This window comes from Xanthomonas sp. NCPPB 3959 (assembly GCF_056675575.1).
Genome location: NZ_JBWWVR010000009.1, coordinates 114,402 through 229,744, shown reverse-complemented (window position 1 = coordinate 229,744; position 115,343 = coordinate 114,402). Strand labels below are relative to the sequence as shown.

The window sequence follows — 115,343 nt, the reverse complement described above, 5'->3', positions numbered from 1 at the left end:
GTGGTGCGCGACAGCCCGAGCCGGCGCGCGATCTGCGCGGTGGAGGCGCGCGCGTCCTCGCGCAACAGCGACAGCAGGCGTTCGTCGGAGGGAGTGATTTTCACTTTTGCCCAAATAATTCGTCGATTCGACGAAAATACCTGACTTCCTGCCCGGATTCACGCTGCCAAACGCCGATCTTCTGCCGATAATAGAAAGGGAACGCCACCTTGTAGGAGATGCGCCATGTCCGTCCTTGCCCCACTCGCCCCGCTGCGTGCCCATGCCGGCCGCCGCCTGACCGATGGCCTGGACGATGCCAGCATCGTGCGTCTGGCCAGCACCCACGACGATCTCGCCCAGGCCATCGATGCGGCCGCCGCCGAATACGCGCTGGTGCGCGAGGAGGCCGCCGACCTGCTGGATCTGGACGAGGACGCGCAGATCGGCGCGGTGCAGGACGGCTTCATCAATTTTTACGCCGACGATGCGGTCACCCCATACGTAGCGCTGGCCGCGCGCGGCCCGTGGGTGGTCACGCTCAAGGGTGCGGTGCTGTACGACGCCGGCGGCTACGGCATGCTCGGCTTCGGCCACACGCCCGCGCCGGTACTCGAGGCCATGGCACGCCCGCAGGTGATGGCCAACGTGATGACGCCCAGCCTGGCGCAGCGCCGGCTCGACCGCGCCCTGCGTGCGGAGATCGGGCATACCCGTGGCGGCTGTCCGTTCGCACGTTTCATGTGTCTCAACTCCGGCTCCGAAGCGGTCGGCCTGGCCGCACGCATCGTCGATACCAACGCCAAGCTGCACACCGACCCGGGCGCGCGGCACGCCGGTGCCACCATCAAGCGCGTGGTGGTCAAGGGCAGCTTCCATGGCCGTACCGACCGCCCCGGCCTGTATTCCGATTCCAGCCGCAAGACCTACATCAAGTACCTGGCCAGTTACCGCGACGAGGATTCGGTGATCGCGATCGCGCCGTACGACGTGGCGGCGCTGCAGCGCGCCTTCGAGGAGGCCGCGCGCAATCACTGGTTCATCGAGGCGGTGTTCCTCGAGCCGGTGATGGGCGAAGGCGACCCGGGGCGCGCATTGCCGGCCGCGTTCTATGCCGCTGCGCGCGAGCTGACCCGCCTGCACGGCAGCCTGCTGCTGGTGGATTCGATCCAGGCCGGCCTGCGCGCGCACGGCGTGCTGTCGGTGGTGGATTACCCCGGCTTCGAACAGCTCGACCCGCCGGACCTGGAAACCTATTCCAAGGCGCTCAATGCCGCGCAATACCCGCTGTCGGTGCTGGCGGTGACCGAACAGGCCGCGCAGGTGTATCGCAAGGGCACCTACGGCAACACCATGACCACCAATCCGCGCGCGCTCGATGTGGCCTGCGCCACGCTGGCGTTGTTTACTCCGCAGGTGCGCGCCAACATCCGTAGCCGCGGTGCGCAGGCGATCGCCAAGCTGGAGGCGCTGCAGTCCGAGTTGGGCGGCTTGATCACCAAGGTGCAGGGCACCGGCTTGCTGTTTTCCTGCGAGTTGGCACCGCAGTTCAAGTGTTACGGCGCCGGGTCCACCGAGGAATGGCTGCGCCACCGCGGTGTCAACGTGATCCACGGCGGCGAGAATTCGTTGCGCTTCACGCCGCACTTTGCCATGGACGAAGACGAGCTCGATCTATTGGTCGGCTTGATCGCGCGTGCGCTCAAGGAAGGCCCGCGCCAGGTGCAGGCCGAGGCCGCCTGAAGCTGCACATCTCTCAACGCTTGAAGCGCGAAGTCCTGTGGGCTGCCGCGCTGATGGCGCGAGATTTGTGACATAGCAAGCACGATGCGAAGCGCGCTTGCGCAAGCGCCCTTCACCAGCGTGAACCGCACAAAACGCCGCGATGGGTAATGCAGCCGGAATCACTGCCGTGCCGCCATGCAGATCCGTTCAACAGATCTGCAAGGCGACCGGCAGCAATCAGATCGGCACCGCGCTCAACTTGCGACGCAGGTAATTGGTCACCGCCCGGCGCGTCGACTTGCCGCGCCACGATGCCCAGCACAGATGCGAGCCGACCGCCATCTTGCCGCCGCGGTGGCCGAGCCCGAACCAGGTGCGATCTGGATGGAATGCATCGCGCGGCGGGAACACGATGCCGGAGAACTGCTCGCCATATGCGTTGTAGAAGCGCGTCAGCCCGCGCGGGCCGGAGATCATCGGAATCTGCCGGTGATCTTCCAGCGTCTCCGGCGCATGCACATTGAAAATGTGCTCGATAAAGGCGCGCCACAGAGGATGCCCTGCCTGGGAACCGAAGACGGCATTGCCGATCTTGAACTGATCGTTGCCTAGCGCGCCATCCTCGATCGGCAGCACGCATTGCTGTACCAACAGGTCGGCGCCCAGCGGCTGCAGCAGCTTGTAGTCGGTGTCGAAATAAAAGCCGCCGTGCGCGTGCATATAGGCGCAGCGGGCGATGTCCGCCTTCATCACGCCGAAGCGGATCGCCTCGTAACGGTCGGCGAATTCCGGGAACGCGCGACGCATCAGTTCCGAATTATCCGCGTCATCCCAGACGTAGCAGACCCAGTCCGGCAGTAGCCGCTGCAGACGGGCCTGGATCCTGCGTTCTTCCCACTGCAATTGCTTGGTCGGCGCGGTCAGATGAAACACATGGGGAATCATGGTGGTTTCTCGGGGGCTGGGGGCACCAACACCTCCATCCAGCGCCGACCTGACACCCGGCTACCCGGATGGAGATCCGGCTAACCACACCCTATGCCCATTCTTTGTGTGATGTAACTCACACTTTTCAATTGGCATACGAGGTAACCATTGGAAAAATCAATGCATCAGCGAAGTTTCCTCACATCTCCCTAACTCGGTGCGCCGAGCCGCCCCAACTCTTTCGAATTCGTCACAGCGTATTTATTCCCAGCAGCGATCCGCCCTTCCCTTGAGCGTTGCACTGCGTGGGCAATCGCGCGGGGCGATGCGCCCTGCTTCGTGTTCGATCAACCGCTTGGCCCCGGTTGCATCGCGCTTGAGCTCGAAGGCATCGTAGAGACGTCCGGTGGCGGTGCGCGACTCGTAGAGCAACTTCTGGTTGTCGATGCGAAGCACCTGATACAGCTGGGTATCTTCGCCGACCGGGCGCATGGTCTTGCGGGCCATGTCCGAGAGCCGGTATTGCTTGGGCCCGGCCACCGACACCACGAACACCGGCGTCGCCTGCCCGGCCTCATCGCCGCGACGGCCGTAGGTGTGGTCGTGGCCCTGCAGCACCAGATCGACCTTGTGGCGACGGATCACCGGCAGCACCTGCTCGACCAGCTTTTCGTTCTCGCGATCGGCGCGCGGCGAGAAGAACGGTTGGTGGATCAGCACGATCGACCACGGATGCGGATTGTCGGCCAATACGGTGTCCAGCCATTGCGCCTGCGCCGGGCCGGTGCCCAGATCCAGCACGGAGGTACCGTCGAGCACGGCGATGCGCACGCCCTGGTAGTCGAACCAGTAGCTGGTGCGCGCGGTGGCCGACGGCCCATTGCGCGGCAAGGCGAAGGTCACCGGCCAATGGCTGCCGAGCGTGCGCGTGGCCTGCGGGGTGTCTTCGCCCTCTTCGTGATACTCGTGATTGCCCGGCGCCGGCGCCACTGCGGCGCCTTCCAGCAACCAGCGCCCGGCTTCGAACCACTCGGCCCACTCGTTGTCGTCCTGGCCGTCCTTGCCGCTGACCAGATCGCCGGCGAACAGTGCCAGCCGCGCGTCCGGTGCGCTGCGCCAGGCCTGGCGGATCACCCGCGAGACCAGGCTGAGATTCTTGTTCTGGGTATCGCCGAAATACAGCAGCGTCAGCGGGGTGGCGGCCGTGGCGGCGGTGCGGAAATGATTCCATGCGCCCCAGGTGCTGTTGCCCTGCACGCGGTAGGCGTAAAGCGTGTCCGGCTTCAACCCATCGACATCGGCGCGGTGGTGATGCGAACTGCCGTTTTCGCTGCTCAGCGTGGCGGTGCTGGCGCGAATGCGGCGCGGCGTACCCACGTCGGGCGAGTCGCCGGCAACGACCAGTTCCAGCCAAGGCTGGTTGACGCTGGCATCGGTACGCCAGGCCACCGCGAAACCGGTCGCCGCATCCTGCGCGGGCGTGGCGACGATGCGGTCCGGAAAGCCGTCGGCGACATAGTGGGTGGAGCCCGCCGGCACCTGCGTATTCGGTTCGGCGGCCCGCTCGGCGGCAAACGATTGAGCGCTGCTCATCGCGATGAGCGAGAGCAGCGCGTATGCCGACGCACGCGCAGCGCTCATGGCGCGCACTCTTTCAAACGCAGCGTGCGTGCGATATCGCGCCAATCGAATGCGGCCACCGCCTGGTCGTCATGCAATGCGTAGAACACGCCACCGGGGAAGCGCGCATCGCCGCGTTGATCCAGCCACACGCCGTCGGTATTGGCGGTCACCCGGCCGGCGAATGCGCCCACATGCGCCAGGCTCTGGCGATCGAACACCTGGAACACGCTGCGGTCCTTGAACTGATCGGTGGCGATCCAGTACCCGCTGCCGTCGCTGCACGCCAGCAAGGTCATGCCCTCGGCCTGCGCCTTGAACAGGCCGGTGCCGACATTGCGCCCGCGATAACGCCCGTCCATGCCGTACTCGCGTAGCTGCGTGCCGACGGCCACGTCTTCTTCGGCAATCATCAAGCGCGCATTGGCTTCATCGCCGAACACCGATTCGGCAATCCGCACCGCACCCGCTTCGGTGGTATCGCCAAAGCTCTGGGTCAGCTGCGATTGCCAGCCCTGCCCTGCGTTGTTCAATTGATAACGCCGGAAGCGCTGACCGAGGTCGGCCACCGGCGGCGGCAGATCCTTGTTGGCCGGCGACATGTAGTTGTCGCTGACCACCACCTCGTAACCGCCGTCGTGCTTGCGCACCCACAGGCTGTAAGGTTCGCGCAGTTCGTCCTGGCCGAAGGCGGTCAACGGCTTGAAGTCCGGCAGCGAGAACACCTGCACACGGCGGTTGTCGCGCTCGACCACAAACAGCAGATCGTCGACCACCGAGATCCCGTTCGGGCGATCCAGCTTGCCCAGGGCCTTGCCCTTGCCGCCGACCACGCGCAGGCGCTTGCCGCTGTCGCCATCGAATACCACCAACGCATGCGTGGCCTTGGCAGTGGCGATCAGCCAGCGGCTGCCATCCGGCGCCATCCAGCTGGCGGGTGAGTCCAGATTGTCGGACGGCGTGGAAGTGGTGATGAAGGCTTCCGGCACCACTTCATGCGCCACCTTGGCCTCGCTGAGCAAGGGGTCTTTCAGCAGCGCCTCGTCGGCTTCGCGGTCGACCGGTGCGCTGGCGCAAGCCGTCAGCGCCAGTGCGGTGGCAAGTAACGTGGTGTGGAGCCGCGTGCGCGTTGCGATCACAGTGCCACCTTCAGGCCAAGCGCATAGGTGCGGCCGTATTCTTCGTTCTGCAGCGTGCGTGTGGGCACGCCCTGGTACAGCTCCAGCGGTTCGTCCAGCAGGTTCTGCGCTTCCAGATACAGGCTGACGTGGCTGTTGAATTGATAGTTCATGCTGAAATCCAGCTGTGTATGCGGAGCGACGTAGATATCGTACGCGCGGCTGGCGCCGATGGTGTCCAGGTATTCGCTGCGATACACCGCTGCCACACGCGCACTGAAGCCGTATTTTTCATAACCCAGATGGCCGCTGTAGATCCGCTTGGACGAACGCGGCAAGGTGAAGTCCTCACCGGCGCGGTCGCTCAGGCCGGGATCGAAATCGCTGTCCAGCACGGTGGCGCTGGCACCGACCAACAGGCCATTCCAGCCTTCCGGCAGGAAGTCCAGGGTCTGCTGCCAATTGAACTCGGCACCGCGCACTTTTGCGGTGTCGCCATTGACCGAGCGCGTGACCTGCAAATCCGGGAATTCCGCATCGTTGGTACTGATCGTCTGCACGATGTAATCGTCGATCGATTTGTTGAAGACGCCCAACGAGATCAGGCCGGTGCTGCCGATGTATTTTTCGAACGACAAATCCAGATTGGTGGAACGGTAAGGATTGAGATCGGGATTGCCGATGCTCACTTCCTCATCGCCGCGATTGATGCTCACGCGCGGCGACACATCGCCGAACGACGGGCGCGACAAGGTCTTGTTGGCCGCAAACCGCAGCACCCAGTCGTTGCCGGTGTCGTAGCGCAGGTGCAGGCCCGGCAGCACGTTGGTATAGCTGCTGGACGCTTCGCGTGGTGTCACCGTGGCCGAGCGGCCGTCTTCTGCCACGTCCACCTGATTGCCGGTGGCATTGAACTGGGTGTTCTCCACACGCACGCCGGTAATCATGCGCAGCGCCCCGATGTCCCAGGTGCCCATTGCGTACGTCGCAAACACATCTTCGGTGGCGGTGTAGTCGTCCTGCAGCGAGACCTGCTGATTGCCGCCGACATCCTGCGGACGTGCGCTGTACAGATTGCCGGAGGTGTTCCAGTAACGGCGCATGCCATCCGAGCCGATGCTTTCGCCCAATGTGCCGCCACGGTGTTCCGGTGCGGCGGTGGTCCAGTCGCTCAAGTCGATCGCCGGGCCGCGACGCAGCTCGCGTTCGTCCACATTGACATCGCGCTCGCGCCAGCGACCGAGCACGCCCATCTTCAGGCTGGCATGCTCGCCATCGAAGCGCACGTTGACCTGCGCGCTGCGCTCGCTGTCGTCCACCCGCTTGGGCGAAAGCACGAAGCGGTCGAACACGAAGTCGTCGTTGCTCTGCCAGCCGTTGTCGGAGAAGCCCAGGCGCGGAATCCCGCTGTTCTGATCGACCGTGGCCGACAGATCGTCGCCGTCATAGTTGAAGCGCGCTTCCATTTCATCGTTCACGCGCTCGGTGGTCTTGGTGTAGCCCACCTTGTAATCCACGGTGGCCGCGCTGAGGCGATTTTCGCCGCCCATGCTCAAGGCCATGGTGTCTTCTTTCTTGGTGCGATAGCGCACGCGCTTGGAGATCGAATCGGCCGGCAGATCGGCCACGTTGTAGGTGCCATCGCCATTGGCGCTGACCTGACCATCGCTCAGACCGAAGATGGTGCGCTGACGCGTTTCGGCATCGTCGAAACGGCTGTACAGCGTGCGCAGGTAATAGCGGTTGTCTTCGTCCGGGCGCCAGTCCAGATTGAGGTTGGCGCCCATGCGGGTGCGTTCGATGAAGTATTTGCGGCGCTGCACTTCGCCGGCAAACAGATCATCGGCCGCACCGCCATCGAAACTGTCGTAGGCCACTTCGGTGTTGTCGGATTCGAATTCGCGATCCTGGTAGTTCACACCCACTGCCACACCGAAGGTGCCATCGAAGATATCGCTGTAGTTGAACGCACCCTTCGGGCTGGTCTTGCCCGACAGCGACTGGTGGCTGCCTTCGACCGAGCCGCGCAAGGTGCGGCCATCACGATCGAATGCGGAGGTGGACTCGACTTGAATTGCGCCGCCGATGGAATCGCCCGGCATGTCAGGCGTTGGCGACTTGACCACCTTGAGGCGCTCGGTGGAATCGGAGGGAATCACGTCCAGCGGCGCCGAGCGCGTGCCGTCTTCCGGCGTGCCCATGGTCATGCCGTCGATGGTGACGCTGTTGAGCGCCGAATCCAGACCGCGGATCACCACGAAGCGGCCCTCGCCCTGATCGCGCGTCACGCTGACGCCGGGCAGGCGCTGCAAGGATTCTGCAACATTCTTGTCGGGGTAACGGCCCATCGCATCGGACGCGACCGCATCCTGGATGGCATCGGAACTGCGTTTGAGATCGACCGCGCGTACCTGCGATTCCGTTTGCGGGCGCACTTCCAGCCGCTCCAGATCGATGGCCGCGGCGCTTGCTGCGCCGCCAGCAGCAGCACCCTCGGCCGCCAGCGCCAGCGGGCTCCACGTGGCCGCAGCCAACGTCAGCGTGATCGCCAGGCAGAGCGGAGTCTTGTTGAGCACGGGTGCTTCCCCAATTGGTTAAGAATGGGTGGGCACACTATGTCTACGACGTTTCACTGACATGACATCTGCAAGCGCGATCACGCGCAATGTGTGGCGACGCTGCCGCCGGCTGCGGCACACTGTGGGCCTCTCCCGCCTGTCGCTGCCCATGAAAATCGTCGAAGTTCGCCACCCCCTCGTTCAACACAAGATCGGTCTGCTGCGCGATGCCGCCTTGAGCACCAAGGGCTTCCGCGAACTGGTCACCGAGCTGGGCACGTTGCTGGCCTACGAGGCCACCGCCAATCTGGACACCGAATCGCACGTGCAACCCGGCTGGGCCGGGCCGGTCACCGTGCAGCGAATTGCCGGCGCAAAAATCACCCTGGTACCGATCCTGCGCGCAGGTCTGGGTATGTTGCCCGGCGTGCTGGCGCTGATCCCGGCCGCGCGCGTGAGCGTGGTCGGCCTGCAGCGCGACGAAGAAACCCTGCAGCCGGTGCCCTACTTCGAACGCCTCACCGGCCGCCTGGAAGAACGCGACGCATTGATCCTGGACCCGATGCTGGCCACCGGCGGCACCCTGATCGCCACCATCGACATGCTCAAGCGCGCTGGCGCACGGCGCATCAAGGGCATCTTTTTAGTGGCCGCACCGGAAGGTCTGAAAGCGCTGGAAGCGGTGCATCCGGATGTGGAGGTGTACACCGCCGCGATCGACGATCACCTCAACGAGAAGGGCTACATCCTGCCCGGCCTGGGCGATGCAGGCGACCGGATTTTTGGTACGCGGGTGGAGTGAGCTAAAGCCCCTCTCCCCCCGGGAGAGGGGTTGGGGTGAGGGTACGGTGTGTCGGTGTTCCTGCCGACGCCGTACCCTCATCCGGCGCTGCGCGCCACCTTCTCCCGGTGGGAGAAGGAACAGCCGCGGCATCGGGCATTGCGTTGAAAAACGCCCGCCTCACCGCGTAGACGCCTCAATCGCAGCACTCACATACACCAGCGGCGCATTCCAGTTGATCGCCACCTCATTGCTGGCATAACTGCAGGCGTTATCCAGATACGACAACGCCGGCAGTTTTGAGGGATACGCCACCTTGCAGTCCTTGGCATCCTGCTGCCCGGGTTGCGGGCCGCCGGCCAGCCAGCCGGGGACCGGCGCGTCGATGCCATCGGCTTCGGAAGGGCGATGGTGGATATGCATCGGCGTGCGCTGCCCTACCCCGGTAACGAACGACAACCCGAGCGGATTGCGCCCCAGGATGTAATCCAGCTGCGACTGCGCGGCATCCAGAAATGGCCGCTGCCGAGTCAGCCGGTAGCCCTGCATCAACATCATCGCGCGGTTGAGCACGACTGCATTACTGCCCCACACGAAGTCGGTGTCCGTCATCGCCAGACGCCACGGAGAGGACTGCCATTCATCGGCAAGACGCTGCGCCAGACCAGTGATCTCACGCGCGATGCGTGCACGGTCAGCGTGCGGGGTAAGCTGGTCGCGATGCTCGCCCAGCGACATCCACGCCAGTCCGCCGACATTGCTCCAGCCCGGCACACTGGCCGGCACATTGCGCGCGATCATCGCGTTGTAGAAGCCATCCTCGCGCGTGCTCACATACAACTCCGCCGCGGCCCAGGCAAATTCATCGTCCACCTGCGCATCGTCGTAGCCACCGGTGCGCACGTCATCGGGCTGGCGATAGATCACATCCGGGTGCTGCTGCGCCCACGCCCAGGCACCGCGCGCGGCTTTCAACATACGCGCCGATGCGCCGGGATACTGCTTGTCGAACGGTGCATACACGCGGCTGGCCGCCGCCATCACCGCAGCGAAATCCAGTGTGGCCGCAGTGGCCTTCATCACCACATAGCGTTGCTGTTTGGCCTGCTCGGGCATCACCAACCCATCGAACTGCTTGTCGGTGAGCTTGTGGTACACGCCGCCATCGGCCGGGTCCTGCATGGCCAGCATCCACTCCAGATTCCACCAGGTCTCCTGCAGGATGCCGGGCACACCGGGCGCGTCGTTGGGGATGGTTAGCGCCTGCGCCTTGAACAGCGCCGGATACTGCTCGTAGGCGGCCAGCAAGGTGTAGGTGCTGATGCCAGAATTGACGATGTACTTGTTGTAGTCACCGGCGTCGTACCAGCCCTTGGGCGCACTGATCACGCTGTCGGCCGGACGCGTGGCCGATGCCGCGGAAGGGTGGATACGCACCTGCGTATCCGGGTGCCCGGCCGCACGCGCGTAGCGCCCGGCAAACTGCGCCGGCAGCGCAGTGCTGGCGCGATTGAAATAGAACGCCTTCAGCGATGCATCGAGCACCGGCTGATACGCGCCGGCCGCGATCGGGAACGGATCGGACGCCGGCAGCCCGTCGATTTTCAAGCGATACGTGCCTGCTGTCCGCACGCTGGAAAAATCCGCCACCCGCGCCTGCTGGCCGGCTGCGCTCCACGACGCTGCAGGCTGCAAGCTGCCTTCCAGCACGCGGCGCCCTTGCGCATCTTCGACAGTGAAGCGGTCCGAGCCGGTTGCCGCGCCTTGCGGCAACCCGACCACTGCAAGCTTGGCCGAGCCGGGTAGATAGCCGAGCTGATTGACTTGGATGCGGCCAACGGAAGGGTCATCCGCGGTCTGGGCGGAACAGCCTGCAGAAGCAAGCGCGAGAACGACGGTCGGGATGGCGTGGAAAGGATTCATGCCCCAATGGTGGCGGCATTGCATAGCAGCGACAAGCACACCTTGCCGACATTGGCCGGAGCGTGCCATCGGTTGCCCAGCCACGCACCATCACCCTACCGCAGTGCAGGCCGCGATCTGCTCCGATTCTGCGACCGGCTGCCGATGCGCGCAGTGCGGTATCAGCAATTCCACCGGGTTGGTCGGCTCTTTCGCGGAAACGCTGCAAACCGCTCACCGCAGGCAGCGACTTCACGTTGAAAGCCCGGCAATTGCCGTCATTTCCGCCAATTCTTTCCAGCAGCATCGAACTACCTTGGCGGTGCGGCGATGCCATGTATCACCGCACCGCATCGACCTGCCGCGCACTCGCCATCCCGAGTGGCCAGGGCATGGCCTTCCTCATCATCCAAGGATCACAGATGACTACCCAGCCGATCACACGCCTCTCCCATTCCACCCGCACTGGCTCGATGCCGTGCAGCATGCGGCGGCGTCCGCGCATAGGGAGATGCCTCGCCGCAATGCTGTCGATGGGTCTGCTGACCCTGAGTCAGACCGCGCTGGCGACCAAGCAATGGAACGCCAATGCCAACCCGACCCTCAACAATTGGATCTCCGGCATGTACACCAACATCACAGGACCGTTGCAGACGCTATTGCACCAGTGCGAAACCGCGCCGCAGGCCACGTGCGAGGTCACGATCCTGGCCAATGGCGGGGTCCACACCAGTGCGACCGATGGCAAGCAACACTTCACGCTCCGTTTCACCGGCAACCCGGCTCCGTATCTGGCGTGCCATGTCTATCCACAGTCACCCGGCAACACCAACGACAAACGTCTGCAAGGCGCCACCTGCTACGACGCACAGCACAACGGAACCTACTTCAAGCTCAACTGATCGCATGCGGCGATCGCGCCAGTGTTGGCGCATGCGCCGCTGACAGGCTGTTGCGGGCAGCGCAGGGTGGGCCGTGGCCCACCCTGCGTCGCTATGCAGGCACCGACATGCGTATTGCGTCCTTCGCAATGCGAGTACAGGACATGGCCGCACTCAACGCGCCGGCGTCGCCAGCTGCACTTGCGCCTTGCCCACCGGGTTACGCGGGTCGCTACCGCCGCTGAGCACGTTGCTGCGCTTGTCCCATTCCACCGTCTGCAGGTTGCCCCACACGTGGCTGGAACCGCGGCCGCCGGCGGCGGTGTCGCCGGGCAACTTGAGCGCGTGGCCCATCGCTTGCAGCGCCTTGGCGGTCTGCGGCGAGAACGCGTTGCTCTCGGCCTCGATCACGTCCGGCAGCCACTGGTGGTGATAACGCGGCAAGGCGCTGACCTGCTGCGCGTCCAGACCGGCGTCGTAGCCCAGGATGCCGAGCAGCACCATGGTGATGATGCGGCTGCCGCCCGGGGTGCCGATCACCGCGACCTTGTCGGCCGATTCCATGAAGGTCGGCGTCATAGAGCTGAGCATGCGCTTGCCCGGCTTGGGTGCGTTGGCGGCATAGCCCATCACGCCGAAAGCGTTGGGCGTGCCCGGCTTGAGCGCGAAGTCGTCCATCTCGTCGTTGAGCAGCACGCCGGTGCCCTTGGGGATCAGGCCCGAGCCGTACAGCAGGTTGACGGTCTGGGTGGCACCGACGCGGTTGCCTTCGCTGTCGATGATGGAGAAATGCGTGGTTTCATCGTCTTCCAGCGGGGTGGGACTGCCCGACAGCAGATCGCTGGGCGTGGCCTTCTCCGGGTTGATCGTGGCACGCAGGCCCTGCGCGTAATCCTTGCTGGTCAGCACGCGCTGCGGCACGGCGACAAAGTCCGGGTCGCCCAGGAAAAAGGTGCGGTCGCGGTAGGCGCGGCGCATTGCTTCCACCACCAGATGGGTGCGGTGCGCGTCGTCTAGCTTGTCCAGATCCCAGCCTTCCAGAATCTGCAGCATCGCAGCGAGTGCGATCCCGCCGGAGGACGGCGGCGGCGCGGTGGTGATCTTCCAGCCGCGGTAATCGAACTGGATCGGCGTGCGCTCCTTGACCCGATACCCGGACAGCTCGGCGGCCTTCCACTGTCCACCGGCCTGCTTGACGCCAGCCAGCAGTTTCTTGGCGGTTTCGCCCTTGTAGAAGCCGTCAAAGCCCTTGTCGCCAAGCAGCTTCAACGTAGATGCGAGCTCGGGCTGCTTGAAGATGTCGCCCTCGGCAATGGGCTTGCCGCCGCGCAGATACACCTCGCGCGTGCCGGGGTAACGCTCCATCACTTCGCGCCGCGAGGCATAGCCCTTGGCCATGCGCGCGTACACTGGGAAGCCCTCGGTGGCGATGCGGATCGACGGTGCCAGCGATTGCTTCAGTGGCAGCCGGCCGTGTTTGGAGGCCAGTTCCACCAGCGCGGCGGGCAGCCCGGGAATACCGGCCGACCATGGGCCGTTGACCGAGCGGTCGCGGTCCAGCTCGCCCTTCTTGTCGAGGAACTGCGCCTCGCTGGCAGACTCGGGCGCGTACTCGCGCGCGTCCAGCATCACGTCCTTGCCGGTCTTGGCATCGTGCAGCAGGAAGAAGCCACCGCCACCCAGACCCGAACTGATCGGCTCGACCACCGCCAGCGTGGACGACACCGCGATGGCCGCATCGAAGGCATTGCCGCCTTCGCGCAGGATCTGCAGGCCGGCATCGGTGGCCAAGGTGTGACCGCTGGCAATCGCCGCGCCCGGCGGATGCGCCGCCACCGGCGAGGTCGCAGCCGCCGCAGGTTTGCTGCCATCGGCAGACCACGCCGGCGGTGCCAGCACGAAGGCCAGCAGCAACAGGCCGCGCGCAGAGAAATGTCGGGAAAAAATGCTCACGGGGCGGGAGGCTCCTGTTCGTACAGTTCGGGGTGATCGCGCTGCAGCTGCATGAGCTTGGCGAGCAGTTGATCGTGGGTTTCCGGGATGGCCGGATCCGGGTCGATGCATTCGACCGGGCACACCACCACGCATTGCGCCTCGTCGAAATGGCCCACGCACTCGGTGCAGCGTGCCGGGTCGATGACGTAGATGGTTTCGCCCATCGAGATGGCCTGATTCGGGCACGCCGGCTCGCAGACATCGCAGTTGACGCAGAGCTCGTTGATTTTCAGCGACATATCGGCAACACCATGCGATGCGCGGCAGCGCGATTCAACCGCAGGCGCTGGAACGCAACGTACTGCTGCAGGCAGGCGCACATGGCGCGGATCAACCAGGGGACAACGCCGTGGGCGCTGTCGGAGACCGGCCTGACACGGCCGGCTCCGGTGGCATGCGAATTCAGCAGCATGCGGCTGGATCCGCATGCTGCGGCCGGATGCGCCCTCCCGCGCGTCCGGCTTGGTACGGCATTACTTGGCTTCAACGAAGGTGTATTCCACGCCCTTGGGCTGGACGATGGTCTGCACGCGCGCATTCTCGGCAGCATTGCCGATGAACAACACGCGCACGCCCTTCATCGAATCGGCCGGCACGTCCTTGAACGCGGCGTCGATCAGGTCGGCCATCTTGGTCGAGGCCGACGAGCCGAACGCCAGCATGTTGCCCGGCTGCACGCCACGGGCGAGCGCGGTCTTGACGCTTTCCAGCTGACGCTCGTAGCTGCCGGCGAATTCGGCATCGGACTCCGGCGGCAAGTAGTACAGGAACGGGCTGTTGGTGGTGGCGCCCAGGTTCTGGCCGACCACTTCCTGCAGGTACTTCTTCCAGCCGGCGTTGTCGTCCTTGGACGGTGCGGTCAGCGCAGCCGGGGCTGCGGCGGCGGTCGGTGCCGGCTCTTCCTTCTTGCAGGCGGTGACGGCCAGAGCGGCGATCGAAGCGAGCACCAGCGCGCGCATTGTGTGTTTCATGAAACTCCTCCCTTTGAAAAGCATGTGGTGATGTGACTGCTAGAGAATCAGGCCTGCGCGCGGGATTGCCGCACCTGCCGCAAGGCCTCGACGACCGAAGCCGGAACGAAACCGGACACGTCCCCGCCCAGCCGCGCGATTTCGCGCACCAGCGAGGACGAGATGAAGCTGTATTGCTCGGCCGGGGTGAGGAACAGCGTCTCCACCTCCGGGATCAGATGGCGGTTCATGCTGGCCATCTGGAATTCGTATTCGAAGTCGGACACCGCGCGCAGACCGCGCAGCAGCACACCGGCGCCCATGTCGCGCACGAAGTGGGCCAGCAGCGTATCGAAGCCGCGCACTTCCACGTTGGCATGTGCGGCCAAGGCTTCCTGGGCGAGCTCGACGCGGCGCTCCAGCGGCAGCGCCGGCCCCTTGGACGGACTGTAGGCAACACCGACCACCACCCGCTCGAACAACGGCGCGGCGCGATTCACCAGGTCGATATGACCGTTGGTGATCGGGTCGAAAGTACCGGGATAGACAGCAGTGCGGCTGTTGGCCACGCTCATACGGAAACTACCGGGGTCGGGTCGCTGTTCAGTGTAGCAGCGGCCCGGCGGTACAGCGCATAGCGCACCTGCTGGGTGGCGCCTTCGCGGTGCAGATGCCAGCCGGCCGGCACCTGCGGCGGTAGTTCGGCCGGGCCTTCCAGATACAGCCAGGCATCCGGTGTGAGGTGCGCGGGCAGGCGTTCCAGCACGCTCGGCCACAGGCCGGCGGCAAACGGCGGGTCGACGAACACGATGCTGGCCTGCGCGGCGGGTGCGCGCTCCAGCCAACGCAGCGCGTCTTCCTGCAGCACCTGCACCTGATCGGCCGCATCCAGCTTGGCCACGTGCTCGCGCAGCCGCTGCACCAGGCCAGGGTCGCGCTCGATCAGGGTCGCATGTGCAGCGCCGCGCGACACCGCTTCCAGGCCCAGCGCACCGGAACCGGCGAACAGGTCCAGCACACGCGCACCGGGCAGGCGCGGCATCAGCCAGTTGAACACCGTTTCGCGGACGCGGTCGCTGCTCGGGCGCAGGCCCGGCAGATCCGGCACCGCCAGCTTGGTGTTGCGCCAGCGCCCGCCGACGATGCGCACCTGCCCTTCCGTGCCACGTGGCGCCGGGCGTGCGGGGCGGCTCATCGCAGCGTTCCGGATGGAGGACAGCAAGCGCGGGAGAGTGGCAGGACGCGTGGCGGCATGGAGCAAGGCAAGGCAAACGGGGCCGCCATGATAGCGCTGCCCGGCGCTGGCGCCGCTGGTGTCGCAGTGCGCCGACATTGCCGGATCCACCGGCTTGCCTTGAAAAAATCCCCGTGCGACCTCATCCCCCAGGCCATCGGCCGCACTGCGGCCTGGACCACCACGGAGCACGACCCCAATGACCGTTGATACCGACAAGCAGACGCTTGGCTTCCAGACCGAGGTCAAGCAGCTGCTGCAGCTGATGATCCACTCGTTGTACTCGAACAAGGAAATCTTCCTGCGCGAGCTGGTGTCCAATGCCGCCGACGCCGCCGACAAGCTGCGCTTCGAAGCATTGGTGAAGCCGGAACTGCTGGAAGGCGGCGGCGAATTGCGCATTCGCGTGGACTACGACAAAGACGCGCGCACCGTCACCATCGACGACAACGGCATCGGCATGAGCCGCGAAGATGCGGTCTCGCATCTGGGCACCATCGCCAAGTCCGGCACTGCCGACTTCCTTAAGCACCTGAGCGGCGACCAGAAGAAGGACGCCAACCTGATCGGCCAGTTCGGCGTGGGGTTCTATAGCGCCTTCATCGTCGCCGACCAGGTCGACGTGTATTCGCGTCGCGCCGGCCTGCCCGCCAACGAAGGCGTGCATTGGTCCTCGCGTGGCGAAGGCGAGTTCGAAATCGCCAGCATCGACAAGCCCGAGCGCGGCACCCGCATCGTGCTGCAGCTGAAAGAAGGCGAAGATAGTTTTGCCGACGGCTGGACGCTGCGCGGCATCCTCAAGAAGTACTCCGACCATATCGGCCTGCCGATCGAAATGCGCAAGGAACATCACGGCGAAGAAGCCGACGCGCCGGCCGAGCCGCAGTGGGAAGCGGTCAACCGCGCCAGCGCGCTGTGGACGCGCCCCAAGAGCGAGATCAGCGAGCAGGAATACCAGGAGTTCTACAAGCACGTCGCGCACGATGCGGGCAACCCGCTGGCGTGGAGCCACAACAAAGTCGAAGGCAAGCTGGATTACACCTCGCTGCTGTTCGTGCCCGGCCGCGCACCGTTCGACCTGTATCACCGCGATTCGGCCAAGGGCCTGAAGCTGTATGTGCAGCGCGTGTTCGTGCTGGATCAGGCCGAGCAGTTCCTGCCGCTGTACCTGCGTTTCATCAAGGGCGTGGTGGATTCGTCCGACCTGTCGCTCAATGTCTCGCGCGAGATCCTGCAATCGGGCCCGGTGGTGGATTCGATGAAGTCCGCGCTGACCAAGCGTGCGCTGGACATGCTGGAAAAACTGGCCAAGGACAAGCCCGACGAGTATGTGACGTTCTGGCGCAACTTCGGCCAGGCGTTGAAGGAAGGCCCGGCCGAAGATTATGCCAACCGCGAGAAGATCGCCGGCCTGCTGCGCTTCTCGTCCACACACGACACCACCGGCGCGCAGAGCGTGGGCCTGGCCGATTATGTCGGTCGCCTGACCGAAGGCCAGGACAAGCTGTATTACCTCACCGGCGAAAGCTACGCGCAGATCAAGGACAGCCCGCATCTGGAAGTGTTCCGCAAGAAGGGCATCGAAGTGCTGCTGCTCACCGACCGCATCGACGAATGGTTGATGAGCTACCTCACCGAGTTCGACGGCAAGTCGTTCGTGGACGTGGCACGCGGCGACCTGGACCTGGGCAAGCTGGATTCGGAAGAAGACAAGAAGGCGCAGGAAGAAGTCGCCAAATCCAAGGAAGGCCTGGCCTCGCGCATCAAGGCCGCCCTCGGCGACGACGTGGCCGAAGTGCGCGTCTCGCACCGCCTGACCGATTCCCCGGCCATCCTTGCCATCGGCCAGGGCGACCTGGGTCTGCAGATGCGTCAGCTGCTGGAAGCCAGCGGCCAGGCCGTGCCGGAAACCAAGCCGGTGTTCGAATTCAATCCCGCCCACCCGCTGATCGAAAAGCTGGATGCGGAACAGGATATGGACCGGTTTGGTGACCTGAGCCGCGTCTTGTTCGACCAGGCTGCGTTGGCGGCGGGTGACAGCCTAAAGGATCCTGCGGCGTATGTGCGGCGGTTGAATAAGTTGTTGTTGGAGTTGTCGGCGTAAGGCTTACGACACACGTGTGATACACCAAGACCGGCGCATGCGCCGGTCTTTTTTTGCGCATCTCTCAGGGCGACTGTTGGAAGAGCGGCGGCAGCGGTGTCCGACACCAACCGATCCGACAACGGCTCGCACTCCTCCGGAACGCATCACGCTGATGGGAGGATCGCTGACAGCCCTGCCGAAGGTAGCAACAGAAAAAAATCATCTGTCGGGCTTTGGTACCGAGTCTTCGTTGTCGGAATCATGGCCAGGTACGCCCGAAGCCTGCGCGCATGGTGCGCGCTCCGGCCAAAGCGCAGGCAACGTCATTGAAGCTGTGACGGCCGGCGCTTACGCCGATGCCAACACCCAACACCCGAACGCTGGCCCTGCCGAGTAGCCGGTCTCCGGTTCGATGCGGATCTGCAGGGTGGCGCGGCCCGCCACTGCTGCCGGCAAGGCGTAATCCACATCGACGAAGTCCAGGCCGCGGTTGCCGTCCAGGCGTTCGTTGGCGATGAGTTCGCCGTCGGCGAGGAGGCGGAAGCGGCGGCGGGTTTCGTCGCCCCAGTAGCGTAGGCGCATGATGCTTGCCTTGCTGGTGTTGCGCAGGGTGAAGGCGATGAAGCCGCCGGTGCGGGCGTCGCGGCCGGCGCGGCGGCGGTAGCTGAGCGCGTAGGAGCTTTCGCTCTGCAGGCCGTGGGCTTTTTCGGATGCTTCGTCACCCAGGGCGACGCGGTCCAGTGCGCGTGTGTCGAGCGCGTGTTGTTTTGCTTCTGCTGCGGCCTGCTCGGCCTGTTGCTGCTGCCATGCGGCGGTATCGCGGTGTTCCAGATAGAGCGCGCTACGGCGATCGAACTGGGCGTAGAACGGGGAGAACCGCCAGTGCTGGGCGCCGTCGCTGTAATCGAACGCGGTCTGGCCAGCCACCGGCTGCAAACGCTGCAAGACCTCATCGCCGCCGATCAATGCCGGGGTCTTGCCCGACCATGGCTTTGCCGCATCGCCCAGGTCCGCAGCCAAGACCAGCGGCCCCCGCAGCACCGAGACCCAGGCCGGGTCGTCCGCTGCGGCTTCCAGGCGCAGTGGCATTTCGAACGACAAGCCGAGCGTGTCGCCAGCGCGCCAGACGCGGGTGATACGGAGATAGCCCTCGCTGACGGCAGCATCGACAGGCTGGCCATTAAGCTGCAACACCGGCGACTGCGCCCAGCCGGGCACGCGCAGTGCGAGCGTGCGTTGCTCTGCCGGCGCCGCATCGACGCGGAGCGATGCACTGCCCTGCTCCGGCATCGCGCTGTGCAGGGTCATGTCCAGCCCGGCGGCATCACGCACGCTGGAGGGCACGTAGAGGTTGACGTAAACGCCCTGCCCGTCCTGCCAAAAGATGGAATCGCCGAACTGGGCGTGCGCTTCCATGCCGCTGCCGACGCAGCACCAGAAGTCGTCGAATGGCGAGGACCAGCCGCGCGCTTCGCCGGCCAGCATCGGTGTCATGTAGGTGAACATGCCGGTGCGCGGATGCTGCTGCGCCATCACGTGGTTGAGCAGCGTGCGCTCGTAATAGTCGAAGAACTCCGCCTGCGGGCCCCACTGGTACAGATGGCGGGTGAGCTTGAGCATGTTATAGCTGGCGCAGTGCTCGCAGGTCTGCTCGGTGAGAAACTTCGAAGTGCTGTCGGGCTGCTGGAAATATTCGCGGTCGCCATTGCCGCCGATCACGTAGGTGTGGTGATCGGTGACGGTGTGCCAGAAGAAGCGCGCCGCTGCGCCCGAGGCGGCATCACCGGTCACTTCGTACTCGCGTGCCAGGCCGATCAGCTTGGGGATGTTGGTGTTGGAATGCTGGTGCACCAGTTCGTCGCGCTGGGCGATGAGCGGATCGAGCACGGCGTGATGGTGCAGGCGTTGCGCCAACGCCAGCCACTGCGCATCGCCGGTTTGCACATGCAGCTCGACGAAGGATTCGTTGAGGCCACCGAATTCGCACGACAGCACTTTCTGCAACTGCGCATCGTCGAGTGCGGAAAACACCGCTTGCAGATAGCTAGCTAGGCCCACCGCGACCTGCAGCGCCTGCGCGTTATCGCAATGCGCATGCACGTCGAGCAGGCCGGCGAACAACTTGTGCCAGGTGTACAGCGGTGCCCAGCTGCCGTTGAGATAGAACGGCGCCGGGTCGATCTTGCCTTTCTTCAGTTCATCGAACACGGCGCGGCCGCTTTCGATCTTGCCTGCGGCATTCTTGCGCGTGAATCCGGCCACGTAGCCATCGCCTGCATGCGCCTGGCAGCGTGCGAGCTCTGCGACCAGATAACGCGCACGCGTGCGGCATTGCGCATCGCCGGTCTGCGCATGCATCAAGGCCAATGCGCTGAGATAGTGCCCCAGCGTATGTCCGGCGATGGTGTCCGCTTCCCAACCGCCATACGCCGGCGCCTTGGGGTCGAGGCCGGCGTACAGCACGAAATTGTGCAGCAGCCGGTCCGGCTCCAGCCGCATCAGATAGCGTCGATTGGCGTGCAGCGCATCCAGAAACAGCGACGGGGTCAGCCTGACCTGCGCCAACGGTACCGCGCGGATACTGCCCGGTTGTGCGGCGTTGGCCTGCGCAGGAAATCGCAGAAAACCCGCAGCAACCGCCAGACTGCTCCAGGCCAGAAAGCGCCGCCGCGACAAGCTCAGCGCGTGGTCGGTGGTGTGTTCGGTAACGAAGACATCGGTCATAGGATCAGCTTAGCTCCTGTCGGTGCGCGCAGACTGCGCGCGCCGTTACAACCCACACTGGCAGAAGCCGCCAGAGAAGCGATTGCGTGGCACCGCCTGCGCACGCCCGACCGAATCGGGTGGCGCACGCCAGTGCACTGAAACGGCGGCGACGACACGGCGGCGATCAGAACTTCACCGTCGCACGTGCCCAATAGAACCGACCAAGCAGATCGTAGGTCGCCACATCGGTGTTCGCATTGCCCACGTTGTTGGAGTAATACAACGGTGGTTGCTTGTTGGCGATATTGTCCACGCCCACTTCAAAGCGCGTATGCCACGGCTCCACGTTATAACCGAGCTGCAGGTTGTTGTAGACGTAGGCGCCGATCTTGCGCACCACCGTCGGCTCGCTGGAGTCGGCCGACAGGCTCTGGTCCGGATCCGAATTGCCGATGGCGGTGTTACCGACATAACGGATGCGCCAGGTGGCGCTCCAATCGTCCAACGCCCAATTCACGGTCCCCAGCGCACGCCAGCGCGGGAAATTGCCGTAGGCCTGGGTGTAGCGGCCCACGTTGTGGATGGTGACCGAGCTGGGATCGGTGGTATCGGGCAGCACGTCGTAGCGGGTGAGATAGGTGCCATTGAGACCTGCAGTGAAATTGCCCCACGGAGTGGATGGCAGGCGATAGGTCAGATTGAAATCGATGCCCTTGGCCCAGAGCTTGCCCAGGTTGACGGTGGGCTCGGCGATGTAATTGATGGTTCCGTTGCCGTTGCGATGGATCAGCGCGCAGAAGGAACTTGCCGAGTTGGCGAAACATTGATTGAGCACGGTCTGCGCCGACACCGTGGTGATGGTGTCTTCCAGATCGATGCGCCACCAGTCCGCGCTCAGCGACAGGCCATCGATCCACTGCGGGTCGTAGACCAGCCCCACATCGTAGGACTTGCCGGTCTCCGGCTTGAGTTGATAACCAGCCACCACCGCGCCGGACACCTTGCCCGACACCTGACCATCGGATTGCTGATAGCTGCCGTTGGTCGGCACGTTCGCGCAGGCCACGCTGTTGCCGCCGGTGTAACCGTTGCACGGGTCGTTGACGGTGGCCGCATCGCCGGCCACGCCGGCATACAACTCGTTGATGTTGGGCGCGCGGAATACCTGCGAAACAGTGCCGCGCAGCAACAGATTTTCGATCGGGCGATATTCCAGCGACACCTTGCTGTTGGTCTTGCTGCCGACCGAACTGAAATCGGAGAAGCGCGTTCCCAGGGTGATGTTCAACGCGTTGATGCCGGGCAAGTCCTTGAGCAGCGGGAACAAGGCTTCGGCATAGGCTTCCTTGACGTCGAAACTGCCGCTCAAGGTGGATGCGCAGAATTCGATCACACCACACAGGCCGTCTTCATCGCCAGTCCACAGCGCATCGGAGGCGGTGGTCGAGCGCTCCTTGCGATAGGAGATGCCGGTTGCCAGGCTGACGGTGCCGGCCGGCAAATCGAACAACGAACCGTTGGCATTGGCCTCGAATTGCTTGACGGTGTAGACGCTGGTCACGATGGGGTTGACCACCATGCCCTGCAACGTGGCGAGGTTGCTGCTGTCGTTGAGGTTGAAGAAATTCAGCGGAGTACAGCCGGCAACCGCCGCGCCCGCACTGCCGCACTTGACCACGCCATCGCTGTCCAGGAACGACGGGCCGATCGCCTGATTGAACGTTGCATAGTCGAGAAAACCGTTGTTGATCGATTTCTGTTTGACCTTGCCGTAGTTGAAGTTGGCGTCCCACTGCCAGGAGCTGTCGCCGAAGTGACCGCGCAAGCCCGGGCTGATCTGGAAGTTGTAGGTGTTGTATTGATAGCTGCGATTGCCCAGCACGGTGGCGCGCGTGTTGAGGTCGTTGTAAGAGGTGCCGGTGCTGCGATCGGTGCCGAAGTTCACCCCGAACGGGTTGTAGTAACTCTGCGACGAGACCAGGATGTTGTCGCCGTTGGAGAAGATCGGAATCGGCGCAATGATCGAGGCCGATTCGGTTTTACTGAACCAGGTGTTGACGTAGCCTTCGACATTGTCGGTAAAGCGATAGGTGCCTAGCAGGAAGGCATTGGTGCGCTTTTGCGGGGTCTGCAGCAGATTGAAGGGTTGGTAGTTGTAGGAGTCGGCGCTGGCGTTGTAGCAATGGAAATCGCCCGGGCCAGCGCGGCCGCTGACGCCGCTGTTGAGGGTGACGCGCCCGCAACCGTTGGCCTGCGCGAGTTGATTCGATTGGTCCGAGCCATCGTTGAAATTGACCGTGCCGGTGGGCGTGGCCGAGGAGCCCTGCTTCACCGGTTGCCCATTGGTCAACGCAAGCGCGTCCTTGGAATAGTCGCGCGCCGCTGCCGAGACCGGGTCGATGTTGTGGTACGACAGGCCGCCGATCAGGCTGCCGCGTTCCCAGGTCTTGCCGGTGGTCAAGGCGAAGTTGCGTCGGTTGCCATCGCCCTCGCTGCTGGTGCCGAAGTCGCTGCTGAACTGCACGCCGTCGAACTGGCTGCGCAGGATGAAATTGACCACACCACCGATGGCATCGGAGCCATACACCGCAGAGGCGCCATTGCTGAGCACTTCGATGCGCTCGATCATGCTGGCCGGAATCGCATTGACGTCGTTGTAGGCGAGCCGGATGCCGTTGACCAGCACCAGCGTGCGCTTATCGCCCAAGCCACGTAGCGAAATCGCCGAGGCGCCGGTACCGCCGCCGTTGTTGGTATACGGGTTGGTGGCGTTGCCGGCGATCGATGGCAGCTCCTGCAGCAGATCGCCGACGGTGGCCTTGCCGGTGGCGGCAATCTGTTCCTGGCTGACGGTGATCACCGGATTGGCGGTTTCGGTATCCACGCGGCGCAGGCGCGAGCCGGTGACGACCACGCTATCGAGCGTTTGCGGCGCATCGCTCGTGCCGCCTGCCTGCTGTGCAGCCACTGGGGCGGCCGCAGTTGCCGAAAGCGCCAGCAACAGCGCGCTGGCAAGCATGCTCGGCACGGGCCGCACACTGGCAACGGTGGTCCGTGAGAAAGGCAACAGCAACATCGGCATGCGGGGCTCCTGATTCAAACGACAGACAAACGGCGGGCAACACACGCCCGTGCCGGCGTGCACCAGCGCGGGTGGAGACAAGTGGCAGCGGCGCGTCGCAGCGACATCTTTGGCGACGGCCATACAGTGGACACGCAGACAACCTGCGATGCGCGCGACCAGCTGAGGCCGCGCAACGACGCGAGTTATCTAAAGAGGTCATTCCGCACTGGAGTCGCCCATGCGCTCCAGTTTCATCAGCTGGTCACAATGTGCCTGTGCGCACGCGCTACGTCTTGTCGCATTTGGCGACCACGCATGCGGAAAACAGCATGGTTCGCATCTGAACGATCATCGGTTGGCGTAGTGTTGGCAGTCCAGTCCGCAGCTGGACGTGCCTTTGCGCGGCAGTTTTTGAGGCAGCTGCGTCGATGTATCGCTTGTCGCTACCTGTACTGATGTTTGGGCGCGCCGGCAAAAATGACGGCGAGCAATGCGCATTTTCCTGTGCGCATTGCTCACTCCAACAGGGCACACAGTGCGCGATCAGACAGCGTGCCGTGGCACGCAAACCGCATCCATCACGGTGCGTGCGTGGTCGGCGTTGCCGGGTTGCGATTCCATTGCGGCGTTGGCGATTGCTGCATCCAGCGAATGAAGAAATCCAGCAGACGGCGTTTGCCGTAATCGCCACCGGCACCATGATCGCCGCCAGGTACCACCAGCAGATCGAAATCCTTGCCGGCCTTGATCAGGCGGTCGGCCACCTGGAAGGTGCTGGCCGGGTCGACATTCATGTCCATGTCGCCGGTGACCAGCAGCAGATGGCCTTGCAGCCGTGCTGCGTTTTCCACATTCGACGATTCGGCGTACCACGGCCCCACAGGCCAGCCCATCCATTGTTCGTTCCACCAGATCTTGTCCATGCGGTTGTCGTGGCAACCGGAATTGGCCACGCCTGCCACATAAAACTCCGGATGAAACAGCAGCGCGCCCAGCGCGTTCTGGCCGCCTGCCGAGGTGCCGTACACACCGACACCGCCGGCGATGTCGTACCACGGATACTGCGCAGCGGCGACCTTATGCCAGGCAATACGATCCGGCAAGCCGGCATCCTTGAGATTGCGCCAGGCCACATCGTGGAAGGCGCGCGCGCGATTGTTGGTGCCCATGCCATCGATCTGCGCCACAGCAAAGCCCAGCCCGGTCAGCGCCGGCACGCGCGTGGTGAAACTCTTCGGCACGAACGAGCCCTGCGGGCCGGCGTAAATGTATTCGATCACGCGGTAGCGCTGCTGCGGATTCAGTTGCTGCGGGCGCTGGATCACGCCCCAGATCTCGGTCTTGCCATCGCGCCCGGTGGTATGGAACGGCAACGGCGGCTGCCAGCCAGCGGCCTGCAAACGACTCAGATCGGTACGCTCCACCGTGCGCGCCAGGCTGCCATCGACGCTGCGCCGCAACTCCAGCACCGGCCCAAGATCCACGCGCGAGTAAAGGTCCAGCAACCACTTTCCATCCGGCGAGTAACTGACCTGATGGTCGGCGGCGGTTGGCGTCAATGCAGTGAGTCCGTTGCCGTCCAGGCCGATGCGATAGGCGTGGCGGTAGTACGGGTCTTCGCCGGGCTGCATGCCGGAGGCAGTGAAATACAGCTGCCCTGCGGCCTCGTCGAGGTAATCGAGCTTGCGTACCACCCAATCGCCGCGGGTGACCTGGCGAATCACCTCGCCGCTGCGGCCGTCGTACAGATACACATGCTCCCAGCCATCGCGTTCGGAGGCCCACAGGATCTGCCTGCCATCGGCCAGATCCCGCCGCGCGTGCTTGCCGCCGTTCTCGTGGTCGCCACTGAGTTCGGAGTATTCGATAAAGGTGGGCGAGGTTTCTTCGATCACGGTGCGCGCGGCGGCCGTGCGTGCGTCCACTTCGATCACCCGATACAGCTGATGGCCGCGTGCGTTGTATTCGAAGGTCAACCCGCGGCTGTCCTTCCACCAGACCATCTCGCTCAAGCTGAAGGCATTGGGCAGCAAGGTCATCGCCACCGGCTGCGCCGCGCGCGTGGCGATGTCGAACAACACCGGCTGCATCACCGGCAACACATCGCCGGGCTTTGGATAGACCTGTTGGTGCAACTTGGGTTGCACCTGATCGGCCGGTGCGGATTCGATGTAATAGACCATGCGCGGCGGTGGCGCCTTGACCCGATACGCGGCCAGATGCTGCGAATCCGGCGACCACTGGATGCTGTCGAGCGCGTAGTAATCATCGGCACGACCATCACGACTGAGCACGCTGCGCTCGCCACCGGCCACCGGCGCGATGACCAGATTGGCTTGCTCCACCCAGGCGCGCCAGCGGCCATCCGGCGACACCTTGGCCTCGCGTTCGCCCTGCTTGAATGGCAGACGCATGTCCATCGTCTCGGCCGGCACATCGCGCTCGGGCACATGTTCGCAGCGGTAGCGCGCCAGATCGCATTGCCAGCCCAGCTTCGCCAGCTGAAAGCCCAGGCGCTGCTGTTGCAGCGTGGGGTTCTCCAGATGCAGTTGCGTTGCATCGATGTCCTGCGCACCGGCCTGCGTCAACGCTGCCGCCAGTCGCGCATGATCGAAGGCCAGCGTATTGCGGCCACTGGCGGCATCCACCAGGTGGTACTCGATGGCCGGCGCCTGGTTGGTGCGTGCAACACCGCGCCGATACAGGAAGCGTACCGCATCGATCCAGACTGGCGCCGTCGGTTGCTGGTCGACCAAGGACGCGTAGTGATCGGACAAGCCGATAGCCTGCGCGTACTGCGCCGGTGTGGGCGTGGGCGTGGCTGCGACCGATGCAGCCACTGCGCTTGCCGATAGCGCGCAGAGCGCGATGCTCAGGCACCACGCTGCGATGGTGTGCCACCGGGAGGTCTGTGTGTGGTGCAGCGTTGGCTTCATGCGTTTATCCGGGAATGGAGCGTGGTCACGATCAACATCTGTCATGTAAGTCGAGATGGGACAGCGTGGTTGATGCAATGCGGTGATTGCCCGAGTCGGGCACACCCTGATTGGGCTGCCTGCACGCCGACGATTGCGTAGCGTCGCCAGCATCCAGCCGCAGCGTGGGCGCCAGCGCTTTTTCAGCCGCGTTATGGCGCATCGCAGTGTGTACTGTCGGCAGCGCTCGCTGCAGGCAGACGCTGCGGCTGCGGCGCCAACACTTCCCATTCCTGCACCGCCAGCGCGGCGTGGTGGGTTCCGGCGCCGGAGGCCTCCAGCACCACGCGTACGCAGCGCGTGGTCACCGGCACAAACGACACCGCTTCGTAGCGATCGACGCGCGTGCCGTAGCTGTCGGTCGGCTGCACCGGATGCCATTGCCCGCCCTGGCGAAATTCCAGATGCCAACGCGCAGGCGGCGCCACGCCGATCTGCGCACCGGCCGGCTGATCGGCCCAGAACACGATGCGGGTGCGGTCCAGGGTCACCGACTGTGACCAGCTGTATTGAATCCACTGCTGCGGCGGATTGTTCGGTGTCCAGCTTCCCCATAGTTGCGGCGGCAGCGGATTGGCCTTGACGATGCCGTCGTTGAGCGCGGCCATCCAGTACTGCAGCGGAATGTCCGGGCCGTTGGACGCGGTGGCGTAGGCGGCAGGCGCCTGATTGCGCTGCGGCGGTATGGGCGGCTGCGGGCGCCGGGTCGGGGTGACGGTGCGAATGCTGGCCGGTTGCGTGCTGTCGTCCCACTCCAGGCGATCGATCGCCACGCTGCGGCGGAAATGCCCGCCTCCCTGCGCATCGGCGGTGTGATAGATGAGATACCACTGCTTGTTGAACGCAACGATGCCGGGATGCGAGGTGGTCGAGGACACTGGCGGCAGCACGATGCCGCGATAGGTCCACGGGCCCAGCGCAGTCGGCGCGCTCGCATAGGCGATGCACGCGTGATACAGCGTGGGCGTGCAGGCGGAATCGCGGCCGGCATTGTTGGCCGCGTACGCCAGGTAATAGCTGCCGTTGCGCTTGAACAGCCAGGGCGCTTCGAAATAGCCGGCCAGCGTCTCCACCCGCACTGGCGTGCCCTTGAAGCTGACCATGTCGCGCTGCAGCTCCACGCCATACAACGCGCCGAAGGTGCCCCAGTACAGATACACGCGCCCATCGTCGTCCACCAGCACGGTTGGGTCGATGTTTTGGATGTCGTTGGTGCCTGGCACCGACTGGGACACCACCGGCCCTTGCGGATGCGCATCGGTCCAGGGGCCGAGCGGGCTGTCGGCCACCGCCACGCCGATGGCGAACGGATCAGGGTTCGGCGAATTGCGCTGCTGCACCGGCGCATACAGGTAATAGCGCCCATCCGGCCCCTGCACGATCTGCGCGGCGTAGGCGTAGCGTTTCTCTGCCCAGGCGAACACCTGCTGCGGGCGCAGGAGATCGCGGTGATGCATCCATTGCCCGCTGCCCGGGTCGCTGCTGACGAACATTTGCCAACCCGGCATGACGAATGCGTTCTGGTTGGGCGCGGCGGTATCGCGCCCGGCCAGGATGTACAGCTTGCCGTCGGCGACCAGCGGCGCCGGGTCGGCCGAATAGCTGCTGCCATCGGCCAGGATCGGGTTGCCGGGTGCATGCAGGCGCTTGCCTTGCGTCTGCGTCTGCGTCTGCGTCGTCGTCGTCGTCGTCGGCGACGTTGGCGTTGGCGTTGGCGTTGGCGTTGGCGTTGCGGCGCATGCTGGAACACTGGCCAGCGACACTGCACATGCCAGCGCAAACACGCGAGTGAGGATGCGCGTCATGGAGTGGCGGTCTTGATCTGCACCGTCAGCGGGACCGACACCTGCCCGGTGGGCGCTCGCCCCTGGGCCGTACCGGTCAATGCGATCTCGCCGGGGTGCGCGTAGCGCGCAGGTGCCAGCGCCGGCCATTGCACCGGTAGCCGTTCGCGCGAACCGTCGTTGTACTGCACGCTGACAAACCCCGGCAGCGTCGGCGCATGCCCAGCCATCGCGCTCACCACTGGCAACGCCTGCACGCTGGTGATCTGCCCCGGCGGCGTGGCGCGCAACCAGATGCTGGCCTTGATCGGAATCGCGCCTTCCACCAAACCTTGCAGCTCCACTGCGCCCTCCCCGCTCAAACGATCCGCAGGCAACTGCGCCCACTGCACCGCAACCGGCAGCACGCTGCCGTCGGCGAAGAACGCGGTGATTTCCTGTGGCAGCGAGGGCGGCTGCCCGGGCGCAATGCGCAGGTCGATCGCCTCGAGCTGGCTGGGCAGTTCGGAAAACACCTGCCATTCGTCCACGCCGACTGCCGCATGCCCTGCCGCAGTGGCTTGCGTCGTGAGCACTGCACGCAGCCCGGTTGTCACGATGGGCGCAAAAGTCGCCGCGCTCGCTGCGCCGCCGCCGGCAATCGGGTAACCGCCCTTGCCCACGATGTCCTGCCAGCGCCCGTCGCGCAGGAACTGCAGCTTCCAGCTGGAGGGCGGCGCCACGCCGCCATCGGGCTGATCGTCCCACAACGACAGCGTGCTGGACGACACCCGCACAGGCCGTGGCCACTGGTACTGCAACCAGACCGCTGCAGGTTGCGCGCGGCCATAGCTGCCCCAGCGACGCGCGTTGCCTGGCACACTTTCGGCAGCGGGAATGAAGCCGTCGTTGAGCGCCTCCACGCGGTGATGCGCGCTGGTGACCTGGGCGCTGGCAGTGGCCATGCCCTGTAACGGCACCTGCTGCAGTGCCGGCGATTCGGGCGCATCCACTTGCACATCGGCATGGCCGGCAAGCGTGCCATCGTTGGCCAGCAGCCGCAGCGTATAGCGCCCTGCGCGGGTGAAGCGCACCGCTGTGCGCAGTGCGGAGGTATCTGCAAACAGCGCTTCACCGCCGTCGGGCGCGTGCTGTGTCTGCCAGTGCACTTGCAGCGCACCATTGGGCAAGCCGTCGTCGCCCGCGCGTCCATCCACCACCACGGTGCCATCGGAACCGGGATCGTCCAGCTGCCATACCTGCACCTGCGGTGGCGCATTGCCGGCGATTGCAGGCGCCGGCAGGCCGCTGTCGAAAACCTGAATTTCCTTGATGCCGGTCCGCGTACTGCCGGCATGGGTCACCACCACACGCAGCGCCTGCGCACGGATCGGCGGAAAGCGCACGCGGTTGCGATTGCCCTGCGCAAACGGTGCATCGCGCACCTGCCCTGGCACGGTCTTCCAGCTGCCGTTGTCCTGGTACTGCACAACGTAGATCCATGGCGCGGCGTAACCGGGAATGGTGCCAGACGCAAAGCCGTGTGGCTCGCCAGCGGGCGAAGAACTGCGATAGAAATACACCACCAGCTGATCCACTTGCCGTGCTTGGCCCAAGTCCAGCGCAATCCAGTCGCTAGCCAACGGCGAGCCGGCCGTGCCCCAGAACGGCGTGCTGGCGGTGCTGCCATCCACCGCCGCAGACGCGGCAAATCCGGGCGCGGCGAAGCTGGCGGTGACACCGGCGCCTTCGGCCAGATTCCGGCTGGCAGTGGTGGGCAGTGACACATCCACACCGGCCTTGGCCAGGATCTGGGCGGTGCGCGAGGTGCTCGCAAAGCGCACCTGCGGCATCGCAGCCAGTTGCAGGGGGTGTGCGTCGAGCACTTGCGCCACACCATTGCGATTGACCGCATCCGGCGCTGCACTCACCTTGCCGCTCGCCGGGTCGTAGATCACGTGTGCCAGCCGGTCGACGCGAAACGCCAACCGGCCATCCAGATACACGCTATATCCCTTGCCCACTTTGCCGCCGTAATGGGTGCCGGTGCGATCCCACACGATGCTCAGGTTGCGATCGCGATAGCGCAGATGTTCGGCGGCAAAATACGCCCAGCCGATATCGATCGGATACAGCTCGATCTTTTCATCGCTGCGCGGGCGCAAGCCCATCGCGTCCTCAATCATGCTGAAGTTGGTCGCACCCAACTGGGTGTGGTGGATCCATGAGCGGTAGCCGATCTTGCCGCCGTTGCCTGCACTGCCCTTGGCCCAGAATTCGTTCTGGTCCGGGTAGCGGTTGTCGCCGTCGATGTAGGGCGCCCACGCGTTCCAGTACAGCAATGTGCGGTAACTCTGCGCGCTCAGAAATGGGCTGGGGTAATCGCGCAGCGCCTCGCCCAACAGACGGAATGCGACGGTGGCGTTGATGGTGGAAAAGTTGTTGCTGCCCGCATCGGCGCCGCTGCTGCGCGCCTGCAGATCCACCTGGTTGGCGGTATAGAACGGAAACAGCGGGTACTGCGCCGCATCGGCAAACAGGCGCAGTGCCCGCACATATTTGGGGTCATAGTCGGGCTCGCCCTGCTTGGGCATCAAGCCCACGCTGAAGGGGTAATAGTTATTGGTCTCCTTCCAGTCCACCGGTAAGCGCGGCCCGCTGGCCTGGCGGTGCTTGAGCAGATCGCCGTGCAAACCCACCGAGTCGGCGGAGTCGCTATGGTCCTGCCACAGCACCTCGACCACCGCCTTGCGGATGCGTTGCGCTGTGGCCTGCATGCGCTGCGCCGTCGCGGTGTCGCCGGCCAGCAACGCAGCCTGCGCGGCGGCCTGCGCGTTGGCATAGACATAGGCGCTTTCGGTGCGATCCATGCGAATCTGGCCATGTTGCTTGGCCCAATCGAACGACACCGCATCGGCGTCGTTGCCGGTCATCGCGGCCCAGTCGTACTCGATCAAGCCGTTGTGATTGAGATCGTAAGCGGCCAGGACGCCATCCACATCGCCGCTGCCATAACGCGCCAGTTTTTTCGCGAGTGCGGCCGGCCCGCCATGCAACTGCATCGACCGCCATGCGGCGGCGGTGATGTATTGCGCATAAGAGTTGGACCAGTGTTCCGGCGAGCCGGGGTTATCGGTGTACTTGCCGCCGCCGGCGGCCTCGCCTGCACTGAGCCAACTGCCGTAGGCATACAGCGGATCGCGAAGATACTTCAGATCATCCAGAAACATGCCGGTGGTCAGCACGATCGCGTTGTTGTAACCAAGCACGCCTTCGATGGCGACCGGAAACTGGTAGTCGTTGCCCGGCACGTTGGCATCGAGAAAATTGAAGCGCAGCACCCACCAGCGATAGAACAGGCTCTTAGTGATGTTCTCGTCGGGCGTGTCCAGATACGGCAGGTTGTCCATCCACCAGCGGTTGTAGCCGGCGACATGTGCCTGGTAGGCCTGCTGCGGCGACTGTGCGGCGATGCGCAGGTACTCGGTGCGCGCTTCCGGCAGTTCGTGCGTGAGCAGGCCCAGCTGCACTTTCACTGCAGCAGTCTCGCCGGTGGCGGGCACGGCCACCTCGCGCACCAGGCGCTTGCCTTGCACCTGAAAGCCATCGCCGGACAAGCGCGGAAACACCGTGGTGATCGCGTTGTAGGCAACGAAGGCGCCGGTCAATTCATTGCCGTCTGCATGCTGCGCCATCGGCGAGAGCGCCTGCACCGATAGCGCATGCGCTGCGCCATCCAGGCTGGAAAAGGTGAGACTGGCCACTGCGACATTCTGTTCGGTGATGTACTTGACCAGCCGCATGCGCACGCCCGCGCCCGCATCGTCGTACACGCTGCTGAAATAACTGGGCGTTTGCCGTCGCTGCGTGGCGACTTCCTTCCACTGCACCGGCTGCGGGCCCTGCATGGACTGGATGCGCAGCAGCGCGTCGTAGTCGGTGGCATGCCAGTACGCCACCTGGCCAACGAAGCCGGGTTGCGCAGGTTGGTGATCGGCCAGATAAGCGGCGCGGCCACGTGTCAACAACCACTGGTTGTTATCGCCTGCCCCACCGCCCTCGCCGTCGCGCGCCAGCATGCGGTCGATCCAGAAATCCTTGCCCGGCGCCTGCCCGGCCCCGTGTGCGATATCGGCGGCATAGATCCTTGCCAGTTGTCCGCCAGGCGCGAAGGCCACACCACTGTTCGGCACCGGATGCGCGAGCCCGCGAAAACGTGGCTCGCCGATGGCGGCGTTGGTCGCCGCAATCGGAGCATCCTGCACGTCATGGGCGATTGCCGACGGCGCGCTCAAGACCGCACACCCCCAGAGCAGCGCGGCCGCACCGGAACGCTGCGTCACCCGCAACCAGCGCCGGTGCCGATATAGGAACGCCATCACGCCGGATCTGCGCAGGCGCAGGCGTTTTGAAAGCTGCAAGTCCACGCGATCAACCTCTGCACCGGCACTTCAAAACTCCACCCGCAACCTGCTCCAGAAGTAACGGCCCAAAGTGTCGTAGGTGGTGGCATCGGTGTTGGCCGCATTGGAGTAGCTGTAGAACCGCGGTGGCGCGCGATTAGCGAGGTTATCCACGCCCAGCGCGAGCGTGCTATGCAGCGACGCGATTTTCCGGCTCAGCGAGGCGTTGTGATAGACCACCGACCCGATCGGAAAGTAACGGCAGCTGCCATCGGCTTCGGTGTCGGCGCAAAAATCGTCGTACGCGCTTCCGTTGACGGTACGGCCCAGATAGCGGGTGGTCCAGCTTGCATGCCACGGCCCGTTGTCCCAGGCCAGATTGGCCACCGCACGCCAGCGCGGCATGTTGCCCCAACTGGAATTTTCGCCAACATAGTTATGCGTTTCACCGGCAAAACGAAAGCTGGAGAAGAAGGTCGCGTCCAGACCGGCAGAGAAATCGCCCCAAGCGGTCTCGGCCAGCGTGTAGTGGATCCCGGCATCGTAGCCGCGGATATCCACCTTGCCGCTATTGTAGGAAAACGGCACCGACACGCGGGTCAGCTGGCCAGCCGCATCGCGCTGAATCAACGGGCAGAACGCGGCGTCGCGTCCCTCGAAGCAATCGTTGACCACTTGCTGCAGGCCTACGCCGGACAGCATGTCGTCCAGCACCACGCGCCAGCTGTCCACGTTGAGCGACAAGCCGGGCATCCGATCCGGGTCGTAGACGAGGCCGACGTTGTAGGAGCGACCGCGCTCGGGCTTGAGCTGAAAACCGACGTTGTTCGCACCCGACGTCACCACATCGAACTGCGCAGTGTTGCGGAAGCTGCCATCGTTGGGCACGTTCGCGCAGGCCGGATTGGGCGTGCCGGTGAAGCCTTCGCAAGGGTCCTGGAAATCGCCGGTGTTATCCACCACAGCCGTGTACGGCGAGCCATACAGATCCCCCAGCGCCGGCGCGCGAAACACCTGCGAGCCGGTCGCGCGCACCAGCAGGTTGGCGATCGGCCGCCATTCGATGCCGACCTTGCTGTTGGTGGTGGCGCCCCAGGCGTCGTACTTTGAATACCGCGAACCGAGATTGAGATTCAGGCTGTTGGCAAACGGCACCTCTTTCAATAGCGGCACCAGCAGTTCTGCATACGCTTCGCGTACCGATTCGTCGCGCCCCTGCTTGAGGATGCAGCCATCGTTGTAGTCGCAATTGCCGTCGGCATCGGCAGCCGCCACCTCGCTGCTGGTGCCTTGCGCAAACTTATTGGTGCGATAGACCAGGCCGACGGCGGCCTGCACCGTCCCGGCCGGCAGTTCGAACAGATCGCCGTTGGCGCTGATATCGACAAAGCGCATCTGGCTCTCGTCGATCAGATCCACCGGCCGCTGGGTGCCGCGCAACGCGGCGATGGTGGCCGGGTCGTTGGGGTTGAAGATATTGATCGGCGTGCAGCCAGCAATCACCGCACCCGGCGCACCGCACTTGACCACCCCATCGCTGTCAAGGAACGAGGCACCCACCGCGTTGTTCAACGCAGAAGTGATCGAAAACCCGGTGCGCACCAAGGTGTCCTTGTAGCGCGCATAGCCGGCTGCGGCGTCCCATTGCCAACTGGTGCCTTCCACGCGCCCGCGCAGCCCGGCCACGATGTTGGTCTGGAACATCGTCGCAGTGTAGACGCGCGTATTGGCTTGCGTGGAGCGCAACAGATAGCGGTCCAATTGATCGCCGAACGGGTTGTAGTAATTGTCGGCCGCACCCTGCATCTCCATGCCGAACGCATCCAGCCGCGAGGTGGTCTTGCTGCGGGTCCAGAACACGTCCATGTAGCCCTGCACGTTCGGGGTGAACTCGAAACTGCCGTGCAACGAGGCGTTGGTGCGCTCGATCGGCGTGATCAGATACTGCGCATCGTAGACGTTGTAGCTGTCGGTCGCGCGTTGATAAGGGCGAAACGCATCTTCACCTACAGCGCCAGGTGCAACGCCCTCTGCGGGTGTGAGCACGCGCCCATCGTTCAAGAACGCGCGCGTGTTGCCGCCACGGATTTCGCTGACCTGGCCGTCGAGATATTCCACTGCCTTGGCCGCGTAGCCGCGATCGCGGTTGAACACCGGGTTCATCGAATTGCGACTGAGCCCGAGAATCAGCCCGCCGCGCTCCCAGGTCTTGCCCCATTCCACCCCCAGCGTGCGGCTGTTGGCATCGCCATGCGTGCTCTGTGCGTAATCGACCGTGGCGGCAAAACCGTCGTACTTGTCCTTGAGAATGATGTTGACCACGCCGCCGATCGCATCGGAGCCATACACCGACGAGGCTCCATCGGTGAGCACTTCCACCCGCTCCACCATCGATGCCGGAATCGCGTTGACGTCCACGCCCGGCGCCGAGGCCACGCTGCTAGCAGGACCGGCCATGCGATGACCGTTGACCAGCACCAGGGTGCGTTCGGGCCCCAGATTGCGCAGCGACACCAGCGCGCGGCCATGGCTGAAGCCGGAGTTGAGCGCCGGGCCCGGCATGAAGCCGGCCATCGCCGGCAATTGCTGCAGCAACTGGCCAAGCGTGCTCTTGCCGCTGTCTTCGATGCGCTGCCGGTCGACCACGATGACCGGGCTGGCCGTCTCTACATCCACGCGGCGCAGATGGGTACCGGTGACGTTGATCTGATCCAGGGTCTGGGTGGCGTCGTCGTCGGGTGTGCGCTGCTGTGCGCCTGCCGGCACTGCAACGATGGACAAGACCAGGATAATTGCCTTGACCAACGGATGACGCGTGGAAACAAGGGGTTGCGACAGAAAGGCGGAGCGGCTGGGCGACATCGGAATTCCTTGTGCTTTCGTGGGGACAACGGCCAACCTGCGCGCACGGCCAAGCCGCACTGCGACAGCGCAAGATGAGAGATCGATCGCGACAAACACGACACCAGTGAGTTGCCGCACGAAGCGGCAACTATCCAAGCAAGACGACGACGCTGCTCTCCCCCTGAGAGCACGTGACCAATCGATGACAGATCACGTCAAAAAATCTTGCGGCAACGCCTCGGCGCCGTCTTGACGAATTTATCCGGCAGCCATGCGGAAATTCACGTGCTTGTGTCGACATGTCGACATCACGGCCAACACCGTGGCGCGATCAGCGCAGCTGACATGGAAAGCAACCAGCTTACCGAGCGCACAAGATCCCGCGATCGACGCCACCGACGCCACGCTGTACCCAGCGCGCGCCGCGTGCCGATTCCGGCACTGCGGCACGGTGCGTCACACGTACCACGCCTGCACCTTCACCACGGCAGCGCTGCCAGACAACGCCACGCGATCCGCATGTGGGCCTTGCAGGCGTGCAGGCTTGCCGTCCACGAGCACACGCTCCAGCCGCGTGCCTTGTGGCGCACGCAAGGTCAGCCAGGTGCGCTTGGGGGCCTGCTCCGGCAGTTGCACCTGTGCATCGATACGGCGCGCATCGACATCCGTACGCAGCGTCAGCGTGACCTTGCCCCAACGCGTCGGCGCTGCGGTGATACCGACTGTTGCACCGCTGCCCAACCAGGCACGCGGAAGCGCACGCGCAAGAAATAACTGCTCGCCGGCGCTGTCGTCGCTGACCAGCATCCAGCGCAGCAGCAGCGGGATAGTCATCTGCGCGGGAATGCAGAACAACGGCATGCCGCCGGTGATGCCGCTGACTTCGCCCGCTGTCCAGCTGCCGCGCGTATGCACCTGGTAGCGGTGCGCATAGACGAACAACAGATACTCTTCGATGCGATCCAGGCGCAGCAGCTGTTGCGCATAACCGTAGGAAATGAATCCAAGCAGATCGCGGCTGCCCGGCTCCGGCGGCGCGATATTGGCGACCACGCCAATGCTGGTGCCACCATGGCCGCGCAGGCAATCGATCACCAGGTGAGCCAACTCGTCCGGCAACACATCGGCCTGCAACAGTTCAGCGTAGGCGCGGTGCGGCCATTGCTGCTCGCTGGGTTTTTCCTGCAGTAGCGATTGGCGAAAGGTGAGTTTGGCGCCAGGCAATGGGCCGACATAGGGCGGCGATACATCGCGGCGCACATTGGCACGCAGGCTGGCTTCCAACCGCGTGCGCAATTGTTTGGCACGGCGCTGCCATTGGTTGGCCAAACCGGCATCGCCACCGAGCGTGCTCCAGACCTGCGCGATGTCTTCCCAACCGCGAATCGTCAGTGCGCTATTGGCGTAATACGGTTTCCACCACAGCGACGGATCCGGAAACAGACAGGCATCGGATTCGTTCCAGCCGTGCAGCAGGCCATGGCCATGCGCGTTGCGCGGTAATGCCAGCGCCTGGTCGTGCAGCTCGCACAGCAGCTGCGCGGTGGCGGCGATCTTGGGCAGCAAGCGGCGCAGCCGCGCCGCATCGCCGGTATAGCGCAGATAGCGCGCCAGCAGCGACAGGGTCAGCCCGAACTGCCCGACCTCCGGCCCGCGCATGTTCGGCAGGCCATCGTCCTGCACGAAGGCGTCGAAATAATTGTCCAGCACCGCCGCAGCCTGCGCGAAGCGGCCCCATTCCAGATTGGCGTAGAACGAACTGGTGAAGGTGTCCTGGAAACCGTCGTACTCGTTGCCGTAGTAGTCGCGCTCCACCGCGCCGTACTTGGGGTAATCGCCACCGGGCCGCACCACCAGCTCACGCACGAACGCGAACTGCGCCATGTCGTTCCAGCTGGCATCGGGCAGCTGCGCCTGCACCGTACCGTCCAGGGCCTGCTGCCAGTACGCGGCGAAATCGATCAACGCGGCGTAGAACTGTTCGGCGGTGGCCTCTTTTCGCGAAGGCGCGAACGCGGGATAGCTGTGCGTGTAATGCACGCCAACGATCTCGCCGCCGCGCACATGCATCGTGCGATGCCAGGTCTGCACCACGAAGCGATCGCTGGCACGCACGTCGGCAAAGACCAGTACGTCGTACCAGGCATCGGCCCCGCCCTCGCGGCGCATCACCTTGCGCACTGCCGGCATCCACCCGCCCAGCATGCCTTCCTCGCGGCGCTTGATCAGCGCCTCTTCGCCCAACTCGGCAAACGCCTGTTCAGGGCGCGAGGTGCGGCTGCGGCCATTGGGCAGGATCGGCATGGTGTCCAGGCTTTCGCGCGTGCCGACAAACGTGGTCCACGGCCAGCGCCCACCGTTGTCCTTGGGGTCGAGCAGCGAGGCCGGTGGCGGCGCGACATCGCGCACCTGCGCCTCGTCCGGGTCGCCATCGCGCAGCAGGCGGTCGGCAAGCAGATCCGCCTCGGCCATCGCCACCTCCGCCAGCGACATGCCGAAGTACGGCTTGCCCTCGGCCGGATAGGCAGGCTCGGTGCGTTTGTCCAGGCGCAGCATGCCGGCCTCGGTCCACAGCGTCAGCTGGCCCTGCGGGTTGTCGAGATGCTCGTAGACGGTCCAGTCCTGCTGCAGATGCCGAAAGCGGCACAGCGTGCTGCCGACATGCGCGGCGGAGGGGAGTGGTTCCAGGCGTGGCAGGGCCGGTGGTGGCAGCGTCGTCGGCGTTTGCAGTGTCCCCGGCATTGCGATCGCAGCACCTGCACCCACCACCGCGGTCGCTGCCATGCCCTGACGCAAAAACGTTCTACGGTCCATCGTTGCGCCCCGAAGTGATCTCTGCCCCATCGTGCGGGACAACGCGCCCGGCGTCTTGTGGCACGTGTCCGGCACCTGTGCGGAAATCTGCACACAAGCGGGCATCGATCGACTCACAGTTGTGCCTGCTGCGATGCCGAGCCTGCTGTCTGCAGTTTTATACACAACCGGCGGTAATGGCGGCACCAGCGCCGCCCTGCCGGCGTGGGCTGCGTGATTGGCACGGATCTCGCTGCAATCGCAGCCAACCCAGCGTTGTGGTGCAGCACCTGTCTGGCCAACCCGATGCCTTCCGCGACAGCGGCGATGGCGGCAACGGCGGCTTCCGTGCGTCGGACGGACGGGATGCCAACGCCGGACTCGGCGTACCCGACGGTGCGCGCCTGCCAGCATTGCTCAAACACGCAGGATGTCGGCTGCACCGGCTGGCGCGCTGCCATAGCAGCCACGTGCAGCGCCTGCTTGTCGCCCCTGCCATTTGGCCAAGTGACTTTTCGGCCACGCCCGAGTGTGCGGTGACCGCCACACTGCGGCACAGACGCAAGCTGCATCGTCGCCAGACAGCCGCGCAGCCATCACCCGTACACAAGGAACGTCATGCAGCCACAGCCACCTCGCATCTCGCACATTGCCCGCGCGGCAGCACGGGTTGTTGACACCAGTGCGCACTCCGCCAAGCTGTTGAAACGTTCAGCGCGTTACTTGCTGTGGCTGGCCTTGATCGCGCCCTGCATCGCACACGCGCAGGTCGATCTGTCGCAGCTGGATGCCGAGATGGCCGCCCCACGCACCCAGATACTGGTCCTAGGCAGCGTGCACTTGTTACAGTTGCCCAAGGGCAGCGACATCGGTGCGGCGCGCTTGCAACCGTTGATGGACCGGCTGGCCGCCTACAAGCCGACCATCATCACCGTAGAGAATCTTTCGGGAGAAACCTGCGATCTGATGCGGCGCCATCCTGCAGTCTATTTGCCGGAAGACAGTGCGACCTATTGCCCCGACACCAGCGACGCGGCACGTGCCACCGGGCTGGACGTTCCCACCGCGCTAGGCCAGGTACGCGCAGCGCTCGGCACCTTGCCGAGCGCGCCCACACCGGCACAGCGTCGACACCTGGCCGCGCTGTTTCTGGCCTCCGGCGATCCGTCGTCTGCGCTGGTGCAATGGTTGCAGCTTGCGCAGGCCGAACAGCGCAGCGGCGATGGCCTGGATGCGGCGTTGGTGACGCGACTGCGCGCCATGGAAACTCGCCCGAACGAGAGCGACCAGATCGCGGCGCGACTGGCCGCAAAGCTCGGCTTGCAGCGCGTCTACCCGGCCGACGATCACACCGGCGACAACGTGGACCTGGGCGACCCTGTCGCATACGGCAAGGCCATCCAGGCGGCGTGGGACAAGGCCGCACCGCGTGCGAACGCCATGCGTGAGCGCGAAGACCAACTGGCCAGCGAAGGCAAATTGCTGGAGCTCTATCGCGCGATCAACCTGCCGGCCAGCCAGCAGTTGGCCATCGCAGTGGATTTTCGCGCGGCATTGAGCGAGGGCTCGCCACAACGCTACGGCTACCGCTACATGTCCGGCTGGGAGATCCGCAATCTGCGCATGGTCTCCAATGTGCGTGCCAGCTTTGCCGAACATCCCGGCGCCCGCGTGCTCGCAGTGGTCGGCGCCATGCACAAGCCCTGGTTCGACAACTGGCTAGGACAACTGCAGGGCGTGGATATCGTCGATGCGGCGCAGGTATTAGGCACTGAAGGGCAGTGAGTACAACGACTTCAGCATGACGCTCTAGGTCAAAAGCCTAGTCAGTCGAGGGCGCGGTGCCCTCACCGCTCGCGGGACACGCCGCAAGTACGTCCATGTAGGCTCGGTGGCGGCATCCATGCCGCCACACGGTCCCGCAATCGGCGAGGACACCGCACCAGAGAGTTCATTGGTTGCTTTCTTGCAAGCAGAGTTAATAGGTTGCTTTCTTACAAACTTGGCCGTTGATCTGCTTGCGTTGGAAGGATGACAAAACGCGCCGTTATCCGAACGCGGACGTCATGCCTTGCTTGCACCATGCACACCGACACTCTCGACTGGTCCTTGCCCGCCCACCGTCGCGGGACCTTACGCGGCATGGATGCCGCGTAAGAGCCTACACGGACGTACTTGCGGCGTGTCCCGCGACGGTGGGCGGGCAAGGGCCCTGCAGCAAACCCACAGATCATCCGCTCTGCAACTGATCTACCCGCACTGTCCAATCACGTTAAAAATCGAAAGGAACATGCGTTGGTGGCCGAGCTGGAACCGGGCGATGTCGAGTCGTTCATCGACACTGCCGGGCGAAGCAGCCAGCGATTTACCGACTCAACGACCTGCAGAGCGTGAACCTCGAGCCAGCTACCACTAGATACGACATCAGACTGAAGGCCCTGCACTCGATGCAACAGATCGACAACGGCCGTCGTCCACTCCGAGCTCTCAGCTCAATACGTCCAACAAGCTACCCAGCATCTCGTCGGAGCGCCGTAGCGCAGTGGCGTTGGCCTGGAAATCGTTGCGTGCCGATAGCCCTTCGACCAGATCAGTGGCTGGCGCAGAAGGATCGGAGCTGGCATCGACCACGCTGGCCGCCACTCCACCATTGGCTTGCGTGCTGGCCGCAACGGCCTGACGCGGACTGCCGTCCACCGGCTGGCGTGCCACATTGCTGGCGGCCACCTGCTGCCGCAGCGCGGCGACCTGCATTCCGGAACTGGCGATGGGACTGATGCTCATGGTGGCTCCGGTGCAGAAACTGAGAAAAAACCGATGATGTTTGTTTACCGACCAATCAGCACAATCGTTGCTGGCAAACGCGCTGTGCTGCTGTCGCTCTTACGCCATCCAAGCCGCGTGGCAAGCGTTCCTTACGTGAGGACAACCGGCGGACAGAAACTGCAATCCAGGTCTAGCACTCACCGATTCCGACCACACCCGCCACACGGCTGCGTAGTCGCCTCACGCACGCTCAATACGTGCCGACCCGCACACGCAGCACCACAGGCACCTCGCCCGCCGCATCCACACGACCGAAGTTGAGCCCGTAGTCGGTCTGGTCGCCGTTGAGCTGTCTTTCGACCTGCCAGCGCCCGTCCACATACCGCCCCTGCTCCACCCGCAACAGTTGTCCATGACGGGTATCGGCCGCGTCGCGGAAAAATTCAATGCGCGCGGCCATGCCGGTGACCAGGAACTCCTCCGGCCCCAGCTGCGCCACCAGCAGCCGGCCGGCGTGGTCGTCGTTGCCGGGCAGGATCGCCGGCGCATCGCCCCACATCGGCGCGCCGAACGACACCTTGGCCGCCCAGTCGCCGAAGCGCAGCGTGCGTTGCGGCGCGCCGGGCTGTTCGGCCACCGCCTGCAGCCGGCCGTAGAAGGCCGCCTGGGCCAGGATCCGCTGCAACGGCGCCAGCAACTTGAAGTTGGCCGCATGCGCAGCGATCGCGGCGCGGTTGGCGGCGCTGTCCTGGTTGCCATCCATGCCGAACACCGAAAAACCGATCCCGCCCTGCCCCAGCACATGGAACAGATACGGCGCCGTGGCCGCTTCGAAGCCGGTCTCCGAGACCCAGGCCGGATTGTTCGGCCGCGCGTACTGGCCGATGACCTTGGTGTACTCGTTGTAGTCGTTGGTATAGATATCGGTGCCGATGAAGTCGATCGACGGCGTGGCCGCGCGCCACAGCGCGAACATGTTCACCGTCGCACCACCGGACGGGTAGTCCAGCCCTGGATAGCGTTTGCCCTTGTAGCGCAGCCAGGTGTTGACGTAGAGCGGCAGCGGATAGGCGCGCTTGCCGGCCGCAGCCACCTGTTCGATATACGCCGCGGTGGCATGCGCATTGAAGGCCTCGGCGGCTTCGGCACCGAACAGCTGCTGCCAGCTGCCCTGCGGTTTACCCAGCGCTTGCGCGATTGCGGCAGGCACGGGCTGCGCGAACGCCGCCTCACCGGCCGGGCCATGATCGCGCACAGTGCCGATCGCACCAGGCTCGTTTTCCACCTGCACCAGGATCACCGTGTGGCGCTCGCCATCGACCTTGCGCAGGTGCTGCATCAACGCGGTGAACGCACGCGCATCGGCCTGTACGTTGGCGGCCACATGCGGTGACAACACATCCACCGGTTCGCCATTGGCATCGCGCATCCGCGGGTAGGTGGCCTCGTCGCGCTTGATCCACTCCGGCACGTAGTGCATCTGGCCATTCTTCCAGCTGCCGAACCACAACAACGCCACACGCAGACCACGCTTGCGCGCGCCGGCAATCAAGGCATCCACGTTGGTGGTATCGAAGCGCCCCGGCGCCGGCTCGAACTGCTCCCAATACACCGGTGCTTCCACCGTGTTGGCATGCAGCGCCACTACTTCGTCCAGCGCCTTGGGCAGCACGGCCGGCCAGGCGCTGGAGTTGTGCAGCTGCGCAGCCAGTATGGTGTAGGGCGCGCCATCGACGAACACCGCATGGCGGCCATTTTGGGTAACGAAGCGCGGCAGGTCTTCTGCATTGGCCAGCAGCGGCGCGCTACCGGCCAACACCGCGAGCGACCACAGCAGGCCTGCGATACGGCCGCGCGGTTGCGCCATTTTTCGGGCAAACAAACACATCATCGGGCCTCCGACGTTAGTGAGTTCCAATGCGGTGTGAGTTCATGGCGCAGATGGCGCACGAAGAAGTCGTACTGGCGGCGCTGCACATAGTCGATCGGCCCGCTGGACCGGCCCACCGAATGCTCGCCGCCAGGCACGTTGAGCAGGTCGAAGTCCTTGCCGCTCTTGATCAACACATCGACCACCTGCGCGGTGGAGGCCGGATCCACGTTGCTGTCCTGCTCGCCGACGATCAGCAGCAGATCGCCTTGCAACTTGGCTGCGTTGACAACGCCCGAGGCCTGCGTATAGCTGGCATCCACCGGCCAACCCATCCACTGCTCGTTCCAGCTGATCTTGTCCATGCGATTGTCGTAGCAACCGGCAAACGCTACGCCCACCTTGTAGAACTCCGGATGGCGTTCCAACGCGCCCAACGTGCTCTGCCCGCCGGCCGAAGCGCCATAGATGCCGACCCGGCCGATATCGTAGGACGGATCTTTTGCGGCCAACGCACGATGCCAGGCGATGCGATCGGGAAAGCCGGAATCGCCAAGGTTTTTCCACGCTACATCATGAAATGCTTTGGAGCGATTGGCGGTGCCCATGCCGTCGATCATCACCACGATAAAGCCCAGATCGGCCTGCGCCTGCATGCCGATCTGCTTGTCGCCACCGGAGTGATAGCCGAACGGCCAGAATGTCTTGGGCACGAAGGAGTCGTGCGGTCCGGCGTAGATGTTCTCGATCACCGGATATTTCTTGCTGGGATCGTAATCGCGCGGGCGCACCACCATGCCCCAGATGTCGGTGCGCCCATCGCGGCCCTTGGCCACGAAGGTCTCCGGTGCGCGCCAGCCGGCTGCCAGCAACTTGTCGATGTTGCCCTGTTCCACTTGCTGCAGCAGTCCGCCATCGATGGCGTGCAGTTCCATCACCGGCGGCAGATCCGGGCGCGAGTAGACATCGACGTAATGCTGGCCGTCTTCTGCAATGGTCACATCGTGATCGGCGTCGGCGTGGGTCAGCCGGGTCAACTGGCGGCCGTCGAAATCCACGCTGTAGAGCTGCCGGTAGTACGGGTCCTTACCGGCATCCATGCCGCTGGCGGTGAACCAGATGCGCCGCTGCGCATCGTCCACACGCAGCACATCGCGCACGATCCACGGCCCCTGGGTGATCTGCTCGATGATCGTGCTGTTGCGGCCGTCGTACAGATACAGATGCCGCCAGCCGTCACGCTCGGAAATCCACAGAACTTCATTGCCGTGCGCGTCCACATCGTGACGAAAACTGCGGTCGGCATAGACGAAGGTGGGTGCATCCTCGCCGACCGCCACATGTGCGCGCCCCGTGGCGGCATCCACCGCGATCACACGCATGCGCTGGAAGCCGCGCTGCACATACTCGAACGTCACGCTGCGGCCGTCGGCACGCCATTGCAGCGGCGACAGTTGGTAAGGCTGATTGAACAGCGCCGTGTCGACATCGGCCCGCGTGCCATCCAGCGCAAACACCACCGGCCGCTCCACATCCACCGCGTCGCCCGGCTTGGGATATAGCTGGGTGCGCAAGACCGGCTGGCCGCCACCTGCAGGCGCAGCCTCCACACGGGTCACGCGGCGGGCAAGGCCGGGACGCACGCGATACACCGCCAGCCGCTGCGAATCCGGCGACCAGGCGATGCTCTCCGGATCGAAATAATCCTCTGCACGACCATCGGTGCTGAGCCGGGTCAGCTGCCCATCGGAAACGCGGCGCAAGACCAAATTCCAGCCATCGGCCAGCGCTTCCCAACGGCCATCGGGCGAACGACGTGGCGTCTTGTCGGCTGGCACTCCAGGGTCGCGCACCACACCGAAGCCGCGTGGACGTGCCTGCGTGCCGGCATCATCGCGTGCGCAGCGGTAGCTCGTCAGCGTGCAACGCCAGATCTCTTCGCCAAGCTCGAAGCGGATCGCAACGGCGTCACCCTCGCCGTCTTCTGCATACGCAAAGCGTTCGAACGGCAACTGCGGCGCCGTGTAGGTCTTACCTGTCGCCGCCTGCAATGCCTGCGCCACACGCAGTTGATCGAAGGCCGGTTTTTTCTGCAGCGTGGCGACGTCCATGCTGACAAAGGCGAATCCGCCAGGCACCGTCTTGCGGTAGTAAAACGCGCCATTGTCCTTCCATTGCGCAGGCCACGCCACGTTCTCGGTCAACGTACTCCATTGCGCGCGCAACCCCAGCGAGCGTTGGTAATCGGCCACGCTTGGCGCTGCCTGCGCAGCAGTCGATAGCACCACGATGCACGCAGCCAACCCATTCCAGCAGCCACGCAACCAGTGCGACACGCGCGCGTCACGGCGCAGCTCACTCGCCATCGTCCTCCTCCAGCGCCAGCTCATCGCTGCGCAAGCCGCTACGCGCGCCCCAGTGGTAAATGAAGAACGCAATCACCGCTACGCTCAAGGTATCGAACGGATGCGCGATCCAGCCATGGCCACCGAACGTACCGGCCCACGACACCGCCATCACCAGCACGAAGAACACGATCAACCACAGCGATGCACGCACCTGCCGCAGCAGGCGTGCACGGCCCTCGCGTGAGGGCAAGCGATACAGCACGTACAGCACGAACGCGAGCACCTGCAGACCGAGCAACCACGACAAGGTGGGCCAGGTGGACCAATAGATGATCAAGGCGGCGACAATGAACGACAGCGGCCCCAGCACCGCAAAACCACGCACGCGAAACGGCCGCTGCAGGTCCGGCGCGCTGCGGCGTAACGCGGCCACGGTGACCGGTGCCACCGCATAGCTCAGCACCAGCGCGGCCGAGACCACGCCGATCAAGGTCTCCCACGACGGGAACGGCAACGTCCAGAAGATCGACAGGCCCAGGCTCAACCACAACGCCGGTCGCGGAATGCCCGATTGCGGATCCACCCGCGTCAGCACCGGCAAGAACCCGCCGCTACGCGCCCAGCCGTACACCACGCGCGGGGTGGCATTCATGTAGATATTGCCGGTGCCGCTGGGCGAGACCATCGCATCGCAGATCACCAACGCGGCCAACCACGCCATGCCCAGGGCCAACGCGATGTCGTGATACGGCAGTGCAAACACCTTGTCGATACCGCTCCACCCCGGCGCCAATTGCGCAGCCGGAATGCTGCCCAGAAACGCCAGCTGCAGCAGCACATAGATCACCGTGGACAAGGCCACCGACAAGATCAAGGCGATCGGAATATTGCGCTGCGGGTCACGCACCTCGCTGGCCACCGACACGATCGGCGTCAGGCCCAGGTAGGCGAAGATGATGCCGCCGGCCGAGATCGCCGCTTCCACCCCGGCCATGCCCGAAGGCGCAAACCCGTGCACGGTGAGATTGCCCGGATTGAAGTGCTTCATCAGCAGCACGATCACCAGGATCGGCACCAGAAACTTGAACACGCTGACGATGTTGTTGGCCAACGCAAAGGTCTTGACGCTGAAATAGTTGAGCAGGAAAAACAGCAGCAGCAATGCCAGCTGTACCAACCAACCCCAGATGCTTGGGTGCGAGCCATTGGCCTGATTGAGCACGGGAAACCACGCCGCCGCATATTGGCGCGCGGCTTCCACTTCGATCGCGATCAAACTGGAAAACGCGATCAAGGTGATGAAGCCGGTCAACGAACCAAGCAAGGCGCCATGCGAATACTCCGGGTAGCGCACCACCCCGCCGGCACGCGGTAATGCCGCGCCTAGTTCGCAATACACCAGCCCCAACAGCAGCACCGCGATGCCACCGAGTATCCACGACAGGATGCCGGCCGGCCCGGCGATGGAAGAGACATGGCTGGCCGAAAACAGCCAGCCCGACCCGAAGATCGAACCCAGCCCGATAAAGGTCAGGTCGGTCAGACTGAGTCGCTTGTGGAACTTGCCTTGCGTGGTCGCACCGTGTGTGGTCATTCGTCGCCCCGAAGAGTGGAAAGCGCGGTTGCTGTTGCGAAAAACGTCGGCGGGTCTTACGTGGATCAGTCGCTGGCAGCCGCCTTGGCATCTGCCGCCGGTGACTCGGCAGCGTCTTCGGCGGCATACGGCGAGACACCACCATCGGCAATGAACCGGTCGATGCGCGCCTCCAGGACCGGCAGCGGCACCGAGCCGGTCTGCAGTACCGCATCGTGGAAATGGCGCAGGTCGAATGTCTCGCCCAAGGCAGCTTCGGCCTTGCGACGCAACTCAAGAATTTTCAACTCGCCCAGGTAGTACGACAGCGCCTGCCCCGGCCAGGCGATATAGCGATCCACCTCGGTGGTGACTTCGTGCTCGCTCAAGGCAGTGTTGTCGCGCAGGTAGGCCTGCGCCTGCGCACGCGTCCAGCCCTTGTGGTGGATGCCGGTGTCGATCACCAAACGGCAGGCGCGCCACATCTGGTAGGTCAGGTAACCGAAGCGATCATAGGGCGTGTCGTACATGCCCATTTCCTGGCCCAGATACTCCGAGTACAAGGCCCAGCCCTCGCCATAGGCGGAGATGAACCCATAGCGGCGGAACTCCGGTAGGCCTTGCGCTTCTGCCGCCAACGGCATCTGCAGTGCGTGGCCGGGCGAGGACTCGTGCAATGTCAGTGCGGTCAGGTTGTACAACGGCCGCGACGGCAGGTTGTAGGTGTTGACCAGATAGATGCCGGGACCGCCACGGCCGCCGGTATAGAACGGCGCCAGTTCCGGCGGCACCGGTTCGATCGCAAAGCGTCGGCGCGGCAACCGGCCGATGTAATCGCCTACTTTGGCATCCACGCGCTTGGCGATCCATGCAGCCTGTTTGAGCAATTCTTCCGGCGTCTTGGCATAGAACTGCGGGTCGCTGCGCAGGAAATGCAGGAACGCAGGAAACACCGCCTGCCCGGCCGGCGGTTTGAAGCCGCTGGCGACGATGGTCTCATCCATCTGCGTGCGCAGCTTGGCCACTTCCTGCAAACCGATCTGATGGATTTGATCGGGGCTCAACTCGAGCGTGGTGAACTCGCGAATCTGCGCGCGGTAGTAGGCCTGGCCATCCGGCAATGCCTCGCCGGCCAGCGTGGTGCGTGCGCGCGGCTGGTACTCGTTGCGGATGAAGTCCAGCAGCTTGGCGTAGGCCGGTAGCACCTGCGCATCGATGGTCTGCACTGCTTGTTGCCGCAGTTGCGCCTGTACGTCGGCCGGCAGCGTCGCCGGCATCTGCTTGAACGGTGCATAGAACGGATTGGCCTCGCCCTTGGCCTGCACCACATCGGCAATGGATTGGTCGCGCCCGGTCAGTGTCACCTTGGGCTGGCTGAAACCACGCGCCAGGCCGGCACGCATATTGTCGGTGTGTTCGGCGAAATAGCGCGGGATATCTGCCAGCATCTTCAGATAGCGCTGGTAGTCCTCGCGCGTGCGCAACTTGGCCTCGGCGCTGAAGCCCAGATCGCTCCAGAACGCCGAGTCGCTGTTGAACGGCATTTCCCAGGCGCGAAAGTGCTGCTGATCCAGCAACACCAGCAACTGTTGCCGATACACCTGGTAGCTCACCTGATCTTCGGCCGGCAATTGCGCCGACGGAATCGCATCCAGTTCCTTCAAGGCCTGTTGCCAGTACGCGGTGCGCAGGCTTTGCGTGACCACATCGACCTTGGGCAGATGGTCGGACTGCTTGTCTTGCGTGGCCTGATTGTCTTCATCCACCGCGCCGGACAGCTGCGCCTGCCGCCAGCGCCATTCGTGCGTGTACAGCGCTTTGAAACGTGCGGCTGCAGCGTTCTGCGTGGCGGCGACCGGCTCGGCGGCCTGGGCGGCCGCAGCAACGCCATTCACGCTCGCCGCAATCAACAGACTCAATGCGCTCGCGCGTAAAACGCTGCTCGTCTTCATCCGCGTGCCCCCGGCGCAGCTTTGGCCTGTGCAATCCACTGCCGCACGTGTTGCTGCAACATCGCCAGCGGCATCGCGCCGCCGCCGAGCACCGCATCATGGAAGGCGCGCACGTCGAAGCGAGCGCCGAGTTCTTTTTCGGCTTCCGCACGCAGCGCCAGAATCTGCAACTGGCCCAGTTTGTACCCCAGCGCTTGGCCCGGCCAGACGATATAGCGGTCGGTTTCGGACTGGATGCTGGGCTCGTCGTCGGACGGATGCGCGTGGAAGAACTCCACCATCTGCTGACGATTCCAGCGCTTGTAATGCACGCCGGTGTCGAGCACCAGCCGATTGGCCCGCAACAACTCGCCTGAGAGGCGACCGTAATCGTTGTACGGATCCTTGAAGAAGCCGATCTCCTTGCCCAGGCGCTCGGCATACAGCGCCCAGCCTTCGATGTAGGCGTTGTAGCCGGCCTGCTGGCGGAACGGCGGCAATGGCAGCGTCTGCGCAAGCGAGATCTGCAGGTGATGGCCCGGCACGCCCTCGTGATACGCGGTGGTTTCGATGTTGATCAAGGTGCGGCTGGCGAAGTCGCTGGTGTTGACTTTCACGATGGCCGGCTTGGTCCCCTCCGGATTGCTCTGCCAATATTCGGCGCCGGGTGCGCTGCGCCGGAACGCCGGCATCGCCTGTACGTCCAGCGGTGTTTTCGGCAGGTGGCCGAACAGCTTGGGTAACTCAGGTTCCATCGCGGCGATGTACTGGCGGTACTGCTGCAGGATCTGCTCGCTGGAGGTGGCGAAGTGGCGTTTGTCGGTGTCCACCGCCTTGCGGAAGCTGGCCAGATCCGCAAAGCCCTGCGCCTTGGCGATCACCGTCATCTCGCCTTCGATACGCGCGACTTCCTTCAGGCCGATCTGGTGGATCTCCTCCGGTGCCATATCGGTGGTGGTCTGGGTATGGATCGCGTAGCGATAGCGACGCTCACCATCGGGCAGCGACCACACACCTTCCTGCGCGCGCCCTTGTGCGGCGTATTCGTCGCGCACGAACGCGGCCAACTTGCCGTAGGCCGGGCGTACCTGTTGCTCGATCGCAGCGAGTAATTGTTTGCGCAGCGCGTCGCGCTGGTCGGCCGGCACGGCGGCGTCGAGTTTTTTCAGCGGCGAGGCGAACGGGCTCTGCTCGCCGGTCAGCGCGGCGATCTTGTCGATCTGCTCGGGCAGGCGCTCCAGCAAATAACGCGGCTGCACCAGGCCCTCCTTCGCACCCTGGCGCGACACCGCGATCACCTGATCGATCACCGAGGGAACGGTCTGCAGGCGCTTGATGTAGTCCTGATAATCCTTGGCGTTTTCGAACGGAAACGCATCGCCATAGCCTGCCAACCCCAACTGGATACCGCCGATCGGCTCCAGCGGCATCGCATAGGTCTTCAGGTCGATGCCTTCCAGCTTGTCGCGTAATTGGCCGAGCATCATCTGCAGGCTGAGCTGGCGTTGTTCGTCCAGCGCCTTGCTGTCGATCGCCTCGAACTGCTTGAGCAGCTCGGCAGTGGCGCTGCGCTCGGCCTGCACGGCGTCGAGCGAGTAGTCGCTCCAACGATCGTTGTAACGTTTGTCGCCGATGATGCTGGCGAACTCCGGGTTGTGCTGCAGCTGGTACTGCCATTGTTTGTCCAACAGCGCGTCGAAGGCCTTGGCGGCCTGCTCGCTGCTCGGCGCGGAAGTGGCAGCAGCCGTTGTCTCCGCTGCGGGCGGCGCCGGCTTGCAGGCAGTGAACAATGCGGCGGCCAGCAGGCCGATGGCGACAGGACGCAGGTGGTTCATGCGGTTACTCCAAGATGCGAGGACGGCGGTAGGAGCGCGCTTGCGCGCGAGCGGCTTTCTCGGTAACGCCCATCGCGCGCAAGCGCGCTCCTACGGATGCGTTGGCCCGTGCAGGCTCACGCAAACGGTTGGTCGATCGCCAGCGATGGCGGCGTAAACCACTGCGCGCCAGCATCGGTGACATAAAAATGGTCTTCCAGGCGCACGCCGAACTCGCCGGGCACCACGATCATCGGCTCGTTGCTGGCGCACATGCCCGGCTGCAGCGGCTGCGCATTGCCACGCACCAGATACGGTGCTTCGTGGATCGCCAACCCGCAGCCGTGACCGGTGCGATGCGGCAGGCCGGGCAAGCGATAGTCGGGGCCGAGCCCTGCCGCTTCCAGCACGGTGCGCGCCGCCTGGTCCACCGCTTCGCAGGCGACACCGGGGCGTATCGCGGCAAATGCGGCGGCTTGCGCGGCCTGCTCCAGGTCCCAGATGCGCTGTTGTGCAGCGTTGGGCGTGCCGTAACTCCAGGTGCGGGTGATATCGGAGTGATAGCCCTGCACGGTGCAGCCGGTGTCGATCAGCACCAGCTCGCCGTCGCGCAGGTGCTGCACACCGGGAATCCCGTGCGGGAATGAAGTGGCATGGCCGAACTGCACGATGCAGAAGGTGGAGCCGTTGTCCGCGCCCAGCGCGCGATGCGCCTCGTCGATGAAGCGCACCAGTTGATCGGTCCCGATGCCTTCCTGCGCGATGCCGGCGGCCAGCCGCTGCACCAGCAAGGTCATGTCGCAGGCCTGCTGCATCAGCGCCAGCTCGGCCGGCGACTTGCACATGCGGCAGCCATCGATAATGGAGCCGGCATCGCGGATCGCCGTGCCCAGGTGCGCGCGCAGGCCGGTGTGCACGGCAAACGCAATCCCCGGATCCAGCGCCAATGCATGCGCGTGGCGTTCGTCCATCGCCTGCACCGCCAGCGCGTACGGGTCCTCGTGTTCTTCCCACAGATACTTGGCAACTGGAATCTTCAGCACCGCATCCAGCGAGCCTTCTTCGAACGCGGGGCAGATCAAGACCGGGTCGCCATCCAGCGTGAGCAGCAGCGCAACCAGACGCTCGCTTGCACCCCACGGCACGCCGGTGAAATAGCGCAGCGAGGTGCCGGCGCCGACCAGCAATGCATCCACGCCATGCGCGCGCATCAGGCGGCGTGCGCGTTCGATGCGCTGTTGGTATTCGTCGGCGGCGATCGGCGCGGCGCGTTGCGTCCACGGCGTCAATTGCGCGCGTGCCTGTTCCAACGACACCCCGCCGATCTGGCTGCTCATGTGCCAGCTCCGAGATCGGCGCTGCTCCATTGCCCATCCACCAGACGTGCGACACCGCCCGGATTGCGCTGACGCAACTCGGCCGGCAGCAAGGCGTCCGGCACCGCGTCGTAGCTATGCAAGGCAGCAAAACGGCGAATCGAACCGGGCATGCCCACCGCGGTGAACCCCGGATGCCCGGTGCTGGGGAACGGCCCGCCATGATTTTGCGCCGCGCTTACCGCTACGCCGGTCGGCATCTTGCTATTGATCAACCGCCCCACCCGCGCGCGCAGCACCGGTGCGATGACCTGCCAGGCCGCATCGTCGCTGCCATCGACCGCACGATACAAGGTGCCTGTGAGATTGCCTTCGAATGCGGCGGCGACCTGTTGCATCTGCGCAACGTCGCGCGTACGCACCAGCAGGCTCACCGGGCCGAAGGCCTCGGTCTGCAGCGCCTGCGGGTTTGCGATGAATGCCTGCGCATCCACGCTCAACAAGGTCGGCGCGTAGCGATACCCGTCCTCGCCGGTGTGCCCACCGGCAAGCAGCGCGGCGCCGGCAGCGCGCAAGGCCGCCACACCGCGTTGCACGCCTTCCACGCCTGAGCTGGAAAACAGCACCATCGGCATGGCGGCGTCGAAATGCGCCGTGGTCGCGGCAACGAACGCATCGCCCGCTTCGCCGTGCGGCACCACCACCACACCGGGATTGGTGCAGAACTGGCCGCTGCCCAGGGTGCACGAGGAAAAGAATTCCTGCGCCAACGCGGCACCGCGTTCGGCCAGTGCGCCCGGCAGCAGGAACACCGGATTGACGCTGGAGAGCTCCGCATAAAACGGCACACCGGCCGCGTCGGCGGCGGCCTTCAGCGCCAGCCCGCCTGCGCGGCTACCGGTGAAGCCGATCGCCCCCAGCCGCTCATCGCCGGCCAGTCGCACACCTATCGCGTTGTCGAAGTGATACAGCAACTGCACTGCCGCAGCCGGCAGGCCCGCCGCGACCAACGCTGCATGCGCAAGCTGCGCCATGCGCTGGCTGGTGGCCGGATGCAGCGGGTGCGCCTTGGCGATCACCGGGTTGCGCGCGGCAATGGCCGAGGCGAAATCGCTGCCGGCGATCGCATTGAAGGCGAACGGGAAATTGTTCGGGCCAAACACCAACACCGGCTTGCCCAGCGGCGCCAGATGTGAACGCAGATCGGCAGCGGTATCGATGATGGGTTGGGTCCAGCTGTAACTGCGCACTGCCTGTGCGGCCTGGCGCAATTGGCCGCTGGTGCGTGGCAGTTCGTTGCCGCGCAAGCGCGTCGGCGCCGGCAATGCGGTTTCAGCATGCGCAAGCGCAACCAGCGTGTCGGCATCGGCGTCCAGCGCGTCGGCATAGGCGTCCAGAAACGCGGCAATCTGTTCGACCGGCGCTGCCGCAAGCTCTGCTGCCACCGCTTGCGCCGCCGCAATCGCCGTCTCGATGTCGTCCGCACCGCTGACCGGGAATTGCGGCCCGATCGCCTCGCCCGTGGTCGGGTCGGCCGCACGGAAGCTGCCGGTCGCATCGCGGCTGGCTTGCCACTGGCCGGCCAGCAATACCTCGGCCTGCTGCAAGGAGATGGAGTGGATCGTGTCGTTCATTGCGGCACCTTCGGTTGCATGGAACAGTTGCATGAGGACGGACCCTGCGCACCGTGCGGCAGCGGCCGACCAGGAGCGATGAGGATGTCGCAGCGATGCGACATCCTCATCGGCACACGTCTCGCTACACCGGCCGCCACGTCAGCGCGTGACTCCGTGCGCGGCGCTCAGCCAATCGCGTGCAGCAAGCCATCATCGTCAGGACAGTTTCGGCGCAGTGGCGATCGCATGATCGATGACCTTGAGCGCCGCCTCACGCTCTGCACCGTCGACCACCAGGCGCGGCGCGCGCACGCGCTCGCTGCCCAGGCCCACTTTTTCCTGCACGAGTTTGATCAACTGCACGAATTTGGGCACGGTGTCCAGGCGCAGCAGCGGCAGGAACCAGTCGTAGAGTTCCTTGGCCGCCGGATACCCGCCATCGCGCGCGAGTTCGAACAGGCGCACCGATTCCTTCGGGTACGCATTGACCAGACCGGCGATCCAGCCCTTGGCGCCCATGCTCAGGCCTTCGACGATGGCATCGTCCATGCCGACCAGCAGCGCCAGACGATCGCCCAGCAATTCCTGCAACGCGGCGAAGCGGCGCACATCGCCCGAGGATTCCTTCACTGCCTGCAAGTTCGGGAATTCGGCGGCCAGCTCGGCGATCTGCGCCGGGCCGAAGTCAGTCTTGTAGGCCACCGGGTTGTTGTACAGGATCACCGGCAGATCGGTCGCGGCGATCACCGCGCGCACATGCGCACCCATCTCGCGCCAATCGGTGGAATACACGTACGGCGGCAACACCATCAGCCCGCCGCAACCGAGTTCCTTTGCGGCCTTGGCCAGCGCCACCGCTTCACCGGTCGCCAGGCTGGCGATGCCCGGCACCACCGGCACGCGGCCGTTCAACGCGGTGATCAGCGTCTTGAGTACGGCCAGCTTGTCGTCCACGCTCAGAGTGGCCGCTTCGCCCAGCGAACCCAGCGGCACGATCGCGGTGCAACCGGCGTCCACCAGCTGATTGGCGTGCTTGCCCAGGAAGTCGTGGTCGATTTCACCGGAGGCGGTGAACGGGGTGGTGATGGCCGGCAACACGCCGTGCCAGAACGCAGCAATGCTCATGGATGATTCCCTTGCGAGTCGGAAGTGAACGGGTCGGCCAGCGCCGCGAGGCGGACCGGGAACAACGGCGGCCGGCGGCCGGCGTCGGTGGAAAGTTCGGGCGGGCAGCGCCCCAGTTCGGCCAGCGCAGTGCCGCAGACGCGGCCCTGGCAGGCACCCATGCCGCAGCGCGAAGCGAGCTTGGCGTCACGTGCATCGTTGAAGTTGTCCAACGCAGCCAGCGGCACGTCTTCGCAGCGGCACACCAGCGTGTCGGGCTGCGCCAGCGTGCGGATGCGTGGATTCAGAGCGAACTGCTGTTGCAATAACTGCGCGAACGCACGCGCAGCACGCCGCTGCGGCTGCAGGCGCAGTGCAGCGTCCGGCGCGTCGGCGGCCATATGCCCGGCCATCGCGCCTTCGATCAGCGCGCAATCGCGCCCGCCGATGCCGCAGGCTTCGCCCGCAGCAAAGACCTGGGTGACACTGGTGCGCAGCAACGCATCCACGCGTACTTGCTGATGCGCGCCGCAGGCTTCGAGCTGACACCCCAGCAGTTGCGCGAGTTCGGTATTGGGCACCAGGCCATAGCCAACGGCCAGTTGATCGCAGGCGATACGCGTACGACCGGCAGGCCCTTCGATTTCGATTTCGCGCAGTTGCGTGTCGCCGTGTGCGGATACGACAAAGCTGCCGGCGCGATACGCCACCGCGCGCAACTGCAAGCGCAACGACACCGCCTGCGCCGCCTTGCCCGGCCAGCGCCACAACTGCAATGCGAACTGCCGCAACGCAGCTGCAGAAGTTTGTTCGTGGATGCCAAGCACCTGTGCGCCATGCCGTTGCAAGGTGGCCGCACTGGCCAGCAGCAACGGGCCGCTGCCAGCGACCACCACGCGCTTGCCGGCCAGCGGCCAGCCCTGCTTGGCCAGCGCCTGCGCCGCGCCGGCGCCGGTCACGCCGGGCAAGGTCCAGCCCGGGAATGGCAGCAGCAATTCGCGCGCGCCGGTGGCCAGCACCAGCGCTGCGTAATGCAGTTGCAGCGTGCCGTCCGGGCCATCGGCCAACAGCCAACCCGGCTGCGCCAACAGAATCTGCGTGCGCGTCAGCAGTGTGATCGAGGTATCGCCCTGCACGTGTTGCAACAGTGCGCGCGCATCGGCCGGCGCACCGTGCTGCACATCGCTGCGCCACACTTGCCCGCCGGCACGCGGCTGCATGTCGACAACGCCCACGCGCACGCCATGACTGGCAGCCGCCTGCGCCGCCGCCAGGCCGGCCGGGCCGGCGCCGATCACCAACACATCGAAATGCTGCACGCGCTCAGCCATCGGTGCGTACCTGCATGCCGTCGCGCGCATCCACCAGGCAGGCGCGTTGCTGGCCGATGCCATCGATACGCACCCGGCATTCGAAACACACGCCCATGCCGCACAACGGCGCGCGCGGCTGGCCACTACACGATTGCCGAAACTGCAGCGTCGCCAGCGCCACCGCTGCGGCAACACTGGCGCCAGCCGGCACTTCGACCAGTTGCGCATCCACGTGCAGACGCACCGTCGCGCTCATGCGGCTGCACCGTGCACGGCGCGTGCCGGTGCATAAGGCGCCGGGTCGATCGCAGGCGTAAGCCCGAGCAGGCTGTCCACGATCACCCGTGCGCTCCCCAGCGCCGTGGTGACCCCTAGCCCCTCGTGACCGGCGGCCACCCACACATCGCGCCGGCCGGGCACCGCCCCCAGATACGGCCGCCCGTCCGGTGTGGCCGGGCGCAACCCGGTCCATACCCGGATCGCCTGCAACTCGCGCAACACCGGCAGATAGGCGAACGCACGTTGCAGCATCTGCTGCAGCACCGGCATCGACAGCGCGCGATCGTGCTCGCCGAACTGGCGCGAAGAGCCGATCAGGATCTGCCCGGTCGGTCGCGGCTGCACATTGAACGCCACGCTGGTGTCGTCGGCGCCATGCGCCGAATCCGCGTAGCCCAACTCCAGCAACTGATGCCGGATCAAGCCCGGATGCCGATCGGTGATGACCAGATGGCCCTTGCGTGGGCGCAGTGCCAGCTCGGGCAGCAACTGCGGCAAGGCCACACCGCTGGCCACCAGCACCGGGCCGGCCAACAGCTGGCCGTCGTCCAGACGCACCCCATGCGCCTGCAACTGCTCCACCTTGCGGCCAGCAAACAGCTGCGCGCCCGCCTTGCAGGCCAGGCTCACCAGATGCCGCGCCACCCGCGGCGGATACACCACGGCCTCACCGGGCACGCGCATGCCGCCTGCCAGGCCCGGCACCAGTTGCGGTTCCAGCGCGTACAACTGCGTCGCGTCGATGGCTTCGGCATGCAGATCGGCCGCCGCCAAACGCGCGATCTTGGCCGGAACCGCCGCCAGCTCGCGTGCATCGCGCGCCACCCACAGCGTGCCGCAGCGGCTGAATTCGGCCTCGCTCAGTTGCGCAAACCGCTCCCACAGCCGTAACGAGTACGCCGACAACGCCAACTCGGCCGGGTCGTCGTCCATCGCCACCAGGTGCCCCATCGCCGCAGCGGTGGAACCGCCGCCGATCGGCCCCGGCTCGACGATTGCCACGCGCAGGCCTTCGCCAGCCGCCGCCTCGGCGCAGGCCGCGCCGACAATGCCTGCGCCCACCACGATCAGGTCGTAGCTGCGTCGCGTGGACGCAGCTGTGGGCGATGTGTGCGTGTCTGGTCGTGCAGCTGAGTGTGCCGCCGCCGCATCACCGGTCTGCGCGGCCGCGGACACGGCGGCTGACGCAGCAGGCGCTGCGCCGGCACTTCCCTGCGCGCGCGGCGGCTGGTGCATCAGGCCACGATGCCCCAGGCGAACGGGTCGGCCGGGTCGATCGACAACTGCGAGCGCGCGGTGATGTAGGCATGCCCGCTGATGCGCGGCGCAATGCCACGCCCACTCAACCGATAACTGCCTTCGAACGTGCTACCAAGGATGCCTTGCTGCACCCAATGCTCGCCCTCGCCCAGCTTGCCGTCGGCGGCCAGACAGGCCAGTTTGGCGCTGGTGCCAGTGCCGCACGGCGAGCGGTCGTAGGCCAGGCCCGGGCACAGCACGAAATTACGTGCCAGGCCGCTGCCATCGGGCGCAGGGCCATTGACTTCGATATGGTCGATCTCGCCACCGGCGTCACCGGTGATGCCCGCCGCTTCCAAGGCCAGCCGGATCGCTTCGGTATAAGCGGTCAGTTCGCGCTGATGCGCCAGATCCAGCACACACGGCGCCTGCTCGGTGATGAAAAACCAGTTGCCGCCCCAGGCCACATCGCCGCGCACGCAGCCGTGACCGGGCACGACCACCTCCACGCCGGTCGCAAAGCGATAACTCTCGACATTGTCCACCGACACCGTGCCGTCTTCAGCCAGCTCCACGCCGACCGTGCCGACCGGGGTTTCGATGCGGTGCTGGCCCGGCGCGATGCGCCCCAGCGTGGCCAGCGTGCGCACCACTCCGATAGTGCCGTGTCCGCACATACCCAGGTAGCCGACGTTGTTGAAGAAGATCACCCCGGTGCAGGCGCTGGGGTCGCGCGCCGGCAGCAACAAGGCGCCGACCATGGTGTCCGAGCCGCGTGGTTCGCAGGCGATCGCGCTGCGCCACTGATCGAACTCGCTGCGAAAGCGCTCGCGACACTGCGCCAGATCGCCATCGCCCAGATCGGGGAAGCCGGAGAGGACCACGCGGGTAGGTTCGCCGGCCGTATGGGAGTCGATGACGTCGATGGTGTGCATGGCTCATGCTCCCACTGCGGGCTGGCAGGCGACTAGCGTCCAATGCGAGTTGCAAATGCGGAAATCTGCACAATCGACAACCCGGTTCACAGCCCCGCGTTTGCGATAGGATCATTGCTGGGCCGCGCCTTTCGTGCAGCCGTCAATCGTGACCGCCACCATGACGCCGATGGACCTCAACCTTCCCGCGCTGGAAATGCAGACGCTGTTCGACGCACTGCCGGACGTGGTGTTCTTCATCAAGGATGGGCAGGGCCGCTACACCCACTGCAACCTTACGCTCGTGCGCCGGCTGGGACGCAAGCTGCGCAGCGAAATCATTGGCCGCTCGCCGCTGGAAGTGTTCCCGCTGCCGCTGGGCGGAAGCTACATGATGCAGGACCGCCGCGTGCTGTGCGGCGAGCTCATCGACAATCAGTTGGAGGTGCATCTGTACCCCAATCGCCTGCCCGGCTGGTGCCTGACTTTCAAGCGCCCGCTGTGCGAAGCCGACGAAGTGATCGGCATCGTGGGCATTTCGCGCGATCTGGGCCAGCCCGACAGCCGCCACTCGGCCTACGAACGATTGAGCCAGGTGATGGAGCACATGCAGGCCAACTTCGGCGACAACCTGCGCGTGCAGAGTCTGGCCGACCTGGCCGGCTTGTCGGTGGCGCAGCTGGAGCGGCATTTCCGCCGCGTATTCCAGGTGACGCCGCAGCAACTGCTGACCAAGTTGCGCATCGAATCGGCGATGCGGCTGCTGTACGGCGACGACAGCATCGCCAGCATCGGGCAACGTTGTGGCTTTGCCGACCAGAGCGCGTTCGCACGTCAATTCAAGGCCACGGTCGGCATGACGCCGCGCGATTACCGCGCGCTCAAGGGTCAGTTGTAAGTAAAAAACCGGCGCTGACATACGGCTGGCACAAATGCCGAATTCGGCAGGATTGGGGTTGCCATTGCAATGCGGTTTGCACGGTCCCTGCGGCGACCATGCAGCGCGCCGGGTGCTGCCCCGGATGAGGCGGCGCTGAAGGTCGCGTCAAGGCGAGCCAGGGCCCGGATGGTAGAATTCCGGGTTTCCCCCAACTGCGTTGCCAATGGCCAGCTTCTTTCGCCGCAACAAGCCAACCACGCCCGACAGCGCGCGTACCTCGCGCTACAGCCTGGAAGAACTGGCAGCCGCATTTCCGACCGCACCTTCTGCCGCCCCCCCGGTTTCGCCGGTTGAGGCCATGCCAGCTGCTGCGCCGAGCGGCACGCCAGCAGCGGTGCCGGTTGCTGCGCCGCTTGCCACACCTGCTCCCGCACAGGCTGAGCCGGCGACTCCCACGCCCGCTGCCGCTCCGGCCGAACAGCTTGCACAAGATATCGCCGCGCGTACCGGTCAGGCGCAGAGCATCGCCGCAGTGCCCACCGCGCCTGCCCCGCCGGCAACGCCCGCGCCTTCGGCATTGCAGGCACTGCCTGATCCCAAACCGCCTGTCACGCCTACTGCCCCCACTCCAGTGGTGGTGGCGCCGGTTGTCGCGCAGCCACACACCGCGCCGGTGCTGCCTGCTGCTGCACCCGCGCAGCCTGCAGCGCCGTCGCAGACTGCTACTCCTGCGCTTGCACCTGCCGCACCATCGACGACTGCGGCACCTGCCGCCCCGCCGGCTGCAACACCAGCCGTCGTTGCACCGCCTGCCGCCGCACCGACGTCTGCAGCTCCGGCCGTTGCCGTAACCCCCACCGTCGCCACGCCCGTCGTCACCCCACCGGTCGTCGTCAGCACCCCGCTGCCGGCCACACAGGACAACGACAGCATCCTCGGCCAGCGCGATGCGCTACCCGCAGCCCCGGCCGGCAAGCCGGGCTGGCGCGATCGTCTGCGCAACAGCACTTTCGCGCGCAGCTTCGGCGGTTTGTTCTCGCGCAACCCCAAGCTCGACGACGATCTGCTCGACGAGATCGAGACCGCACTGATCACCGCCGACGTCGGTATCGGCGCGACCACCGCATTGGTCGAAGGCCTGCGCAAGCGCATGAAGTCGCGCGAGTTCGTCGATGCGCAGGCGATGTTCAAGGCGCTGCGCGCCGATCTCATCGCGCTGCTGCAGCCGGTCTCCAAACCGCTGGTCATCGATCGCTCGGTCAAGCCGTTCGTGATCCTCACCGTGGGCGTTAACGGCGTTGGCAAGACCACCACCATCGGCAAGCTCGCCAAGCGTTTCAAGGACGAAGGCAATAGCCTGATGCTGGCCGCCGGCGACACCTTCCGCGCTGCTGCGGTGGCGCAGCTGCAGGCCTGGGGCGACCGCAACGGCGTCGCCGTGATCGCGCAGGGGCAAAACGCCGATGCCGCCTCGGTGGCGTTCGACGCGCTGCAGGCGGCCAAGGCGCGCGGCACCGAAGTGTTGATCGCCGACACCGCCGGCCGCCTGCACACCCAGACCGGGCTGATGAACGAGCTCGGCAAGATCCGCCGTGTGCTCGGCAAGATCGACGCCGCCGCACCGCACGAAGTGCTGATGGTCATCGACGGCACCACCGGCCAGAACGCCATTTCGCAGCTGCGCCAGTTTCATGCCGCCGTCGGCGTCACCGGCCTGGTGGTCACCAAGCTCGACGGCACCGCCAAGGGCGGCGTGGTGTTCGCACTGGCGCGCGAGTTCAATATTCCGATCCGCTTCGCCGGCATCGGCGAGCGCCCGGAAGATCTACGCGTGTTCGACCCGGTCGCCTTCGTCGATGCGTTGCTGCCGGAAGCGCTGGGCAGCTGATCGGCAGACGCTTGCACGCGTCTGCCGCCGTTATGAAGTCATCGCCAGCAGAGCCCATGCCAGCCGACCACGCCACGCCCACCGCTGACGCTTTCGTCCACCGCCTGCTGCACTGGTTCGACGGCCACGGTCGTCACGATCTGCCCTGGCAACATCCGCGCGCACCCTACCGCGTGTGGTTGTCGGAAATCATGCTGCAGCAGACCCAGGTCGCGGTGGTCATTCCGTATTTCCTGAAGTTCGTCGCCAGCTTCCCGACCCTGGCCGACCTGGCTGCGGCCGACAACGACACCGTGATGGCGCACTGGGCCGGGTTGGGCTACTACGCACGTGCACGCAACCTGCATGCGGCCGCCAGGCAATGCGTCGCCTTGCATGACGGCAAGTTGCCACGTGATTTCGATGCGCTGCTCGCGCTGCCCGGCATCGGCCGCAGCACGGCGGGCGCCATCCTCAGCCAGGCCTGGAACGACCGCTTTGCCATCATGGACGGCAACGTCAAACGCGTGATGACGCGCTTCCATGGCATTGCCGGCTATCCCGGCCTGCCGGTGGTCGAAAAGCAGTTATGGCAGCTGGCGACGACGCATGTCGCACATGTGCCGGCCGGCCGCCTGGCAGACTACACCCAGGCGCAAATGGATTTCGGCGCCACGCTGTGCACACGCGCAAAACCGGCGTGCGTGCTGTGCCCATTGCAGGACGATTGCGTGGCGCGCCGCGAGGGCCTGGTGGAAGCATTGCCTACGCCCAAGCCCGGCAAACAATTACCCGAGCGCGAAGCCACCGCGCTGCTGCTGGAAAACGCAGACAACCAGATCCTGCTGCAGCGCCGCCCGCCGACCGGTATCTGGGCCTCGTTATGGACGCTGCCACAGGCCGAGACCGACAGCGGCATGCGCGCATGGTTCGCCCACCATATCCAAGGTGATTACGAGCGCGCCGATGAGATGCCGCTGATCGTGCACACCTTCAGCCACTACCGCCTGCATCTTCAGCCGTTGCGCATCCGCAAGGTCGCGCTGCGTACAGCGGTGCGCGACAATGACGATCTGCGCTGGGTGGCCCGCGCCGATCTCGCAGCGCTGGGCCTGCCAGCGCCGATCCGCAAACTGCTCGACGCTCTGTAAGGCGCACTCACACTCCAAGCGCGCACGTTGAGCGCGCACCCAAGGGAATTTGCATGTCACGCACCGTGTTCTGCCAGTACCAGCAATGCGACACCGACGGCCTTGATTTTGTGCCGTATCCCGGCGAACTCGGCCAGCGTGTGTTCGCACACATCGGCAAGACCGCATGGCAGGCATGGTTGGCGCATCAGACCATGCTCATCAACGAGAACCGGCTCTCACCACGCGACCCCAAGCACCGCGCGTTTCTCGAAGCCGAATTGCAGAAGTTCCTGTTCGAGCGCAATGCCGACAAGCCGGATGGCTATGTCGCGCCGATGAGCGAAGAGTAAGCGCGGCCATCGTGCACCATTGCGCTCACCGCCAGGCGGGCGCGCAGCCTGCCGACTCATGCAACACTGATTTAGAGCGGCTGATAAAACGACTTCACGCTGGTTTATTGCAGAGCGGATGATCTGCTGCTTGGCTGCAGGGCCCTTGCCCGCCCACCCTCGCGGGACACGCCGCAAGTACATCCATGTAGGCTCTTACGCGGCATCCATGCCGCGTAAGGTCCCGCGACGGTGGGCGGGCAAGGACCAGTCGAGGTTGTCGGTGAGCATGGTGCAAGCGATGCATAACGTGCGTTGTTTGAATAACTCCAGCTTGCCCAACGCAAACCAAGCAGCAGGCAGGCTCTCACCCGACTACCGACCAACTCTATGGCGCGGTGCCCTCACCGATTGCGGGACCGTGTGGCGGCATGGATGCCGCCACCGAGCCTACACGGACGTACTTGCGGCGTGTCCCGCGAGCGGTGAGGGCACCGCGCCCTCGACCGACTCAGCTTGTGCCCTGGGCGTCTGACTGCATCCAACAAGAGGCGGCCAACAAAACCACTACGCTCACCGCCAGGCGACCGCTTGCTACTGTTTTGACCGCTCGCTCCGTTCTATTAGTCGCTCTTGGCTGCGACATTTTTCAACCAGGCATCTGCATTGCCTCGGCAAACACCGCTCAACAGACACCAACAGGCCCGTCCAGCAACAAGCGGATACGCTTGAGCAATTCCTTCTGCGTATACGGCTTGTTGACCACGCCGAACTCCGCGCCATCAACGTCGGTGCGCTGGATGCCGGCATCGGCGTAGCCGGTGGTGAGCAGAATCTTGATGTTGGGCAGCATGCGGCAGGCCTCGCGTGCGAGCACCACACCATTCATGCCGCCCGGCATGATCAGATCGGTGAACAACGCATCCACCTCCGGATGCAGCTCCAGCACTGCAATCGCTTCGCGTCCGCTGGATGCGCACAGGACACGGTAGCCGGCACCTTCCAGAAAGAGCTTGGCAACCACCGCCACGTCCGGCTTGTCTTCCACGATCAGGATGTTCTCGCTACCGCCCTGGTCGATCACACGCTGTTCGACCGCCGGCATGTCCTCCGCATACTCGCTGGATGCCGGGAAGTACAGCCGTACCGCGGTGCCCTCGCCCACTTCGCTATGGATGCGCACGGTGCCGCCAGACTGCTTGACGAAGCCGTACACCATCGACAACCCCAGCCCGGTGCCCTGGCCTTCGTCCTTGGTGGTGAAGAACGGCTCCATCACCCGGCTGGCGATGTCCGGCGGCATGCCCGAGCCAGTGTCGCGCACCGCGATGCTCACATACCGGCCCGGTGCCAACTGGTGATAGGTCGCCAGCTCGTGGCTGGTGATCTCCACATTCTGCGTCTGTACCGTGACTTCCTTGCGCTCGGCATAGGCCATCGCATCGCGCGCGTTGATCAACACATTCAGCAGCGCCATTTCGGCCTGGGTGGTGTCGATCTGGCAATTCCACAGCCCTTCTTCCAGCGACTGCCGCAGGCTGATGTCGCCGCCCAGCGTACGCTCGGCCATGTTGTTCATGCCCGACACCAGACCGTTGAGATTCACCACGCCGCCGCGCAACTTCTGCTTGCGCGAAAATGCGAGCAATTGCTGGGTCAATGTGGCCGCCCTGGCCGCAGCAGCGGCCGCCTGCTCGGCACTGAACGCAATGCGTTTGGAATTGCCACCGCCATCTGCGGCCATCATCTGGATCACTTCCAGATGGCCGGACATCACCTGCAGCAGATTATTGAAATCGTGCGCGATACCGCCGGTCAATTGACCCAGCGCTTCCATCTTCTGCGCTTGACGCAAGGCATCCTCGGCATCGCGGCGACGGCTCACATCCAGCTGCGAACCGAAGAAATACACCAGCTCGCCCTTGTCATCGAACACCGGCGAGACGAACAGCGCATTCCAGAACGAAGAACCGTCCTTGCGGTAATTCATCACTTCGGTGGCGAATGCGCGACGGTTGGCGATGGAATCGCGAACCTCGTTGACGTTGGCCGGGTCGGTGTCCGGCCCTTGCAGAAAACGGCAATTGTGGCCAATGACCTCTTCCGACGAATACCCGGTCATTTCCAGAAATGCGCGGTTGGCGAACACGATGGGGTTGTCCAGCAAATGCGGGTCGGTCACCGTCATCGGCATCCGCGTGGTTTCCACCGCGGCAAAAAAGATATCCGAGCGTTGCTTCTCGACAGGAGGACCGCGAGATCCGCTGATGTGGGGCGCACATGGCGCTCCGTGACCGGGATCGTTCAAGTGCATCTTCTGCGCAGGGCAATGTTCATGACCGGAGTCTAGTTGGAGGCGGTTAGTTGACTCCTCACATGCGCTGCGTACGTTTTGCCACTAAGGCAGCGTTCGCCCGTGCAGGCTAGTGTGGCGCAACCTTGGAAAACACATTGATCACCACTGCCCCAGCCGCGATCAACCCCATACCCAGCATCGCGGGTGCATCCAGCCGTTGTCCATGGAGTGCCCACGCCACCAGCGAAATCAGCACGATGCCCGCGCCCGACCACAGGGCGTAGGCGATGCCGACCGGGATGACACGCAATGTGAGCCCAAGAAAATAAAACGAAATGCCATAGCCCAGCACCGTAAGCAGCGATGGCCACAAGCGCGTGAAGCCTTCGCTGGATTTGAGCGCCGAGGTCGCGGTGACTTCTGCGCAGATTGCCACCGCCAGGAACACCCAGTTCTTCATCGCTGCCACCTTGTCGTCCGCAATCCGGCGACCATAACCGCCAGCGCCGGCTTGCATGCAAGCGCGCAGCTGTGAGCCATCGCAGACATGGTCGCTTGCTGCAAGCCAGCCAAGCGTGGTGCCACACGCTGCCATGCCTAGACGTCCGCAGACGTGCATCGGCAAGGTTTTGCCGTAGCATGCGCGGGCACCAAGCAGCTCCTGCGCCGCGTCCGGCCGTTCTGGCACCGTTGCGCGCATTCTTTCCCGCGCCAGTGCCTTCGTCTGGCGACCATGCGGTATCACCATGCCGGGCTACCAGACCCAGATTCACGAGTTGACCTTCGGGCAACTGACCTACGTCATTCGCGCACTGGCCGACAAGCAGCAGTACGCCGATCCCGATGAAAGCGCTGCCGAGGCGGGCATTTCGTCCGCGCAATGGAGTCTGTTCGGCCAGGTCTGGCCGGCCGGGCAACTGCTGGCCGAAGCGATGGCCACGCGCCCGATCGAAGGCAGACGCATCCTCGAACTCGGTTGCGGCTTGGGGCTGGCGAGTCTGGTGCTGCGCAGGCGCGGCGCCGACGTCGTCGCCAGCGATCACCACCCGCTGGCCGAAGTGTTTCTGGCCTACAACGCTGCGCTCAATGCGCTGGAATCGGTGCCGTATCGGCGCCTGGACTGGGACACCGGCGCGCCGAACATGGGCCAGTTCGACATGATCATCGCCAGCGACGTGCTTTACGAAACCCGCCACGCCACCATGCTGGCAAAACTCATCCCCGCACTTGCCAAGCCCTCGTGCGAGATCGTCATCAGCGACCCGGGCCGCGGCAATGCCAATGCCTTGTCGCGCATGCTCGCAGACATCGGGTTTTCGCTGATTGCCGGCGATCGCCAGGCCTCGGTGCAGGTGGCCAAGGCACCGCGTCTGTTCATCTATCGGCGCAACATGGACAACTGGAGGCCGACAGGCGGTTGATCGCAGCGCTATGCCATCACGGCGTCGGCGTGTACGCCGACAGCGACACCGGCTTGCGCGGATCGGCCTTGATCTCGGTGTGCTCGCTCATCCGCATCGCATCGGCGTCAGGCCTGTCATCGGTATTCATTTCCCAGCTTTCCGTCACACGCTTGTGGAAAAAGAACCCACCGCGCGCGCGGTCGTAGCGGAAGGTGATGTAGTCGGTCCAATGCTGCCCGCACGACACGCCATTCTGCACGGTGAAATACGCGCCCTTCGCCACCAAGCCTTCTTCGCCATCCAGAAACGGATCGCACTGGCCGCCTTCGTCGGCCTTGAAGATCACCCGCGTATTGCGCCCGGCTTCGACAAAGCCACCGTCCGCGTTCGCCACCAACACCAGCAAGGTGCGTACAGGCGCAGCGCGCCCACTGGAGCGCAGCGCATCCAAGGTGCCTTCAGACGCGGCGCGCAGGGCCACCACATAATCCTGCCGGCCGTCTCCAGTCAGATCCGCAGTGGCAACGCCGATCACCGTCTGCCCGGCAGGCAGCAACTTCGACGCATTGGCAGGCAGGGTGGACGCGCCACACGGCACGGCCGCAGCCAGTGCCATTGCCAACCACCAGTGGTGTTTCGTCATTGCCGTTCCTTCGTCCGATCAAGGCCACAAGGATACCCGGCCATGCAGGCTCCTCGACCGGTGATGCGTTGCGGAATACCACGCGCTGCAACACCACAGGCGACTGAGCACCACCTGCGCACAGCCAACAACTCACACACCGTTGTGGCGGCGCTAGGTCTCGCGAACCCGGTATTCCTTCGGATCAAGAAACTCCGCCAGGCAGGAGCCGACGCGCAGCGCCTGCTCACGCGCATCGCCGCGATACTCGCCCTGCCCGGCGCCCTCGATCGTGGCCACTGGCGACGCGCGGTCGCGGTGGTAGACGAACGCGGTCGAGAGCCACAACGTCGCGCCAGGCGCCTGGCTTTCCAACGTCTCCACGCGGAACTCACCGCAATAGCCATGAATCAACGTGCGTCGAAGTGTCTTGTGCGTCATGCGCGCAAGTATCGCCACGCGCAGTTGAAGACGACGTGGAAGCAAAGCACTCATCGCGAGACCGAACAAGACGCCGCGCAGATTGACTGCGACGGCAACTTGCAGCGTCATTCGAGCCGATTTGCAAAGACGGTTCGCGACACAGTCTTATCGTCAAAGCACTCGCCGACAGACACGACAAAACCACCCGCCAATCTGTGTGCAGGTCTAGATCAAAGGAAACAAAACAAAAGAGTCTAAAACCCGGCGATTGCCGGAAAGCCTTGCGAATGAAGGCTGGGAAATGGTCGCCGAGGACGGAATCGAACCGCCGACACGGGGATTTTCAATCCGGACCCGCAAATCTAAGTAATTGATCCAAAAGCCTTCCTCCAATTCAATTGGAGAAAGCACGAATGAAACAGAAGGCTCCGACGCGGCATGACAAGCCGGCACTGGTGCAGAATTGGCTCAAGCTCTTGCTACTGACTTGGGCCATTTGGATCAGCCCAGCAAGCGCCGCTCAACGGATGACACACTTGTCCACCGAGCTCTCCCAACCAGGTGAGAGCATGGATGACTTCATCCTCCGCATAGCGCCAAAGCTGAACAAGTTCACAGCGGACCTGCGCGCGGAAGTGTGCGGAACAATCCGCAAAGAGCAGGGTCAGCATGTCGTGGACATCCGCACCTACCATGACCGGTACAGCTGCTTAGTCGAGCGAGATGGGTTGCCATACGTGCATACCCATCCGAGCCTGCTGAAGGAGTGCTGGACGTTCAGCCTAGAAGACTGGAAGCGACCCGGGTATTCGGTGACGGAGATAGGGGTGCGCTACCAAGACACTCGCCGCTCAAGAAAAATCAAGCCTCCAGTTGGCCGGACAGTGCGATGAGGGGGATTACTTAGCCGAGTTACGTGCGAACTCGGCCGCTACCTCGAAAGCTTGAGCGATCGGCAGCGTTACCGCCGGCGGTATCACTGGGCTTCCCGCGACCGTCAGCGACACGTCGGCGTCACTCGCCCCATTACGCCGAACCCTTGCCAGGACATATGATTCCCCTGGACCGACACGCAGCACGTGCCATTCTTCCCGGTCGAATTTCTCGCCGACAACAGGGTTGTTCCAGTTCATACCGCGAGGGAGAGACGGAAGCGTCACACCTTCGGGAGCAATGACGCTGGGCTCCTTAGATCGCTGAAGCGCGGCGCGATGTGCAGATCGTGATGGAATGGCTATCTATCCTGGTTATGGCTGCTGCTGGTCACGCTGCTAGCCGGTGCTCATAGAACGGGTGCCGCTTGTCGTCGAAGATGGCGTACAGCGCATCCAGGTTGCGCGGATCCGGATTGAGCCAGGCGTCGACGTGCTCGGGCTTGATGTTGATGATCGTCCGGTCGTGGCCAGCGGCGGCGACCTCGGGCTCCGGCTCGTCGGTGATCGCTGCGAACGACAGCAGGTCTGGTTCGACGCCCGCGGGATCGCGCCAGTGCGACCAGAGCCAAGCAACCAGCATTGGTTCTCCGGTGCGCGACACAAACTCAATGCGCTGGTTCTGCCCGTCCGGCCCCTCCACGTTCTCGTAACCGGTCGGCCACCATGATCCCCATGGGTGTACCCTCAAATGGAGTTCCGCCTTAATGCGGTAGTGCGATCCTGGACAAATCAGTCGCGAACTTTTCGGCCTCTGACTCCACATAGACACTTGATTCGATTGGCACTTCGCCCAATATACGAAGGGCGCGCTCATACGCCTCCATCACGTCCGGGTTACTGGGCTTACCAACCAAAAAGTAGAGACGAAAATCCTGTTGTCGGTCCCGCAAAAGCGTCATCTCACCTAAAAGCTTCTTTGCCTTATCGGTGACACTATCAGGCGTTGCGAGGTCAAAGGACACAGGCTCCAGCAAATGCCATTTACCATTTTTAAGAGCGTGCTTGAACTTTACAGTTTCAAGCTTTGCTTCTACCTCATGCTCGCGAATAAGAGCAGAAACGTTTCGTTTCTCCAAAACCTTACTAAATGAGCGCCACACCTGCTCATCAGTACGTTTAGCCCTAACCTGATCCTCCTCATATCTAAGAACAAGGCGATCAAAAAGCCTGTCGAATGTTTCTTCCGGATCAGAAGTCACTCCGACAGTTGGTGCCGACCATTGCAAACCACTATCGTCGAGCGGGACAATCAGATGCGAAGATTCAACCACTACTTGACTAGCATCCACGTCCTCTGAGATTCTCGCAAATAATCCTGAGAGATTTCTAGCATTAGCACCAGCTGCGCTGAGCGCTTGCCTAATTGTGCGTGCCTGGCTCCCTGGGAAAAATTGCAAGACTCTTTTTGTCCTCGAAAGCGCTGAAAACTTTACAAATTTCTGCTTTCCACAGAAAAGGAGAAGTCCGACGTTTACAAACTCTCCACTCACAATATCGTGCACGTAGCGGAGCACAACAGCAGAATAGGCATATCGGCTCATGACAAAATGCCCTCAACCTCGGCCTTCAAACTGCGAACGTTAGCAACCAAATCGATTAGAAAAGATGCAATGTCGCTCGATAGATCATCCACATCCCATTGTGGTGGGATCGCTTCAGAGTACGCACTGATACGTGACGTCTCTATTGCCGACAATTTCTCACAAATACCACGAAGCTGCGGACGCGGTGAGTCGGGACGGGCAGGCTTCAACGTCCGATAGAAGAGGTGCTCCGCAGGTTCCTTACTCATTAAATCAAGCGCCCCTGGAAGCCAAGGATCCTGCATCAAGACGCCACGCCCCTGGAGATTCAACGAAAGTTCGTGGTCAATTAGCAGCAATGACCGACCATCTGTAAGGCAATTCGGCTTTCGAACCAGACGATCGCTATTGACGATACTGGCATCGAAGGTGAAGGCTTCTGCTGCCTGCCGGAGCAGGCTGTTCGGCAAAAGTGTATGCGCCTGCACAGATAACATGTTCGGGATGTACTTCGATCCAAATGCGAGTGCGTGGTCACCCACCTTTGCGCGCTTGGCTGAGCACAACGTATCCAAGAACTCTCCGGAAAGCTCCACTACAAACGGTTCGGACACTGGAAGATCAAGATCAGCGCCGAGCATTGCGCCATATGCCTCGCGCACAAGTCCGCCAAGGCCGCACTCTGCACTTCCGAGCTTAGCAACTACCTCTACCACCTCACCATCCCATCGCTCAGCTTCTAGGAGCCACGGGCGATTTCGTCCGCTACTCAGCTCTTGGACAAACCTTACGGCCTGCACGGTCTCAAGCATTGCAGTTCCTTTGCGCCGCCCCTGCGGCCTTCACCGCGTGGAATTGTAATGCGTCAGGCTTCGGCTTACCTGCCCGTCTCCCAATCAATCGATAAGAATGTTCAGACCCCACTCCAAACTCCGCCCTCAATCATGCAAAATCACGCTAAGTGATTGAATTAAATGAATTTAATCATGCATAAAAAAGAGGGGGATCCGGCTGAAAAGGTCAGCACCGCCCTCCAGGCGCGTCGTCGCCCGTTGTCCACGTGCTGCGTCATGCGCGCAATGCCAGTGCTGCGCAAGGCAAGCATACGCGGCGGCCCGTCCTGGTGCTGGTGGGCCTGGGCCCAATGGAAGCCGTCTGGGAGCATTCCAGCAATCGTAGCGCCGGTCGTCGCACGGGTTGCGATTGGGTGCCGGCTTGGCGCTGCTCAGGCGCCACGCGGGTGAGCGGCCTGTGGCCCCGCGTCCGGCACTTGCATCTTGCGCCATCCCCAATTCGCGCGCATCGGAAAGTGCCGGAACTCATCTCACATATCAACTGAAAAATTTGTCAGAAGAACCTGATCGAGCGCCGATTCGATCACTTACACGGCACGTGAGCTGCATCATTTTGCTGGCTCACTCGACTGCTTTCGCGCCCTTTCGATGCGATTCACTTCCGTTTCCGCCAATTTAAATACGGATATCACTACCGGGATATTTGATACACACTCAATTAGCCTAAATTTTTCATCCGCAGGCCGAACTTCAATTCCCGGCACAATCACTCCCTTTTTACTAACCTCTTTGATCAGCAATCTATTTGATTGCAATTCAACAACAAGGTCCGGACCCGGCTGATTAATGCAATTGCGCTTAAGTTGCGAGCCCTCGACAATATAGCCAGCGGAAAAAAAATTAATTGAAATAACCAAAACTATAAAAATAAATGGAAAGAACCGAGCAATGAAAAACGAACCATGATCATGGTTATCCTGCCGCGGCCTTTCGCCTGCGGTTAAAAGCGGAAGAAGAAGCGCACAGAGCGCCCATGTTGCCGAACCTCCAACGCGGTTTAGCAACACAGTTGCAGGCATAAAAATCATAACACCCAGCAAAAGCGTCAACCCCAGAATTCGAATCCACTTTGCTTTAGATGAAAGAAAATCAGAAGCCTGCGAAAGCGCAAGGAAGAGGGCGGTCGATATCAGGGTTAGAACCGCGCCACCGGCAATTAACCGAGTTACCGAAAGATCAATGAGATCCAGCGGAATCCTCAGGAAAAATAATCGCCCTGCCTCATAGAAATAAATACTGGAGAATCCTATAACCGGCGCCAATACGGGCGCGCTTTTTTCAAGGCGTTCTATTAGTAGGGCCCGCCTGTGCCCTTCGAATTCACTCACATTCGCGCCCCATAAATTTAGAAAACTTCGCCACGCACACCGGCAGCCAACAAACTGCCGGAAATGGCCGCGTCGGTGGCTGCCTTGATCAGCGCCATCAACTTCCAGCCCTGAAGTGCTTGAGCCTCTGCTGAGCCAGGGTAACGCATCGAGTACTCCGGCGTTACTAGATCGGCGATCGGCGCCGCCAGCACGCCAAGGGCGGTACCGCGGTCCTCGATTTGGAACGTGACGGTGCCGGTGTCGTTGATCGGGTTCCAGATGATCGTGATCTGCTGCGCGAGCGGGTCCGCATCCGGGTCCGGCGTCACCACGTTTGCATCGTAGGCGGCGCGGGTAGCCGCCTTGATGCCCAGCAACAGGTGCACGCCAGGCTCGGTGACCGTTTCGCCCGGCACCTCCACGACCGTGCCGGTCGGTGGGTCAGCCTCGGTCGTCGAGGGCGCGGTGATCTCGTAGCTGCGGCCGATCAGATCGCTGATCTGCACCGTGAGCACGCGCAGGAAGAAGCGCTCCAGCGTCTGCGTCCAGCCATCGGGGTGTGGCTTGGTGGTCATCTGCTCGAGGTGGAACTCGACCGGCCCGTCGTTGGTGGCAGGGTCCCATCTAATTTCGATGCGAGGCGCAACTATCTTTGTCCGAGTACCAAAGCTAGATTTTTCAGTGATAGCAGCCATGTAACCCCCTTGAATTTAAAGAAATAATTTCAGATTTAATGCAGCCAGAGATCCACTTCATGTGAAAACAACAACCAAAGACATTAACATTCCGTATATGATTGGTCTCGGCGACAACGCCAACCAAAGGATATGGAGCAAATGGAACTCACACGTAAGGCGTGGCTGCTGCCACTTCTATTCATCGCCCCGATTTGCCATGCGAAATTGGGATTTAGTACGGGGATTAGCGGAGAAGGATCAGGAAAGCAACCTGTGCAAGCACGGGCTGCTGCCGAGGCCAATCTAAAGCGCAACTGTAAAACAACTTACGATGGCATCGGGGTTGCCAATAACTACAATGTCTACAGTAACAGTGGACAAGCTAGCCTTGGCTTCAGCGCCATGGCATTTGGCACGTGTTCTTACCAGAGACTGGAGCCCCCGCACATTTACGGCTTCAACAAGAAAGCAGCCCCAACTGCCATAACCAAGCTGTGGTGGGATGCCGATTACTCAAAGAAGACCGAGATACCGCTGCCAATGTACTTGGGCGGCACAGATGAAAAGAAAATATTTGGAACAGCGGATTTCAACGGGGATGGCACAGAAGACTATTATGTCTTTAGTCGCAGCAATACAGGCTCTGGCACAACAGAGGTTCATGTTATAGACGGCCGAAACCCTCAGAATTTTCTACTACAGACGCCAACTCCGCTTCACGAGACCGGCACCGAATCTGATTACAAGTTCTTACTTGCAGACCGCGATCGCGACAACGTACCTGACGTCTATGTTATCAAGAAAAACGGGGGCAATGGCAAGACAGAAATCCACATCCTTGACGGCGCAGCAAATTATACGCGCTTCAACGGCCAGTTTGAGACTGCATTAACCTCCACAGGAAATGATGTCTCTTTCGATTTCGCGCTAGGAGGATGGGAGAACGGCGTATCACCCGACCTCTACGTCATAACAAAGATGGGGCAATCGAATACGACAGAGGTGCACATACTTACGTCCGTTTCAGATTTTAAGACCTATAAGCTTCACGCAACCACTGGATTAGGCGTTACAGGGAACGACAACGCTTATTCCTTTAACATGGGCGATTATAATCACGACGGCAGGCTTGACCTTTATGCTGTAAGAACTAGCAATGCGGATGCAGAAGTCCTAGTTTATGACGGCAGCACTGGATTCAAGACTCTGCTCTTAGCCGTCCCTACTCCCGCCCAGACTTTGGGCAAGAGTAAGGACTGGCAGTTTGTAGTTGGCACAGGCATGTAATGAATGGCGCGCGGGGCGGATTCACTGGGAATCCGTCCCGCTACGCGTGCGGAGTTATTTAATAACCCGTGACATCTAGAATTGGGGAACGCACCCACGCCTGGCCGTAGTTGCCGGGGGACGGCTGGGGAGTTCCGCTAGTGCCTGTGCGCAGATCCTGGGCGGTATCAATGGTGGCAATTGACGCGACATTGCCGTTGATATTAACTACGCCCTTGCGCCACAACTGCTGCACCTGCCATTGCGGGCCGCCGCCAACGAGGCCGCCGATAGCGAGCATGATGTTGCCGGTGGAGCCGGCCAGCGCAGCGTACGTCCGACCTGCAGGCAAGGTGATCGAGCCACCCTGATTGGCATTACCCTACAGCAGCCCACGCACCTTCATGTACTTGAGGGTTGCGTCGAAATGCACCTCATCGGTGTCGGGGTTGGTGACCACCAAGTAGTCTCGCCGCCCGAAGTTCGGATAGTCGAAGACCATGGCAGTGAAGCTGCCGCTGGTGGTGAAACCGGTGAAAGTGAAGCTGTTCCCGCTCTGGGTTCGCGTTGCAAGCGTGGCATTGTTCTCACCCAGAAACGCAAGAACTGGATTGGTGCCGGTGACCGTCAGGCTCCACGTCTTCAAGACGCCACTACCGGCCGGAGTGATCGTCTGCGTGGACGCCTTCGCCAAGTTCTTCCACGTCTCGGAGATCACGACCCGATTCGGGCCGGCTTCGAAGATTGCATAGGCCATCAGAACCTCCCATAGAACAGAGTGCCGCCGGCTCGCGCACCGAAGTTCGCCGCCGGCGACGACCATCTGATCGTGTTGCCGTCATCGCTGACGTACGGCAGCAGGCTGTTGCCTGCGCCAGTGTCGGCTACGAACCAGTAGTACAACTGGTTGGCGCTTCCGGTGACCGGTACCGGCACGGAGCCATTGCTGCCGCTCGCGATCGCGACAGCGCCCATGTGCTGTGTCAGCAGATCAGAGTCGGCTTGATCGGTGATCTGCAGCAGCACGACGCCCGTGTCGGCGTCGTTGATGATCAGGACGTTGGTCATGTCACTCCATAACCGAGTGCCACCACACGGCGGCCGTTGGGCGCATAGGCGTAGAACTTCCCGCCGACGAACTCGTTGCGACCACCTCCCGGTGTAGCTCCGATGATTTCCACCACGTCAGCAGAGAAGGTGATCTTGCCTAGCACGCCATCATTGACTGAGCGCATGCCGACCACTTTCTTGTTCACGTCCAGCGCCCAGGTGTAGGAAGCGAAGTAGCTCGCGACTCCGTTCTCGTTGACCGTCATCCGCGCTTCCAGCGCCTGCGTCGCGGAGGCCATCGTGTTGACCGCATTCTCGTCCGTGTACAACGTCGAGACCGCGCCCGCCTCAAGCTTCACGCGACGGAAGCTGACGTTGGCATTGGTCTGCTCACAGATCAGGCGCACCCGAATCGTGGTCGTCCCCGCAGCAGGCGGCGCGGCGCATCGCAGCGCCGGCGCAACGCACGTGGTGGATAGCGAGCAATCGCCCACCCTCCCCCACGTTCGGCTGGCGCAGGCGGAGGACTGACATGCGCCAGGAAGCTATGCCGCTGCCTTCCACCGTTCCGCAGTGCCAGCCGGGCCACCGCCCGCAGCTGGTTACCACACATGGCGCACCGCACCGCTACCGCATCGGCGGCCCGGCGCCGACCACGTTCCACATCGAGTGCTGCCGCTGCGGCAAGGCCACCGCGCCAAGCACCAGCCGCGCGCTCACCGAGAGCCGCTGGACCGAACCCACCGGCCAGCACCGCATCCCGTTGTCCCACCTGAGCCGTGCGCGCGAGCAGCTGTTTGCCCAGCTGGCGCACGCGGCCCACGCCGCCTGATCGAGGTAACCATGCAGCTACAACCCAAAGCAAAAGCCGCGCTCAAGGCAGCCTACGGTGCCCGGGTCCAAGGCACCAAAAAATTCCCCGCACCATATCCGCAAGAGCAAAGAGACACCCGGTGGACGTGCGACAAGCAACTCGAACAATATTTAGTCGCCGAAAGTTCTCGGATCCCGATCTATTGGGGAGACTCCCGCAATCTTGTCGGCACGCGCCCCGGCGTCGTTCAAATGTCGATGCAACGAGATAAGCCCCCACCTGAACCGGCGAACGATTTTCTCCGACTCAGCGCCGTCAGCAATGCTTCCGTCAAGCGCTTGCCGAATAGGCATCAATTGGAGCTCATTCGCGATCCAGATTGCATCGGAAATCGGCGCTGCATCCTCACCGAGCTCGTGAAGTTGTCCATGCATCGCCAGCAGAGCGCTAGGAACGATCGTCGGATCATGCGCCTCGTCGTCGTCCAATTTAAAGAACAGGCACGGGTCATCGCAATTCACGCAATTTCGAGTGCGTCCAAGCCATTCGCCGAGTACTCCTCGCAGATTCATTGCAACCCACCTTGCACGGGACTTGCGATCCATGGCGTCCTTTGCTGTCTGCCGCTGGGCGACATGCAGAGCGACAACTACCGCAGCAAGAGTTCCAACAGCAGACCAAGCATCCCAATTGACCATGCAACTTCTGCTCAGCCACCAGCACTCGCTGACGCCATTGAGCCATCCGAGTTGCACGGCGGCTATGCCAAGGCAAGCAATCAAGAATTCGCCGCAAAGCAAAACGACGTAGGGCGGCAGCCTTTGTCGGCCCATCAGCTCACTCCCCAATACGTCAACCCACAGCGATTGTGTCATGCGGATCAGAAGCGCGACATCCCGCCCATGGAACGCTTGAGTAGGAGGCCGCTTTTCCAGCTTTACTCCGCCGTCCCCGCCGCCTGATCGAGGTCACCATGCATCTACAACCCAAAGCACAGGCCTCGCTCAAGGCGGCCTACGGCGCCCAGGGCCGCACCCTGCGCCGCACCCGCGGCGGCTTTGCCGCCGTGCCCGCACAAGTACAAACCAGCGGCCCCGTGCAGACCCAGGCGTTCACCCGCCGCTGCATCAACTGGCTAGACGAAGCCGGCCTGGTGCAGTTCGACGACCCGCAATTCCCGAACGTCATCACCCTCAACCCGCGCGGTATCGCCTACGCCGAGCAGCTGCTGCGCGACGAACCCGCTGCGCGTGGCAAGGCAGGTGCGCAATGAGCGCCTTCGCCCTCTCCACCGTCCGGCACAAAGACCGCGAACGCGCCAACCTGGCCAACGACCTCAAGGCCTTCGCCAAGCGCGGCGGCAAAGTGCAGAAGCTGGGTGCCACGCCAGTGCGCAAGAGTCTGTCGCGGCGTGAGGTCAACGATGCGTGGATTGCAAACGCCCGTCATCAGGATGAGTCACTGGTCCTGACAGCTAACGACCAACGCGAGACATGCGAGAAGGGGCGCACTGCAAAGACTAAGCAGAACCCTGGTGCGCAACGGCTACTCCGCGTGAATCAACAGTCTCAGAATCGCAGGGACGAGATCGACATGGTCGGTAGGGGTCACTTGTCGTGACGGGTCAATGCGAACTTCAAGGCGGAAAGCTCCGCGCTAACCCCTGGTGGCAAATCCTCGACAAACCTGCCGCTAATCGCGGCGTGGGACTCGTAATAAGAATAGAGCTTGTTAATCAATTCACCCATCAACTCGAAGAGTTCGAGACCAAACCGACATCTAGCTGCGGCCATCTTGCCACGCGAAACAGGCCCCATCGCATTGATCTCAGCACGCTCAAGGCCGGGTGGACGATTGTAGAAGTTCCAGGTTGCCAGAACGGAAAGAATCGCAAACGCATCGTCGTCTGCGAAGCCTTCGAGCTCGCTGGAGAAAGAGGTCAGCATCGAGAGATCGGGAAGCGGCCTGTCCATTACAAAGCCATCAAGCTCAGCCGGCGTGGGATTGGTCATCCGAGCCGGTGTCCAGTTAACAAGCTTGATGGCAAGCTCCCTGCGCGCGTAACCAAGCTCGCGCGCGAAAGCATGCGCCAGTCGGACAGCTCGCTGAAGATCACGACGCGAACTTTCAGCACGCTCGGTTTGCTGCAGCTCGATCGCCGAGGTGCGCTCAGCAGCAGCAGCCTCCCTTGCTACCTCGACCTGTCGATCAGCGATGACCAATGCCGCCACCACGGCGAGGAAAGTCGATATCGCGGATGCCCATCCCGCGGCTTTCTCAGACCACATCGTGGGCACAAGCAAGCTCGTGGCGAACAGGGCCCCGACACCGAAGCAAAGCGTACCCAGAAACACAGGTCGGAGCAGATAAGCCGCCCAGCGGCGCCCCCAACTGATGTTCATCGATCCCCCATTTGTTTGTTAGGCGATTCTGCCATGACCGATATGCATCCGAACGACATGCCAGCCCCGCTGGACTGGACGCTCAACCATGCGCTTGAATCGGCCGATAGCGACGTGCTGATGCGGCTGACGCACGTGCCCGCCCCGCAGGAGCTGCGCAGCGAGACGCTCGCGGTGGCTGGCGGATCGCACCTTCAACTTCCCCGCTCTGCAGCAATTCACCTACGCCGAACCGCACGCCTACATCGCGCTGCGCCTGCGCAACGCGCGACGGAAGCTGCGCGACCGCGTGGACGAGATCGATCTGGCCGCCATGGGAGTTACCGCATGACAGCCAGGCTATTCGCCAACCCTCGGCGACCGCGGGAGCCGCATTCGATTGAGAGTCGCGGTTCCATCGAGCACGGTCATCACCTCAACCTCCTGGTCCAGAACCTTCAGTGCTCTGCGATGCGTGTCCCGGGTCGAGTAATCCGCCAGACCTACCTGAGTCAGGGAGTCGTGCCTACTGAGATCATAAATCTCGTTTGCGATAGTTCGACACTCAGAAACGAGAGGGGCCAGGAGCTCAATTCTTCGCTCATCGAGGTCGAGCATAAATTTCTCCAGCTCAGCACAGGTGCCGGCAACAGTAGCTGCGCAGTGCAAGACCAATCCAACGATGCGCTGATCCCAGAAGTTCCCTGCAACGCCAGGATTGGCGGCAAGCGTCTCGATATTGTCGAACAGCGTTTTGGCCTGAGCTCGTGCGATATGGATCGCAACTGCCCTCCGTCCTCTGGCTACTCGAACCGCCGCTCGTTGGCTCAAAAACCCAAAAGCGAGCGCCACTACCACTGCGGACAGCGTGCCAATCGCCGCCCAAGCATCCCAATTGACCTCGCAAGACGGGCTGAGCGGCCAACAGCGCACAAACGCCCACTTCAACATTTCCATGTCATCCCCCTGAGTCAGGAACCGATTCTGCCATGACCAATCTCCACCCGAGCGACAAGCTCGCCGCGCTGGATTGGGCTCTGAGCCGAGCGCGCGACGCGGCCGCCAACGATGAGCCGATTCGCCTCACCCACCTACCGGCGCTGCAGCAGCTGCGCGACGAAGCGCATCGGGAGGCTCGGGGTGGCTGACGGCTCTCACGCCTTCAACTTCCCCGCTCCGCAGGTCTCGTGCCTGCGCGCGGGCGAGATCGTGGTCGACCTGTTCGCCGGCGGCGGCGGCGCCAGTGAGGCGCTGAAGCAGGCGCTCGGCGTCGATCCGGCCCTGGCCTACAACCACGACGAGTGGGCGATCGGCATGCACGCGGCCAACCACCCGCTGACGACCCACCACCGCGAAGATATCTGGCATGCGGACCCGCGCAAGGACGTCGCAGGCCGGCCCGTGGGCTGGTTCCATGCATCGCCAGACTGCACGCACTTCAGCCAGGCCAAGGGCGGCCAGCCGCGCAGCCGCAAGACGCGCGCCTTGTCGTGGGTAGTGCTGAAGTGGGTCGGCCAACTGCGCCGTGCCGACGAGCGCAACGACACCAATACCGCGCCGCGCATCCTGTCGCTGGAGAACGTGTGGCAGATCCTCACCTGGGGTCCGCTGGTGGCCAAGCGCTGCAAGATCACCGGCCGCGTGATCACGCTCGATCTGGTGATGGACCCAGCTACCGGGCGTATGGTCAACCGCGTGGCTGCGCGCGGCGAGCAGGTGCCGGTGGCGAATCAGCAGCTGGTGCCGGACAAGCGACGCAGCGGGCGCACCTGGCGCCAGTTTGTGGACGCACTGGAATCCAAGGGTTATCGCGTGGAGTGGCGCAAGCTGACCGCTAGCGACTTCGGCGCCGGCACCAGCCACGAGCGGCTCTTCCTGCTGGCGCGGCGCGACGGCGAGCCGATCGTTTGGCCGGCGCCGACGCACGGCACTGCGCCCGGCCTGCAGCCGCGCGTGCGCGCCGCCGACTGCCTGGACTTCTCCATTCCCTGCCCGTCGATCTTCACCCGCAAGCGCCCGCTGGCGGATGCCACCCTGCGCCGCATCGCCAAGGGAGTCATGCGCCACGTGCTGCAGTCGGCCGATCCTTTCATCGTGCCGGCCACGCACCAGGGCTCGGACCGGGTCAACGACGTGCAGGTGCCGCTGCCGACGATCACCGCCGCAAACCGCGGCGAGCTGATGCTGGGCGCGCCAGAGCTCGCGCCCTTCATTGCTGAGCATGCGAACAGCAGCCACACCATCGGCAGCATGCGTGCAGATGAGCCACTGCGCACGATCTGCGCCGGGGTGAAGGGCCGGCACTTCTCGGCAGTAGCCCCCGTGCTGGCGAAGTTCCGTGGCGACAGCGGCGGACGCGCCGTCACAGAGCCGGTGCCAACAATCACCGCTGGCGGCGGCGCCAAGCGTCCCGCAGGTGCCGCGCATGCGCTGGGTCTGGTCGCGCCAACGCTCGTGCAGACCGGCTACGAAGAGCGCGCTGGCCAGGCGCCGCGCGCACTGGATCTGCAACAGCCCCTCGGCACCGTCGTCGCCGGCGGCGTGAAGCATGCCCTGGTGGCACCGATCATGGTGCAGGCCGGCCACGGTGAAGGACGACCTGGCGCCGCCCAGCGTTGGGGCTCGGGCAGCAAGGATGCCCGCACACCGATGGGCACCGTCACTGCCAGCGGTAGCGGCGGCCAGGCGGTCGCTTGCGCATTCCTCGAGCAGGCGAACGGAGGCTTCTACGAAGGCGGCGGCCGTGACGCGCGCGAGCCGATGAGCACCATCACCGCGACCGGCAGCCAGCAGCAGCTCGCAACCACGCACTTGGTGACAATGCGCAAGAGCGCACACGGCCAGGATGCAGCAAAGCCGCTGGGCACGGTGTGCGCCGGCGCGGTGCATCACGGCGTGGTCGAGTGCAAACTCAGCGCCGAGCAGCAAGCCGGCGCGCTGCAGGTCGCTGCGTTCCTGGTGAAGTACTACGGCAGCGGCATTGCCGTGGACCTGCGCGAACCGCTGGACACCGCGACCACGCGCGATCGCATGGCCCTGGTCACGGTGGTAATCCAGGGCACGCCCTACGTGATCGTCGACATCGGCTTGCGCATGCTCAAGCCGCACGAGCTGTTCCGCGCGCAAGGCTTCCCGGCCAGCTACCAGATCCAGCGCACCGCCGATGGCCGCGCCATCAGCACCAGCGCCGCGGTGCGCATGTGCGGCAACAGCGTCAGCCCGCCGCCGCTAGTCGCGGTGGCACGGGCAAACCTCGACACGAAACCGCTACCGTTGCAGGTGGCCGCATGAGCCAGTCAAAGCTCCAGCGGCTCTCCGGAGCGAACTTCAGCACCGCAATCCGCTTCGTCCTCTCGTGGGCGGTCACTCTTCCCACCTTGGCCGTCTTCGGCTATTCGGGCACCGCCAGCAAGGCTTTAGGGAACACCGCCGCCTACACGGCCAGCTCGATCCTGCGCAACCACCTGTTTCGCCGTGCCTTCAACCCCCAGTTTCTTGAGACCAAAGTGCTTTTAATGTCATTTCGCTTCCACTTAAAGCATGACGGATCATTCGTGAGAGGACTTTGTGTCCATCTTCAGAACTTCTTTCAGACCATGCTCCGCAGCCTCAAAGGCCCTCGCAGCAAGGTTGCAAACCGTAAACATCCCTTCAATAGCTTTTTTTTCGAATTCAGCAGTGTCAGGGCTGTCCGGCACAAAGTTCGCGAGGTTTCGAAACTGAGTTCCAAGTCCAATCCCCATGCTCAGATGTTTAGAGATCACCGGTTCAAGGACAAACAATCGCGAAAAGTGCGCTTCAATCGTGGGCGTTCTTTCACGTCGAAAAAGGGTCAAGTACCTGGCTCTGTATTGACTAGAGGACAAGCTTTCTGCAATGCCGGGGCTGCCCAGTTGATCTGCCATCGTCCTGAAGCTGCGAGCGGCAGCAGCCACTTCGTGGAAAAGGTAGTAACTAAGCAGGCGCCCTTCTTCGGACCGCAGAAACACATCACTTCGATGGGCGGCTTCGGAAGTGCGATTCGCGGCAACGCTCAGTCGCCAAACCGATATGCCGACCAATATTGCAACAATGACCGCAGCCCAGTCGGCAGTATTTCCATGATCAAGCGAGAGCGGGCAAAACATTTTGTCTTCCTTTCTTGCATGAGTTCCAAAACCGACTGTGCCACATCGGTTCCCGCGGCGGGAGGTGATGCGTGAGCAAGCGAGACATTCCCCGTGCCGCGAAGCGCGCAGGCCTGACCGTTGTGTCCGCGCATTACAGCTGGACAGCAACGCCCGGCGAAATGATGCCGCAATGGGAAGTTGAATTCGGTCCTGAGCTGGACGGAGAGATCGAGTACTTCGGGAACACTCAGGAGGTGATCGATTACATCCAAGAGCACATCAAGCAGGCAGGAGAGGTGCAGTTGTGATGCGCAAGCTCAACATACCTATCGCCCTCATTGCTCTCTACTGGTGGGGACTGGAGACCAGCTACTTCGGCTGGAACACAAGTCCCGGCAGCACGCCCGAGCTATTTGCTGACGGCCTGGCGCTGGCATTGCTCGCGGCGGCGTTCTCATTCGCACAACCGGCGCCAACCCTTACCGAGGTGCGCAGTTGCTGCGCCGCCGGCGGCTGTCCTGCTCACGCGGAGAAGGCACATGGTTGAAGCCGAAGTCATCGAGGTCATGACGCTCCCGCAGGCCGCTGACTACCTACAGCTTCACCCAGTCACCCTGCGCGGAATGATGAAGACACGCAAGCATCCACCTGGTCGCAAACTCGGCGGCCGATGGAGATTCCACAAGGCGGCGCTCGACGCCTACCTATCCGGTGAACCATGGCAAGAAGCCCCTACACCCTCGTCCCTCGCGGCAAGAAAAACACCTGGTACATCCGCTACACCGACCCAAGCGGACAACGCGTATTTCGAAGCACTGGGACTGCCGACCGGACGCTCGCAACCGAGTGGGCGTCAAAGCTCCACGCGGAAACGTACCGCACGAGCCGCCTAGGCGAGAAACCACAGCGCCGCTGGGTCGAAGCCGTGCCACGCTGGCTGGCCGACAAGCAGGCCAAGCGCAGCCTCGGCAAGGACCTGCATAACCTTCGCTGGCTGGACTCACATCTGCGCGAGAAAACGCTGGGTGAGATCGACTCGGACCTCCTTGCGGAGTTGCTGGTCCTCCGGATGGCCGAGCCGCGTGTGAAGCGCGCTGGACGCAAGGATGAGCGCACAACCTCCCGCTGCACCGCTGAGAAGATGCTTGCACTGGTCCGCTCGATCCTGCGCGCGGCGCACAGCTGGGGATGGCTCGACCATGTCCCTGCGATGCGCCTGCAAGAGAACGGGAAGGCAAAAGAGGACTATCGCTGGCTCACCGTCAGGGAGGCCGAGCGGCTACACGACGAACTAGCCGAGCATCTGCGGGCGCCCTACTTGTTTGCGCTGGCGACCGGTTGGCGCGAGCAGAATGTGTTGCGTCTGGAATGGAGCCGGATCGATCTGCGCCGCAAGGTGGCATGGGTCGCCGGCACCCAGGTCAAGGCGAAGCGCGCGATCGGCTCACCGCTCAACGACCAGGCCATGGCCGTGTTGGCAACGCAAAAGGGCAAGCACCCGCGATGGGTGTTTCCGAACGACGAAGGCGAGCCGTACGACCGCGGCAACAACCACGGTTTCAAGGCCGCCCAGCGCCGTGCACGCATCGCGCCACTGCGTTGGCACGACCTGCGACACACATGGGCAAGCTGGCATGTCATGGCCGGCACGTCGCTGCGCTCGCTCATGGAGTTGGGCGGCTGGCGCTCGTACCAATCCGTCTTGCGCTACGCTCACTTGTCGCCGGAACATTTGGCGATCGACGCAGCACGTTTACCGACTTTGGCAACTGGTGCAAAATCGGATCAAATCTATTGGAAGGCTGTTGGATCAGCAGCGGTTAGAAGGGGCGAAATGCCCGCGCTGCAACGCTTAGAAATGGTGGCCGAGGACGGAATCGAACCGCCGACACGGGGATTTTCAATCCCCTGCTCTACCAACTGAGCTACTCGGCCACTACCTGCAACGCGATGCCTGCGTTGCGAGGACGCGCATCATAGCGAGCAGGCGCAGTTTGGGCAAGCCTTGCGCGCAACTTTGTTGCGGGCCGGTGCCGGCAGCCGGGTTTATTGCGCCGGTTCACGCCGCGCGGCGGGTGGCATGGCCTAGCCTGCGCGCGTCCCGAGGAGATTGTCATGCGCCTGCCCCGCCTGCTGCTGTCGTTCGCTTTGCTGCTGCCACTGACCGCTGTTGCCCAACAGCCGATACGCGCGGTGCCGCAGCTGGACATCTCCCGCTACGCCGGGCAGTGGCACGAGATCGCGCACCTGCCGGTGTCGTTCCAGAAGAAGTGCCGCAGCGATATCACCGCCAGCTACACCTTGCGCGACGATGGCTTGATCGGCGTGCGCAACGGCTGCCGCACCGCCGATGGCGCGCTGACCCGGGCCGACGGTGTGGCGCGGCCGGTAGTCGGGCAAACCGGCCAGTTGCAGGTGCGCTTCGCTCCGGAATGGCTGAGCTGGCTGCCGCTGGTGTGGGCCGACTATTGGGTGATCGCGCTCGATCCAGACTACCAATGGGCGGTGGTCGGCGAGCCGGACCGCAAGTACCTGTGGATCCTGTCGCGCTCGCCACAGATGCAGCGCGCGCAGCTCGAGCAACTCAAGCGCCAGGCCACGCAGATGGGCTACGACCTGTCGCCGCTGATCGTGGCGGCGCCATTGCTGTGAGTGCAGTGCCCTGACCGCCCGCCCTCAGTCCCCGTTGCCGCAGCAAGGCAGCAACCGTACTGCGTAGTATTCTTGGTGCCGCCTTACCCAGCCAAGGATCCGAGTACATGCGTCGTGCCTATCGCCTTGTGATTGTGTCGCTGACCTGCGCCCTGTTGCTGAGCGCCTGCGGCGGTGCGGTGCGCCGCGTCTCCGAGCCGGCCGCCCGCATCCAGCAGCTGACCGTGCGCCCGGATGGCGCCTGGTCGGTGGACCTGCGGCTGCAGAACTACAGCAGCATCCCGATGCAGTTCGAGCGCGTGGCGCTGGAGATCTCCGCCGGCGACCAGCTGGCCGGCAAGCTCGACCAGGCCGTGGGTATTTCGATCGGCCCGGAGACCGCCGACGTGGTGACTGTCACCCTGCAGCCGACCTCGCTGGGCCGCCTCACCGTCGCCGACGTGCTCGCCAGCGGGCGCTCGCTGCCGTACACGCTCAAGGGCACGGTATGGGCGACCCCGCAGGACAAGAAGCAGCGCGATTTCACCGTCGAGTCGCGCAATACGCTCAGCCCGGCCCCCGGCCTCAACGGCGTGCTGCGCTGACGCGCACGCCTTCCCGCACTCGTTTGAAGGACTCCGCATGAGCAGCTACACCGCCCCGCTGACCGATTTCCGCTTCGCCCTGCACGACGTACTCGGTGCGCAAGCCCTGTTCGCCCGGCTCGGTTACACCGATGCCAGCACCGACATCATCGACGCCGTGCTCGAAGAAGCCGGTCGCTTCACCTCGCAGGTGCTGGCGCCGCTCAACAGCATCGGCGACGAGATCGGCTGCGCGTTCGACAAGAGCACCCATGCGGTGACCACCCCGCCCGGCTTCCGCGCGGCGTACAACCAGTTCGTGGAAGGCGGCTGGAACGGGCTCACCGCCGAGACGCAGTTCGGTGGTCAAGGCATGCCGCATACGCTGGGCGTGCCGTTGAGCGAGATGATCAACGCTGCCAACCTGGCCTGGGGCAACTTCCCGCTGCTCTCGCACGGCGCGATGGAGGCGCTGCGCCAGCACGGCGAAACCTGGCAGCAGGACGTCTTTCTCAAGCCGCTGATCGACGGCCGCTGGACCGGCACCATGTGCCTGACCGAGCCACATTGCGGCACCGACCTGGGCCTGCTCAAGACCCGCGCCGAGCCCAACGCCGACGGCAGCTACGCCATCACCGGCACCAAGATCTTCATCACCGCCGGCGAGCACGACCTCACCGACAACATCGTGCATCTGGTACTGGCCAAACTGCCCGATGCACCGGCCGGCGCAAAAGGCATCTCACTGTTCGTCACTCCCAAGTTCAAGGTGGACCGCGACGGCACCGTGGGCGAGCGCAACGCGCTGCATTGCGGCTCGATTGAGCACAAGATGGGCATCAAGGGCTCGGTGACCTGCGTGATGAATTTCGAAGGCGCACAGGGGTATCTGGTCGGCCAGCCGCACAAGGGCTTGCAGGCGATGTTTACGATGATGAATACCGCGCGCCTGAGCGTGGGGCTGCAGGGCATCGGCCTGTCCGAGCGCGCGTATCAAAATGCGCTGCGTTACAGCCGCGAGCGCCTGCAATCGCGCGCGCTCAGCGGTGCCAAGTTCCCCGACAAGCCGGCCGACCCGATCATCGTGCACCCGGACGTGCGCCGCATGCTGCTGACCATCAAGTCGCTGACCGAAGGCAGCCGCCTGCTGGCGCTGCACGCGGCCAGCCTGGTCGACATCAGCCACCACGGCGCCACCGAACAGGAACGCGCCGATGCCGAGACGCTGGTGAGCTTCCTCACCCCGATCTCCAAGGCCTGCCAGACCGAGTGGTCGATCGAGAACACCTACCACGCGCTGCAGTGTTTTGGCGGCCATGGCTACATCCGCGAATACGGCATGGAGCAACTGGCCCGCGACGCCCGCATCACCACCATCTACGAAGGCACCACCGGCATCCAGGCGCTGGACCTGATCGGCCGCAAGACCGCCGCCAGCCAGGCTGCGGGCTTGAAGCTGTTCCTGGCCGATGTGGAAACCTTCGCCAATGCGCAGCAAGGCAACGCGGCGCTGGCCGAGTTCATCAAGCCGCTGCGCGACAAAGCCAGCGAGTGGGCGATGCTGACCCGCGACGTGCTCGATCGCGCCGCCCGCAACCCCGACGAACTCGGCGCCGCCAGCTACGACTATCTGTTCTATTCCGGCTACGTGGTGCTGGCCTACTGGTGGGCGCGCAGCGTGGCCGCTGCCGATGCCTCCGCGCACAGCGAGGACTTCAAGCGCGCCAAGCGCGAGACCGCACGCTTCTACTTCGCGCGCGTGCTGCCACGCACGCTGACCCATGCCGCCACCATCCGCAGTGGCGCCGCCCCCTTGATGACGCTGGAAGCGGAGCTGTTCGGCGAAGGCTGATCGCTGCGATACACAAACTGTCAACGATCGGGTATAAGCTGTTTTCCCGATGGAGACAGACACTCACGCACGTGGTGTGATCGTCCCCGGCGGCTTCGATGCCCCGGTCGCGGGCAGCTCTGTCGCTGCGTTTCAGCAACTTCCCGCATTGCGCCTACTCTCGCTCGATGCGCACGGCCGGGTGCTGGACTGGATCAACTGGCAAGACGCCGCCTGTCTGTACGCACGCGGCGCGGTCTCCTGGACGCTGGGCGAACCGTGCATGCAAATCCATGGCGGCATCTCGCGGCTGACCGGCGAGCGCAGCGTGCTGGAATTGCATCCCATCATCGCCGCGCGTGGTCACGCACGCTCGCGCGCACTGGACCCGACCCCCACGCTCAGCAACACCGCGTTGTTCGCACGCGATGCGCAGCTGTGCCTGTATTGCGGCCAGCACTTCAGCCGCCCGCAACTGACCCGCGACCATGTCATGCCGGTGTCCAAGGGCGGTCGCGATACCTGGGAGAACGTGGTCACTGCGTGCTTCCAGTGCAACTCGCGCAAGGCCAACCGCACGCCACAGCAGGCGCATATGCCGCTGCTGGCGGTGCCGTATCGCCCGAGCTGGATCGAACATCTGATCCTCTCCAACCGCAATATCCTCTCCGATCAGATGGCGTTCCTGCGCGCGCAGTTGCCCAAGCGCTCCAAGCTGTCGCTGTAGCGCGTGTCATCCATCCCCGCGCAGATCGCACGGGCTTGCAGGTGTTCGGGCTCAACAAGAGCGACTAAGTGGACCTGGGTCCACGCCTGAGCGATGACGCAGTAATGGGCACACGCAAAGCCGGGCATCCATCCTGCCCGCTGACCAGCACACTGTCGTTCCAGTCACGAACTCCCAGCGTCTGGCATTCGCGCGCCCAGCATGCATCTGCGCGTCCAACCGGGTGCGGCAGATTGCCGCATGCGCAGGCGTACAATGCGCCCGCAAGCAATGGCGGCGAGCGCAGCCATCACTTCCCGCTGACAGCTGAACCGGTTTGCTTGCCGGGCCTTCGCATGGGGAGGACAATATGGCTTCAGAACATTGACACGATGATGATCGATTCCACCCGCTATCCGCGCCTGTCGCGCATCCAGACCCCCGACGATCTGCGTCGCTTCGACGAGGCCGACCTCACGGCGATCGCCGAAGAACTGCGTTCCTACCTCATCGAGTCGGTGGGCAAGAGCGGCGGGCACTTCGCGGCGGGCCTGGGTGTGATCGAACTCACCGTCGCCCTGCACTACCTGTATCAGACCCCGGTCGATCAGCTGGTGTGGGACGTGGGCCATCAGACCTACCCGCACAAGATCCTCACCGGCCGTCGCGACCAGATCCACACGGTCAAGCAGAAGGACGGCGTGGCGCCGTTTCCCAAGCGCGAAGAAAGCATCTACGACACCTTCGGCGTCGGCCATTCGTCGACCTCGATCTCGGCCGCGCTCGGCATGGCGATCGCCGCGCAGCGCAACGGCGACGAGCGCAAGGTCGTGGCGGTGATCGGCGACGGCGCGATGACTGCCGGCATGGTCTACGAGGCGCTCAACCACGCAGGCGGCATGGACCCGGAACCGAACCTGCTGGTGATCCTCAACGACAACCGCATGTCGATCTCCGAAGCGGTCGGCGGGCTGACCAAGATGCTGGGCCGTGCCAGCGGCAGCCGCACGCTCAACGCGATCCGCGAGGGCGGCAAGAAGATCCTCGGCGACAAGAAGAACAACCCCACCGCGCGCTTCGTGCGGCGCTGGGAAGAACACTGGAAAGGCATGTTCGTGCCCTCCACGCTGTTCGAGGAAATGGGCTTCCACTACACCGGCCCGATCGACGGCCACGACCTGCCCAGCCTGGTTGGCGCACTGAAGACTTTGCAGACGCTCAAGGGCCCGCAGTTGCTGCACGTCATCACCACCAAGGGCAAGGGCTACGAGCTGGCCGAAGGCGACCAGATCGGTTACCACGCGGTGGGTCCGTTCGATCCGAGCAAAGGGCTGATTGCCAAGGCCGGCGCCAAGAAGCCGACCTATACCGATGTCTTCAGCGACTGGGTCTGCGACATGGCCGCCGCCGAGCCGACGCTGTTGGTGATCACCCCGGCGATGCGCGAAGGCTCGGGCCTGGTGCGTTTCAGCAAGGAATATCCGCAGCGTTATTTCGACGTGGCGATTGCGGAGCAACATGCGGTAACCCTGGCCGCCGGCATGGCGACCCAGGGCGCAAAACCGGTGGTGGCGATCTACTCCACCTTCCTGCAGCGCGGCTACGACCAGCTGGTGCACGACGTGGCGGTGCAGAAGCTCGACGTGCTGTTCGCGATCGACCGCGGCGGCGTGGTCGGCCCGGATGGCGCCACCCATGCCGGCAATCTGGATCTGAGCTTCCTGCGCTGCGTGCCGCACATGGTGGTGATGGCGCCGGCCGACGAAGCCGAGTGCCGCCAGATGCTGACCACTGGCGTGCGCTACGAAGGCCCGGCAGCTGTGCGCTACCCGCGTGGCACAGGCCCAGGCAGTGCGCTCGACATATCGCTCACCACGTTGCCGATCGGCAAGGCGCAGCTGCGTCACAGCGGCGCACGCATCGCCCTGCTGGGCTTCGGTGCGAGCGTGGATGCGGCAGAAGCGGTCGGGCGCGAACTCGGCCTGACCGTGGTCAACATGCGCTTCGTCAAACCGCTCGACAAAGTCATGCTGCTGGAGCTGGCCAAGAGCCACGAAGGCTTCGTCACCATCGAAGACAACGTCGTCGCCGGTGGCGCAGGTTCGGGTGTGGCAGAGCTGCTCAATGCCGAAGCGATCACCATGCCGATACTGCACCTGGGCCTGCCCGACAGCTTCCAGCACCACGCCAGCCGCGAAGACCTGCTGGCCGACGCTGGCATCGATCAGGCCGGTATCCGTGCCGCCGTGCTCAAGCGCTGGCCGCAGCTGATGGTCAGCAAGACGCCTTCGTTGAATGCTGCTGCGGGCTGAGGCTCGCGGTCAGTAGAGCGACTTGGGGGGGCTAACAAAACCTCTCGAACGCCTTTATCGATGGCGACAACGTGATGGTCGCACTCGCCTTTGTTGGACACTGGAGCGATGTCGGCAATGGCAATGCCATTGCTCGGATCGACAGGAGCCGAGCATGACCGCATCGGACAGTCGCGCCGCGCGTACTGCCCGCAACCACGCACACCGACCCTCTCGACTGGCCCTTGCCCGCCAACCGGCGCGGGCTCTTACGCGGCATGGATGCCGCCTAAGCGCCTACAAGGACGTACTTGCGGCTTGTCCCGCGCGGGTGGGCGGGCAAGGGCCCTGCAACCAAGCTGCAGATCAGCCGGCTGCGCACACTTGGCAGTTTTGTGAGCCGCTCTTGGATGTTCAGTCCCGGCAGGCGATTGGAGATTCGCCTGCCCGTATCAACCGCGACCCAAGCGTCGTGTTGACGCGGCTGCGCTGACGCAATGCGCGACGATCTCGCGTGGCGATGCATCAGACCTGCGGCACCACACCGGTCTGCGCAAACGCATTCACCAACCGCACGATGCGTGCCTGCGCATCGATGGCGTGCAGTTCCGTTTGCAATCGACGCACGCCTGACGGCACCTCAGCGGCGTCAAGCGCCTCGCGCAACAGTGCCGGCAATTCGTCCAGCGCGCGCAACCACCAGGCTGCTCCGGCGACCTGCAGGCGTGCGGCGTGGTCGAACTGATCGTAGTCCAGCGGATACACGATCGATGGCAAGCCGGCAGCGAGGCAGGCGTACAGAATGCCGGCGCCGCCGTGGTGCACCACCAGCGCGTAGCGATGCAGGTGCTGCGCATAGTCGACATACGGCAGACGTTGATAGTTGCCGTGCGCCTGCTGCTGCGGCGCTGCGGTATCGCCATCGCTGAAATGAAAGATCACTTCCGGGAACTGCGGCGCCAGCGCGCGCAGCACCGCATCCATGCGGTGTTTGACCCAGTGCAGATGCGTACCCAGCGTCACCAGCACATGCCGCTGCCCAGCGACGAACTCAGGCGACGCAACTGCCGATGGCGGCGTACACAGCTGCGGCCCGACGAAGCGCACCGCCGCAGGCCAGCGCTGCGCCAACTCGAACGACGGCAGACCCAATGCCAGGATGCACTGCGGCGAATACACCGCCTCGCTACGATCGCTGCGATACATCGCCGACAATCCGCAGGCATGCATCTGGCGCCGATAACAGGCATGCACGCTTCGTTTGAATCCACGCGTCAAACGCCGCGCGATCGCATGCCAGATCCGCTGCGTTACTGTGGTCGCCGGCAGCAGACCGCCGAAATACGCCGGAGGCCCGTCGACTGTTTCGATCACGCACGGCGACGGCATGCTGGTCCACCATGCGATGTCCATTGCCTGCGCCGCCAGTCCTGCGCTGGGCAAGGTGAAATCGACGATCACCAGGTCCGGCCTGCGCTCGCGCCAGCGCGCTTTCAGCACATCCCCCATCCGCGCCATCAACCCAAGCGCATTGCGCAGTTGTCGAAGCAAGCGCAACGGGTTGTGGCCCACCGCGTGCGGTGGGTTGGCGATCTCCAGCAACAGCCGGTCGGCTTGCGCATCCAGCACACTGACTGCGCTCAGCCCACATGCACGGATGCGCGCCTGCGCCGCTGGCGTGCTGATGACCCGCACCTGGTGATGCGGCGCCAGCTGACGGGCGATCGCAAGGATCGGATGCAGGTGCCCGCTATATGGCGGCGCGATCAGATCGATGCGCATCTACCCTCCCCTTGCACGGCGTGTTCGACCGTCGCGACGAACGCCTGGCAATCGGCGAGCACCGCCGCATTACGCAAGTAGTCCATGTGCCCGCACGCGGGCCTCAGATCGATCGCAGCACCGAACAGCGTGCGCGAGATCCAATCACGCTGCCCTTGCAACACGCGCAACTGTGCGAACGAGGCAGGTGCGTTACAGACCGGACCGTAGGCGAACACTGCCAGACGCGTACGCAGTGCCTGCGGAAGCTGCAGCGCGGTGAGTAACTGCAGGCCGCAGCTGCCAGCCAGCACTACCGTGATCGGCGCCTGCTCCAATAGCGCCATGACACGCATGCGATCGGCGTCCACGATACGTGCGGCGCGTGCGGCCAGGTACTGCCGCGCGTTGGAGAGACTGGCGCGCCAGAGCGGCATGCATCGATGCGCAGCGCTATCAGGGCGATACGGATAATTGCAGTCGATCAGTTGCCGGCCCCGGCCTTGCAGCTGCTGCAAGAAGTGCTGCTGTTCGATGCTCAATGCGCAGCGCTGTGGATCGCTTTGCCCAGTAAGGAAGGCGATCTGCAGCGTAGCGCTGTCAATCGGCACGGAAACACCCATCCGGCAATACGCGGTAACGGCGCGTGCGCCAGCGGATCGTGCGCACCACAGCTGCATGCAGCAGATGCAGCGGCTGTAGAACTTCGGCGCAAATCGACAGCAATGGCCGGTGACGAATCGCTCCGCTGACGCGCCATTGCACCAGACACAGCAGCAAGGCACGCAGTAGCAACGTAGTCAGCGCACATGCGATGGCCAGCCATGTTGGCTGCACGCAAACACACAGCAGCAAGCCCATCAGCAATAGCGGCGGCAGCCCCTGCAGTACGAAAATTGCGCTGCGTATGCCCAACGTCTGATGGCGCAGCAGGATCAGCGCGAACAACATCCACCGATGCATCTGGCGTGCGTAACTGGCCAGATCCGGCATCGCAGTGCGCATCGCCACCGGCGCGGTGGATTGGCACACGCGCCCACCGCGCTCACGCACCAGTGTTGCGAACGCCAGATCGTCGGTCAGCTGCTCCAGCAACGCGGCAAAACCGCCCCAGGCGCGCAGTTGTTCGGTGCGGGCGGCATAGCACATGCCATTGATGGTCAGCGGCGCGGCGAACGGCAGCCAGCCCAGATAGGCGAGCGCCGCATTGTTGTTGACGAACTGCGACAGCAGGCGGCCAGCCAGCGTTGCGCTGTCCTGGTAATACGGCAGCGCAGTGACGACATCGGCGTGGGTCAGATCCTGCAACAACCGGGCAAGCGCGCTGTTGCTCAGCTGCGCATCGTCGTCGAGGATCAGGCTGATCGGTGCGCGCACATGCGGCAGCGCGTAATCGAGTTTCCATGCTTTCGGATTGATGCCAGGTGGCGCCGGAGGCACCAGCACACGCTCGATGCGTCGCTGCGGATACAGCATCACCAATGCATCGGCAACCGTGTTTCCTGCACGATCCTCCGCATCCAGCAGCCAGATGAAGTGTGCATCCGGCAGTGCCTGTAGGTTGGCGGCAAGCACCTGCTGCAAATGCGCGTCGCCGCCGAGGATGGGCTGCAATATCGCCACCTCGGCCTGGGTTGCAGCGGCATCGCTCGATGGCCGCGCGCGTGCGCCGCGCACGACCCACAGCACCGCAGCCGTCTTGACCACCAGCACCGCCAGATAGGCCGCTGCCAACGCCAGTGCGGCTACGTCCATTGCGCCGCCTGCCAACGTACGAACGCCTCGATACCTTCTTCCAGGCCAACGCTGGGTTGCCCGAGATCGGCAAGCGTGCGTCGTGGATCGAAGGTCTTGGAGTAGGCAAATGCGCCAACACCGAAGCGGGTGATCGGCGGTTCGCCGCGCAGTCGCAGCAGGCGGTAGGCCGCTTCCACCACGCTGGCCATGCGCAACGCAGTGGCGATACGTACCTCGCGCTGCGGCAACGGCAGCTGCAGGCGCGTCAGCAAGTCCATTAGCAGCTGCTGCAGATCCACCGGCTGTGCGTTGGTGAGGTTGTAGGCCGGCTGCAAGTGCGGCGCGGTGGCCGCGCGATAGAGGTAATCGCACAGCGTATCGATATAGATCAGATCGCCGATCACCGGCTGGGTCTGGCCGACAAAGCGTGGCAACGCGCCTTTGCGCGCAGCGGCGATCACGCGCGGGAACAGCACCGTATCTCCCGGCCCGAAGACCGCGCGTGGGCGCAGCACGGATTTCTCGCCTGGATATTGATCGAGCAAGGTTTCGCCAAGATATTTGGTCTGCGCGTAGGTATTGACGAATGCCGGCCCGATCGGGCTGTCCTCGGTGAGGTCGTATTGATGCGCCTCGCGATAGAACACCGAACTCGACGACACATACAGCAGACGCGGGCAGCCATTGCGCGTGCAGAACTCGATGACGTTGGCGGTGGCCTCTACGTTATGCAGCTGGAACTGCGCACGCGTGCCCCATGGCGATGCCAGTGCCGCTGCATGAATCACCACATCCGGCTGCCACTGCAGCGAGAACGGGCGGCTCAGATCGATGCGATGGTAGTTGGGTAGATCGCTGGCGCGGCGACCGATGCCATGGATCTCCACACCCGGCTGGCCCTGGAAACGCCGCAGGAACGAACCACCAACAAAACCGGAAGCACCGGTCACGAGAATGCGCAGGCTCATCGCCACTCCGGTTGATAACGATCAAGGCTGGGCTGGCAGTGCGAAGGCAGGATCGCCAACTCGGGATGCGCTTGCGACAGCCCGTGCAACTGCTGCACGGTGCGTTGAAACGCTGCCCAATCGTGCATCAATAAACGCGTGGGCCATGCTGGCCACTGCAGCGTTGCCCACGTCGCCGACGACCACACCGCGTCGGCACACAGCAACACCTCGCGGTCGTGCTGATCGCGTAACCACAGGCCCATCTGCCCAGGCACGTGTCCGGGCAACGGCACCGCCAGCACGCTGCCGTCTTCGAACAGATCGTAGGCCGCGCCAAGACCTTGCCAGGCACCGGCCAGGGCACGCAACGGCGCTTGCTCGGCAAACTGCAGTCGCGAATCGAAATCCTCGGGCATTAGCTGCGGCAACAAGGCACGCCGCAGGCCGCCAATGCGCGAACACCTGCGCAGCTGTTGGTAGTCCGCACGCAGGCAGATGAAGCGCGCATTCGGCAGGTCGCGCAGACCACCCACATGGTCGGCATGGAAGTGCGAAATCAGGCACCAGGCAATCTCCTCCAGCTGCACGCCGCGACGTGCCAACTGTGCGCCCAGCGTTTCGTGCGCGGGCAAGCTCACCGGCGTGGTCAAGCGGTACAGGCGCTCGGGCCAGGGATCGGTGGCGCGAAAGAAATGCGCGGCATAGCCGGTGTCGTACAGCAGCGCCCCACGCTGCGGATGCCGAATCAGCACGCTCAATGCCGGGAACTCCACTGCATGCCAGTGCCCGTCCGCACGCACCATGCGCTCGCAGTGGCGACAGTGGCCGATGCGCAGCAACTCCAGCGACACGCGCGGCGGCATCAGGACACGACCTGTTCGGGAAGTGAGCACACGTCCTAGTACCGCAATACCATGCCGCCGATCGCCAGCCCGGCGCCGGTGCCGAGCAGTGCGAACAGATCGCCGCGTTGCAAACGCTGCTCGATCCGCGCGTGATGCAAGGCGTGCGGCAACGATGCGGCGACCTGATTGCCGGTGGCATGCAGGATGCGAATCACCTGATCGGCGCGCAGCCCCAAGGCCTGCACCACATGATCCAGACCGCCGCCGGAGGCCTGATGCGGGACCAGGCAGCGCAACGCCTCCGTGGTGGTGCCGGCCTCGCGCAGCAATTGCTCCCAGAAGGCAGGCAGGTAGCGCGCCGCGAAGCGATAGGCACCGCGCCCATCCATGCTGAAGGTGCGCGAGGCATCGGGGGCGCTTTCTTCGCCACGCGGATAGCGCGTGCCGCCGCCGCGAATACGGCACAGATCGGCGCCCTTGCCATAACTGCACAGGCGGCTGGACAGCAAGGCCGAGCCGTCTTCCGCAGCGCTGCGTCCCACGATCACCGCAGCCGCACCATCGCCAAACAACCCGGCCGTAGCCGGCGCCGATGCATCCAGCCCGCCCGATGCCACCTCGCTGGAGACGATCAACACGCGCTGGTAGCGCCCGAGCGCCAACGCATTGGCGGCCATATCCAATGCCACCAGAAAACTCAGACAGGTCGCATTGACGTCGAACGCGGGAATGCCCGAATCGCCCAGGCCAAGCGCGCGCTGGATCAATACCGCCTGGCAGGGAATCGGCTGCTCCATGACGCTGCAGGCCGAGATCAGGCAATCGATGTGGCCGGACTCGATGCCGGCGCTGGCCAGCGCCTGGGTCGCGGCGGCGGCGCCCATCGACGATGCGGTCTCGCCCTCGCCCACGTAATGGCGCGTGGCCACGCCCGAGCGCGCGAACGTGGTGCCCGCCGGCAACTGCCAGCGCGCGTCCAATTGTTGCGAGGTCACCTCCGTCGCGGGGACATGGCGCCCGGTGCCCAGAATGCGCAGCGGCAATGCGTTCAACGCGGAGGTCTCATTGGACAAGGCGCGCAGCATAACGTGGCTGGCGTTGGCCGACTCGATCGATCGCACGCTGCGCATCGCCTTCAAACGAATAAGACCATGGCGCGGCCGATCAAGCCTAAGGAGCGGCCACCGAACCTGCTGCGCTTACGGCGCCTCCACCGCATATCCCATCGCCTGCAGCCGTGCGAGATATCCATCCGGCGCCATCAGCCGGCTGATCGGCAGCACCGCGAAGGTACTGCGATTGCGTTGCAACGCCGTGGTGGCGATGCTCAGCCAGTGCTCGCGCATGCGGCGTTCGAGATCGTCGATACCACGCGCCCTGGCCGCACCGGAGCTGGCCATCGCGCTCATGCAGGCGGCCTGCGGATCTTCGCGCGGCAGCTGGCGCAGCGCTTCGATATCGCCCACCGACCATGCGTTGGCGCGCTCGACCATCGTGGGCAGATCGCGCTCCACTGTCACCAGAATGCTGCGAAAGCACGCGGTATCGTCCATGCCGCCGGCACGGAAATCCTTGATGGCCTGGCGCGGGTCCTTGATCTTGTAGTCCAGCGCTGTGGGGGTTGGCTTGATACCTGCGCGCTTGGCGGCACGCTCCACCACCGACCAGATCACCGGCGAACGGGCAAGGCCAGAGCGCTTGATCGCCGCCTGATACAACTCACCGGCGGCCAGCATCGGGCGCTTGCGCTCCACACCCCGATCGCCACCGATATAGCGTGCCTTGGCCAGGCTCCAACGGGCATACAGATCGGGCGGCAATACCTCGCGTAGTTCGCGGCCGTCTTCGTTCTTCATCGCCTTCATCGCGGACGGCAGCAAGGTCAGCTTGCCGAAAAATCCCATGTCCGCATCAATCTGCACGGTCGGCGCCATCAGGACCTGCTGGGACTGCCCGATGATCGTTTCCACCTCGGTCGACTGCCACTGCAGCCGCTTCGGCAATGGCGACAAGGTGCCCAGGATCCACAACACATGATCGCCCTTGCTGACCTTCCACAAGCCAGGGCCGGGTTGCACGCCGCGCACCACCATCGCTTCCAGATCGACCACCGCCGGTGGCGATGGCGCAGCCACTTTCGGCGTTGTGCTATCACTGGCCGCCGCCAGCAGCGACACCAGCATCAATCCGACTCCCCACACCGCCCCCTTGCCTCGCATCACATGTCGCCCCTGTGTGAGACGCGGACATTACGCCAAGCCCGCCACCGCCGCGTTAGGGAAGCGTTCGGCATGGCAGGCGCAACCGTGGCTCAGCGCGGGACCAGGGCTGCCAACTGCGCGGCCAGCGGCGAGGCATCGTCGAGCAGCGCGAACCCTTCCCACACGAACCCGGGCGAGACCGTGCAACCCACCAGGGTGAAATCGCCAAGCGAGCGTGCTGCCTGCCAACAGCCGGCCGGCACCACGTGCATCGGCTCACCGCGCTCGGCCGCATCCAGGGTCAGGCGTTGCAACTGCCCGCTGGCCTCGTCGTAGATCAGCAGCTCCAGCGCATCGCCTTGCTGCCAATGCCAGCTTTCCTCGGCGTCCACGCGATGCCAGGCGCTGCATTCGCCGGCACTGAGCAGAAAGCGGATCGCGGTCAGCGCGGGACGCGTGTGCCCGCCATCGGTGATCTGACGAGCAGACGCGTAGACACGACGGAAGTGCCCACCTTCCGGATGCGGGGCGAGGTCGAGCGAGCGAATCAGGTCAGCGGCGGTTGGATGCATCCCTGCATGCTAAGACAGCGCGCGCCGCCATGCATCACGGCAGATGCTTGCCCGCGCGCAGACAGGTGCGGAAAAACACCAGCAGATCCCAGCTATAGCGCTTGAGCAGACGGCGCGGCTCGTGGAGCAGCCGATACATCCATTCCATGTGCAGACGCTGCACCCACTCGGGCGCACGCTTGGCGGTACCGGACAGGAAGTCCAGCAATGCGCCAACACCGAACACCAGCGGCACCGTCAGCGCCTGGCTGTGATCGAGAATCCAGCGCTCCTGCAGCGGATTTCCGAAAGCCACCAGCAGCACATCGGCGCCGGAGCGGTTGATGCGCTCGGCCAGGCCCTCGCCCGCCGCGGCAAACTCGCCGTAGCCATCGCACATGCCCACCACCTGCTGCCCCAGCGTGCCGGTCAGCGTGGCGGCCGCGGTCTTGCCCACGCCCGGGCGCCCGCCCAGCAGGAAGAACTTGAGCGGATGCGCCGCCCCGCGGCACAGATACGGAATCAGATCGGTGCCATTGAGATTGCCGGCAAAGCGGCGGCCATGGATCAGCCGCGCGGCCAGATCCATCCCGATCCCGTCATTGACGATGCGCACGCTGGGCTCGCGCATCCGCATGCGCAACGCCTGGCATTGCACGATGAAATTGGTGTTGGCAAAGAACACCCGACGCCGCTGCTGCGCCGCCAGCGCATGGAACAACTCCAGCGCAAAGGCCTCTTGCGTCGTGGACAACACCGGAAACCCGCCAAGCGGAATCACCACGCCTTGGGGTGGCGCGCCATTGGCGGCAGTCTTCGTTTCGGTTTCCACGCGCTGGCCCTGCATCATCGAATCACCAAAGGTCGTAAGGGAATGCGGCCAGCAATCCGGCCTGCAAACTCGCCAGGTCGAACTCGCCATTGCCGCCCAGATCCAGGCACTCTTCCACGCTATTGCCCGAATGCCACTGCGTACGTCCGGTGCCGTTGTAGTAGTCGTCGTACTTGAAGCGGTCTTCGCCGTTGCCCCAGTCCAGATACACCGCCGGGATCCCGTACGCTTCGGCCAGAATCAGCCCGTGCAGCGAGCTGCTGATCACCAACTCGGCGCCCAGCAATGCGCTCATGAAGGTTGCAGGCTTGACGTTGGGAAACACCAGATGGTCGGCATACGCGCTGTATTTTTCGACCGGCTCGTTGAAGTGCGGAACGATGGCGAACGGACGCTTGTTTACCGCGCCAAGCGCATCGACGGGAAAGAACATCGGCGTCAGCAGACCGGGGTCGCCATAGACCTCGGGCACCGCGATGCCGCGCTCCATCAAGAATTTGCGCGTCTTCGGCCCACGCACTGCACGCACATCGAGTGTACTGAAGGTGTTGCGTTCGGCCGGAATCTTGCCGTTGATGCCACTGCCCCAGACGGTATCGCCATCTTTGGCGAAGTGCAGCACCGAACCGATCGCGATCAATTTCTTGCTGAGATCGCGCTTTTCAATCAGCGTTTTGTCCTGCAAGGACAGCACGCAGGAAACGATCACCTTGGACAGGTGATCCCCCATGTTGACGCCAGCGTTTTTCGGCTGCCACCAGAACAATGCACGACGTTCGGCATGTTCTATCCACTTCTGCAGTAAAGCGTTGGCCATCGTGAGGGATCTCCTTTAAAAAACGAATGAGCGCGCCGCATCAATGCGAGAGCGCAGCCTCCGCAGAGGTGCGCGCGGCTGCGCCGGTGTTGTGCGGGTACAACCGGGTCTCTGGATACGCACCGGGATTGAGCACGCGATCGGTGGTATCGGACCAATTCAGGCACTGGCGATAGCGCACGTGCGGTGCTTCCAGTGCCAGCCCGATTGCCGCAATGATCGAATCAGCGTCGCCCGGAGTGTAGCCGAAACGCGACTGATAGGGCCCGACGACGACGTTCGGGCAGACTGCCGGCAGCCCGAAAAAATCGTACTGCAATAGCTTCATCGAGCTGTCGGCCAGATAGATCGGCACCTGCTCGGATGCATAAGGCGCGATACCGAAACGGGCGTGCTTGATGTAGCCGATGGTCTCGACGTGTTTCATTTCGCCATAGACCGTCACGTTGTCGCCGTAACCAGGATGACGCCCCATGCCCGAGCCGATCACATGGAAGGTGACGTGCGGAAAGGCCTTGCTGGCGACAACGAAGAATTCCGGATCGAACAACATCGACCCCACCGCCACCGCGTGGATGCCCTCGCCATACGGCGATGGGTCGCCCAGCTGGTCCAGGTTGTGATCTACCCCATGACCGACGTGATAGACGTTGTCGCGGCTTGCCACTTCCTCGGCCATCGCTGGCGACACCAGCGCGATCACATCGAGCGTTGGCGCAACACGGTCGAACTCGCGCTCGATGTAGGAAGCGACATTGATCGTGCTCAATGCATCGGATGCGCGATAGACCAGCTTGGCCGCAGGATTGATGCGCTTGGCGAGCTCAATGAAGGCAACTGCAATGCCACTCTCGAACACGATCACGTCCGCCTCGCGCATCCAGTCAAGCAACTGACGCGGTGGATGCGCGGCATACCAGCGAAACATCGCATCCTCAACCGCACGTAGCCACGCGCGGCGCGTATTGAACGGATGCACCGTGGTGCGCCATAGATAGCAGTCGACCCCCTTGTGCGAGACGACAGTGTTCGCCGTTTCGTCCAGCGGCAGGCGCATGTCGCCCTTCATGCGCGAGAGCCTGCTGTAACGCAGCGAGAAGAATCGCGTCGTCCCGCGCAACGCCAGTTGATCGGTGATGAAGTGGATATTGGCGCGGCGCGGCGTGCGGTAATCGTGTGCGGACAAGACCAGATAGCAAGGCCGGGCAATGCCGGTAGCGGCGGCGGGTGTCTCGCTCATGGGCCGTGTCCTATGGATGAGTGGAAAAGAGCATGCACAAACGCAGGCGAGGACAGTGTCGATCTCATCGGCGTGCCTTGGCCTGGGTCAGTAATTTGCGGATGTTGACGATGGACAGCACATCGCGGCGGAACGCCGGCCAGATCGCCAGGGCTAGCAGACAGACGGCTGCCATCGCCCCTGCCCCAGCGGCGAGCTGTTGCCACAACGGGCCACCGGCCACGACGGAGACGTAGTACGCGCAGCCACCGGCCACACCGTAGGCCACCATCGGGCGCAAGGCGTTGGTGAACAGCGAGCGCACTGGCGCGTCGGAAATCTTGCCAATCCAGACCAGCGACAACGGCCAGATCAATAGCAGCCCGAACGAATAGCCGATCGCCACGCCCATCGCGCCCCAGCGCGAGCCGGCAAAGATGCAACCAATCAGCACGATGCGCCCGACCAGCGAGTAAATCAGCTGCTGGCGCATCAATCCCTTGGACAGGAAGACCCAATAGGTGGCGTAGGACGCGGTCTGGAAAATTCCACCCAGGGTCAACACCTGAAACAACGGCACCGCATCGCGCCACTGCTCGCCAAGCACCAGCACGATCAACGGCATCGCCAGCGCACAGGAAAAGGCGAACAGTGCAAAGATCAAATGCACCATCACTGTCTGCCCACGCAGCAGGAAAGCGTTGAAGCGCTCGCGGTCGTCCTGCAGCTGCGACAACACCGGCAACGCCACGCTGGTCGCCGGCGCGTTGATCTGGTTCAACGGCATCATCAGCAATTGGAAGGCGCGGTTGTACAGGCCCAGTGCGTCCGGGCCGGTGCGCCAACCGATGATGACCTGGCCGACATTGCGGCTGGCATATCCCAGTAACTGCGCGGCCATCAGATTCCAGCCGAAGCTCATGAAATCGCGCATCGGCGCTGCACGTTGGTAGCCGCGTGGCAACCAACGTGAGCAACTCGCGGCGATCAAGAAATTGACACTGGCTTGCACCACTTGCTGCACCACCAGCGCCCAATAACCCCAACCGAGCAATGCCGCAGCAACAGCTGCAACCAAGCCCAGCACCTGCGAACCGACATCACTCAACGCCACCTGCCCGAAGCGCAGGCCACGGCTCAGATGCGCGCGGTACTGCGTGGTCATGCCGTTGATCAGGAAGGTCACCGCCAGCGCCTGCGAGATCATCACCAGCGCCGGCTCTTTGTAGAAATTGGCGATCAGGTGGGCAGAGGCATACACCACCACCGATAGCGACAAGCCGATACCGCTGTTGATCCAGAACAGGTTGTCGCGTTGTTCGCGGCTGACATGCTTGGCTTGCACGGCAGCGGCGGACAGACCGAAATCGCGCAGGATCTCGGCTGCACCGACGATCGCGGTGACCATCGCCATCAGGCCGTAGTCGTAAGGCGTCAGCAACCGCGCCAGCAAAATGATGCCGCCGAACTGCACGACCATCTTGGCGGACTGGCCGATCATGGTCACCGCTGCGCCACCGGCGGCACGCGAACCGAGGCTGCGTGGTGGGGGCGGCGTGGGGGATGTCATCGTTGGGATCTCTGCGGTCACAGCGCGGCGTCTCCATCCTTGCCGAGCGCTTCCAGGTAGGTGCGGTAGTGCAACTGCCCGATCCGTGGCCAATCACGTTGCGAAAGATCCGGTGCCGGGCCGCGTGGCGCGTCGCGTACCTTGTCCAGCATGCCGGTCAGCAGCGCTGCATCGAAGTCGCCTTCATAGAGAAACACCCAGCCCGGGCCGACTTCCTCGGCAATGGCCGCATTCGACTCGCTCCACGGTGCCAGCACCGGACGCGCCAGCGACAACGCCAGCAGCAGCGTGCCGGAGTTGTGCATCTGCCGATACGGCAACACCACCAGCTCGGCCTGGCTGACTTCGCGCGCCAACACCGGCTCTTCGACATAGGCCAGCAGCGCGGTGACACGTGGATCCTGCGCGCAGGCATCCTCCACCAGCGTGCGCATCTGCGGCGTGGCGGGGTTGCCGACGATGCGTAGATTCAAGCGCGGATCGCCTACTTCGCGCATCACATCCAGCAGCGTTTCCACACCCTTGTACGGACGAATCAAACCGAAGTGCAGCAGCCGCCCCGGCACCGTACTGCCCTGCTGCATGGTCGCGAACCAGTCGCGGTAATGGCCATGCAGGATGGTGTCGGTGAACGGCGGCCGCGGCGGCGTGGTCGCATTGATGCGGATCCAGCGACGCGTCAAACGGTCGATCCACCGCAACAGGTTGCGCTCACGCCAACCGCGATCTTCGTGCGGCGCCAGGTTGTGCAAGGTACGCACCACCGGCGTGCCGGTCAGTTGCAGCTTGAGCAACAACAGCGCCGCACACACCTGCTTGGCCAACGTGCCGGCAGCACTCGGATGACGCAGCAGATATTCCGGCCAATGCAGATGCAGTACGTCGTAACGCGACAACAATGCATCGCGCATCGAGAAGAAGCGCGGTTGCACCGCATCCGGCAACGAAGCGTAGAGCTGGGTCAGATACGGATTGGTGTTGGCGTTGGGCTTCTCGGTGGAGAACAGCACGGTGACCTGCGGCTGCGTGGCCGCACGCGTCAGCGAGGCAGACGCAAGCGCACTCATCGCACCGCCTCCTGCGCGCGGCGCGTGCCCAGCGCGGTGTGGTATTCGTCGATATAGCGCCCCACCACGTGCTTCCAGTCGTAGCGGCTCACATACGCCATGGATGCGGCGCGACGCGTATCGAAATCCGCATCCGACTGCAGCGCAAGCGCCTGCACCTGATCGGCCGCTATCTCGAGCCTGTCGCGATTGACGATCACGCCCTGACCGGACTCGCCGGCAAGACGCACGAACGGCGGGATATCGCTGAGGATCGGAATCAGGCCCGCACTCATCGCCTCGACCGCCGCAATGCCGAACCCTTCATGCCGCGACAGGCACACGAAGAACTGCGCTTGGTGCATCAACGCCCGCAACTGCTCCTGCGAAGGCGACATGCTCAGCTGCACCTTGTCCTGTAGACCACGCTCGGCGATCGCCTTGCGCAGATCGGCCTCGTTCAAATCGTACTCGCGGCCGGCGATGATCAGCCGCCACTGCGGGTCGCGCTTGAGCGCGGCCTGGAGCAACTCCAGGGTTTCGATCAACCCCTTGTTCACCGACCAGCGCCCGAAATACAGCATCGTGCGCCCGGGCGTCGTTGCACCCTGCCCTGCGTACTTCTCCACGTCGACGCCGTTCTCGATCACCCGCAAGCGCGCCGGCGACACCACCTTGGCGAACAGATCGCCATCGTTCTCGCTGGTAGCGATCACCCGCGCATACGCCAGCGCAGAAGTGCGGGTCAGCGTCTGAAACCACAACTGCTTCATACGCGAGGCGTAAGCGGTATGGAAAAACCCGCCATGCGTGGACACCACCATCGGCTTGCCATGCAGCGGCTTGGTCAGCGCAAGATAGTCGTAGAAGAAATCGATGCCATGCAGGTGCACCAGATCCGCCGAGCGAATCGCACCGAGCACCGATGGCGCAAACGGGTAGCGCGACGAACCGCGGTAACCGATGCGCCGGATCGGCAGGCCCTGATGCGTTTCCTGCGCAGCAAGTTGCGCGCCTGGATCGGTGAACACCCGGTCCAACGTCACGATCTCCACCGTATCGTCACTGTTGGCCTGATGTTGACGGGCCACATTGAGAACGACTTCCTCCATGCCTCCGATCGAAGGATGGAATTGGCGGACAACATGCACCACTTTCATTACGCCAATCTCCTGTGCCCGCAACGCGCAACGGCGTGTTGCGACGGCTGATGATTCTGGAAGCTCGTCATTTACCTTTCAACCCCAACATCCACGGCGCAATGCGCACCAACACTGCACGCATCGGCACACTGGCAACAATCGCCACCGTGCACAAACTCATCGCCCATGCAGGTGTCCCGATCATGCTGGGTGCGATCACACCGGTGCGTGCCACCACGCTGGTGAGTACCAGAAACACCAGCGTATGCGTGCACAGAATCAGCAAGGTGTTGGCGCCAATCCACTGCAGCCAACGCCATTGCCGAACGAAGTAGGCAACGCACAAGGTCATCGCCGTGCCCAGCAGGCTGACCAGCAAAAACACCGCAGCGGACTGCCCGAACTGCAGATTGTTCACATCTACTTGCCCGTTCCATGCCGCCAACCACCACCAGGCTGCTGCCAGCACCGGGAGTGCCAATGCCCACGCCATGGCGCCAAGCGATCGCAGCGCATCGGCGTAGCGCGATAGCCAGCCGCCAACGGCAATGAAGAACAACGCGACCGGCAACACGTCCAACGCAAACGGAAGCCGCAGCTGCAGCGACGGGAACCAGCCGGCCCATGCCAATGCAAGCGGCAGGCAGGTTGCAGCCAGCACCGTCGTACTCAAGCGCGCGCGCAATGCAATGTAGGCGAGCGTGGTGACAAACAGCGCCGGCAAAAACCACAACGCCGGAAGCACATACAGGCTTGCGCCGTTGGCCCAGAACAGACCCATAAACGGGTCCCACCACGGCAGGCTGTGCGATGGATGCGCCGCGCGGCTGGTCACTCCCATCAACATCCAGCAAGCGTAGGCAACCAGAAAGAACGCAAGGTAGGGAAGGAGCAGCGTGCGCGCCAACTTCTTGATCGTCGCCACCGTCATTGCACGGCGGCCGAAGCGCTCGCCCACCCAGCCGGACAGCACAAAAAACAACGGGACGTGAAAGCTATAGGCGAACAGCTTGTAGGCCGCCGGCATGCCGCTGGCATGCCCCAACACCACCAGGACGATGGCCAGCGCTTTTGCTGCATCGATCTGCCAATCGCGGGTCAACGCCGGTGCTGGCGCGGCCCTGGCCCCCGAGCTGTCGTGCCTGGCTGCAGTGGAATACGGCGCGGTCGTCATGGCGCGGTGCCGGTCATGCCGCCACCGGGCGGGCACCCAATGTCCACGGCGCGAAACGCATCAGGAACCAGCGCAGCGGCACGCATGCGGCCAACGCGAAGATGGTGACGAACAACGCCCAGCCAAGCCCCGGACGCGAGGTACCGAATCCACCAGCCAGTGCCGCAACACCGGAAAGCACAAAAAACACCAGCATGTGCGTGCACAGGATCAACAACGTATTGCGCCCGATCCACTGCACCCATGCCCAGCCTTGCACCAACCGCGCGGCGCAGATCACCATCAGCGACCCAAGCACTGCACTCAGCAGAAACAGCGCATGATTGCGGCCGAATTCCAGCATGTTGACGTCGATCCGGCCGTTGACATCAGCCAGCCAGGCAACCGCAATCCCCAGCACCACCGTCGCAAGCACGCTCCCAACCAACGATTTCGGCAGGTGCGGCGAGAGGTGGATCAGCAAGGCGCCAAGTGCATAGAAGCACAGCGACACCGGTAGCACATCCAGCCCGAAAAAAATCCGCACACCCTGTGCCGGGAACCAGTGCATCCAGAACCAGGCCACGACCAGCGACGCCACCGCAATCACCACCGGCGACAGCCAGCGGCGCAGCAGCACGTAGCCAACCACCGTCACCAGCATCACCGGCAGAAACCACAGCGGAGGCTGCACGTACAGATCCGGGCCGATTCCGGTGAACATCGCCACGATCGGCTCCCACCACGGGTGACTGCCCCAGCGTGCCGCTTTTTCGCCGATATTGCGCGTCAACAGCCAGTACGCATAGCCAAGCAGATAGAACACCACATACGGCAACAACAAGCTGCGCGCCTGCTTGCTGAAGGTCTGCGACAGCCCGGTAGCGCGCGAGGCGTACCCGGAGGCCAGCCAGCCGGAGACCAGAAAAAACAGCGGCACATGGAAGCTGTAGGCGAACAAGGTCATGCCGTGCGGCACGCCCTTGGCGTGGCAAAACACCACCAGCAAAATCGCGATCGCCTTGGCGGCGTCGATACGCAAGTCGCGACCGCGTTGCGGGGTGGCGACGTGTGCGCCGGCAGTCGGCAAGACCGGCTGCTGTGCCTGCGTCGCCGCCAGATTCATCGCGCCCCTCCCGCAGGCAATGGCAGCTGCCCGCCATCGTCGGTTGGATCCTGCTTGCTCACCTTAGCCGTCGTTGCAGCAGACCAGGTCGGCAGCATGTGCCACATGCAGCCGCACACGAACCACCACAGCGCCGAGGTCTTGATCGAAAAGTAGCCGTTGGACACCAGCAGACTCAGCGCGAACGCAAAGATTGCCAGGTTCTTGAACAGCTGTCCTTCCTTGCTCGGCATCAGCAGCAGGAACGAATAGGACAACAGAAACGCCAGCACGCCGACGATCGACTGCGATGCGATGAAGTAGGCAATACCACTGTCGAAGTAGCGATACGCCTGCGCAAAATCCAGGCCCATCCAGGACTCGAACGACAGGTTGTTCATCGAATACACGGTGAAGAATATCCGCCCCATCGTGTTGTCCTGATAGGCGGTGATCCCGGTGATCCACACCAGCAACCACGCGGTCATGATCACCACCAGAAACACCAGGAACGCCAGTCGCTGATCCAGGCGTTTCAATAGCGGCGACAGCAACACCATCAGCACACAGGTGCCCGCCGCGAGCCGTCCATCGGAGGCAACGATCATGAAACCGATCAAACCGACCGACAGAATCAGCATCGACGGCCGCATCCAACGCCAGAACACCAACACGATTGCGGTGAAGAAGCAGATGTAGTTGCCCATCGTCACCGGCTCGATGAACATCGAGGAGGCGCGCGGCAGGTTGGAGCCCGGCAGGAAGTTACGCTCGCCCGGCCGCGTGGCGCTGACGAACAGATTGCTGTCTTCGTTCCAGAAGCCTTCCGCGCTCATGCCACGCGCATTGACGAAGAAGCTCTTCGGATTGACCAGATCGCCGTAGGCGCTTGGCATCGCCAGCTCGAAGGCGGCAACCAGCGAGACGATGATCGTCATGCGCACGAACAGCTTGGGCACCGACCCGGTATAGGCCGAACCCAGCACGACAAACGCAAACACCACCAGGGCATCACGGAAAAATTTGGGATCGATCTGCCAGTTCACCAGAAAGCGCACGAACATCAAGGTGACGATCAGCCCCAACCCGCTGATGATCAACGCGATGCGCTTGCGGCTCATCGAGCCCAGGCCAAGCAGGAAGCACGCGGCGTAGATAATGAACTCGACTGCATAGGTGATCACCGGACGCACCGTGAACACGTTCGCGTTGATCAGCGCCAGCACCAGGTTGTAACCCACGCCCACCAACAGCGTCAGTTCGATCAGCAGGTTATGCCAGCGAACGCGGGTCTCTTCGCTCATTTGGATCAGCATGCAGACGCCTGCTTGAAAGGGGCGGCTGCGATGCAGCCGCCCGCGGCGCTGGACGCGCCAGGTCGCACACTACCCACCATCATCAGTACGCGGTCTTCTGTCCGAACACACGCACCGCGGTCAGCACGATGATGCGGATATCCAGCCACAGCGACCAACGACGGATGTAGTCCAGGTCGTACTGGATACGCTTCTTCATCGTGCGCAGTTCCGGGGTTTCGCCACGGAAACCGTTCACCTGCGCCCAACCGGTGATGCCCGGCTTGACGTAGTGCCGCTGCATGTAATGGTTGATCAGCTTTTCGTAGTGCGTATTGTGCTGCGCGGCGTGCGGACGCGGGCCCACGATCGACATGCTGCCGCCCAGCACGTTGAAGATCTGCGGCAACTCATCCAGGCTGCTGCGACGCAGGAACGAGCCGAAGCGCGTGATGCGGGTGTCGTTCTTGGTCGCCTGCTGGATGGTGGTGCCGTGATCGTCATGCACGCGCATCGAGCGGAACTTGAACATGTAGAACTCGCGACCACCCAGGCCGTGACGACGCTGACGGAAGAACACCGGACCCGGCGAACTCATCTTGACGCCCACCGCAATCGCCGCCATCAACGGCCACAGGCCCATCAGCGCGATCACGGCCAGGATCTTGTCCTGCAGCGCCTTGGCGACCACAAAGTAATTGTCGCGATCCACACCGCCCTGACGCAGATTGATCACCGGCACATTGCCGATCTGCTCGCCAGACTGATTCAACAGACCGAAGTCGAACAGATCCGGCACCAGCTTCACGTTGATCGGATAACGATCCAGACGCTGCAGCAACTGCTTGATGTGATCGCGCTCGCCCAGCGGCAACGAGATCCACACCTGTTCGACCTGGTTGTCCTTCAGATACTCGATCAACGCGTCCGGGTCACCCAGGCACGGCAACGACTGCCGCTGCTCGGTCACGGCGATGTCGTACGGCGTACGGAAGTAGCCGACCAGATTCATGCCGACCCAGGGATTGCGGCTGAGGTAATGATTGATCTTCATCACCGGATGGCGCAGACCGACCACCACCACACGCTGCACATCCACGCCTTGCGTACGCAGATGGTTCAGGAAGCCGCGCAGTACCGTGCGTGCCGCCACCAACGAAGCCAGACCACCGACGAACCACAGGCCGATCCAGCCGCGCGACACCTGCTCGCCCACCTGCACGATCAGCGCGTGCACCGCGAATAACGCGAACACACCACCGAACGCACCACCCAGGACCAACAACTCGCTCAACAACCCGCGACCGCGCCAGCTGCGATACAGCGGGAACAGCGCAAAGCAGATCACCGAATACAACAAGGTGGTGGCGATCGCGACCCGATACGGCGCCGCCGGCACCCAGGAGCCGAACACGATGCGATACGCAATCAGTCCGGAGACCACGACCATGGTCAGGTCGAAGACGCGCAAAACCAGGTCGGCTGCAGCCGAATACTTGGACAACAATCGCGGCGAGGATGTGGTGTAGGTCGCGCTACTCAAGTCTGCCAAAAGCATGGGGATGTCCTCCAAACTCGATACGGCGCATGCGGGGGAACATACGAAACGCACGCGAGTTTTCAATCATCTCCGTCGTACGATCACCGCGGTAATACCTACCGACCCCAGATCGCACGACAGCCCTTTGTTTCAACAGAGACAAACTTTCAAACGAGGGATCCCGAAACTTACGGGATCCGACTTTTTCCACGCTGAATCAGTTGTCACTTCAATTAACCACCGTTTTGCAACATCACGATGTCAGTTCAACCGCGTCTCCGGCCCATTGCCTCGCAGGAAGTAGCGCACAAGGGCCACAGCCACACCAAGGAATACGCCAAAGATGAAGCCTAAGGCGAGGTTCAATTTGAGTTTCGGTGAAGTCTTCGACGTAGGCACGTCTGCGGTATCGACGATGGTCACGTTGTTGGCGCCCACGTTGCTTGCAACACCGATCTCTTTGTAACGCTGCAGGAGCGCATCGTAGAGCTGACGGTTGGTATCGACGTCGCGCTTGAGCATGTTGTATTGGATGCTGCGACTCTGCAGATCCAGCTCGTTACTGCGCAGACCGGCGATGCGCTCGTTGAGCAAACGCTCCTGCTGCACCGAGGCGTCGTAGGCGGCCTTCAACGATTGACGGATGTTGATGACCTCGCCATTGATCTGACGGCGCGACTCTTCGATCTGCGCCTTCAGGCGTCGCATTTCCGGATAGTCGGGCTTGAAGGTCGACAGCTTCTGCTGGTACTCGGTGTTCAAGCGGATCTGCTCACCGCGCAGGCTCTGGATCAACGGATTGCCCAGCACCTGCGGCAACGACATGCTGTCGCCGGTGCTGACCTGACGCCATGCCGCCTCGGCCTTGATGCGCGTGTCCTGTGCAGAGGCAAGCATCGCGTTGAGATCGCCCAGGTTCTGCGCCGCAAGCGATGGCTTGTCATCGCCCATCGACACGATCTGCTCCTGGGTCGAATAAGAGACCAGCGTCTTTTCCGAGTCTTCGACCTTGCCGCGCAACTGCTCCAGACGTTCGGACAGGAACTTGGTCGCGAACGAGGACGCGTTCATCCGGCGCTCTTGCGTGCTGACGATGAAGACCTTGGTATAGGTGTTGGCGATTTTGGCGGCCAGCACCGGATCCGGCGAGTCGTAGTTGACGTAGACCAGGCGCGAATTGAGGATCGGCTCGACCACCAATCCGGCCAGCAGCGTGTCGGTCAAGGTGCGCTCGACGATCGCCTGGCGCGAATCGACCGACTTGCCGGCTTCCGGATTCTTGGCCGCAGCCTTCTCCAGTGCCTCGTCGACCTGCGCCTTGAACGCCGGCTCCTGATCCAGCTTGGCTTCGCGGATCACTGCACGCGCCAACGAACGGCTCTGCAGCAACTGGTACTGGGTCTGGTAGAAGTCGCGATCCTGCGGCGATTCCACGGGCATCAGATTGTCGACGTTCACCACGTTGAGCGAATCACGCTCGATCTGCAGCGTGCTGGTGGCGCGGTACTTCTCCGGCATCAACAGCGTGATGCCGAAGGCCAGCAGCACTGCGAACAGCGTGACCCCGATGATCAACCAGCGCTGCGAGACCAGCGCACGCCAGTAGTCGAGCAAACCCACATCCGCCAGCTCGAGATGGCCGTGACGATGAGAAGAAGAGGAACGATTTTCGGAATTCATACTCATCGGTAAGCGCGCCACACCATTACCAAGGGGGTCAGTTCAAGCATGGTGCGCAGCCAGATGCGTGCGTCCGAGCGATACACCACAACGATGTCGCCGCCGTAGATCTCCGGGTCGGGATTGGCACCCTTCTCGATCTCGGTCAGGTCGAATCTAGCGATCATTTTTTGCCCATTGACGATGCGGAAGACAATGACATTGCCGCGGCTGGCCACCGTACTGACACCCTTTGCCTGCGCAATCGCTTGCTGCAAGGTCAGGTTGGAGCCGATCACCGGGTAGATCCCGGGCGCGTCCACCGCACCAGTGACCGTGACCCGGCGGCCGTTGGATTCCTCCACGAACACCGACACTTGCGGCTGCTGCAGATATCCGGCGGCGTAGCGTTCTGCGACCAGTTTTTCCAGCTCGCCAACGCCCAGGCCGGTGGCCTTGACATCGCCGATCAGTGGCAGCGAGATGTGACCGTTCTGATCGATGCGGACCTGCCGCTCCAGATCATCGACTTGAAATACCTTGACCAACAGCAAGTCACCCGGCGCCAGTCGATACTCTGGCTGCACTGCGGACATCGCAAGCGGATCCGGGAGCGGCAGAGAGTCCGCCATCTTCGGACCGGTGCTGCAAGCGCCCAGTGTCATCGAGCAGATCAACGCCAGGCTGAGGCCTTGGCAGAATCGTTCGATCAGTCTTTTCATGCGTGTAGCTGGCTGCCTTGATTGGTGGGACAGGAACCCGCGCAGCATTCAACCGGCCAACACGCCAGCACGAACGTACGACAGAGAAATTCATCCCGTATGACATCGGGATCACGACAGGTGTGACGTGTTGCACTGCACTATGGCATAGAAAGAAAACATCGCAAGACGCTGCACGCCATTTTTTTGACGGCGTTGGCCTATTGATTCAAGTTCGTCGTTGTGACGTTAACAAAACGTGATCCAGTTACTAATCACGCGCTAATGATCTGGAGGATTTTCGGATACTTAGCACCGCTCTGTGATCCAGGTCCACAGCAGGCGGGACCGTGTAAAGCGGGCTCTTCGGCCCTTTTCCTGCTGCAGCGCACTATGCCGTTCTGCATATGCAGCACCTTTCCCCGAAGCCCCAAATCCACATGCTGCGTCGCAACAAAAAAGCCCATGTCCAGAAGACATGGGCTTTGTGTTTGGTCGGGGTAGCCGGATTTGAACCGACGACCACTAGTCCCCCAGACTAGTGCGCTACCAGGCTGCGCTATACCCCGAAGATGCTGCACTCCGTCACAAGGACGGCCTGCGATTATAGCGGCTTTGCAACACAATTTCCTAGCGGCGCAGCAGCTGCAACACTTCTTCCAGCTCCATACGCACCTGCTTGATGATCTGGTTGCTCAACGCCGACTCGCTCTTGGCGCCATCGCCTTCCAGGCGCAGACGTGCACCACCGATGGTGTAGCCCTGTTCGTACAGCAGGCCGCGGATCTGGCGCACCATCAGCACGTCGTGACGCTGGTAATAGCGCCGATTGCCGCGCCGCTTGACCGGCTCCAGGCTCGGAAATTCGGTTTCCCAATAGCGCAGCACATGCGGTTTGACATCGCACAACTCGCTGACCTCGCCGATGGTGAAGTAGCGCTTGGCCGGGATCGGCGGTAGCTCGCGATTACTGCCCGGATCCAGCATAAGCCTCCACCCGCTCCTTGAGCTTCTGGCCAGGACGGAAGGTCACCACCGTGCGGGCCGAAATCGGAATTTCCTCGCCGGTCTTGGGATTGCGACCGGGCCGTTGATTCTTGCGCCGCAGATCGAAGTTGCCGAAACCGGACAACTTCACCTGACGGCCCTGCTCCAGCGCATCGCGCAGCACATCGAAGAAGGCGTCGACAAATTCCTTTGCCTCGCGCTTGTTCAGACCGACCTCGTCGAACAGACGCTCGGCCATCTCTGCTTTCGTCAATGCCATGCCAATCCCCTGGTTACCGCCTCAACTCCGAATCCGGGCGCGGTGCTCGCGCTCGATCACGGCCACCACATCGGCAACGACTGCGTCGACGTCCCGGTCGGTGAGAGTGCGCGAGTTATCCTGCAAAATCAAGCCCATAGCCAGACTCTTGAAACCTGGCTCGACCCCCTGCCCGACATAGCGATCGAACAGCTGCACCTCGCGCAACAACGGGCCAACCGTGGTGCGCACACTGGCAGACAGCGCCGCCCAGCTCACCTCTTCCGGCACCAGGAAGGCCAGATCGCGACGCACCGAGGGGAACCGCGACAGCTCGCCGGCACGCGGCAGCGCACGCTGCACCAGCGGCGCCAGCTGCAGCTCGAACGCGATCACGTCCATGTCGATCTCCAACTGCTTAGCAAGACGCGGATGCACCTGCCCGATCCAGCCGATGTGCACGCCATCGCGATGAATATCGGCCGACCGCCCCGGATGCCCGAATGCCTGCGTGGAAGGCTGGAAATCCAGCACCGCGCCACTGGCCGCAGCCAGCGCCACCAGATCGCCCTTCAGATCGTGGAAATCCACTTTGCGTGCAGACTCGCCCCACTGCAGCGCCAAGGCATCGCCACAGACTGCTGCGGCGACGTGCTGCGCTTCCTGCGGCGCGGCACCGGTCTCGGCGGACGCGGTGAATACCTTGCCCAGCTCGAACAGGCGCACCCGCCCGGCCTGGCGGGCGGCGTTGCGGCCCAGCGTCGCCACCAGACCCGGCAACAAGCGCGGACGCATGATTGCAAGTTCCGCACTGAGCGGATTGGCCAGCGGCACCAGACCATCGGTCAGCTGCCAGCGCTCCAACAGGTTCGCATCGACAAATGCGTAGTTGATGGTTTCCTGCAGCTCGCGCGCCACCAGCTGGCGACGCACGCTGAGTTCGTCCAGCTGGGTTTCGCTCGGCATCGCGATCCGGCTTGCGCCACCGGGCAGCGTGGTCGGCACACGGTCGTAGCCGTGGATACGCGCCAACTCTTCGATCAGATCTTCTTCGATGGCGATATCGAAGCGACGGCTCGGCGCCATCACCTGCCAACCTTCGGCCACCGCGTCGAGCTGCATACCGAGCGCAGTGAGAATGCGCACAACCTCGGCATCGTCGATCTGGATGCCGAGCACGCGCGCAATCCGCGCACGCCGCAGCAGGATGCGCGCAGGCTGCGGCAGATGCTGCGGCAATTGCGCATGTACGACCGGGCCCGGCGTCCCACCGGCCAGCTCCAGCACCAGCCGTGTCGCCACTTCGATCGCCTGTGGCGGCAATGCCGGATCCACACCACGCTCGAAGCGATGACCGGCATCGGTATGCAACCCGAGCTTGCGGCCACGGCCCATGATCGCGGCCGGATCGAAATACGCCGATTCCAGAAATACATTGCGCGTGGCCTCGGTGACACGCGTCTCCAACCCGCCCATCAGACCGGCCAGCGCAACCGGCCGGCCTGCATCGGTGATGGTCAGAAAGCTATCGTCCAAGGTGACCTGACGCCCATCCAGCAGCGCGAGCTGCTCGCCACTGCGCGAACGCCGCACACCGATCGGCCCCTGCAGGGTGTCCAGGTCGAACGCATGCATCGGCTGGCCGAGCTCCAGCATCACGTACTGGGTGAT

At 63.5% G+C, this 115,343-nt stretch carries 95 protein-coding genes, 2 tRNA genes and 3 pseudogenes (2 of these 100 cut by a window edge); 29 read left to right on the top strand and 71 right to left on the bottom strand.

The window, feature by feature from the left end:
* Nucleotides 1-104, bottom strand: partial view of an Lrp/AsnC family transcriptional regulator gene (locus AC1KVG_RS12865; protein WP_006448917.1) — the start only. Its footprint begins 328 nt before the window's first position; the window shows 104 of its 432 coding nt (coding positions 1-104); the start codon lies at nt 102-104; its stop codon lies beyond the left edge, outside the window.
* A 121-nt stretch (nt 105-225) separates the two neighbouring features.
* Between AC1KVG_RS12865 and AC1KVG_RS12860 the strand changes: the two genes are divergently transcribed.
* A complete protein-coding gene (locus tag AC1KVG_RS12860) occupies nt 226-1,722 on the top strand; it encodes an aminotransferase class III-fold pyridoxal phosphate-dependent enzyme (protein ID WP_481094645.1) in 1,497 nt (498 codons plus the stop codon).
* 219 nt (nt 1,723-1,941) lie between these two features.
* On the opposite strand, the gene AC1KVG_RS12855 is transcribed toward AC1KVG_RS12860, so the two are convergent.
* The 4 genes from AC1KVG_RS12855 to AC1KVG_RS12840 all read right to left on the bottom strand — a co-directional run bounded on the left by AC1KVG_RS12855 (nt 1,942) and on the right by AC1KVG_RS12840 (nt 7,945).
* Complete coding sequence (locus AC1KVG_RS12855) at nt 1,942-2,649, bottom strand: glycosyltransferase family 32 protein (RefSeq protein ID WP_481094644.1); 708 nt, start codon at nt 2,647-2,649, stop codon at nt 1,942-1,944.
* A gap of 243 nt (nt 2,650-2,892) precedes the next feature.
* A complete protein-coding gene (locus AC1KVG_RS12850; protein ID WP_481094643.1) occupies nt 2,893-4,272 on the bottom strand; it encodes a purple acid phosphatase family protein in 1,380 nt (459 codons plus the stop codon).
* On the bottom strand, nt 4,269-5,390 hold the full coding sequence (locus AC1KVG_RS12845; RefSeq protein WP_481094642.1) for a phytase: 1,122 nt from the start codon (nt 5,388-5,390) through the stop codon (nt 4,269-4,271). The genes AC1KVG_RS12850 and AC1KVG_RS12845 overlap by 4 nt, the downstream gene beginning before the upstream one ends.
* Nucleotides 5,387-7,945 carry a TonB-dependent receptor gene (locus AC1KVG_RS12840; protein WP_481094641.1) on the bottom strand — a complete coding sequence of 853 codons (2,559 nt, stop codon included), beginning with the start codon at nt 7,943-7,945 and terminating at the stop codon, nt 5,387-5,389. Before AC1KVG_RS12840 ends, AC1KVG_RS12845 begins: the two co-directional genes overlap by 4 nt.
* 151 nt (nt 7,946-8,096) lie before the next feature.
* Here AC1KVG_RS12840 and upp point away from each other — a divergent pair, with 151 nt between their 5' ends.
* The gene (upp, locus tag AC1KVG_RS12835; RefSeq protein ID WP_006448928.1) at nt 8,097-8,729 is read left to right on the top strand and encodes a uracil phosphoribosyltransferase; all 633 of its coding nucleotides are present in this window, start codon (nt 8,097-8,099) and stop codon (nt 8,727-8,729) included.
* A 159-nt stretch (nt 8,730-8,888) separates the two neighbouring features.
* Here upp and AC1KVG_RS12830 read toward each other — a convergent pair whose 3' ends face one another.
* Nucleotides 8,889-10,631 carry a glycoside hydrolase family 9 protein gene (locus AC1KVG_RS12830; protein WP_481094640.1) on the bottom strand — a complete coding sequence of 581 codons (1,743 nt, stop codon included), beginning with the start codon at nt 10,629-10,631 and terminating at the stop codon, nt 8,889-8,891.
* Nucleotides 10,632-11,143: 512 nt separating this feature from the next.
* Between AC1KVG_RS12830 and AC1KVG_RS12825 the strand changes: the two genes are divergently transcribed.
* Nucleotides 11,144-11,512, top strand: coding sequence for a hypothetical protein (locus tag AC1KVG_RS12825; RefSeq protein ID WP_481094639.1), 369 nt, complete (start codon nt 11,144-11,146; stop codon nt 11,510-11,512).
* Between the two features lie 153 nt (nt 11,513-11,665).
* Here AC1KVG_RS12825 and ggt read toward each other — a convergent pair whose 3' ends face one another.
* The 5 genes from ggt to rsmD all read right to left on the bottom strand — a co-directional run bounded on the left by ggt (nt 11,666) and on the right by rsmD (nt 15,631).
* A complete protein-coding gene (gene ggt, locus AC1KVG_RS12820; RefSeq protein WP_481094638.1) occupies nt 11,666-13,444 on the bottom strand; it encodes a gamma-glutamyltransferase in 1,779 nt (592 codons plus the stop codon).
* Nucleotides 13,441-13,725 (bottom strand): YfhL family 4Fe-4S dicluster ferredoxin, encoded by a 285-nt coding sequence (locus AC1KVG_RS12815; RefSeq protein ID WP_003489796.1) that lies wholly within the window; start codon nt 13,723-13,725, stop codon nt 13,441-13,443. Before AC1KVG_RS12815 ends, ggt begins: the two co-directional genes overlap by 4 nt.
* A gap of 234 nt (nt 13,726-13,959) precedes the next feature.
* On the bottom strand, nt 13,960-14,457 hold the full coding sequence (locus AC1KVG_RS12810; protein WP_023904336.1) for a hypothetical protein: 498 nt from the start codon (nt 14,455-14,457) through the stop codon (nt 13,960-13,962).
* A gap of 47 nt (nt 14,458-14,504) precedes the next feature.
* Nucleotides 14,505-15,011: a pantetheine-phosphate adenylyltransferase gene (gene coaD, locus AC1KVG_RS12805; protein ID WP_006448932.1), complete on the bottom strand. Its 507-nt coding sequence runs from the start codon at nt 15,009-15,011 to the stop codon at nt 14,505-14,507.
* On the bottom strand, nt 15,008-15,631 hold the full coding sequence (rsmD, locus tag AC1KVG_RS12800) for a 16S rRNA (guanine(966)-N(2))-methyltransferase RsmD (protein ID WP_481094637.1): 624 nt from the start codon (nt 15,629-15,631) through the stop codon (nt 15,008-15,010). Before rsmD ends, coaD begins: the two co-directional genes overlap by 4 nt.
* Before the next feature lie 238 nt (nt 15,632-15,869).
* On the opposite strand from rsmD, the gene htpG reads away from it, so the two are divergent.
* A complete protein-coding gene (htpG, locus tag AC1KVG_RS12795) occupies nt 15,870-17,774 on the top strand; it encodes a molecular chaperone HtpG (protein WP_481094636.1) in 1,905 nt (634 codons plus the stop codon).
* A 330-nt stretch (nt 17,775-18,104) separates the two neighbouring features.
* Here htpG and AC1KVG_RS12790 read toward each other — a convergent pair whose 3' ends face one another.
* The 7 genes from AC1KVG_RS12790 to AC1KVG_RS12760 all read right to left on the bottom strand — a co-directional run bounded on the left by AC1KVG_RS12790 (nt 18,105) and on the right by AC1KVG_RS12760 (nt 38,325).
* Nucleotides 18,105-20,480 (bottom strand): beta-L-arabinofuranosidase domain-containing protein, encoded by a 2,376-nt coding sequence (locus AC1KVG_RS12790; protein ID WP_481094635.1) that lies wholly within the window; start codon nt 20,478-20,480, stop codon nt 18,105-18,107.
* 166 nt (nt 20,481-20,646) lie between these two features.
* Nucleotides 20,647-23,544, bottom strand: coding sequence for a TonB-dependent receptor (locus AC1KVG_RS12785; RefSeq protein WP_481094634.1), 2,898 nt, complete (start codon nt 23,542-23,544; stop codon nt 20,647-20,649).
* Between the two features lie 560 nt (nt 23,545-24,104).
* Nucleotides 24,105-26,462 carry a S9 family peptidase gene (locus AC1KVG_RS12780; RefSeq protein WP_481094633.1) on the bottom strand — a complete coding sequence of 786 codons (2,358 nt, stop codon included), beginning with the start codon at nt 26,460-26,462 and terminating at the stop codon, nt 24,105-24,107.
* 191 nt (nt 26,463-26,653) lie between these two features.
* The gene (locus tag AC1KVG_RS12775; RefSeq protein ID WP_481094632.1) at nt 26,654-28,306 is read right to left on the bottom strand and encodes a family 43 glycosylhydrolase; all 1,653 of its coding nucleotides are present in this window, start codon (nt 28,304-28,306) and stop codon (nt 26,654-26,656) included.
* Nucleotides 28,303-32,643 carry an Ig-like domain-containing protein gene (locus tag AC1KVG_RS12770; protein ID WP_481094631.1) on the bottom strand — a complete coding sequence of 1,447 codons (4,341 nt, stop codon included), beginning with the start codon at nt 32,641-32,643 and terminating at the stop codon, nt 28,303-28,305. The genes AC1KVG_RS12775 and AC1KVG_RS12770 overlap by 4 nt, the downstream gene beginning before the upstream one ends.
* A 72-nt stretch (nt 32,644-32,715) precedes the next feature.
* A complete protein-coding gene (locus tag AC1KVG_RS12765) occupies nt 32,716-35,472 on the bottom strand; it encodes a TonB-dependent receptor plug domain-containing protein (protein ID WP_481094650.1) in 2,757 nt (918 codons plus the stop codon).
* A gap of 495 nt (nt 35,473-35,967) precedes the next feature.
* A complete protein-coding gene (locus tag AC1KVG_RS12760) occupies nt 35,968-38,325 on the bottom strand; it encodes a glucosidase family protein (protein WP_481094630.1) in 2,358 nt (785 codons plus the stop codon).
* A gap of 178 nt (nt 38,326-38,503) precedes the next feature.
* Between AC1KVG_RS12760 and AC1KVG_RS12755 the strand changes: the two are divergent.
* Nucleotides 38,504-38,726 (top strand): annotated as a pseudogene (locus AC1KVG_RS12755) (peptidase S53); the annotation flags it as partial.
* A gap of 280 nt (nt 38,727-39,006) precedes the next feature.
* Nucleotides 39,007-40,089, top strand: a complete 1,083-nt coding sequence (locus tag AC1KVG_RS12750) for a DUF5694 domain-containing protein (RefSeq protein WP_481094629.1) — start codon at nt 39,007-39,009, stop codon at nt 40,087-40,089.
* Between the two features lie 702 nt (nt 40,090-40,791).
* Here the strand turns inward: AC1KVG_RS12750 and AC1KVG_RS12745 are convergent.
* From AC1KVG_RS12745 to AC1KVG_RS12685, 13 genes are all read right to left on the bottom strand, one after another.
* Nucleotides 40,792-41,088, bottom strand: coding sequence for a flagellar basal body rod protein FlgC (locus tag AC1KVG_RS12745; protein ID WP_115040378.1), 297 nt, complete (start codon nt 41,086-41,088; stop codon nt 40,792-40,794).
* A gap of 232 nt (nt 41,089-41,320) precedes the next feature.
* A complete protein-coding gene (locus tag AC1KVG_RS12740; protein WP_481094628.1) occupies nt 41,321-42,958 on the bottom strand; it encodes a DUF5597 domain-containing protein in 1,638 nt (545 codons plus the stop codon).
* The gene (locus tag AC1KVG_RS12735; RefSeq protein ID WP_481094627.1) at nt 42,958-45,306 is read right to left on the bottom strand and encodes a S9 family peptidase; all 2,349 of its coding nucleotides are present in this window, start codon (nt 45,304-45,306) and stop codon (nt 42,958-42,960) included. Before AC1KVG_RS12735 ends, AC1KVG_RS12740 begins: the two co-directional genes overlap by 1 nt.
* Entirely contained in the window at nt 45,296-46,882 is a 1,587-nt protein-coding gene (locus AC1KVG_RS12730; protein ID WP_481094626.1) for an APC family permease, read from the bottom strand. The genes AC1KVG_RS12735 and AC1KVG_RS12730 overlap by 11 nt, the downstream gene beginning before the upstream one ends.
* A gap of 65 nt (nt 46,883-46,947) precedes the next feature.
* Nucleotides 46,948-48,813, bottom strand: a complete 1,866-nt coding sequence (locus AC1KVG_RS12725) for a DUF885 domain-containing protein (protein WP_481094625.1) — start codon at nt 48,811-48,813, stop codon at nt 46,948-46,950.
* Nucleotides 48,810-50,627, bottom strand: a complete 1,818-nt coding sequence (locus AC1KVG_RS12720; protein WP_481094624.1) for a DUF885 domain-containing protein — start codon at nt 50,625-50,627, stop codon at nt 48,810-48,812. Before AC1KVG_RS12720 ends, AC1KVG_RS12725 begins: the two co-directional genes overlap by 4 nt.
* Before the next feature lie 116 nt (nt 50,628-50,743).
* Nucleotides 50,744-51,943 (bottom strand): M24 family metallopeptidase, encoded by a 1,200-nt coding sequence (locus AC1KVG_RS12715; RefSeq protein WP_115040382.1) that lies wholly within the window; start codon nt 51,941-51,943, stop codon nt 50,744-50,746.
* On the bottom strand, nt 51,940-53,556 hold the full coding sequence (locus AC1KVG_RS12710; protein ID WP_481094623.1) for an aldehyde dehydrogenase family protein: 1,617 nt from the start codon (nt 53,554-53,556) through the stop codon (nt 51,940-51,942). The genes AC1KVG_RS12715 and AC1KVG_RS12710 overlap by 4 nt, the downstream gene beginning before the upstream one ends.
* 198 nt (nt 53,557-53,754) lie before the next feature.
* On the bottom strand, nt 53,755-54,663 hold the full coding sequence (locus AC1KVG_RS12705; RefSeq protein WP_481094622.1) for a dihydrodipicolinate synthase family protein: 909 nt from the start codon (nt 54,661-54,663) through the stop codon (nt 53,755-53,757).
* Nucleotides 54,660-55,973: an FAD-dependent oxidoreductase gene (locus AC1KVG_RS12700; protein ID WP_481094621.1), complete on the bottom strand. Its 1,314-nt coding sequence runs from the start codon at nt 55,971-55,973 to the stop codon at nt 54,660-54,662. The genes AC1KVG_RS12705 and AC1KVG_RS12700 overlap by 4 nt, the downstream gene beginning before the upstream one ends.
* A complete protein-coding gene (locus tag AC1KVG_RS12695; protein WP_055825951.1) occupies nt 55,966-56,211 on the bottom strand; it encodes a 2Fe-2S iron-sulfur cluster-binding protein in 246 nt (81 codons plus the stop codon). Before AC1KVG_RS12695 ends, AC1KVG_RS12700 begins: the two co-directional genes overlap by 8 nt.
* Complete coding sequence (locus AC1KVG_RS12690; protein WP_481094620.1) at nt 56,208-57,470, bottom strand: NAD(P)/FAD-dependent oxidoreductase; 1,263 nt, start codon at nt 57,468-57,470, stop codon at nt 56,208-56,210. Before AC1KVG_RS12690 ends, AC1KVG_RS12695 begins: the two co-directional genes overlap by 4 nt.
* Entirely contained in the window at nt 57,470-58,408 is a 939-nt protein-coding gene (locus AC1KVG_RS12685) for a proline racemase family protein (protein ID WP_481094619.1), read from the bottom strand. Before AC1KVG_RS12685 ends, AC1KVG_RS12690 begins: the two co-directional genes overlap by 1 nt.
* A 160-nt stretch (nt 58,409-58,568) precedes the next feature.
* Here AC1KVG_RS12685 and AC1KVG_RS12680 point away from each other — a divergent pair, with 160 nt between their 5' ends.
* From AC1KVG_RS12680 to AC1KVG_RS12665, 4 genes are all read left to right on the top strand, one after another.
* On the top strand, nt 58,569-59,285 hold the full coding sequence (locus tag AC1KVG_RS12680; RefSeq protein WP_006451835.1) for an AraC family transcriptional regulator: 717 nt from the start codon (nt 58,569-58,571) through the stop codon (nt 59,283-59,285).
* A gap of 205 nt (nt 59,286-59,490) precedes the next feature.
* Nucleotides 59,491-61,155 carry a signal recognition particle-docking protein FtsY gene (gene ftsY / locus AC1KVG_RS12675; RefSeq protein WP_481094618.1) on the top strand — a complete coding sequence of 555 codons (1,665 nt, stop codon included), beginning with the start codon at nt 59,491-59,493 and terminating at the stop codon, nt 61,153-61,155.
* Nucleotides 61,156-61,211: 56 nt separating this feature from the next.
* The gene (gene mutY, locus AC1KVG_RS12670; protein WP_481094617.1) at nt 61,212-62,285 is read left to right on the top strand and encodes an A/G-specific adenine glycosylase; all 1,074 of its coding nucleotides are present in this window, start codon (nt 61,212-61,214) and stop codon (nt 62,283-62,285) included.
* Between the two features lie 53 nt (nt 62,286-62,338).
* Nucleotides 62,339-62,617: an oxidative damage protection protein gene (locus tag AC1KVG_RS12665; protein WP_006451832.1), complete on the top strand. Its 279-nt coding sequence runs from the start codon at nt 62,339-62,341 to the stop codon at nt 62,615-62,617.
* A gap of 664 nt (nt 62,618-63,281) precedes the next feature.
* Here AC1KVG_RS12665 and AC1KVG_RS12660 read toward each other — a convergent pair.
* Nucleotides 63,282-64,904, bottom strand: a complete 1,623-nt coding sequence (locus tag AC1KVG_RS12660) for a hybrid sensor histidine kinase/response regulator (RefSeq protein WP_481094616.1) — start codon at nt 64,902-64,904, stop codon at nt 63,282-63,284.
* Between the two features lie 115 nt (nt 64,905-65,019).
* A complete protein-coding gene (locus AC1KVG_RS12655) occupies nt 65,020-65,352 on the bottom strand; it encodes an SMR family transporter (protein WP_043889818.1) in 333 nt (110 codons plus the stop codon).
* Nucleotides 65,353-65,638: 286 nt separating this feature from the next.
* Here AC1KVG_RS12655 and AC1KVG_RS12650 point away from each other — a divergent pair, with 286 nt between their 5' ends.
* Nucleotides 65,639-66,313 (top strand): class I SAM-dependent methyltransferase, encoded by a 675-nt coding sequence (locus AC1KVG_RS12650; protein WP_481094615.1) that lies wholly within the window; start codon nt 65,639-65,641, stop codon nt 66,311-66,313.
* Nucleotides 66,314-66,329: 16 nt separating this feature from the next.
* Here AC1KVG_RS12650 and AC1KVG_RS12645 read toward each other — a convergent pair whose 3' ends face one another.
* The gene (locus tag AC1KVG_RS12645; protein WP_481094614.1) at nt 66,330-66,938 is read right to left on the bottom strand and encodes a hypothetical protein; all 609 of its coding nucleotides are present in this window, start codon (nt 66,936-66,938) and stop codon (nt 66,330-66,332) included.
* A 153-nt stretch (nt 66,939-67,091) separates the two neighbouring features.
* Entirely contained in the window at nt 67,092-67,358 is a 267-nt protein-coding gene (locus AC1KVG_RS12640; RefSeq protein ID WP_043889283.1) for a hypothetical protein, read from the bottom strand.
* Nucleotides 67,359-67,753: 395 nt separating this feature from the next.
* Here AC1KVG_RS12640 and AC1KVG_RS12635 point away from each other — a divergent pair, with 395 nt between their 5' ends.
* The gene (locus AC1KVG_RS12635; protein ID WP_481094613.1) at nt 67,754-68,233 is read left to right on the top strand and encodes a hypothetical protein; all 480 of its coding nucleotides are present in this window, start codon (nt 67,754-67,756) and stop codon (nt 68,231-68,233) included.
* A 370-nt stretch (nt 68,234-68,603) separates the two neighbouring features.
* Here the strand turns inward: AC1KVG_RS12635 and AC1KVG_RS12630 are convergent.
* From AC1KVG_RS12630 to AC1KVG_RS12610, 5 genes and pseudogenes are all read right to left on the bottom strand, one after another.
* A pseudogene (locus tag AC1KVG_RS12630) lies at nt 68,604-68,930 on the bottom strand (SOS response-associated peptidase family protein); the annotation flags it as partial.
* Between the two features lie 46 nt (nt 68,931-68,976).
* Complete coding sequence (locus AC1KVG_RS12625; RefSeq protein WP_481094612.1) at nt 68,977-69,816, bottom strand: DUF3037 domain-containing protein; 840 nt, start codon at nt 69,814-69,816, stop codon at nt 68,977-68,979.
* On the bottom strand, nt 69,813-70,610 hold the full coding sequence (locus tag AC1KVG_RS12620) for a HipA family kinase (RefSeq protein ID WP_481094611.1): 798 nt from the start codon (nt 70,608-70,610) through the stop codon (nt 69,813-69,815). Before AC1KVG_RS12620 ends, AC1KVG_RS12625 begins: the two co-directional genes overlap by 4 nt.
* Nucleotides 70,611-71,200: 590 nt before the next feature.
* Nucleotides 71,201-71,980, bottom strand: coding sequence for a hypothetical protein (locus AC1KVG_RS12615; protein WP_481094610.1), 780 nt, complete (start codon nt 71,978-71,980; stop codon nt 71,201-71,203).
* Between the two features lie 17 nt (nt 71,981-71,997).
* The gene (locus tag AC1KVG_RS12610; protein WP_481094609.1) at nt 71,998-72,657 is read right to left on the bottom strand and encodes a hypothetical protein; all 660 of its coding nucleotides are present in this window, start codon (nt 72,655-72,657) and stop codon (nt 71,998-72,000) included.
* A gap of 141 nt (nt 72,658-72,798) precedes the next feature.
* On the opposite strand from AC1KVG_RS12610, the gene AC1KVG_RS12605 reads away from it, so the two are divergent.
* Complete coding sequence (locus AC1KVG_RS12605; protein ID WP_481094608.1) at nt 72,799-73,926, top strand: FG-GAP repeat domain-containing protein; 1,128 nt, start codon at nt 72,799-72,801, stop codon at nt 73,924-73,926.
* A 58-nt stretch (nt 73,927-73,984) separates the two neighbouring features.
* On the opposite strand, the gene AC1KVG_RS12600 is transcribed toward AC1KVG_RS12605, so the two are convergent.
* From AC1KVG_RS12600 to AC1KVG_RS12585, 4 genes are all read right to left on the bottom strand, one after another.
* The gene (locus AC1KVG_RS12600; RefSeq protein ID WP_481094607.1) at nt 73,985-74,206 is read right to left on the bottom strand and encodes a hypothetical protein; all 222 of its coding nucleotides are present in this window, start codon (nt 74,204-74,206) and stop codon (nt 73,985-73,987) included.
* 81 nt (nt 74,207-74,287) lie between these two features.
* Entirely contained in the window at nt 74,288-74,662 is a 375-nt protein-coding gene (locus AC1KVG_RS12595; protein ID WP_481094606.1) for a hypothetical protein, read from the bottom strand.
* Nucleotides 74,662-74,973 (bottom strand): hypothetical protein, encoded by a 312-nt coding sequence (locus AC1KVG_RS12590; RefSeq protein WP_481094605.1) that lies wholly within the window; start codon nt 74,971-74,973, stop codon nt 74,662-74,664. The genes AC1KVG_RS12595 and AC1KVG_RS12590 overlap by 1 nt, the downstream gene beginning before the upstream one ends.
* On the bottom strand, nt 74,970-75,362 hold the full coding sequence (locus tag AC1KVG_RS12585) for a hypothetical protein (RefSeq protein WP_481094604.1): 393 nt from the start codon (nt 75,360-75,362) through the stop codon (nt 74,970-74,972). Before AC1KVG_RS12585 ends, AC1KVG_RS12590 begins: the two co-directional genes overlap by 4 nt.
* A gap of 125 nt (nt 75,363-75,487) precedes the next feature.
* Here AC1KVG_RS12585 and AC1KVG_RS12580 point away from each other — a divergent pair, with 125 nt between their 5' ends.
* The 4 genes from AC1KVG_RS12580 to AC1KVG_RS12565 are packed head-to-tail and all read left to right on the top strand — an operon-like array spanning nt 75,488 to nt 77,389.
* Nucleotides 75,488-75,787 (top strand): hypothetical protein, encoded by a 300-nt coding sequence (locus AC1KVG_RS12580; RefSeq protein WP_104533725.1) that lies wholly within the window; start codon nt 75,488-75,490, stop codon nt 75,785-75,787.
* Between the two features lie 11 nt (nt 75,788-75,798).
* Complete coding sequence (locus AC1KVG_RS12575; protein ID WP_481094603.1) at nt 75,799-76,731, top strand: hypothetical protein; 933 nt, start codon at nt 75,799-75,801, stop codon at nt 76,729-76,731.
* Between the two features lie 11 nt (nt 76,732-76,742).
* Complete coding sequence (locus tag AC1KVG_RS12570; RefSeq protein WP_481094602.1) at nt 76,743-77,042, top strand: hypothetical protein; 300 nt, start codon at nt 76,743-76,745, stop codon at nt 77,040-77,042.
* Nucleotides 77,039-77,389 carry a hypothetical protein gene (locus AC1KVG_RS12565; protein ID WP_481094601.1) on the top strand — a complete coding sequence of 117 codons (351 nt, stop codon included), beginning with the start codon at nt 77,039-77,041 and terminating at the stop codon, nt 77,387-77,389. The genes AC1KVG_RS12570 and AC1KVG_RS12565 overlap by 4 nt, the downstream gene beginning before the upstream one ends.
* Here AC1KVG_RS12565 and AC1KVG_RS12560 read toward each other — a convergent pair.
* Entirely contained in the window at nt 77,377-78,171 is a 795-nt protein-coding gene (locus AC1KVG_RS12560) for a hypothetical protein (protein WP_481094600.1), read from the bottom strand. The two genes, AC1KVG_RS12565 and AC1KVG_RS12560, sit on opposite strands and share 13 nt — an antisense overlap.
* 339 nt (nt 78,172-78,510) lie before the next feature.
* Entirely contained in the window at nt 78,511-79,107 is a 597-nt protein-coding gene (locus AC1KVG_RS12555; protein WP_481094599.1) for a hypothetical protein, read from the bottom strand.
* A gap of 32 nt (nt 79,108-79,139) precedes the next feature.
* Between AC1KVG_RS12555 and AC1KVG_RS12550 the strand changes: the two genes are divergently transcribed.
* From AC1KVG_RS12550 to AC1KVG_RS12520, 7 genes and pseudogenes are all read left to right on the top strand, one after another.
* Nucleotides 79,140-79,298, top strand: coding sequence for a hypothetical protein (locus tag AC1KVG_RS12550; protein WP_228419183.1), 159 nt, complete (start codon nt 79,140-79,142; stop codon nt 79,296-79,298).
* Nucleotides 79,291-81,441 carry a DNA cytosine methyltransferase gene (locus AC1KVG_RS12545; RefSeq protein ID WP_481094598.1) on the top strand — a complete coding sequence of 717 codons (2,151 nt, stop codon included), beginning with the start codon at nt 79,291-79,293 and terminating at the stop codon, nt 81,439-81,441. The genes AC1KVG_RS12550 and AC1KVG_RS12545 overlap by 8 nt, the downstream gene beginning before the upstream one ends.
* Nucleotides 81,438-82,352, top strand: a complete 915-nt coding sequence (locus tag AC1KVG_RS12540; RefSeq protein ID WP_481094597.1) for a DUF7220 family protein — start codon at nt 81,438-81,440, stop codon at nt 82,350-82,352. Before AC1KVG_RS12545 ends, AC1KVG_RS12540 begins: the two co-directional genes overlap by 4 nt.
* A complete protein-coding gene (locus AC1KVG_RS12535; protein ID WP_481094596.1) occupies nt 82,349-82,567 on the top strand; it encodes a hypothetical protein in 219 nt (72 codons plus the stop codon). Before AC1KVG_RS12540 ends, AC1KVG_RS12535 begins: the two co-directional genes overlap by 4 nt.
* Nucleotides 82,567-82,806, top strand: coding sequence for a hypothetical protein (locus tag AC1KVG_RS12530; protein ID WP_481094595.1), 240 nt, complete (start codon nt 82,567-82,569; stop codon nt 82,804-82,806). Before AC1KVG_RS12535 ends, AC1KVG_RS12530 begins: the two co-directional genes overlap by 1 nt.
* Complete coding sequence (locus AC1KVG_RS12525) at nt 82,799-83,152, top strand: helix-turn-helix domain-containing protein (protein WP_481094594.1); 354 nt, start codon at nt 82,799-82,801, stop codon at nt 83,150-83,152. Before AC1KVG_RS12530 ends, AC1KVG_RS12525 begins: the two co-directional genes overlap by 8 nt.
* Before the next feature lie 176 nt (nt 83,153-83,328).
* Nucleotides 83,329-83,976, top strand: a pseudogene (locus tag AC1KVG_RS12520) (tyrosine-type recombinase/integrase); the annotation flags it as partial.
* Nucleotides 83,977-84,118: 142 nt separating this feature from the next.
* Here AC1KVG_RS12520 and AC1KVG_RS12515 read toward each other — a convergent pair.
* Nucleotides 84,119-84,194: transfer RNA gene (locus tag AC1KVG_RS12515), tRNA-Phe, on the bottom strand.
* A gap of 180 nt (nt 84,195-84,374) precedes the next feature.
* Between AC1KVG_RS12515 and AC1KVG_RS12510 the strand changes: the two genes are divergently transcribed.
* The 5 genes from AC1KVG_RS12510 (at nt 84,375) to dxs (ending at nt 90,323) form a co-directional block, all read left to right on the top strand.
* Entirely contained in the window at nt 84,375-84,911 is a 537-nt protein-coding gene (locus AC1KVG_RS12510; RefSeq protein ID WP_481094593.1) for a lipocalin family protein, read from the top strand.
* A 107-nt stretch (nt 84,912-85,018) separates the two neighbouring features.
* Nucleotides 85,019-85,495 (top strand): LEA/WHy family protein, encoded by a 477-nt coding sequence (locus AC1KVG_RS12505; protein WP_023904379.1) that lies wholly within the window; start codon nt 85,019-85,021, stop codon nt 85,493-85,495.
* Between the two features lie 37 nt (nt 85,496-85,532).
* On the top strand, nt 85,533-87,326 hold the full coding sequence (locus AC1KVG_RS12500; protein WP_481094592.1) for an acyl-CoA dehydrogenase C-terminal domain-containing protein: 1,794 nt from the start codon (nt 85,533-85,535) through the stop codon (nt 87,324-87,326).
* Nucleotides 87,327-87,375: 49 nt separating this feature from the next.
* Nucleotides 87,376-88,032 carry an HNH endonuclease gene (locus AC1KVG_RS12495; protein WP_023904381.1) on the top strand — a complete coding sequence of 219 codons (657 nt, stop codon included), beginning with the start codon at nt 87,376-87,378 and terminating at the stop codon, nt 88,030-88,032.
* Between the two features lie 374 nt (nt 88,033-88,406).
* The gene (gene dxs / locus AC1KVG_RS12490; RefSeq protein WP_481094591.1) at nt 88,407-90,323 is read left to right on the top strand and encodes a 1-deoxy-D-xylulose-5-phosphate synthase; all 1,917 of its coding nucleotides are present in this window, start codon (nt 88,407-88,409) and stop codon (nt 90,321-90,323) included.
* Nucleotides 90,324-90,827: 504 nt separating this feature from the next.
* Here dxs and AC1KVG_RS12485 read toward each other — a convergent pair.
* From AC1KVG_RS12485 to pheT, 24 genes are all read right to left on the bottom strand, one after another.
* Entirely contained in the window at nt 90,828-92,084 is a 1,257-nt protein-coding gene (locus tag AC1KVG_RS12485) for a glycosyltransferase (RefSeq protein WP_481094590.1), read from the bottom strand.
* Nucleotides 92,069-92,686 carry a hypothetical protein gene (locus AC1KVG_RS12480; RefSeq protein ID WP_481094589.1) on the bottom strand — a complete coding sequence of 206 codons (618 nt, stop codon included), beginning with the start codon at nt 92,684-92,686 and terminating at the stop codon, nt 92,069-92,071. The genes AC1KVG_RS12485 and AC1KVG_RS12480 overlap by 16 nt, the downstream gene beginning before the upstream one ends.
* Nucleotides 92,664-93,818, bottom strand: a complete 1,155-nt coding sequence (locus AC1KVG_RS12475) for a glycosyltransferase family 21 protein (protein WP_481094588.1) — start codon at nt 93,816-93,818, stop codon at nt 92,664-92,666. Before AC1KVG_RS12475 ends, AC1KVG_RS12480 begins: the two co-directional genes overlap by 23 nt.
* Entirely contained in the window at nt 93,809-94,768 is a 960-nt protein-coding gene (locus AC1KVG_RS12470; protein ID WP_481094587.1) for an NAD-dependent epimerase/dehydratase family protein, read from the bottom strand. The genes AC1KVG_RS12475 and AC1KVG_RS12470 overlap by 10 nt, the downstream gene beginning before the upstream one ends.
* On the bottom strand, nt 94,765-95,613 hold the full coding sequence (locus tag AC1KVG_RS12465; protein WP_481094586.1) for an MBL fold metallo-hydrolase: 849 nt from the start codon (nt 95,611-95,613) through the stop codon (nt 94,765-94,767). Before AC1KVG_RS12465 ends, AC1KVG_RS12470 begins: the two co-directional genes overlap by 4 nt.
* A 35-nt stretch (nt 95,614-95,648) precedes the next feature.
* Complete coding sequence (locus tag AC1KVG_RS12460; RefSeq protein WP_481094649.1) at nt 95,649-96,680, bottom strand: 3-oxoacyl-[acyl-carrier-protein] synthase III C-terminal domain-containing protein; 1,032 nt, start codon at nt 96,678-96,680, stop codon at nt 95,649-95,651.
* A 114-nt stretch (nt 96,681-96,794) separates the two neighbouring features.
* Complete coding sequence (locus AC1KVG_RS12455; protein ID WP_481094585.1) at nt 96,795-97,814, bottom strand: TraB/GumN family protein; 1,020 nt, start codon at nt 97,812-97,814, stop codon at nt 96,795-96,797.
* Between the two features lie 92 nt (nt 97,815-97,906).
* The gene (locus tag AC1KVG_RS12450; RefSeq protein WP_481094584.1) at nt 97,907-98,368 is read right to left on the bottom strand and encodes a cupin domain-containing protein; all 462 of its coding nucleotides are present in this window, start codon (nt 98,366-98,368) and stop codon (nt 97,907-97,909) included.
* A 34-nt stretch (nt 98,369-98,402) separates the two neighbouring features.
* On the bottom strand, nt 98,403-99,197 hold the full coding sequence (locus AC1KVG_RS12445; RefSeq protein ID WP_481094583.1) for a WecB/TagA/CpsF family glycosyltransferase: 795 nt from the start codon (nt 99,195-99,197) through the stop codon (nt 98,403-98,405).
* A 4-nt stretch (nt 99,198-99,201) separates the two neighbouring features.
* A complete protein-coding gene (locus AC1KVG_RS12440; RefSeq protein ID WP_481094582.1) occupies nt 99,202-99,996 on the bottom strand; it encodes a polysaccharide pyruvyl transferase family protein in 795 nt (264 codons plus the stop codon).
* 40 nt (nt 99,997-100,036) lie between these two features.
* Entirely contained in the window at nt 100,037-101,236 is a 1,200-nt protein-coding gene (locus tag AC1KVG_RS12435; RefSeq protein WP_481094581.1) for a GumK N-terminal domain-containing glycosyltransferase, read from the bottom strand.
* 64 nt (nt 101,237-101,300) lie between these two features.
* Entirely contained in the window at nt 101,301-102,785 is a 1,485-nt protein-coding gene (locus tag AC1KVG_RS12430) for a lipopolysaccharide biosynthesis protein (protein WP_481094580.1), read from the bottom strand.
* A 17-nt stretch (nt 102,786-102,802) separates the two neighbouring features.
* Nucleotides 102,803-103,852 (bottom strand): glycosyltransferase, encoded by a 1,050-nt coding sequence (locus tag AC1KVG_RS12425; RefSeq protein ID WP_481094579.1) that lies wholly within the window; start codon nt 103,850-103,852, stop codon nt 102,803-102,805.
* Complete coding sequence (locus AC1KVG_RS12420; RefSeq protein WP_268214756.1) at nt 103,849-104,991, bottom strand: glycosyltransferase family 4 protein; 1,143 nt, start codon at nt 104,989-104,991, stop codon at nt 103,849-103,851. The genes AC1KVG_RS12425 and AC1KVG_RS12420 overlap by 4 nt, the downstream gene beginning before the upstream one ends.
* A gap of 67 nt (nt 104,992-105,058) precedes the next feature.
* Nucleotides 105,059-106,147 (bottom strand): acyltransferase family protein, encoded by a 1,089-nt coding sequence (locus AC1KVG_RS12415; RefSeq protein ID WP_268214755.1) that lies wholly within the window; start codon nt 106,145-106,147, stop codon nt 105,059-105,061.
* A 13-nt stretch (nt 106,148-106,160) separates the two neighbouring features.
* Nucleotides 106,161-107,252: an acyltransferase family protein gene (locus tag AC1KVG_RS12410; RefSeq protein WP_481094578.1), complete on the bottom strand. Its 1,092-nt coding sequence runs from the start codon at nt 107,250-107,252 to the stop codon at nt 106,161-106,163.
* Nucleotides 107,249-108,535, bottom strand: a complete 1,287-nt coding sequence (locus tag AC1KVG_RS12405) for a polysaccharide biosynthesis protein GumE (RefSeq protein ID WP_268214753.1) — start codon at nt 108,533-108,535, stop codon at nt 107,249-107,251. Before AC1KVG_RS12405 ends, AC1KVG_RS12410 begins: the two co-directional genes overlap by 4 nt.
* Nucleotides 108,536-108,629: 94 nt before the next feature.
* Entirely contained in the window at nt 108,630-110,084 is a 1,455-nt protein-coding gene (locus AC1KVG_RS12400; RefSeq protein WP_023904402.1) for an undecaprenyl-phosphate glucose phosphotransferase, read from the bottom strand.
* 243 nt (nt 110,085-110,327) lie between these two features.
* Entirely contained in the window at nt 110,328-111,767 is a 1,440-nt protein-coding gene (locus tag AC1KVG_RS12395) for a GumC family protein (RefSeq protein WP_074057171.1), read from the bottom strand.
* Nucleotides 111,749-112,447, bottom strand: coding sequence for a polysaccharide biosynthesis/export family protein (locus AC1KVG_RS12390; protein ID WP_006449137.1), 699 nt, complete (start codon nt 112,445-112,447; stop codon nt 111,749-111,751). Before AC1KVG_RS12390 ends, AC1KVG_RS12395 begins: the two co-directional genes overlap by 19 nt.
* Before the next feature lie 471 nt (nt 112,448-112,918).
* Nucleotides 112,919-112,995, bottom strand: a tRNA-Pro gene (locus tag AC1KVG_RS12385).
* 61 nt (nt 112,996-113,056) lie between these two features.
* Nucleotides 113,057-113,413: a MerR family transcriptional regulator gene (locus AC1KVG_RS12380; RefSeq protein ID WP_005995911.1), complete on the bottom strand. Its 357-nt coding sequence runs from the start codon at nt 113,411-113,413 to the stop codon at nt 113,057-113,059.
* Entirely contained in the window at nt 113,394-113,693 is a 300-nt protein-coding gene (locus AC1KVG_RS12375) for an integration host factor subunit alpha (protein ID WP_002811076.1), read from the bottom strand. Before AC1KVG_RS12375 ends, AC1KVG_RS12380 begins: the two co-directional genes overlap by 20 nt.
* Nucleotides 113,694-113,714: 21 nt before the next feature.
* Nucleotides 113,715-115,343 carry the 3' portion of a phenylalanine--tRNA ligase subunit beta gene (gene pheT, locus AC1KVG_RS12370; protein WP_481094577.1) on the bottom strand. It continues 750 nt past the right edge of the window, so the window shows 1,629 of its 2,379 coding nt (coding positions 751-2,379); its start codon lies beyond the right edge, outside the window; it ends in the stop codon at nt 113,715-113,717.

Excerpts from the sequence above, each read along its gene's own strand:
- AC1KVG_RS12860 (WP_481094645.1), top strand. The coding sequence starts at position 226 with ATGTCCGTCCTTGCCCCACTCGCCCCGCTGCGTGCCCATGCCGGCCGC.
- AC1KVG_RS12855 (WP_481094644.1), bottom strand. The coding sequence starts at position 2,649 with ATGATTCCCCATGTGTTTCATCTGACCGCGCCGACCAAGCAATTGCAG.
- AC1KVG_RS12850 (WP_481094643.1), bottom strand. The coding sequence starts at position 4,272 with ATGAGCGCTGCGCGTGCGTCGGCATACGCGCTGCTCTCGCTCATCGCG.
- upp (WP_006448928.1), top strand. The coding sequence starts at position 8,097 with ATGAAAATCGTCGAAGTTCGCCACCCCCTCGTTCAACACAAGATCGGT.
- AC1KVG_RS12830 (WP_481094640.1), bottom strand. The coding sequence starts at position 10,631 with ATGAATCCTTTCCACGCCATCCCGACCGTCGTTCTCGCGCTTGCTTCT.
- AC1KVG_RS12825 (WP_481094639.1), top strand. The coding sequence starts at position 11,144 with ATGGGTCTGCTGACCCTGAGTCAGACCGCGCTGGCGACCAAGCAATGG.
- AC1KVG_RS12815 (WP_003489796.1), bottom strand. The coding sequence starts at position 13,725 with ATGTCGCTGAAAATCAACGAGCTCTGCGTCAACTGCGATGTCTGCGAG.
- AC1KVG_RS12810 (WP_023904336.1), bottom strand. The coding sequence starts at position 14,457 with ATGAAACACACAATGCGCGCGCTGGTGCTCGCTTCGATCGCCGCTCTG.
- coaD (WP_006448932.1), bottom strand. The coding sequence starts at position 15,011 with ATGAGCGTGGCCAACAGCCGCACTGCTGTCTATCCCGGTACTTTCGAC.
- rsmD (WP_481094637.1), bottom strand. The coding sequence starts at position 15,631 with ATGAGCCGCCCCGCACGCCCGGCGCCACGTGGCACGGAAGGGCAGGTG.
- htpG (WP_481094636.1), top strand. The coding sequence starts at position 15,870 with ATGACCGTTGATACCGACAAGCAGACGCTTGGCTTCCAGACCGAGGTC.
- AC1KVG_RS12790 (WP_481094635.1), bottom strand. The coding sequence starts at position 20,480 with ATGACCGATGTCTTCGTTACCGAACACACCACCGACCACGCGCTGAGC.
- AC1KVG_RS12785 (WP_481094634.1), bottom strand. The coding sequence starts at position 23,544 with ATGCCGATGTTGCTGTTGCCTTTCTCACGGACCACCGTTGCCAGTGTG.
- AC1KVG_RS12780 (WP_481094633.1), bottom strand. The coding sequence starts at position 26,462 with ATGAAGCCAACGCTGCACCACACACAGACCTCCCGGTGGCACACCATC.
- AC1KVG_RS12775 (WP_481094632.1), bottom strand. The coding sequence starts at position 28,306 with ATGACGCGCATCCTCACTCGCGTGTTTGCGCTGGCATGTGCAGTGTCG.
- AC1KVG_RS12770 (WP_481094631.1), bottom strand. The coding sequence starts at position 32,643 with ATGGCGTTCCTATATCGGCACCGGCGCTGGTTGCGGGTGACGCAGCGT.
- AC1KVG_RS12760 (WP_481094630.1), bottom strand. The coding sequence starts at position 38,325 with ATGGACCGTAGAACGTTTTTGCGTCAGGGCATGGCAGCGACCGCGGTG.
- AC1KVG_RS12745 (WP_115040378.1), bottom strand. The coding sequence starts at position 41,088 with ATGAGCATCAGTCCCATCGCCAGTTCCGGAATGCAGGTCGCCGCGCTG.
- AC1KVG_RS12740 (WP_481094628.1), bottom strand. The coding sequence starts at position 42,958 with ATGTGTTTGTTTGCCCGAAAAATGGCGCAACCGCGCGGCCGTATCGCA.
- AC1KVG_RS12735 (WP_481094627.1), bottom strand. The coding sequence starts at position 45,306 with ATGGCGAGTGAGCTGCGCCGTGACGCGCGCGTGTCGCACTGGTTGCGT.
- AC1KVG_RS12730 (WP_481094626.1), bottom strand. The coding sequence starts at position 46,882 with ATGACCACACACGGTGCGACCACGCAAGGCAAGTTCCACAAGCGACTC.
- AC1KVG_RS12725 (WP_481094625.1), bottom strand. The coding sequence starts at position 48,813 with ATGAAGACGAGCAGCGTTTTACGCGCGAGCGCATTGAGTCTGTTGATT.
- AC1KVG_RS12720 (WP_481094624.1), bottom strand. The coding sequence starts at position 50,627 with ATGAACCACCTGCGTCCTGTCGCCATCGGCCTGCTGGCCGCCGCATTG.
- AC1KVG_RS12715 (WP_115040382.1), bottom strand. The coding sequence starts at position 51,943 with ATGAGCAGCCAGATCGGCGGGGTGTCGTTGGAACAGGCACGCGCGCAA.
- AC1KVG_RS12710 (WP_481094623.1), bottom strand. The coding sequence starts at position 53,556 with ATGAACGACACGATCCACTCCATCTCCTTGCAGCAGGCCGAGGTATTG.
- AC1KVG_RS12705 (WP_481094622.1), bottom strand. The coding sequence starts at position 54,663 with ATGAGCATTGCTGCGTTCTGGCACGGCGTGTTGCCGGCCATCACCACC.
- AC1KVG_RS12700 (WP_481094621.1), bottom strand. The coding sequence starts at position 55,973 with ATGGCTGAGCGCGTGCAGCATTTCGATGTGTTGGTGATCGGCGCCGGC.
- AC1KVG_RS12695 (WP_055825951.1), bottom strand. The coding sequence starts at position 56,211 with ATGAGCGCGACGGTGCGTCTGCACGTGGATGCGCAACTGGTCGAAGTG.
- AC1KVG_RS12690 (WP_481094620.1), bottom strand. The coding sequence starts at position 57,470 with ATGCACCAGCCGCCGCGCGCGCAGGGAAGTGCCGGCGCAGCGCCTGCT.
- AC1KVG_RS12685 (WP_481094619.1), bottom strand. The coding sequence starts at position 58,408 with ATGCACACCATCGACGTCATCGACTCCCATACGGCCGGCGAACCTACC.
- AC1KVG_RS12680 (WP_006451835.1), top strand. The coding sequence starts at position 58,569 with ATGACGCCGATGGACCTCAACCTTCCCGCGCTGGAAATGCAGACGCTG.
- ftsY (WP_481094618.1), top strand. The coding sequence starts at position 59,491 with ATGGCCAGCTTCTTTCGCCGCAACAAGCCAACCACGCCCGACAGCGCG.
- mutY (WP_481094617.1), top strand. The coding sequence starts at position 61,212 with ATGCCAGCCGACCACGCCACGCCCACCGCTGACGCTTTCGTCCACCGC.
- AC1KVG_RS12665 (WP_006451832.1), top strand. The coding sequence starts at position 62,339 with ATGTCACGCACCGTGTTCTGCCAGTACCAGCAATGCGACACCGACGGC.
- AC1KVG_RS12655 (WP_043889818.1), bottom strand. The coding sequence starts at position 65,352 with ATGAAGAACTGGGTGTTCCTGGCGGTGGCAATCTGCGCAGAAGTCACC.
- AC1KVG_RS12650 (WP_481094615.1), top strand. The coding sequence starts at position 65,639 with ATGCCGGGCTACCAGACCCAGATTCACGAGTTGACCTTCGGGCAACTG.
- AC1KVG_RS12645 (WP_481094614.1), bottom strand. The coding sequence starts at position 66,938 with ATGACGAAACACCACTGGTGGTTGGCAATGGCACTGGCTGCGGCCGTG.
- AC1KVG_RS12640 (WP_043889283.1), bottom strand. The coding sequence starts at position 67,358 with ATGACGCACAAGACACTTCGACGCACGTTGATTCATGGCTATTGCGGT.
- AC1KVG_RS12635 (WP_481094613.1), top strand. The coding sequence starts at position 67,754 with ATGAAACAGAAGGCTCCGACGCGGCATGACAAGCCGGCACTGGTGCAG.
- AC1KVG_RS12625 (WP_481094612.1), bottom strand. The coding sequence starts at position 69,816 with ATGAGCCGATATGCCTATTCTGCTGTTGTGCTCCGCTACGTGCACGAT.
- AC1KVG_RS12620 (WP_481094611.1), bottom strand. The coding sequence starts at position 70,610 with ATGCTTGAGACCGTGCAGGCCGTAAGGTTTGTCCAAGAGCTGAGTAGC.
- AC1KVG_RS12610 (WP_481094609.1), bottom strand. The coding sequence starts at position 72,657 with ATGGCTGCTATCACTGAAAAATCTAGCTTTGGTACTCGGACAAAGATA.
- AC1KVG_RS12605 (WP_481094608.1), top strand. The coding sequence starts at position 72,799 with ATGGAACTCACACGTAAGGCGTGGCTGCTGCCACTTCTATTCATCGCC.
- AC1KVG_RS12600 (WP_481094607.1), bottom strand. The coding sequence starts at position 74,206 with ATGCTCGCTATCGGCGGCCTCGTTGGCGGCGGCCCGCAATGGCAGGTG.
- AC1KVG_RS12595 (WP_481094606.1), bottom strand. The coding sequence starts at position 74,662 with ATGGCCTATGCAATCTTCGAAGCCGGCCCGAATCGGGTCGTGATCTCC.
- AC1KVG_RS12590 (WP_481094605.1), bottom strand. The coding sequence starts at position 74,973 with ATGACCAACGTCCTGATCATCAACGACGCCGACACGGGCGTCGTGCTG.
- AC1KVG_RS12580 (WP_104533725.1), top strand. The coding sequence starts at position 75,488 with ATGCGCCAGGAAGCTATGCCGCTGCCTTCCACCGTTCCGCAGTGCCAG.
- AC1KVG_RS12575 (WP_481094603.1), top strand. The coding sequence starts at position 75,799 with ATGCAGCTACAACCCAAAGCAAAAGCCGCGCTCAAGGCAGCCTACGGT.
- AC1KVG_RS12570 (WP_481094602.1), top strand. The coding sequence starts at position 76,743 with ATGCATCTACAACCCAAAGCACAGGCCTCGCTCAAGGCGGCCTACGGC.
- AC1KVG_RS12565 (WP_481094601.1), top strand. The coding sequence starts at position 77,039 with ATGAGCGCCTTCGCCCTCTCCACCGTCCGGCACAAAGACCGCGAACGC.
- AC1KVG_RS12560 (WP_481094600.1), bottom strand. The coding sequence starts at position 78,171 with ATGAACATCAGTTGGGGGCGCCGCTGGGCGGCTTATCTGCTCCGACCT.
- AC1KVG_RS12555 (WP_481094599.1), bottom strand. The coding sequence starts at position 79,107 with ATGGAAATGTTGAAGTGGGCGTTTGTGCGCTGTTGGCCGCTCAGCCCG.
- AC1KVG_RS12550 (WP_228419183.1), top strand. The coding sequence starts at position 79,140 with ATGACCAATCTCCACCCGAGCGACAAGCTCGCCGCGCTGGATTGGGCT.
- AC1KVG_RS12540 (WP_481094597.1), top strand. The coding sequence starts at position 81,438 with ATGAGCCAGTCAAAGCTCCAGCGGCTCTCCGGAGCGAACTTCAGCACC.
- AC1KVG_RS12530 (WP_481094595.1), top strand. The coding sequence starts at position 82,567 with ATGCGCAAGCTCAACATACCTATCGCCCTCATTGCTCTCTACTGGTGG.
- AC1KVG_RS12525 (WP_481094594.1), top strand. The coding sequence starts at position 82,799 with ATGGTTGAAGCCGAAGTCATCGAGGTCATGACGCTCCCGCAGGCCGCT.
- AC1KVG_RS12510 (WP_481094593.1), top strand. The coding sequence starts at position 84,375 with ATGCGCCTGCCCCGCCTGCTGCTGTCGTTCGCTTTGCTGCTGCCACTG.
- AC1KVG_RS12505 (WP_023904379.1), top strand. The coding sequence starts at position 85,019 with ATGCGTCGTGCCTATCGCCTTGTGATTGTGTCGCTGACCTGCGCCCTG.
- AC1KVG_RS12500 (WP_481094592.1), top strand. The coding sequence starts at position 85,533 with ATGAGCAGCTACACCGCCCCGCTGACCGATTTCCGCTTCGCCCTGCAC.
- AC1KVG_RS12495 (WP_023904381.1), top strand. The coding sequence starts at position 87,376 with ATGGAGACAGACACTCACGCACGTGGTGTGATCGTCCCCGGCGGCTTC.
- dxs (WP_481094591.1), top strand. The coding sequence starts at position 88,407 with ATGATCGATTCCACCCGCTATCCGCGCCTGTCGCGCATCCAGACCCCC.
- AC1KVG_RS12485 (WP_481094590.1), bottom strand. The coding sequence starts at position 92,084 with ATGCGCATCGATCTGATCGCGCCGCCATATAGCGGGCACCTGCATCCG.
- AC1KVG_RS12480 (WP_481094589.1), bottom strand. The coding sequence starts at position 92,686 with ATGGGTGTTTCCGTGCCGATTGACAGCGCTACGCTGCAGATCGCCTTC.
- AC1KVG_RS12475 (WP_481094588.1), bottom strand. The coding sequence starts at position 93,818 with ATGGACGTAGCCGCACTGGCGTTGGCAGCGGCCTATCTGGCGGTGCTG.
- AC1KVG_RS12470 (WP_481094587.1), bottom strand. The coding sequence starts at position 94,768 with ATGAGCCTGCGCATTCTCGTGACCGGTGCTTCCGGTTTTGTTGGTGGT.
- AC1KVG_RS12465 (WP_481094586.1), bottom strand. The coding sequence starts at position 95,613 with ATGCCGCCGCGCGTGTCGCTGGAGTTGCTGCGCATCGGCCACTGTCGC.
- AC1KVG_RS12460 (WP_481094649.1), bottom strand. The coding sequence starts at position 96,680 with ATGCTGCGCGCCTTGTCCAATGAGACCTCCGCGTTGAACGCATTGCCG.
- AC1KVG_RS12455 (WP_481094585.1), bottom strand. The coding sequence starts at position 97,814 with ATGCGAGGCAAGGGGGCGGTGTGGGGAGTCGGATTGATGCTGGTGTCG.
- AC1KVG_RS12450 (WP_481094584.1), bottom strand. The coding sequence starts at position 98,368 with ATGCATCCAACCGCCGCTGACCTGATTCGCTCGCTCGACCTCGCCCCG.
- AC1KVG_RS12445 (WP_481094583.1), bottom strand. The coding sequence starts at position 99,197 with ATGATGCAGGGCCAGCGCGTGGAAACCGAAACGAAGACTGCCGCCAAT.
- AC1KVG_RS12440 (WP_481094582.1), bottom strand. The coding sequence starts at position 99,996 with ATGGCCAACGCTTTACTGCAGAAGTGGATAGAACATGCCGAACGTCGT.
- AC1KVG_RS12435 (WP_481094581.1), bottom strand. The coding sequence starts at position 101,236 with ATGAGCGAGACACCCGCCGCCGCTACCGGCATTGCCCGGCCTTGCTAT.
- AC1KVG_RS12430 (WP_481094580.1), bottom strand. The coding sequence starts at position 102,785 with ATGACATCCCCCACGCCGCCCCCACCACGCAGCCTCGGTTCGCGTGCC.
- AC1KVG_RS12425 (WP_481094579.1), bottom strand. The coding sequence starts at position 103,852 with ATGAGTGCGCTTGCGTCTGCCTCGCTGACGCGTGCGGCCACGCAGCCG.
- AC1KVG_RS12420 (WP_268214756.1), bottom strand. The coding sequence starts at position 104,991 with ATGAAAGTGGTGCATGTTGTCCGCCAATTCCATCCTTCGATCGGAGGC.
- AC1KVG_RS12415 (WP_268214755.1), bottom strand. The coding sequence starts at position 106,147 with ATGACGACCGCGCCGTATTCCACTGCAGCCAGGCACGACAGCTCGGGG.
- AC1KVG_RS12410 (WP_481094578.1), bottom strand. The coding sequence starts at position 107,252 with ATGAATCTGGCGGCGACGCAGGCACAGCAGCCGGTCTTGCCGACTGCC.
- AC1KVG_RS12405 (WP_268214753.1), bottom strand. The coding sequence starts at position 108,535 with ATGAGCGAAGAGACCCGCGTTCGCTGGCATAACCTGCTGATCGAACTG.
- AC1KVG_RS12400 (WP_023904402.1), bottom strand. The coding sequence starts at position 110,084 with ATGCTTTTGGCAGACTTGAGTAGCGCGACCTACACCACATCCTCGCCG.
- AC1KVG_RS12390 (WP_006449137.1), bottom strand. The coding sequence starts at position 112,447 with ATGAAAAGACTGATCGAACGATTCTGCCAAGGCCTCAGCCTGGCGTTG.
- AC1KVG_RS12380 (WP_005995911.1), bottom strand. The coding sequence starts at position 113,413 with ATGCTGGATCCGGGCAGTAATCGCGAGCTACCGCCGATCCCGGCCAAG.
- AC1KVG_RS12375 (WP_002811076.1), bottom strand. The coding sequence starts at position 113,693 with ATGGCATTGACGAAAGCAGAGATGGCCGAGCGTCTGTTCGACGAGGTC.